This window comes from Pseudomonas sp. LBUM1658 (genome assembly GCF_059716055.1).
Genome location: NZ_CP166798.1, coordinates 5217445 through 5331216, shown reverse-complemented (window position 1 = coordinate 5331216; position 113772 = coordinate 5217445). Strand labels below are relative to the sequence as shown.

The 113772-nt window shown below is 57.8% G+C and carries 105 protein-coding genes, 2 tRNA genes, 3 rRNA genes and 3 pseudogenes (2 of these 113 cut by a window edge); 65 read left to right on the top strand and 48 right to left on the bottom strand.

Annotation, left to right across the window (positions count from 1 at the left end):
* From ACA064_RS24530 to ACA064_RS24510, 5 genes are all read right to left on the bottom strand, one after another.
* On the bottom strand, positions 1–459 hold the 5' portion of the coding sequence (locus ACA064_RS24530; RefSeq protein WP_497670440.1) for a hypothetical protein. Its footprint begins 57 nt before the window's first position; only the first 459 of its 516 coding nucleotides appear in the window; it begins with the start codon at positions 457–459; the stop codon falls past the left edge of the window.
* A 347-nt stretch (positions 460–806) separates the two neighbouring features.
* Complete coding sequence (locus ACA064_RS24525; RefSeq protein WP_497670439.1) at positions 807–1427, bottom strand: recombinase family protein; 621 nt, start codon at positions 1425–1427, stop codon at positions 807–809.
* Positions 1428–1897: 470 nt separating this feature from the next.
* A complete protein-coding gene (locus ACA064_RS24520) occupies positions 1898–2536 on the bottom strand; it encodes a hypothetical protein (RefSeq protein ID WP_497670438.1) in 639 nt (212 codons plus the stop codon).
* Positions 2537–2821: 285 nt separating this feature from the next.
* On the bottom strand, positions 2822–4063 hold the full coding sequence (locus ACA064_RS24515) for a hypothetical protein (protein ID WP_497670437.1): 1242 nt from the start codon (positions 4061–4063) through the stop codon (positions 2822–2824).
* Positions 4064–4646: 583 nt separating this feature from the next.
* Positions 4647–6128 (bottom strand): tyrosine-type recombinase/integrase, encoded by a 1482-nt coding sequence (locus ACA064_RS24510; protein WP_497670436.1) that lies wholly within the window; start codon positions 6126–6128, stop codon positions 4647–4649.
* Positions 6129–6614: 486 nt separating this feature from the next.
* Here ACA064_RS24510 and ACA064_RS24505 point away from each other — a divergent pair, with 486 nt between their 5' ends.
* The 8 genes from ACA064_RS24505 to ACA064_RS24470 all read left to right on the top strand — a co-directional run bounded on the left by ACA064_RS24505 (position 6615) and on the right by ACA064_RS24470 (position 13544).
* Entirely contained in the window at positions 6615–7325 is a 711-nt protein-coding gene (locus ACA064_RS24505) for a class I SAM-dependent methyltransferase (RefSeq protein WP_497670435.1), read from the top strand.
* Complete coding sequence (locus ACA064_RS24500; RefSeq protein WP_497670434.1) at positions 7322–7723, top strand: GtrA family protein; 402 nt, start codon at positions 7322–7324, stop codon at positions 7721–7723. The genes ACA064_RS24505 and ACA064_RS24500 overlap by 4 nt, the downstream gene beginning before the upstream one ends.
* A 244-nt stretch (positions 7724–7967) precedes the next feature.
* A complete protein-coding gene (locus ACA064_RS24495) occupies positions 7968–8690 on the top strand; it encodes a GntR family transcriptional regulator (protein WP_497670433.1) in 723 nt (240 codons plus the stop codon).
* Positions 8687–9475, top strand: a complete 789-nt coding sequence (locus ACA064_RS24490) for an SDR family oxidoreductase (protein WP_497670432.1) — start codon at positions 8687–8689, stop codon at positions 9473–9475. The genes ACA064_RS24495 and ACA064_RS24490 overlap by 4 nt, the downstream gene beginning before the upstream one ends.
* A gap of 96 nt (positions 9476–9571) precedes the next feature.
* Complete coding sequence (gene kce, locus ACA064_RS24485) at positions 9572–10504, top strand: 3,5-dioxohexanoate:acetyl-CoA acetone transferase (RefSeq protein WP_497670431.1); 933 nt, start codon at positions 9572–9574, stop codon at positions 10502–10504.
* Positions 10505–10697: 193 nt separating this feature from the next.
* Positions 10698–12056 carry an MFS transporter gene (locus ACA064_RS24480; protein WP_497670430.1) on the top strand — a complete coding sequence of 453 codons (1359 nt, stop codon included), beginning with the start codon at positions 10698–10700 and terminating at the stop codon, positions 12054–12056.
* Between the two features lie 125 nt (positions 12057–12181).
* Complete coding sequence (locus ACA064_RS24475) at positions 12182–13111, top strand: LysR substrate-binding domain-containing protein (protein WP_497670429.1); 930 nt, start codon at positions 12182–12184, stop codon at positions 13109–13111.
* A gap of 67 nt (positions 13112–13178) precedes the next feature.
* Positions 13179–13544: a 5-carboxymethyl-2-hydroxymuconate Delta-isomerase gene (locus ACA064_RS24470; RefSeq protein ID WP_497670428.1), complete on the top strand. Its 366-nt coding sequence runs from the start codon at positions 13179–13181 to the stop codon at positions 13542–13544.
* Positions 13545–13739: 195 nt separating this feature from the next.
* Here the strand turns inward: ACA064_RS24470 and cynS are convergent, their stop codons facing one another.
* A complete protein-coding gene (cynS, locus tag ACA064_RS24465; RefSeq protein WP_497670427.1) occupies positions 13740–14210 on the bottom strand; it encodes a cyanase in 471 nt (156 codons plus the stop codon).
* Between the two features lie 49 nt (positions 14211–14259).
* Entirely contained in the window at positions 14260–14919 is a 660-nt protein-coding gene (locus ACA064_RS24460; RefSeq protein WP_497670426.1) for a carbonic anhydrase, read from the bottom strand.
* 107 nt (positions 14920–15026) lie between these two features.
* Between ACA064_RS24460 and cynR the strand changes: the two genes are divergently transcribed.
* The gene (cynR, locus tag ACA064_RS24455; protein WP_497670425.1) at positions 15027–15908 is read left to right on the top strand and encodes a transcriptional regulator CynR; all 882 of its coding nucleotides are present in this window, start codon (positions 15027–15029) and stop codon (positions 15906–15908) included.
* Positions 15909–16084: 176 nt separating this feature from the next.
* Here cynR and ACA064_RS24450 read toward each other — a convergent pair whose 3' ends face one another.
* The 4 genes from ACA064_RS24450 to ACA064_RS24435 all read right to left on the bottom strand — a co-directional run bounded on the left by ACA064_RS24450 (position 16085) and on the right by ACA064_RS24435 (position 21252).
* A complete protein-coding gene (locus ACA064_RS24450; RefSeq protein ID WP_497670424.1) occupies positions 16085–17104 on the bottom strand; it encodes an AbrB family transcriptional regulator in 1020 nt (339 codons plus the stop codon).
* A 6-nt stretch (positions 17105–17110) separates the two neighbouring features.
* Positions 17111–18475, bottom strand: coding sequence for an FAD/NAD(P)-binding protein (locus tag ACA064_RS24445; protein ID WP_497670423.1), 1365 nt, complete (start codon positions 18473–18475; stop codon positions 17111–17113).
* A 182-nt stretch (positions 18476–18657) separates the two neighbouring features.
* Positions 18658–19875, bottom strand: a complete 1218-nt coding sequence (locus ACA064_RS24440) for an ATP-grasp domain-containing protein (RefSeq protein ID WP_497674320.1) — start codon at positions 19873–19875, stop codon at positions 18658–18660.
* 654 nt (positions 19876–20529) lie between these two features.
* Positions 20530–21252, bottom strand: a complete 723-nt coding sequence (locus ACA064_RS24435; RefSeq protein WP_497670422.1) for an autoinducer binding domain-containing protein — start codon at positions 21250–21252, stop codon at positions 20530–20532.
* Positions 21253–21823: 571 nt separating this feature from the next.
* Here ACA064_RS24435 and ACA064_RS24430 point away from each other — a divergent pair.
* The 6 genes from ACA064_RS24430 (at position 21824) to ACA064_RS24405 (ending at position 28403) form a co-directional block, all read left to right on the top strand.
* Positions 21824–23206 carry a glutamine synthetase family protein gene (locus ACA064_RS24430; protein ID WP_497670421.1) on the top strand — a complete coding sequence of 461 codons (1383 nt, stop codon included), beginning with the start codon at positions 21824–21826 and terminating at the stop codon, positions 23204–23206.
* A 171-nt stretch (positions 23207–23377) separates the two neighbouring features.
* Positions 23378–25027: a phosphoethanolamine transferase gene (locus ACA064_RS24425; RefSeq protein ID WP_497670420.1), complete on the top strand. Its 1650-nt coding sequence runs from the start codon at positions 23378–23380 to the stop codon at positions 25025–25027.
* An 84-nt stretch (positions 25028–25111) separates the two neighbouring features.
* Positions 25112–25798, top strand: a complete 687-nt coding sequence (locus tag ACA064_RS24420; RefSeq protein ID WP_497670419.1) for a class I SAM-dependent methyltransferase — start codon at positions 25112–25114, stop codon at positions 25796–25798.
* A 122-nt stretch (positions 25799–25920) separates the two neighbouring features.
* A complete protein-coding gene (gene rnd / locus ACA064_RS24415; RefSeq protein ID WP_497670418.1) occupies positions 25921–27054 on the top strand; it encodes a ribonuclease D in 1134 nt (377 codons plus the stop codon).
* A complete protein-coding gene (locus ACA064_RS24410) occupies positions 27051–27344 on the top strand; it encodes a YcgL domain-containing protein (RefSeq protein ID WP_497670417.1) in 294 nt (97 codons plus the stop codon). Before rnd ends, ACA064_RS24410 begins: the two co-directional genes overlap by 4 nt.
* Before the next feature lie 126 nt (positions 27345–27470).
* The gene (locus tag ACA064_RS24405; RefSeq protein WP_497670416.1) at positions 27471–28403 is read left to right on the top strand and encodes a D-2-hydroxyacid dehydrogenase; all 933 of its coding nucleotides are present in this window, start codon (positions 27471–27473) and stop codon (positions 28401–28403) included.
* A 175-nt stretch (positions 28404–28578) separates the two neighbouring features.
* Here the strand turns inward: ACA064_RS24405 and ACA064_RS24400 are convergent, their stop codons facing one another.
* Positions 28579–29172 (bottom strand): nitroreductase family protein, encoded by a 594-nt coding sequence (locus ACA064_RS24400; protein ID WP_150807377.1) that lies wholly within the window; start codon positions 29170–29172, stop codon positions 28579–28581.
* 278 nt (positions 29173–29450) lie between these two features.
* Here ACA064_RS24400 and ACA064_RS24395 point away from each other — a divergent pair, with 278 nt between their 5' ends.
* Positions 29451–29900, top strand: coding sequence for a YcgN family cysteine cluster protein (locus tag ACA064_RS24395; RefSeq protein WP_150807378.1), 450 nt, complete (start codon positions 29451–29453; stop codon positions 29898–29900).
* A 47-nt stretch (positions 29901–29947) separates the two neighbouring features.
* A complete protein-coding gene (locus tag ACA064_RS24390; RefSeq protein WP_497670415.1) occupies positions 29948–31186 on the top strand; it encodes a hypothetical protein in 1239 nt (412 codons plus the stop codon).
* 104 nt (positions 31187–31290) lie between these two features.
* Here ACA064_RS24390 and ACA064_RS24385 read toward each other — a convergent pair whose 3' ends face one another.
* The 4 genes from ACA064_RS24385 to ACA064_RS24370 all read right to left on the bottom strand — a co-directional run bounded on the left by ACA064_RS24385 (position 31291) and on the right by ACA064_RS24370 (position 33565).
* Positions 31291–31668 carry a YgaP family membrane protein gene (locus tag ACA064_RS24385; RefSeq protein ID WP_497670414.1) on the bottom strand — a complete coding sequence of 126 codons (378 nt, stop codon included), beginning with the start codon at positions 31666–31668 and terminating at the stop codon, positions 31291–31293.
* 82 nt (positions 31669–31750) lie between these two features.
* The gene (locus ACA064_RS24380) at positions 31751–32218 is read right to left on the bottom strand and encodes an RNA methyltransferase (RefSeq protein WP_150642116.1); all 468 of its coding nucleotides are present in this window, start codon (positions 32216–32218) and stop codon (positions 31751–31753) included.
* A gap of 237 nt (positions 32219–32455) precedes the next feature.
* Positions 32456–32830, bottom strand: coding sequence for a YajD family HNH nuclease (locus ACA064_RS24375; RefSeq protein WP_497670413.1), 375 nt, complete (start codon positions 32828–32830; stop codon positions 32456–32458).
* A 48-nt stretch (positions 32831–32878) separates the two neighbouring features.
* Positions 32879–33565, bottom strand: coding sequence for a spermidine synthase (locus tag ACA064_RS24370; protein ID WP_419115037.1), 687 nt, complete (start codon positions 33563–33565; stop codon positions 32879–32881).
* A gap of 98 nt (positions 33566–33663) precedes the next feature.
* Between ACA064_RS24370 and ACA064_RS24365 the strand changes: the two genes are divergently transcribed.
* Positions 33664–33951, top strand: a complete 288-nt coding sequence (locus ACA064_RS24365) for a hypothetical protein (RefSeq protein ID WP_497670412.1) — start codon at positions 33664–33666, stop codon at positions 33949–33951.
* Positions 33952–34011: 60 nt separating this feature from the next.
* Here the strand turns inward: ACA064_RS24365 and ACA064_RS24360 are convergent, their stop codons facing one another.
* Positions 34012–36072: a S9 family peptidase gene (locus tag ACA064_RS24360; protein ID WP_497670411.1), complete on the bottom strand. Its 2061-nt coding sequence runs from the start codon at positions 36070–36072 to the stop codon at positions 34012–34014.
* Positions 36073–36174: 102 nt separating this feature from the next.
* Between ACA064_RS24360 and ACA064_RS24355 the strand changes: the two genes are divergently transcribed.
* Genes ACA064_RS24355 through ACA064_RS24345 form a run of 3 tightly spaced genes read left to right on the top strand, consistent with a single transcriptional unit; the run spans position 36175 to position 38035 of the window.
* Positions 36175–36672, top strand: a complete 498-nt coding sequence (locus ACA064_RS24355; protein WP_497670410.1) for an MFS transporter — start codon at positions 36175–36177, stop codon at positions 36670–36672.
* Between the two features lie 32 nt (positions 36673–36704).
* Positions 36705–37481, top strand: coding sequence for a class II glutamine amidotransferase (locus ACA064_RS24350; RefSeq protein WP_497670409.1), 777 nt, complete (start codon positions 36705–36707; stop codon positions 37479–37481).
* A gap of 11 nt (positions 37482–37492) precedes the next feature.
* Positions 37493–38035 (top strand): DUF2937 family protein, encoded by a 543-nt coding sequence (locus ACA064_RS24345; RefSeq protein WP_497670408.1) that lies wholly within the window; start codon positions 37493–37495, stop codon positions 38033–38035.
* A 36-nt stretch (positions 38036–38071) separates the two neighbouring features.
* Here the strand turns inward: ACA064_RS24345 and ACA064_RS24340 are convergent, their stop codons facing one another.
* A complete protein-coding gene (locus tag ACA064_RS24340; RefSeq protein ID WP_497670407.1) occupies positions 38072–38998 on the bottom strand; it encodes a LysR family transcriptional regulator in 927 nt (308 codons plus the stop codon).
* A gap of 142 nt (positions 38999–39140) precedes the next feature.
* Here ACA064_RS24340 and ACA064_RS24335 point away from each other — a divergent pair, with 142 nt between their 5' ends.
* The 4 genes from ACA064_RS24335 to ACA064_RS24320 all read left to right on the top strand — a co-directional run bounded on the left by ACA064_RS24335 (position 39141) and on the right by ACA064_RS24320 (position 42865).
* Positions 39141–40427, top strand: a complete 1287-nt coding sequence (locus ACA064_RS24335) for an MFS transporter (RefSeq protein ID WP_497670406.1) — start codon at positions 39141–39143, stop codon at positions 40425–40427.
* Between the two features lie 70 nt (positions 40428–40497).
* Positions 40498–41250 (top strand): 5-oxoprolinase subunit PxpA, encoded by a 753-nt coding sequence (locus ACA064_RS24330; protein ID WP_497670405.1) that lies wholly within the window; start codon positions 40498–40500, stop codon positions 41248–41250.
* Positions 41247–41951, top strand: coding sequence for a 5-oxoprolinase subunit PxpB (gene pxpB / locus ACA064_RS24325; protein WP_497670404.1), 705 nt, complete (start codon positions 41247–41249; stop codon positions 41949–41951). Before ACA064_RS24330 ends, pxpB begins: the two co-directional genes overlap by 4 nt.
* Positions 41948–42865, top strand: a complete 918-nt coding sequence (locus ACA064_RS24320) for a 5-oxoprolinase subunit C family protein (protein ID WP_497670403.1) — start codon at positions 41948–41950, stop codon at positions 42863–42865. Before pxpB ends, ACA064_RS24320 begins: the two co-directional genes overlap by 4 nt.
* Positions 42866–42987: 122 nt before the next feature.
* Here ACA064_RS24320 and ACA064_RS24315 read toward each other — a convergent pair whose 3' ends face one another.
* The 3 genes from ACA064_RS24315 to ACA064_RS24305 form a co-directional block, all read right to left on the bottom strand.
* Entirely contained in the window at positions 42988–44166 is a 1179-nt protein-coding gene (locus ACA064_RS24315; RefSeq protein ID WP_497670402.1) for a vWA domain-containing protein, read from the bottom strand.
* Between the two features lie 33 nt (positions 44167–44199).
* Positions 44200–45045, bottom strand: coding sequence for an AAA family ATPase (locus ACA064_RS24310; RefSeq protein WP_497670401.1), 846 nt, complete (start codon positions 45043–45045; stop codon positions 44200–44202).
* Positions 45046–45220: 175 nt separating this feature from the next.
* The gene (locus ACA064_RS24305) at positions 45221–46297 is read right to left on the bottom strand and encodes a DUF748 domain-containing protein (RefSeq protein ID WP_497670400.1); all 1077 of its coding nucleotides are present in this window, start codon (positions 46295–46297) and stop codon (positions 45221–45223) included.
* Positions 46298–46425: 128 nt separating this feature from the next.
* On the opposite strand from ACA064_RS24305, the gene cysK reads away from it, so the two are divergent.
* On the top strand, positions 46426–47400 hold the full coding sequence (gene cysK / locus ACA064_RS24300; protein ID WP_497670399.1) for a cysteine synthase A: 975 nt from the start codon (positions 46426–46428) through the stop codon (positions 47398–47400).
* On the opposite strand, the gene ACA064_RS24295 is transcribed toward cysK, so the two are convergent.
* Complete coding sequence (locus tag ACA064_RS24295) at positions 47375–47578, bottom strand: hypothetical protein (protein WP_497670398.1); 204 nt, start codon at positions 47576–47578, stop codon at positions 47375–47377. The two genes, cysK and ACA064_RS24295, sit on opposite strands and share 26 nt — an antisense overlap.
* Positions 47579–47757: 179 nt before the next feature.
* Here ACA064_RS24295 and ACA064_RS24290 point away from each other — a divergent pair, with 179 nt between their 5' ends.
* Positions 47758–48696 (top strand): aspartyl/asparaginyl beta-hydroxylase domain-containing protein, encoded by a 939-nt coding sequence (locus tag ACA064_RS24290; RefSeq protein WP_497670397.1) that lies wholly within the window; start codon positions 47758–47760, stop codon positions 48694–48696.
* 177 nt (positions 48697–48873) lie between these two features.
* Here ACA064_RS24290 and ACA064_RS24285 read toward each other — a convergent pair whose 3' ends face one another.
* Together ACA064_RS24285 and ACA064_RS24280 are read right to left on the bottom strand one after the other, a co-directional pair.
* Entirely contained in the window at positions 48874–49665 is a 792-nt protein-coding gene (locus tag ACA064_RS24285) for a hypothetical protein (protein ID WP_497670396.1), read from the bottom strand.
* 99 nt (positions 49666–49764) lie between these two features.
* Positions 49765–50763, bottom strand: coding sequence for an alpha/beta hydrolase (locus ACA064_RS24280; protein ID WP_497674319.1), 999 nt, complete (start codon positions 50761–50763; stop codon positions 49765–49767).
* A 124-nt stretch (positions 50764–50887) separates the two neighbouring features.
* Here ACA064_RS24280 and aroC point away from each other — a divergent pair, with 124 nt between their 5' ends.
* The 6 genes from aroC to ACA064_RS24250 all read left to right on the top strand — a co-directional run bounded on the left by aroC (position 50888) and on the right by ACA064_RS24250 (position 55595).
* Positions 50888–51979 (top strand): chorismate synthase, encoded by a 1092-nt coding sequence (aroC, locus tag ACA064_RS24275; RefSeq protein ID WP_497670395.1) that lies wholly within the window; start codon positions 50888–50890, stop codon positions 51977–51979.
* Positions 51980–52013: 34 nt separating this feature from the next.
* Positions 52014–53159 carry an MFS transporter gene (locus ACA064_RS24270; protein WP_497670394.1) on the top strand — a complete coding sequence of 382 codons (1146 nt, stop codon included), beginning with the start codon at positions 52014–52016 and terminating at the stop codon, positions 53157–53159.
* Positions 53156–53776 carry a methylthioribulose 1-phosphate dehydratase gene (locus ACA064_RS24265; RefSeq protein ID WP_497670393.1) on the top strand — a complete coding sequence of 207 codons (621 nt, stop codon included), beginning with the start codon at positions 53156–53158 and terminating at the stop codon, positions 53774–53776. Before ACA064_RS24270 ends, ACA064_RS24265 begins: the two co-directional genes overlap by 4 nt.
* Before the next feature lie 100 nt (positions 53777–53876).
* Positions 53877–54422, top strand: coding sequence for a 1,2-dihydroxy-3-keto-5-methylthiopentene dioxygenase (locus ACA064_RS24260; protein WP_497670392.1), 546 nt, complete (start codon positions 53877–53879; stop codon positions 54420–54422).
* A 4-nt stretch (positions 54423–54426) separates the two neighbouring features.
* Entirely contained in the window at positions 54427–55110 is a 684-nt protein-coding gene (gene mtnC / locus ACA064_RS24255) for an acireductone synthase (RefSeq protein ID WP_497670391.1), read from the top strand.
* A 263-nt stretch (positions 55111–55373) separates the two neighbouring features.
* Positions 55374–55595 (top strand): response regulator transcription factor, encoded by a 222-nt coding sequence (locus ACA064_RS24250; protein ID WP_497670390.1) that lies wholly within the window; start codon positions 55374–55376, stop codon positions 55593–55595.
* A 71-nt stretch (positions 55596–55666) separates the two neighbouring features.
* On the opposite strand, the gene ACA064_RS24245 is transcribed toward ACA064_RS24250, so the two are convergent.
* Positions 55667–55942, bottom strand: a complete 276-nt coding sequence (locus ACA064_RS24245; RefSeq protein WP_497674318.1) for a DUF3509 domain-containing protein — start codon at positions 55940–55942, stop codon at positions 55667–55669.
* 489 nt (positions 55943–56431) lie between these two features.
* Between ACA064_RS24245 and ACA064_RS24240 the strand changes: the two genes are divergently transcribed.
* From ACA064_RS24240 to ACA064_RS24225, 4 genes are all read left to right on the top strand, one after another.
* The gene (locus ACA064_RS24240) at positions 56432–58270 is read left to right on the top strand and encodes a long-chain-acyl-CoA synthetase (protein WP_497670389.1); all 1839 of its coding nucleotides are present in this window, start codon (positions 56432–56434) and stop codon (positions 58268–58270) included.
* A 93-nt stretch (positions 58271–58363) separates the two neighbouring features.
* Positions 58364–58882: an ankyrin repeat domain-containing protein gene (locus ACA064_RS24235; protein WP_497670388.1), complete on the top strand. Its 519-nt coding sequence runs from the start codon at positions 58364–58366 to the stop codon at positions 58880–58882.
* Positions 58883–59099: 217 nt separating this feature from the next.
* Positions 59100–59630 carry a hypothetical protein gene (locus ACA064_RS24230; protein ID WP_497670387.1) on the top strand — a complete coding sequence of 177 codons (531 nt, stop codon included), beginning with the start codon at positions 59100–59102 and terminating at the stop codon, positions 59628–59630.
* 71 nt (positions 59631–59701) lie between these two features.
* Positions 59702–59893 carry a PLDc N-terminal domain-containing protein gene (locus ACA064_RS24225; protein WP_497670386.1) on the top strand — a complete coding sequence of 64 codons (192 nt, stop codon included), beginning with the start codon at positions 59702–59704 and terminating at the stop codon, positions 59891–59893.
* 52 nt (positions 59894–59945) lie between these two features.
* Here ACA064_RS24225 and ACA064_RS24220 read toward each other — a convergent pair whose 3' ends face one another.
* Entirely contained in the window at positions 59946–60419 is a 474-nt protein-coding gene (locus tag ACA064_RS24220; protein WP_497670385.1) for a methylated-DNA--[protein]-cysteine S-methyltransferase, read from the bottom strand.
* Between the two features lie 177 nt (positions 60420–60596).
* Here ACA064_RS24220 and speE point away from each other — a divergent pair, with 177 nt between their 5' ends.
* Complete coding sequence (gene speE / locus ACA064_RS24215; protein WP_497670384.1) at positions 60597–61472, top strand: polyamine aminopropyltransferase; 876 nt, start codon at positions 60597–60599, stop codon at positions 61470–61472.
* A 302-nt stretch (positions 61473–61774) separates the two neighbouring features.
* Complete coding sequence (locus ACA064_RS24210) at positions 61775–63862, top strand: LTA synthase family protein (RefSeq protein WP_497670383.1); 2088 nt, start codon at positions 61775–61777, stop codon at positions 63860–63862.
* 69 nt (positions 63863–63931) lie between these two features.
* Here the strand turns inward: ACA064_RS24210 and ACA064_RS24205 are convergent, their stop codons facing one another.
* Entirely contained in the window at positions 63932–64084 is a 153-nt protein-coding gene (locus ACA064_RS24205) for a DUF3309 family protein (RefSeq protein WP_497670382.1), read from the bottom strand.
* 332 nt (positions 64085–64416) lie between these two features.
* Here ACA064_RS24205 and ACA064_RS24200 point away from each other — a divergent pair, with 332 nt between their 5' ends.
* The 3 genes from ACA064_RS24200 to csrA all read left to right on the top strand — a co-directional run bounded on the left by ACA064_RS24200 (position 64417) and on the right by csrA (position 66036).
* Positions 64417–65232 (top strand): SDR family oxidoreductase, encoded by an 816-nt coding sequence (locus ACA064_RS24200; RefSeq protein ID WP_497670381.1) that lies wholly within the window; start codon positions 64417–64419, stop codon positions 65230–65232.
* Positions 65233–65296: 64 nt separating this feature from the next.
* Entirely contained in the window at positions 65297–65629 is a 333-nt protein-coding gene (locus ACA064_RS24195) for a YnfA family protein (protein WP_497670380.1), read from the top strand.
* 221 nt (positions 65630–65850) lie between these two features.
* Positions 65851–66036, top strand: a complete 186-nt coding sequence (gene csrA, locus ACA064_RS24190) for a carbon storage regulator CsrA (protein ID WP_497670379.1) — start codon at positions 65851–65853, stop codon at positions 66034–66036.
* Positions 66037–66040: 4 nt separating this feature from the next.
* Here the strand turns inward: csrA and ACA064_RS24185 are convergent, their stop codons facing one another.
* From ACA064_RS24185 to soxR, 6 genes are all read right to left on the bottom strand, one after another.
* Positions 66041–66268, bottom strand: a complete 228-nt coding sequence (locus tag ACA064_RS24185; RefSeq protein WP_150807080.1) for a YheU family protein — start codon at positions 66266–66268, stop codon at positions 66041–66043.
* 131 nt (positions 66269–66399) lie between these two features.
* Positions 66400–67587 (bottom strand): osmoprotectant NAGGN system M42 family peptidase, encoded by a 1188-nt coding sequence (locus ACA064_RS24180; protein WP_497670378.1) that lies wholly within the window; start codon positions 67585–67587, stop codon positions 66400–66402.
* A gap of 94 nt (positions 67588–67681) precedes the next feature.
* Complete coding sequence (ngg, locus tag ACA064_RS24175; RefSeq protein WP_497670377.1) at positions 67682–69427, bottom strand: N-acetylglutaminylglutamine synthetase; 1746 nt, start codon at positions 69425–69427, stop codon at positions 67682–67684.
* Positions 69428–69430: 3 nt separating this feature from the next.
* Positions 69431–71203 (bottom strand): N-acetylglutaminylglutamine amidotransferase, encoded by a 1773-nt coding sequence (locus tag ACA064_RS24170; protein WP_497670376.1) that lies wholly within the window; start codon positions 71201–71203, stop codon positions 69431–69433.
* 220 nt (positions 71204–71423) lie between these two features.
* Positions 71424–71888, bottom strand: a complete 465-nt coding sequence (locus ACA064_RS24165) for a VOC family protein (protein ID WP_497670375.1) — start codon at positions 71886–71888, stop codon at positions 71424–71426.
* A 196-nt stretch (positions 71889–72084) separates the two neighbouring features.
* Entirely contained in the window at positions 72085–72552 is a 468-nt protein-coding gene (soxR, locus tag ACA064_RS24160; RefSeq protein WP_497670374.1) for a redox-sensitive transcriptional activator SoxR, read from the bottom strand.
* Positions 72553–72647: 95 nt separating this feature from the next.
* On the opposite strand from soxR, the gene ACA064_RS24155 reads away from it, so the two are divergent.
* A complete protein-coding gene (locus ACA064_RS24155) occupies positions 72648–73013 on the top strand; it encodes an antibiotic biosynthesis monooxygenase (RefSeq protein WP_497670373.1) in 366 nt (121 codons plus the stop codon).
* Between the two features lie 31 nt (positions 73014–73044).
* Here ACA064_RS24155 and ACA064_RS24150 read toward each other — a convergent pair whose 3' ends face one another.
* From ACA064_RS24150 to msuE, 4 genes are all read right to left on the bottom strand, one after another.
* Positions 73045–74148 (bottom strand): sigma-54 interaction domain-containing protein, encoded by a 1104-nt coding sequence (locus tag ACA064_RS24150; protein ID WP_497670372.1) that lies wholly within the window; start codon positions 74146–74148, stop codon positions 73045–73047.
* A 23-nt stretch (positions 74149–74171) separates the two neighbouring features.
* A complete protein-coding gene (locus ACA064_RS24145; RefSeq protein ID WP_497670371.1) occupies positions 74172–75359 on the bottom strand; it encodes an acyl-CoA dehydrogenase family protein in 1188 nt (395 codons plus the stop codon).
* Between the two features lie 256 nt (positions 75360–75615).
* On the bottom strand, positions 75616–76761 hold the full coding sequence (ssuD, locus tag ACA064_RS24140; protein WP_497670370.1) for an FMNH2-dependent alkanesulfonate monooxygenase: 1146 nt from the start codon (positions 76759–76761) through the stop codon (positions 75616–75618).
* A 10-nt stretch (positions 76762–76771) separates the two neighbouring features.
* Positions 76772–77338, bottom strand: coding sequence for an FMN reductase (gene msuE, locus ACA064_RS24135; protein ID WP_497670369.1), 567 nt, complete (start codon positions 77336–77338; stop codon positions 76772–76774).
* A gap of 397 nt (positions 77339–77735) precedes the next feature.
* On the opposite strand from msuE, the gene ACA064_RS24130 reads away from it, so the two are divergent.
* The 6 genes from ACA064_RS24130 to ACA064_RS24105 all read left to right on the top strand — a co-directional run bounded on the left by ACA064_RS24130 (position 77736) and on the right by ACA064_RS24105 (position 87901).
* A complete protein-coding gene (locus ACA064_RS24130; protein WP_497670368.1) occupies positions 77736–78005 on the top strand; it encodes a hypothetical protein in 270 nt (89 codons plus the stop codon).
* A gap of 98 nt (positions 78006–78103) precedes the next feature.
* A complete protein-coding gene (locus tag ACA064_RS24125; protein ID WP_497670367.1) occupies positions 78104–78721 on the top strand; it encodes a LysE family translocator in 618 nt (205 codons plus the stop codon).
* Between the two features lie 312 nt (positions 78722–79033).
* The gene (locus ACA064_RS24120; protein WP_497670366.1) at positions 79034–83200 is read left to right on the top strand and encodes a DUF1592 domain-containing protein; all 4167 of its coding nucleotides are present in this window, start codon (positions 79034–79036) and stop codon (positions 83198–83200) included.
* 2 nt (positions 83201–83202) lie between these two features.
* Complete coding sequence (locus tag ACA064_RS24115; RefSeq protein WP_497670365.1) at positions 83203–84567, top strand: DUF1552 domain-containing protein; 1365 nt, start codon at positions 83203–83205, stop codon at positions 84565–84567.
* 300 nt (positions 84568–84867) lie between these two features.
* Positions 84868–86037: a cysteine desulfurase family protein gene (locus ACA064_RS24110; protein ID WP_497670364.1), complete on the top strand. Its 1170-nt coding sequence runs from the start codon at positions 84868–84870 to the stop codon at positions 86035–86037.
* A gap of 55 nt (positions 86038–86092) precedes the next feature.
* The gene (locus ACA064_RS24105) at positions 86093–87901 is read left to right on the top strand and encodes an aminopeptidase P family protein (protein ID WP_497670363.1); all 1809 of its coding nucleotides are present in this window, start codon (positions 86093–86095) and stop codon (positions 87899–87901) included.
* A gap of 132 nt (positions 87902–88033) precedes the next feature.
* Here ACA064_RS24105 and ACA064_RS24100 read toward each other — a convergent pair whose 3' ends face one another.
* Together ACA064_RS24100 and ACA064_RS24095 are read right to left on the bottom strand one after the other, a co-directional pair.
* Positions 88034–88624, bottom strand: a complete 591-nt coding sequence (locus ACA064_RS24100) for a 2-hydroxychromene-2-carboxylate isomerase (RefSeq protein ID WP_497670362.1) — start codon at positions 88622–88624, stop codon at positions 88034–88036.
* 36 nt (positions 88625–88660) lie between these two features.
* Complete coding sequence (locus ACA064_RS24095) at positions 88661–89401, bottom strand: SDR family oxidoreductase (protein WP_497670361.1); 741 nt, start codon at positions 89399–89401, stop codon at positions 88661–88663.
* 93 nt (positions 89402–89494) lie between these two features.
* Between ACA064_RS24095 and ACA064_RS24090 the strand changes: the two genes are divergently transcribed.
* The gene (locus tag ACA064_RS24090) at positions 89495–90064 is read left to right on the top strand and encodes a TetR/AcrR family transcriptional regulator (RefSeq protein ID WP_497670360.1); all 570 of its coding nucleotides are present in this window, start codon (positions 89495–89497) and stop codon (positions 90062–90064) included.
* A 12-nt stretch (positions 90065–90076) separates the two neighbouring features.
* Here the strand turns inward: ACA064_RS24090 and ACA064_RS24085 are convergent, their stop codons facing one another.
* Both ACA064_RS24085 and rhtA read right to left on the bottom strand, forming a co-directional pair.
* Positions 90077–90358, bottom strand: coding sequence for a hypothetical protein (locus ACA064_RS24085; RefSeq protein WP_497670359.1), 282 nt, complete (start codon positions 90356–90358; stop codon positions 90077–90079).
* A gap of 169 nt (positions 90359–90527) precedes the next feature.
* A complete protein-coding gene (gene rhtA, locus ACA064_RS24080) occupies positions 90528–91415 on the bottom strand; it encodes a threonine/homoserine exporter RhtA (RefSeq protein ID WP_497670358.1) in 888 nt (295 codons plus the stop codon).
* A 699-nt stretch (positions 91416–92114) separates the two neighbouring features.
* On the opposite strand from rhtA, the gene ACA064_RS24075 reads away from it, so the two are divergent.
* The 5 genes from ACA064_RS24075 to rrf all read left to right on the top strand — a co-directional run bounded on the left by ACA064_RS24075 (position 92115) and on the right by rrf (position 97354).
* Positions 92115–93653, top strand: a 16S ribosomal RNA gene (locus ACA064_RS24075).
* 122 nt (positions 93654–93775) lie between these two features.
* Positions 93776–93852 (top strand) — tRNA-Ile (locus ACA064_RS24070).
* Between the two features lie 30 nt (positions 93853–93882).
* A tRNA-Ala gene (locus tag ACA064_RS24065) sits at positions 93883–93958 on the top strand.
* Positions 93959–94185: 227 nt separating this feature from the next.
* Positions 94186–97078 (top strand): 23S ribosomal RNA (locus tag ACA064_RS24060).
* Between the two features lie 160 nt (positions 97079–97238).
* Positions 97239–97354: ribosomal RNA gene (gene rrf, locus ACA064_RS24055) — 5S ribosomal RNA — on the top strand.
* The 16S, 23S and 5S rRNA genes sit together here with 2 tRNA genes alongside, the layout of an rRNA operon.
* 173 nt (positions 97355–97527) lie before the next feature.
* Here rrf and ACA064_RS24050 read toward each other — a convergent pair.
* Complete coding sequence (locus ACA064_RS24050) at positions 97528–98457, bottom strand: LLM class oxidoreductase (RefSeq protein WP_497670357.1); 930 nt, start codon at positions 98455–98457, stop codon at positions 97528–97530.
* A 286-nt stretch (positions 98458–98743) separates the two neighbouring features.
* On the opposite strand from ACA064_RS24050, the gene mrdA reads away from it, so the two are divergent.
* Complete coding sequence (gene mrdA / locus ACA064_RS24045) at positions 98744–100636, top strand: penicillin-binding protein 2 (RefSeq protein WP_497670356.1); 1893 nt, start codon at positions 98744–98746, stop codon at positions 100634–100636.
* A gap of 26 nt (positions 100637–100662) precedes the next feature.
* Here the strand turns inward: mrdA and ACA064_RS24040 are convergent.
* Positions 100663–101448 (bottom strand): annotated as a pseudogene (locus ACA064_RS24040) (LysR family transcriptional regulator); the annotation flags it as partial.
* On the opposite strand from ACA064_RS24040, the pseudogene ACA064_RS24035 reads away from it, so the two are divergent.
* The 5 genes and pseudogenes from ACA064_RS24035 to ACA064_RS24015 form a co-directional block, all read left to right on the top strand.
* Positions 101446–101763: pseudogene (locus ACA064_RS24035) on the top strand (quinohemoprotein amine dehydrogenase subunit alpha); the annotation flags it as partial. The pseudogenes ACA064_RS24040 and ACA064_RS24035 sit on opposite strands and share 3 nt — an antisense overlap.
* A gap of 82 nt (positions 101764–101845) precedes the next feature.
* Entirely contained in the window at positions 101846–103276 is a 1431-nt protein-coding gene (gene peaB, locus ACA064_RS24030; protein WP_497670355.1) for a quinohemoprotein amine dehydrogenase maturation protein, read from the top strand.
* Between the two features lies 1 nt (position 103277).
* Complete coding sequence (gene qhpC, locus ACA064_RS24025; protein ID WP_497670354.1) at positions 103278–103601, top strand: quinohemoprotein amine dehydrogenase subunit gamma; 324 nt, start codon at positions 103278–103280, stop codon at positions 103599–103601.
* 20 nt (positions 103602–103621) lie between these two features.
* Positions 103622–104740: a quinohemoprotein amine dehydrogenase subunit beta gene (gene peaD, locus ACA064_RS24020; RefSeq protein WP_497670353.1), complete on the top strand. Its 1119-nt coding sequence runs from the start codon at positions 103622–103624 to the stop codon at positions 104738–104740.
* A 359-nt stretch (positions 104741–105099) separates the two neighbouring features.
* On the top strand, positions 105100–105558 hold the full coding sequence (locus ACA064_RS24015) for an SRPBCC family protein (RefSeq protein ID WP_497670352.1): 459 nt from the start codon (positions 105100–105102) through the stop codon (positions 105556–105558).
* Between the two features lie 325 nt (positions 105559–105883).
* Here ACA064_RS24015 and ACA064_RS24010 read toward each other — a convergent pair whose 3' ends face one another.
* Together ACA064_RS24010 and inhA are read right to left on the bottom strand one after the other, a co-directional pair.
* Complete coding sequence (locus ACA064_RS24010; RefSeq protein ID WP_497670351.1) at positions 105884–106288, bottom strand: GFA family protein; 405 nt, start codon at positions 106286–106288, stop codon at positions 105884–105886.
* 339 nt (positions 106289–106627) lie between these two features.
* On the bottom strand, positions 106628–107317 hold the full coding sequence (inhA, locus tag ACA064_RS24005; protein ID WP_497670350.1) for an isonitrile hydratase: 690 nt from the start codon (positions 107315–107317) through the stop codon (positions 106628–106630).
* 112 nt (positions 107318–107429) lie between these two features.
* Here inhA and ACA064_RS24000 point away from each other — a divergent pair, with 112 nt between their 5' ends.
* Positions 107430–108425 carry a GlxA family transcriptional regulator gene (locus ACA064_RS24000; protein WP_497670349.1) on the top strand — a complete coding sequence of 332 codons (996 nt, stop codon included), beginning with the start codon at positions 107430–107432 and terminating at the stop codon, positions 108423–108425.
* 125 nt (positions 108426–108550) lie between these two features.
* On the opposite strand, the pseudogene ACA064_RS23995 reads toward ACA064_RS24000, so the two are convergent.
* Positions 108551–108922: pseudogene (locus ACA064_RS23995) on the bottom strand (alpha/beta fold hydrolase); the annotation flags it as partial.
* Positions 108923–109230: 308 nt separating this feature from the next.
* On the opposite strand from ACA064_RS23995, the gene ACA064_RS23990 reads away from it, so the two are divergent.
* Positions 109231–109539 (top strand): class I SAM-dependent methyltransferase, encoded by a 309-nt coding sequence (locus ACA064_RS23990; protein WP_497670348.1) that lies wholly within the window; start codon positions 109231–109233, stop codon positions 109537–109539.
* Positions 109540–109575: 36 nt separating this feature from the next.
* Here the strand turns inward: ACA064_RS23990 and ACA064_RS23985 are convergent, their stop codons facing one another.
* Both ACA064_RS23985 and ACA064_RS23980 read right to left on the bottom strand, forming a co-directional pair.
* Positions 109576–110193, bottom strand: coding sequence for a helix-turn-helix domain-containing protein (locus ACA064_RS23985; protein WP_497670347.1), 618 nt, complete (start codon positions 110191–110193; stop codon positions 109576–109578).
* A 103-nt stretch (positions 110194–110296) separates the two neighbouring features.
* Positions 110297–112258 carry an oxidoreductase gene (locus ACA064_RS23980; protein WP_497670346.1) on the bottom strand — a complete coding sequence of 654 codons (1962 nt, stop codon included), beginning with the start codon at positions 112256–112258 and terminating at the stop codon, positions 110297–110299.
* A 288-nt stretch (positions 112259–112546) separates the two neighbouring features.
* Here ACA064_RS23980 and ACA064_RS23975 point away from each other — a divergent pair, with 288 nt between their 5' ends.
* Complete coding sequence (locus ACA064_RS23975) at positions 112547–113332, top strand: class II aldolase/adducin family protein (RefSeq protein WP_497674317.1); 786 nt, start codon at positions 112547–112549, stop codon at positions 113330–113332.
* Positions 113333–113537: 205 nt separating this feature from the next.
* Positions 113538–113772 carry the beginning of a TetR family transcriptional regulator C-terminal domain-containing protein gene (locus ACA064_RS23970; protein ID WP_497670345.1) on the top strand. The gene runs 413 nt beyond the window's last position, so the window shows 235 of its 648 coding nt (coding positions 1–235); the start codon lies at positions 113538–113540; its stop codon lies off the right edge, out of view.

The following is a 113772-nucleotide window of genomic DNA, read 5'->3' as shown; positions in this document are numbered from 1 at the left end:
ATAATGTTTGGACATCTGGCCGTTCAGTTTCGCGTGTTCAATAGGCTTGGCATTACGGATAGATGCCTCTATGAGCCTTTCCATAGAAGAAAACTTAGCTATCGCACTCTGCATCACTATTTGATCTTCCGCAGTAAGCAAAGAGTTCGAAGTCCTAATTGAAACTAAGAATTTTTTCAAGCTGGCATACCTATCCGGCAAGAAACTTAAGTTATCAGAGCGGTGCATTCTCTTGATTTCCTCCATGACAGCAAGCGCTGTTGCGAAATCTGCTACCGTTTCGCTTCTGCGTATATCCTCCCTCATGCTCTCGACCGCTGCAGTTGCTTGCTCGGAGGCTGCCTTAGAATTAAGAACAGTTCTAATTGTGAAATAAAAGCCAATTAAAGATATGAGAAGCCCAATCAAGCCAGCATAATCACCAACACGATACTGCTCTAATATTTTATTAAACTCCATTAGCACACCGCATCCCTCTTTACTATGTTGGCGCCGGGAAACTTAGTCATCAGGTGCCCGTACAACATGATGGCACCCTAATCGATGTCTGCCTAGATCAGACCGGTCAAAATGCAGTTTCGCAGCACCCAAACCTTTCAATTTTTCACCCACCGCTGGTGAAATTCACCCGTAAATCTGCGGACGGAATATCAGAGGGTTATCTGGTGAAACGGAGGAAACTCCGCACAGGCTGGTTCGAGGTTAAGAGCCATTCCCGTGCCACCTCGCTGTAAGCGGCTAAATATTCAAAATATCACTGGCATGAAATAGCCGCCCGTGGCGGCTGATGTCACGCTGACGGGGACTTACAGAGTCAGCTCCCTCTTGATGCGGTACACGGTTGCAATACCCACGTCTGCAATCTTGGCGACTTCTTCCACGGTGTTGCCGTTCCGCTTAAGCAACCCAGCTACCTTGTCCCACTTTGCTTGATTACGCCCCTTGCCTGTAGGCTTCCACTCCGGCTCAGCCGCACGCTTGTTTTCCAGACCTTGCCGAATTCGCTGTACCCGCTTCTCTTGATCGAGGCGGGCCATTGTCGCCATCAGGTCGAGCAACATGCTGTTGATGACTTCCATGATTTGGCCTGTGATGCCCTTGTCCTCGACCATCATATGACTGGTCGGTAGGTCGGCCACAACTAGGCGAAGTCCTTTCGCCTTAATGGTTGCCTTGAGAGTGTCCCAGTCGGCTTGTGACAGGCGACTCAGGCGGTCTACAGACTCCACCAATAGCACTTCACCCTTCTTGGCATTGTCCAGCAGGCGCATCAGTTCAGGGCGCATCAGTTTGGTGCCACTGATGTTCTCGGCGTACACACCTGTGATGTGCAACCCCTTATCAGCAGCGAACGATTCCAAGGCGACTTTCGCACGGAGGGCATCCTGATCCTTGGTCGATGCACGCAGGTACAGATGAGTGTTCATGACCATGTCCTTTGCTCTTGAATTCGATAGACCTATGATAATTCAGCTTGAATACTATCAGTTAGCTATATTTTCAAGCTATACGATAGAGTCGATAGACGGTTATCGAACTACCAGACTTGTCTAGCTAAACGAGAGTGGTCGCTGGCGCTCCCACGTTGAAATCCACGCAATGGGCAGGGGAATCGGAGTAGGTTTTACAGGAAACTGGTTATTGGGAGAGAATCAGCGGTTTGTTAGGTATTTGGGCCTATTCTGTCGATTATGGCAGTACTGTAAAACTAAGATGGCTTGAAAGCATTGACTTATAACCTTCTGCTAAATTAGCCTCTTTTCACTGTCTGTCATTACTGATAATACTATGAATTACCCCAGAGGTTTTCGGAGGTTTCGAGGGGGTTTTGAGGGGGTTATCAAAGACAGATGTGACAAAGCCCCCAGTTGGCTAGACCGAAGGCTTGGCTTGCTTATCAGCTGTTCAGCAGGGCGACGATGATACGGGGATCATTGGGTTTGTTGGTGCCGTTGCAATACCGTTGGATCAAGGCGTCTGTTGCCTCATCATTACTCTGCTCAGTGACGTAGACCGAACCATTAAGAGTGTTGTATGAAGCGTAGAGGCCGTTTGGCTGAAGCCACAGCAGCGGAGAAACAATCTCGTATCGGTTGTGGAAGCGGAATCCACCTTTGCACACTGAGGTCACTTTGAGGACGCCATGTTCTTCCAGTTTGGTCAGAAAGCGTTGCACTGTGGAAAGGCTGGCGTTGGCGCCATACGCGATGGCCTCTTGGGTGATGAAGCCAGCATCGGCATACCGTTCTGCAAAATCGCACTCAGTCTTGAGGATGCTCCAGATTAGTTTCTGAGCTGGGGAGAACCGGATGGGCTCGCCTGTCTTGGGTGAAGTCCAGACAAGGGCAGTGTAGAAAGATTGAGGAACCAGATAGAGATCGTCAGGCTCTTCGCCTGTACAGTCTTCAAGGTAGTCGCGGATCGGAAGGGCGATGGCCTTCGATTCGACATCAAACTGGGGAGCTGGGGCCACGAATGTGGAGACGGCCTTGATGGTGGTGTTATTGCTCTTGGAATTACGGATACGGGTTTGCATTTTTGTTTCTCCTGTCTGTTTGTCGTTGGCGTCCTCGTTAGGGTTAGCCTTCGTGACCTTGATTGGTCTGACCGTTGTTGGTCGTGAATCGGTTTGTGTTGCCAGCAAGCTGACTCGGGGAGCTATTAGCGTTCCACGCGCTCTTGGGCACCTATTTAAAATGGTGAAGCTGCACACACTAAAAACGCTACAGCCCTTACGGGCCGTGGCTTGTAGCCTGATTTGGTACTATTAAACATCAGCGATTACATCACCCAACCCACGTGTTGTAGTTTTTGTTGTGAATCAGAAAGGTGCGCAATCAAAACCAGTGTTCATCGGTATCGAGACAACAGGCCCAGGCACTGATGCCAAGTCGTCCAGCCATGATGTCGCTGGCGCTGCTGGCGCTGCTGGCGCTGATCGCAAGAGCGCTGCCTTCCATTCGGCCAACGTTGTGACGTGAGCCCTTGCACCACCACGGGCGCCGCCTTGAGCATAATAACTAAGCAGCGTCTTGGGATCGTAACGGATGGCGCCGTCTGGGTTGTGCTCGTAGGTTACGTACAGGTGCTGGGTATTCTCTGCAATCAGCATCTCCAAAGAATCCTTCATCACTGCCAACGGCTTGCCGTGGAGGACATCGAAGATGATTTGGGCATGATGTTCAGTGAACAGCTTGGCCTCGGATTGGGTCACAAGGGCTTCTCCAAGAGCGTATGCATACACTTCCAGTTCTGGCCGATACTGGCTCATCCGTTGTAGCTCTCGCAGCATCACAAGCTCCACAATCACTGGTTCATATTCGTTGTACTCGCCAACATCCTTGCCGCTGATCGCGCTCTTAACGTGTTGCAATTCCTTGGTGGCAAGGTCGTACAGCTTACCCAGCGATGGCAAGGCCGCGACGTGGACTGGGTTGGATGGATCGTATTTGCCTGTGATCCAGTTCAGCAGTTTGAACCGTTGAGTCGGCTGAATCTTGCACGCCTTGACGACCGACAGAAACAGATCGGTGCCAATGTACTTGATGGCCTGCTTGGCAGCTTGGGACACAGTGGTGTTGTAAGGGTCGATTGCGTATTTGGGATTCAGGTTCTGGCGATTGATCGAACGGCCTTCGCCAAAATGTCGGGTTCCGTGGCGTCTGTTCATCGCCTTGGGGGCAACGACTAGGTTATCTGCACAGTACAGCCCCAGACGCTGTAAGCCCTTCACAGGTGCGATGTGCGACAGTTCATAATCGGAGCTGGCACTGTAACCACAGAATTTCATCCGTAGCGTGTAGACCTCGTACAAGGCACACATGGACTCGAATGTAGGCTCGCCCAACACCTCGTATGTCATTGCTCTAATGCACTCACTGCCAATCTGACGGGCGAAAGCGCTGTTGGCTGCCTTAACGGCTGGATCAACTCGGGTCTTGACGGTGGCGGTTCGACGTTGGCACTTGACGGTGCAGTAGACTTTGGCCAGTAGCTTGGTTCTGAAACGCTTACTGCAAACAGGACATGTCTTCTGTTTTACGCTCTGGATACTCGCTTGCATTGAATGCTCCCGCTGGGCAACTGGTTGATGGGGCTGGCGCTCGACTAGCGAAACGGCAGGTGCTTGAACAGAACGGCTTAAAGCTCTTGCTCGTAAACTGGGTGCCGCACAGACGGCAACTACAAATCATTTTTTTCATTTCGTTACTCCGGTAGTTGGGACAGCAGCCTTCTTGATTGCTCGGGAGTGCCGCATGTAACAAGTGGGGCCGCATGTGCGGTTGACGCTTACACGTCTGGTCTTCACTTCTGCACCGCAAATGATGCAGTTCGATACGACGATTGTCATAATTACTGTACTCATGAGTTTGTTAATTTAATAAATCGTAGACAATAAAAAAGACCAGTTTTTGGCTGGCCTTAGTTTGAAACGATATGGAACTGGCACTATTTCCTCCAGTTATGGAACCATTGTCTCATTGATTTGCTGTATTGCAAGTTTGAACTATAGATTTGCACCACTCTGCAACACATAGTGTGTAACAGGATATTACATGCTTAGAACCGCTCTGTACGTGAAAAGCAGTGGGTGATGGCCCTACTCGGTTCTCAGATTTCGCACACGGTTGCGTCACAGCACCCCTTCAAACCGATAACGATGGGAGTTTGGATATCGCAGCCAGCTTCTGTGCCGCGCTCGCCCCCTGACTGTACACGTCGAATGTCACTGTCCCAGTCTCATGCCCAACCAGCTCAGCTATCAGCGTACCTTGGACTTCAGCCCTTACGAGCTGAGTGATGACGGTTTTACGGATGGAGTGGAACACGTGCTGGGGTCCGAAACCTTGTGTCTCCTTGAGCCTGCCAAATGCCTTGGACAGTGCGTCCGACCTGATGCCGTACTTATTCTTACAGTCAGACGGCACCAGATACTCACCCTTGGAGTTCTCAACCAGACGATCAACGAGAGTTGACAGGGCAGGGTGTACAGGTACGACGCGGATGCCGGCAGCAGTCTTGCTATCCACAATATCGAAGCTTTGGACGCCATCAGGCTTTATGACATGTTCGGCTTTCAGTTGGCATAGCTCTTCGATCCGGGCACCGGTATAGGTGCCAAGAAGGATCAGGTCTGCTAATACGTTGTGACCCTCTGCAAGCGCCGCATTATGCAGCTTGCTGATGTCATCCAATTTGAAGTCCTTCCTCTGGCCATCGGCCTTGGCTTTGCCCCTTACCTGCGGTAGTTCGTGATTCTCGAAGGGGTTTGCCCGATCCTTAAAATCCTCTCGCCAGCGAGGGTCGTGCCTCATTGCCCACTTCCAGAACACGTTACCGGCCAACAGGTATTGTGTGAGTGTCTTACTCGCCAACTTGAGGGAGTCCAACCACGCAGAGACGGCATCAAAGTCGAGACCTCGTTCCTCCTTTTTCAAGAACGTGGAAAGCTTCTCCAGCTTTGATTCCTGTTGGTCGATAGTCTTAAGAGCGACACTGCGAGCTTCCCGGTACTCGCGGAATACTGTCAGTCGGGCTTTCGTGATTGGTGATTTCGGTTTGTGGGCTTTTGGATCGATCAAGATATTTTGCATTTCTGTTGCTTCGGCTGGCGACAGTTCCTGTACTGATGCGAATACTTCGCCAAACGTTTCGAGTAGCATCCTGTGGGCTAAGTCATGCAAAGAGAGTTCACCTTCGAGACCTTGCATAGAGTAAACGCGGTCTGCTTCTGCTCGTCGCCGTCTTCCATTTTCGGAGTCGTCGAAAACGAACTGGTGCAGCCCTTGGATATCCGCTGGGTCGTACAGCGGTACGTCCTTCACTTCACCAAGCACCAAATCTGTCTTGAGTTGGCGAAGAATCTGGGCAAATGATTGAGTAGATGTCGAAATTTGCTCCTTCCATCCGTCACCACGATTCGTTCGATTATCCCGTGCAGCTTGAATTTGTGCTTTCCAAGCCGCAAGGACGGGAAGCCGTCGATTCATGGCCTCAGACCGCAGTCCAGTTTTCAAGGAGTGAATCAAAACCTTTTTCCCGCCAATTGCTTTCTGAACATCGACAGGGACTGCCAGTCGCACGTACCAAGTGGATTCACCTTTTTTCTGGATCAGATTGTCAGCCATTGGCACGCCGTGGGGTAGGGTAGTGATACAGTCGATTGTACTACTCAATTGTACTACTAATCGAGCTGCAGCCCCTTATATGCGGCGTTTGTTGGGTGTTTTTGTCGTTTCTGGTGAGTCCCTATCTCTCCGCCATATTTAAAAGCCCCGAGCGCTTATAGCCCTCGGGGCTTTTTTTCGTCTGGTGAGTATGGGGTACCTGTTCCATTCCCTTGCGGCCTCTATCTCACTGCGGACTCAGGGTGTAGCTGTAGTGCACCTCTCTGGTATCCGGCTTCACCAGCCAGTAGTCATCCTGGTCTTTCTTGAGTCGATAAATCGCTAGGGAACTGGCAATTAAGCGATATAAGGGGAGGTGATCGTCCGCTTTTTAAACGCAGAAACCGAGGGTGGTCTATAACGTGTGGGAGCTATTCATCGCCAGGATTACCGACGTCTTCAGGGATGAAACACTGATCGGTCTGGAGCTGGTTTTCGAGGATTACCATGGATCTCAAGGAAACCGACATCCTCGGTTCAAGCATTGACCAACATTGGTATTACTGTTCAAAAGCCGCGGCAACGACTCGTCTGCTGGGTGATGCGCCATTCGACAAGATTCTCGACGTAGGCGCCGGTTCCGGGTTCTTTACCCATCATCTGCTGACCCATACACCCGCCACCGAGGCCTGGTGCGTGGACATCAGCTATGGGGCGGATTCGGATGCCACGACCGCTGGTAAACCGGTGCACTACCGCCGTTCGATCGAATCGGTGGATGCCGATCTGGTGCTGTTGATGGATGTGCTGGAGCATGTCGATGACGATATTGGATTGCTCAAGACTTACGTCGACAAAGTCCCGTCCGGGAGCCGTTTTCTGATGACGGTGCCTGCATTCCAGTTCCTTTGGAGCGGACACGATGACTTTCTCGAACACAAACGTCGCTACACGTTGTCGCAACTGGAGACGCTGGCCAAAGACGCAGGTTTGACGGTTCAGCAGGGCGCTTACTACTTCGCTCTGGTATTCCCGATAGCGGCCACCCTGCGACTACTGCCCAAAGGTGCGCAACCTTCGCCACCACGCTCGCAACTCAAGTGGCATCATCCGTTGGTCAACATGCTTTTGAAGACTTTGTGCAGCATCGAGCTTCCCTTCATGGGCGCTAACCGTCTGGCTGGTTTGACGGTGTTTTGCCTGGCGCAGAAGCCGTGACCTCACCCCGCGAGACGGGCGCCGACAAGTCGGCATTGGTCAAGCGTGCCCTGCGTTTTGCCGTGACGGGGGTTTTCGTCACAGCCCTACATGCACTGGTCGCGGTCCTTTTCATCAACTACGTGCTGCCGCTACCGCCCTTGGCCAACGGCGTGGCGTTCGCGGTTGCGACCGTGGTTTCCTACCTGGTGAACACCTCCTGGAGCTTTTCCAGCCGATTGCATGGACGAACGCTTGTGCGCTTTCTGATGGTGTCGGGTGCCGGTTTCCTGCTGGCGATACTGATTGCCTGGGCCGCGCAAATGGCCGGGCTTCATTACCTGCTGGGGATCGGGGCGGTGGCGCTGACCATCCCGGCATTCACCTTTGTGTTGCATAACTTCTGGACGTATCGATGAAGGATTAGGGCAAGCATCCGGCGGTTACCGCCTCGCATTCCCCCAATTCTCGGTACCGAAGACGGCGCAACCGTCAGCAACTTCGCCAGTGTGCTCTGGCGAATACGTCTGACGGCTTTGCCGTGGGCTGAATCCACCCGGGATTTTGCAATCTGGCACGCAGGCGCCTTGTCGAAAATTGTTTGACATATTTTATTTGTGATCACATATTTAGCCCATAAGAACGACAACACAGGTTTGACTCATGACAGATGGTCCGATTCCTCTCCCCACGTTGCGCCATGTTTCCCGCGATACCTTGCAGGAACAAGTCTATCGGCAGATCCGTGAAGCCCTGATGAGCGGCCGCTTTCAGCCTGGCCAGAAGTTGACCATTCGCGGTCTGGCCGAAGCCCTGGGTTCCAGCCCCATGCCGGTGCGCGAAGCGCTGCAGCGGCTGAGCGCCGAGAATGCCTTTGAAGTCACTGAAACTTCCCGTCTGCGGGTACGCATGATGACGGTCGAGCGGTTGCGCGAGATACGTGATGCGCGGGTGGCGCTGGAAGGTCTATTGGCCGAAAAGGCCGTGCTGCTTCTCGATAAGGCCGATCTGGCGGAAATCTCCGACCTTTGCCAGCAAATGCAAAAGGCTGCCGATCAGGTCGATGTTTCTCGTTACCTGTGGACCAACTTTGCCTTTCACCGGCGGATTTACGCGGTCGCTCAAGCCGAGCTGACGATGGCTGCCGTAGAGAATTTCTGGTTGCACATGGGGCCCTGTTTTGCCCTGGTCGCCCCGGACAAGGCGCATCTGCAGCGCTCGATGGAGGCGCATACGCGCATTGTCGACGCCCTGACAGCGCGCGACGGGGCGGCAGCGCGAGCAGCGGTCACCGATGACATCATGCAGGCCGCCGACTCCCTGTCGCGCCTGCTCGTCAAGAGCGACCGTTCGCGGTCGTCTGTCTCAGGAGGTAAAAGCGCATGAGTGTCTTGCAGCGGTTGCAACCCTATCCGGATTTACGCGTATTGATTACCGGCGGGGCTGCGGGTATCGGAGAAGTGCTGGCGGCGGCCTACATTGAAGCCGGCGCCAGGGTGCATGTCTGCGATGTCAGTGAGTCGGCGTTGGCGGCTTTTCGGGATCGTTATCCAGGCAGCGTGGCGACCCGCGCCGACGTTGCCGATGCGGCGCAGATCGAGGCGGTGTTCAAGGTCCAGCGCGAGCAGTTCGGTGGGCTCGACGTACTGGTCAACAACGCCGGGATCGCCGGGCCGACCGGTGGCATCGATTCGATCAGCGATGAGGACTGGCAGCGCACCATCGACATCAATCTGACCGCGCAATACCGCTTTGCCCATCACGCGGTCCCGCTGTTGCGCGAGTCGGCCCATGCCCACCTGCTGCATATCGCTTCGGTTGCCGGGCGCCTTGGTTATGCCTGGCGTACGCCGTATGCCGCGACCAAATGGGCGATTGTCGGCTTGATGAAGTCCCTGGCCTCGGAGCTGGGCGAGAGTGATATTCGGGTCAATGCCTTGCTGCCTGGCATCGTCGAAGGCCCGCGGATGGACAGCGTGATCCGTGCCCGCGCCGAGCAAGTCGGCGTGCCTGAAGCCGAGATGCGCCAGGAGTACCTGAAGAAGATTTCCCTCAAACGCATGGTCACTGCCGAGGATGTCGCGGCCATGGCGTTGTTCCTCTGTTCGCCGGCGGCGCGCAACGTGACCGGCCAGGCGATCAGCGTCGATGGCAACGTCGAGTACTTGTAACTGACCCGCCTGGATCAACGGCGGTAGTTCCAGAAGATTGCACTCACTGAAGTAACCAGGATTTTTTTCAATAAGAATAAAAGTCGGAGAATAGTCATGTCCAAAAATCGTCCAGTCATCATTACCTGTGCTGTTACGGGGGCCATTCACACGCCTTCGATGTCGCCCCATTTGCCGGTCACTGCACGGGAAATCGCCGAGGCGGCCATTGGTGCCGCCGAAGCGGGAGCCGCCATCGTGCACTTGCACGCCCGGGACCCTGAAGATGGCCGCCCGAGCCAGGACCCGGAGTTGTTCCGTCAGTTTCTGCCGCAGATCAAGGCTGCCAGTGATGTGGTGATCAACCTCACCACCGGCGGAGCGCCGACCATGGGCGTCGAAGAGCGTTTGCAGCCGGTGCTGGAGTTCAAGCCGGAGTTGGCGTCGTTGAACATGGGTTCGATGAACTTCGGTCTGTATGAAATGCTCAACCGCTTTACTGAGTTCAAACACGACTGGGAGCGCCCGTATCTGGAGGAGAGCGACGACCGGATCTTCCGTAACACCTTCCGTGACATCGCGCATATCCTCAATGCGTGCGCCGAGAACCGCACCCGTTTCGAAATCGAGTGCTACGACATCGGCCATCTGTACACCGCTGCGCACTTCCTGGAGCGTGGGCTGCTCAAGCCGCCACTGTTCATACAGTCGGTGTTCGGCCTGCGCGGCGGCATCGGTGGCCATCCCGAAGACCTGGCACATATGCGCCGTACCGCCGACCGGCTGTTCGGTGAAGATTACGTGTGGTCGATCCTGGGTGCGGGACGCAATCAGATTCCGTTGGCGACCATGGGCCTGGCGATGGGCAGCAACGCTCGAGTCGGGCTGGAGGATTCACTCTGGGACGGCCCTGGCAAGCTGGCCGCGTCGAATGCCGATCAGGTCCGGCGCATCCGCAGCGTCATCGAAGCCCTCGGCGGACGTGTCGCCACCCCTGACGAAGCCCGTGAAATGCTCGGGCTCAAAGGGCGCGATCAGGTCGCGTTCTAAGTCTGTTCATCACCGCAGCTGGTCGCTCACGTGCGGCCAGCCTTCATCCCGCACAAAAACAAAAAAGGGATATCACGATGGGAAATGAAATCGTCACAGACCTCAAGACCTCACTGGGCGCAGGCCCGGCGCGGGAGGTCGACCAGAAGACCGTTCCGGTGGCACCCACCTCGCTCGACGGGAGGTTTGCAGCATGAGCACTACAGTATCGTCCAAGCCCCGCGACCAGCGGACGCTGAATAAACTGATGTTCCTCAAGTTGATGCCGCTGCTGATCGCAGCCTATGTGCTGAGCTTTCTCGATCGAACCAACATCGCACTGGCTAAACATCATCTGGATATCGATCTGGGTATTTCCGCGGCGGCTTACGGGCTGGGCGCGGGGCTGTTTTTTCTGACGTATGCGCTGTCGGAAATTCCCAGCAATCTGATCATGCACAAGGTCGGCGCGCGCTTCTGGATCGCGCGGATCATGGTCACCTGGGGATTGCTCTCGGCGGCCATGGCGTTCGTTCAAGGCGAGACTTCGTTCTACGTGTTACGCCTGCTGTTGGGCATTGCCGAGGCGGGTTTGTTTCCAGGGGTCATGTTGTACCTGACCTATTGGTTCGGGCGTGAGCAGCGTGCGCGTGCCACCGGTTATTTCCTGCTGGGCGTGTGCTTCGCCAACATCATCGGCGGGCCGCTTGGCGCGACGCTGATGGAGATGGACGGGATGCTCGGCTGGCGCGGCTGGCAGTGGATGTTCCTGCTCGAAGGCCTGCCAGCGGTGCTGTTCGCCTGGGTGGTCTGGCGCAAATTGCCCGACCGTCCCGCCAAGGCGCCATGGCTGAGTGCGGAAGAAGCCAGGGGCATCGAGCAGCGCCTGGCGGCCGAGGCCGAGGAGGGCGCGGGTCACCACGGAAACTCGCTCAAACAGTGCTTCACTGCGCAGATTCTGTTGGCGATCTTTGTCTACTTCTGTCACCAGATCACGGTCTACACGGTGATCTTTTTCCTGCCGAGCATCATTGGCAAATACGGTGACTTGAGTTCGATGAGCGTCGGCTTGCTGACCTCGCTGCCGTGGATCGCCGCAGCGATTGGCGCTGTCATGTTGCCACGCCTGGCGAACAACCCGCGGCGAGCCCGGCACTTGTTGGTAACCGGCCTGTTGACCATGGCGCTGGGCCTGGGGATCGCGGCGGTGTCGGGACCGGTGTTCAGTTTGCTGGGGTTCTGCCTGGCGGCACTGATGTTTTTCGTGGTCCAGTCGATCATCTTTTTGTACCCGGCTTCACGGCTCAAGGGTGTGGCACTGGCCGGCGGCCTGGGCTTCGTCAACTCCTGCGGATTGCTGGGCGGCTTCGTCGGTCCGTCGGTGATGGGCGCGATCGAGATGAGTACCGGCAATGCGATGAATGGCTTGAAGGTGATCGCAGTGGTGCTGGTGGTTGCCGCACTGGCGGCGTTGCGTTTGCGTCAGGGGCAGGAGAGCACTGGCCCTCTGGCCAGCCGGTCTTCCCCCGAGTCTCGCCCATCACCTGCACGAGGTACTGGTGCTGGCGGTTGAGGACGGTATTTGCGCTTCATCGTTGATGATCCGAAAGCTGCTCCCATAAGGGGGCAGCTTCGTTTCTGGGCAAAGGCCTTGACCCTCCCTAAACTGTGAGCAGTCTTGGGGACTGAGGGCAACAGATGAACCGTAACGAACTGCGCAAGGCCGACATCAATCTGATGGTGGTGTTCGAAACACTGATGCTCGAGCGCAATGTGACGCGGGTCGCGGAGAAGCTGTTTCTCGGGCAGCCCACCATCAGCTCGGCGCTCAACCGCCTGCGCGCGATGTTCAACGATCCGCTGTTTATCCGGGTCGGGCATCGCATGGAGCCGACGGCAAGGGCCGAGGAGATCATTCGGCATCTCTCGCCGGCGCTGGACTCGCTGTCGGCCGCCTTGAGCCTGACCCACGATTTCGACCCCACCAGCAGCACCATGACCTTTCGCATCGGTCTGTCGGATGATGTGGAGTTCGGCTTGCTGCCGCCGTTGTTGCGGGCGCTGCGCCAGGAGGCGCCGCAGGTAGTGTTCGTCGTCCAGCACGTCGATTACTGGCGGATCCCGGACTTGCTGGCATCTGGCGACATCACCGTCGGCATCAGCCAGACCCGCGGCCTGCCAGCCAATGCCAAACGTAAATTGCTCCGGCATATTCAGCCCAGCGTGTTGCGTGCGGACGCGTCTGACACCCCGTTGACCCTCGATGAATACTGCTCACGGCCCCATGTGCTGGTTTCCCACACCGCCAATGTCAGTGGTTTCGCTGATGAGTGGCTGGCGGAAATCGGCCGTAAGCGCCAGGTGGTGCTCTCGGTGCCGCAATACAGTTCCTTGCCGGCATTGCTCGCTGGCACCGACATGATCGCCAGCCTGCCGGATTACGCCGCCGCGGCCATGGCGGCGTCCGGCCAGTTGTTCAATGAGCCGTTCCCGTTCAAGACGCCAACCCTGGATCTGTCGATGGTCTGGCTGAGCCACGTCGACAGCGACCCCGCCGAGCGCTGGTTACGCTCGCGACTGGAAGCGTTTATGGGTGAGCGGGAAGCGGCACATTTCAAGCCGCTTTGAAACCAGAGCCATGGGCGGCTCTGTGCTATATCTACAGCCTTACCTTCAAGCCATCAGGAGCACTGTCATGCCTCACTTGCATATGGAATACACCCCCAATCTGCCAGAACTGGATGCCGACAAGGCATTGTTGCGACTCAACCTTGCGTTGGTGGCTTCAGGGCAGTTTGCGGCGGAGTTCGATATCAAGAGCCGAGCAGTGCAGGTGGGGGCATTTCGCGTCGGTACCGGACTGGGCGAGCGAGCGTTCGTGCATGTGAAGCTGGCGCTGCTGAGCGGGCGCTCGGCCGAGACCAAGCGGCAATTGTCGCAAAGCCTGTTGGCAGTGCTTCAGGACCTGTGTGAATGGCCGGCCAACGTCGAAGTGCAGTTGTGCGCGGAGATTCTGGACATTGACCGGGAGTCCTACACCAAGACGGCTATCGGGTTTTGATGCGTCTGTAGGAGCGAGCTCGCTCGCGATGGACGTTAACGATAACGCGTGTTTTCTGAGTAAACGCGCCGCCTTTGAGTCCATCGCGAGCAAGCTCGCTCCTACAGAGATAGCGCAATACCTGTGGGAGCGAGCCTGCCCGCGATGGCGGTATCAGGGCTCACGCCGATTTCCCCGCGGACAATGCCTTTTCAATCAGAACGGTTTGGTCGGCAGGTACTTGCCATCCAGAGTGATCACCGCACGGGAACCGCCGTCCGGGTCTTCGACTTTCTTGATGTCCAGTTTGAAGTTGATGGCGCTGATGATGCCATCGCCGAACTGCTCATGGACCAAGGCTTTTAGCGTCGAACCGTAGACCTGCAGCATTTCATAGAAGCGGTAGACGGTCGGATCGGTCGGAATGCCGCCCTGGATACTGCCGCGCAATGGCACGCTTTGCAGCAGGCGGCTGGCGTCCTGATCCAGGCCGAGTTTGTCGCAGACTACATCGGCGGCTTCCGCCGGCAGTGGGTGTTGGCCGAGCAGGGCGGCGGTGACGAAGGCCAGGCTCAGGCCGGTGCCGTCGGTCAGGTCCTGCCACGACAGGTTCTTGCGGGCCTTGGCGTCGATGATGGTGTCGGCCAGGGCCAGGCGTGGAGCTTGAGCAAACTGGGATTGCAGCATGGTGATTTCCTCTTGGGTGACGTACGAAAAGTCGCTTCAACAATGTGGGTCAGGCGGCGTGTGGCAATTTGCTGGACTGGGCACAGGTCTTCGGATGTTCGCTGAGCGAGACGAAGGCCTGGCTGGTACCGTCCAGCGCGACGATGCCGCCGCTTTCAATGTCGTAGACCCAGCCGTGCAGGTTCAGTCGACCTTGCTCCAGGGCCAGAGCTACTGAAGGATGAGTCTTGAGGTTGGCCAGTTGGGCGATGACGTTTTCCCGTACCAGCGAATCCAGTCGGTCTTCAGCCGATGCGTGAGTCCGGGAGGCGTTGATCACCTTGGCCGACTCGGCATGGCGCAGCCAGTTGGCCACCGCCGGCAGATGATCGAGACATTTGCAGGTGGAAATGGCGGTCATCGCGCCGCAATCGGAATGGCCGCAGATCACGATGTCGCTGACGCCGAGCACGGCGACCGCATATTCCACCGTGGCCGACACGCCACCCGGCTCCGGACCGTAGGACGGCACTATGTTGCCGGCGTTGCGGATCACGAACATGTCACCGGGTTCCTGCTGGGTCAGCAGTTCCGGGACTACACGGCTGTCGGAACAGGTGACGAACAAAGTGCCCGGGCTCTGGCGGGTAGCCAATTGCTTGAACAGTTCGCTGCGCTCCGGAAAAGCCTCACGCTGGAACTTGAGAAAGCCGTCGATGATGTCTTGCATGGTGATTCTCCTTGCGTCGCTGATGGGGCAAGGATGAAATTTTTCAGCTATAGGGTCCAAGACCGGTTTATTATTGTCGCCATAAGCCCTTCCTATAGTGAGCGGCCATGCTGTTACGTCATATTCGTTACCTGCTCGCCGTTGCCGAGCATCGCAACTTCACCAGAGCCGCCGAAGCTCTGCATGTGTCGCAGCCGACGCTGTCGCAGCAGATCAAGCAATTGGAGGACTCCCTTGGCGCGCCGTTGTTCGACCGTTCGGGACGTTGCGTGCGCCTGACCGATGCCGGTGAGGCCTATGTGCGTTATGCACGGCAGGCCTTGCAGGATCTGCAGGCGGCCAAGCGAGCGATGCATGACGTGCAGAACCTGAGTCGCGGTTCGTTACGCCTGGCCATGACCCCGACCTTCACCACCTATCTGATCGGCCCGCTGCTGACCCGCTTCAACAGCCTTTACCCGGCGATCACCCTGAGCGTCGAAGAAATGACTCAGGACCGAATTGAAGCGGCGCTGGCGGAAGACCGACTGGATATCGGCATCGGTTTTTACGGTGAACATCTGGCCGATATCGAATCCCAGGCACTGTTCGCCGAAACCCTGAGCCTGGTGGTGAGTGATACCCATCCGGGGTTTGTCGGGCAGCAGTCATTGAGTGCTCACGAGCTGGGCGAGCAGGCGCTGGTCTTGCTCAGCAGCGACTTCGCCACCCGCCAGCACATCGACCGCTACTGTCGCGAACAAAACATCGCGCCACGCATCGTTATGGAAGCCAACTCCATCAGCGCGATCATCGAGATCGTACGCCGCAGCCACTTGGCGACCATCCTCCCGCAATCCGTTGCCCGCGAGCAGACGGGCTTGCAGGCGCTGGAACTCGAACCGGCACTGCTACAACGCACCGTGGCATTGCTCAGTCGCAAGGGCGCTTACCGAAGTACGGCGTGTGGGGCCTTTGTCGAGTTGGTCGAACAGCGGGGGAATGTTTAGTCATATTCGGCTGGTTAAAAGAGAACCGACGGATCGGTATGCGTTATGACAAATGGGTGAAAAGCTATGGTGCAATGGTCTCATCTGCTGACGGATGGAGGCGGTTGACCGGGCCTGATACATCAGTTTGTTGAAGCAAAACCTCAAGACGACGTAGCCACAGGTGCTTTGTCTGATCATACATTTGCACGCCACCGACGCGCTTGAACGATCAAGGCTGGCGCAAAGTGCAACATGACCATTCGCACCAGATGATGAGACAGGATGAATACAACGTTCAGCCCACCACTGAACGCGACGATGGCGATGGTCTCGATGGCGCCAGGCATATACGCCATCCATAACGACAAGGGATCATTGCCCAGAACCCGTCCGGCCACCCCGGCAAACGCCGCTGCGATCAGCAACATCAGCGCTACAGAAATCAGCCCGGCCCGTCCGTGGCGAACAAGCTCCGCCAGGGTGATTTCCTTGAATTTCGATCCAATCAGCACACCGAGGATGATTGCGGCGCAATCGACACTCCATTTCGGCATGTTGAATGCCTGGAGATAGCCCATCTTGATATAGACGCCGGTGGCGACGATCGCTGTGAGCATGAACGGTGCAGGGACACCGACGCCCAACAATAAGCGGCCGAGCAAAATGCACAGGACAATCAGCGACAGCAGTGTCAGTAGTGTGCTCATAACCAGCGGGCTGCTCTCGCCAGGCACCACGTCGGTAGGCCCGGGAATGCAAAAACTGACCAGCACGGTGATCGACAGCAGTCGGACCAGGTGCACCACGATGACCTTGCTGGACGCACGCTCGGACTCCAGTAAATCGAACACCGCGGCGAGTGCGCCGGGGTAGACGGCCAACAGGGAATCTTTCAGGTTCCATCCCGAGACTCTGAACAGCCAGAAACCGGCCATGGCGATCTGCGCCATCGAGCACAGCATTAGGAAGCCAAGGCTGGGCAACATGGCGGCCACCATCTGGCTGTCCCACGACTCGAACATCAGGCCGGTGGCGATGCCCAACACGATTTGCACGTAGCCAAGGCCGAAGCGCAACGTGGGAGAAAAACGCACGTTGCTGACAATTACCGCGGTCGCGAGTATCGAGCCAAGCAACAGACCATGGGGGACACCGGCATATTGCAGCGCGGTGCCGACCACGGTGGCAATCAACAAACACAATAAGGTTTTCATGGTTTCTCAGGTGCCTAATGCGCGAAGATTTTTGTATATGATTTCCGCCTGCATCTGCAGGACATCGATATTGCTGACGGCGTAGAACACACCTGCGGTGGGTGCGCCGATCGCGAAGATATTGGAAAGCCCCTGTTTGTTGATAACCCGGCAGTCGTCATAGCGCACATCGATCCCGCCATATTGGTGCCGGATGCACATTCCGGATGCCGCGAGGTTCTTGTATAGCGTGCCTTCCACCGCATCGCCTGCACCGGTCGCATTGACCAGATTGGAAAAGGAGCATTCGAAATCGCGCCCCCGCGCGAGGAACCGATCCCTTGTAACGCTGACATCGACCAATCCGGTTCTACAGACCAGCCGCCCGGAGCGGATATGTTGGTGGATCTTGATCCAGTTCTCCTTGGGAATCGGCACTCGCAGCTGCCGCCAGGCGCTCCTGAATCTCCCGACGAAAACATTTCTTTCGCGCTCGGATAACAGGTTCCAGATCATCGGCACGATCAGATTGGTCGACGAGAACACCGAGTAGATTGCCTCTCGGGCAACCGAGGCCTGGGTGTGATCGCGCATCAAGTCCTTGATGTTGACGTTGATGCCTTGCGCGCCCAATTCCTCGTCGAACATCGCCTGCACTGTTTTTAGTGCTGAGCCACTGCCGCGCAGTCGTTGCTTGAGATTATTCTCATTCAGCACCTTGAGCGGGCGCGGATGATAGTGCTCGCTGTAGTTGGGGATCTTGCTGCTGCGGGTCAGCATCGTTACGTGGTTGTCATGATTGGCGTCGAGCAAGGTAAGTGCCGCATCGATAGCCGATAACTGATTGCCAAGCACGCCAATACTGTCCGAACGGATATCAGCAAGGTTTGTAGTCGGATAAGGATTGTTGATATAGCCTTGGATGCCCTTGAGCCGATAGATATCGGTCGGCTCGGCGTTGCCAGTTGCCAACACCACGGCGTTGTATCCCGCACGCTCGCCAGTGGCTGTTTTCAGGGAATAGCAACTCCGTTCCGCTGTCATTCCAATCACCCGCTCGCAGTAATGCTGGATGGATGTGTACTTGCGCAGAGACGATTTCAGTGTCTCTTCAATAAAATTGCCGAACACCGGCCTTGGCTGATAGGCATTGGCTTGTGTTACGCGACACTCATGCAACCATTGTTTGAAGTCGCCGTGTTCTCGCAGATACATCAGATTGGCAGGGCGGTTGACCAAGTTGCTAAGGATATCCTGTTGATAAGCCTGACCGGATCCGGTACTACCGGTTGTATCGTACACGTCAACTTTCAGCTTCGGCGTCAGGTGTTTCAATCGCTCCACTATAATTGCACCGCTGTAACCCATCCCAATAACTGCTACCTTTCCCATATCTATCCTTAGACCGGTTTTTCCATATGGCGCGATAACGCCTGATTTGCGTCGTCATGTCAGATCATGGCGCGCGACAATACGCAGGTTGACGAGGGTGACCGTTAGCCAGCATCTAACGAAAGGAAAACGCGGGTGACGGTTGCCTTTCGTTTTCTTTTAATAGAACGGGAGGCATTCGGCTATTCCCATATAAATGTGTCCCTGACCCAGTTATCGAGTTGTGCGAGATTATCGCTGACGGCTATTTCGCTATTGCCCTCGACAATGGCGGAGACGATTTCACCATTGGTCATCGTCATCCCGGAATAGTTTGTGCCCTTTTTCGCCGTGACCGAGCAATAGCGAATGAAAGGCAAATCGATGTGTTCCGGAAACTCGATCAACTTGCCTGTGCGAGGCGGAATGTTAAGCTGCCCAAGCAGGCGTCGTGGTTTGATCAGCTCCTTGAACGATGCTGCTTTCCCGCCCCGCTCGGCGTCAATCAGTGTTAAGCGCGGATTCACGCCGTATGCTTCAGTCAATTCCTGGTTGACGCTGCAACCGCCAAGACGGCAGGCTATTTCGCAGACGATCAGGTTCTCGCCGTCCAGAAAAATCTCGAGATGAAACAGCATCGTGCCGAGTCGGAACAGCGCGCGCTCAACAATGCTTCTGGTTAGCTCCACGCATTTTTCGTGAAGCGGGTTGCTTTCGGACAACATCTGGAAACCGAGACTTTGCCCATCCAGAAAATCAAGGCAAGTCACCGTTGAGCGCACAGGCGAAATAATCACCGGCTTGCCGTCAATATAGAGTCCATTGACGTTCAATAAAGGCGCGTCGATGTATTTTTCAACCATCAGGTTGTGCAGGGTTGTGCTGTTCTGTTCTTGCAGATACCCAAGTAGATCAGGTTTATCGCGCAGCACACGTACGCCACCCGATCCGCGGCCGTCACGGGGCTTCACCACCACCGGATAACCATACTGCTCAACGAAGTCGTTGATCTCGCAAGCGGACCGGATCACCGACATGGGATTGATGCGGATGCCATGTTCCGCCAGTTTTTGCTTCATCAGGAATTTATCCCGATAAAGCAAGGTCATCTCTTCATAGCGCGTCACCGAGCCACTGAGACGGTCTTTGATTCGCGCAACTCTCAATAGATCGACTTCCGCTAGCGCGATAATGGTGTTTGTGCCAAGTTTTTTTGCGGCGGCCAATGCATCCAGTTCGACGACGGCCGAGTCGTTGAAGTTTGTATAGAGCCGGAACGCAGCGGACATGGCGGAAAATTGTTTTGTCAGCAAATCCTTGGCAGACAGGTCGCTATAAATTAGGGAGTTGTTTCCCAGCACGCTTAGCCATTCATCTTCCGAGTGCTGAAGTAGAATTTTTGCAGGTGCAAATAAAATCACAGGATTCAAGAGAAGTCCCCGGTTTTAGGCAGATTTCAATCGGAATGCCAAGTGTGCAATCAGGTGATAGTTTCAAGCGAATCACCCGCGTGCGGCTTACTTGGCACACGTAATACATGGTCTTGCAGGTACCTCCAATAAGAGGGGTTTTAGTTTTTTTATTTCTAGAGTTTTAGTCGTTGGTTGCTCAAGGTAACGCCGGTAACGCATTTAAAATTTTCGATTTGTTGTGGCATATGACCCTCTGTCAATGAAATTAGCAGGAATTTTCGGGCGTCGGGTGATGTTGTCTTTTATAACCTCATACTAAGATCGCCGCACCTACCAAATTTGGTAGGTGCGATTGGCGCATTTAATGCTTGCTTGAGTTGTTTTCGTGGTTGCCAGGCTTAGGTGAAAGTTCGGCCGTGACTAACATGCCTGGTTCATGTTCTCTATTGAGTCTGCATTTCTAATGCGGCTTTAAGATCCGCATATCTATTCGTTTCGTGAAGTTTTGGATGAGGTACTTTGCTGAGAATTTACATATGCTACCCGGCCTTGATCATTCATTCGGCGAGGTTATGGGCGGCGAAGTTACAAGTGGGAGAAAAAACATTTTAGTACTCGTGGGTATTCTTAGTCTGGGCGTATGAATGATAGGTGCGGTTTTGGTTATATGTGTCCTTTGGCTATTGCATATGCTACAGCTTGTACTCTATTGCCTGCACCCATTTTGCTTTGTATTTTTTTCTGATGGAAGTTTATTGTGTCAATTGTTAGGTTCAGGATAATTGCAATTTCCTCAGAGGTTTTTCCATCAGCGGTCCAGCGCAGTATTTCTTTTTCTCTAGTTGATAAAGTGATGCTTTCGCTTATGTGTGTTTTATTGTTGATGTCATACAATTTCGCTTGTAGGATGTTGGCGAGAGATTTTATTTTGGGTGTCAGATCCTTTAATTCCTCTGAGGATATTTCTACCTCTCTCCTTGCTAGAGAGAAAAGCTCTACTGCCCCGAAGCGTTTTGTTGTTGGTTGAGTTAATCCGATACATAATCCAGACTCCATCGCATCAGACATTAGGTTCGGGGTTTCTTTAAAAAGATCGGTGTTCCAGCATAAAACTTCATCAAGCATCTTGCTGTAGTGGATGCGCGGGTCTGCTAATGCATGATTCATTTTTCTATATCTGAAAATCCATTGTGCAGGGTAGTTGCTGTAGATGTCATATTCCGGTTTCATAAAAGGTGTAGGTTTGAAAGTTTCATATGCAAAAAATTCAAAATTCAGCTCTTTTGTAAGTTTTATTGATCTCGTGAGTAAAACATCCAGGCTTTTGACCTCTGAGAAGGCTTCTTCGTATTGTTTTTCCCATCCTAATGATGTGCTGGTATTCATCGGGGGTTTGCCTTTTTTAATTGTTTGTTGTCTGTGTGGCGCCTGACAGGATTTGGCTGGTATGCGATACGTTTTTTCCGGTCTTAGCTCGCTCTTAATGATCGGTCTAAACGATAAATATTTGGGTCGGAATTCTCCGGTCGGCCTGTATCAATATTCCTTGCCTGCCAGAGAAATTTCCTACACGCGACGCTAATGTTTAGCCAACCCACAACCAAACTTCGTCAAATCCGGATTTAACGGCTTATCCGCCCGTGTGACGCTGCTCGGCATCTGTTTACTGCGGTTTTCCTATGGACGCCTGGCTGATCGGAATCAAACACAAGGCTTCGCCTGGCCTCAGCGCCTCGGGCCTTTGTCTTCGATTCACGCCTGCCACCGCACCAAACCTGTCTGCACTCCCTTCCGAACTGGCCTTCTGGGCGCTGTGGCATTGCCGCCATGCGCGCCCACCGGATGGTTGTATTTCCCGTTAAGTCTTTATACGGATCGCACTTGGCCCTACACGGCACGGTGGATCGAACCGGCGGCGCCTGCGCGCTTGCCTGACGCGGAAATACGAGAGTTCCCCATGAGTTTTGCCACGACCCCCTTTGCCTCCCTACAAGAAGCCCAGTCCTTTCTGGCGAACAATCCGGATATCGAGATGTTCGAGCTGTTCATCCTCGACAATAACGGCGTGCCACGGGGCAAGTTGCTGCATCGCGATGAATTGTTGGCGGTGTATGAAAGCGGCCGGCCGCTGCCGAGCACCATCCTCGGATTGACCATCAATGGCGACGACGTGGAAAACTCCGGGCTGGTCTGGGAAGTGGGCGATATCGACTGTCGGGCGTATCCGCTCAGTGGCAGTTTGCAGCGCATGCCGTGGCGGCTGATCCCCACCGCAGCCGTGCAGGTCAGCATGCACCCGCAAGAGGGGATGCCAGCTACGGTGGCCGATCCGCGGCATCTGCTGGCCCAGGTGATCGATGGCCTCAAGGCCGATGGTTTTTATCCGGTCATGGCGGCGGAGCTGGAGTTTTATCTACTCGATCGTGAGCGCGACAGCAACGCTCGGCCGCAACCGGCGCGAGATGTCGACGGCGGTCGGCCGCGCTCTACCCAAGTCTATGGCTTGCGTGAACTGGAGCAGATCGAACCGTTTCTCGCCGATCTCTACAATGCCTGCAAGCTGCAGGGCATTCCGGCGCGCACGGCGATTTCCGAGTACGCACCGGGGCAGGTGGAGATCACCCTTGAGCACCGCAGCGATGCCTTGCAGGCAATGGATGAGGCGGTGCGCTACAAACGCCTGGTCAAAGGCGTGGCGCACAAGCACGGCATGACCGCCTGCTTCATGGCCAAGCCCTTCGATGACCTGGCCGGTACCGGCATGCACATGCATGTCAGCCTGGCGGACAAGGACGGTAATAACCTCTTCGCCAGTGAAGCGCCCGACGGTACGCCGCTGCTCAGGCACGCAGTCGGCGGCATGCTCAGCACCTTGCTCGACTCGTTGCTGCTGTTTTGTCCCAACGCCAACTCCTACCGGCGTTTCCAGACCAACAGTTACGCACCCCTGGCCGCGACCTGGGGCGTGGACAACCGTACGGTGAGTCTGCGAGTACCGGGCGGCCCGGCGTTTTCCCGGCATATCGAACACCGTATCTGCGGCGCCGATGCCAATCCGTATCTGGCGGCAGCGGCGATCCTGGCGGGTATTCATCGGGGCATTCGCGAACAGCGCGACCCCGGCGCTCCGGTTGAAGGCAATGGTTACGCTCAGGCCACCGAGCTGTTGCCGACGGACTGGCTGACCACCTTGCGTGCTCTGGAAGGCTCATCCTGGGCTCGGGACGCCTTCGGAACCGAGTTTCTTGGAGTTTATCTGGCCGTGAAGCGTGCCGAGTACCGACAATTCATGGGCGAAGTGGGCGAGCAGGACTGGCGCTGGTATTTACATCAAGCGTAAGTAGTCAGGCTTCAGATAAAAAGTTTTGGCCATTTGCCACTGGCCAACTATTTGTTCGCTTATTTTTCACGAAAAATTGATGGTTGGCTGCTTAAAGTTTGTGCTGTCGTGGGGAGTGAATGTTTTAGTTGCTTCCTGGCGGCACTACTTTCAAGGAAAAAGCAGACCGTCATGTGGAACATTAAAGCCGTGCGCCCCGAGTGGGTGACGTTGGTTGCCTGTGCCTTTTTATTAATAGGCTTCAACTTTGTGCTCTGGCAACACCTGTTCGAGATTACCTCGTCCGACGGCCAGGGCATGGCCATGCGCGTGGCGTTTGGCCTGATGATCTGGTGTGCGTTCAACATTGTCCTGACCCTGCTGGCCTTTCCTTACGTGCTCAAGCCGGTGCTGATACTGATTTTTTTGATCAGTGCCTGCGTCGCTTACTTTATGGCGCAGTACGGTGTTTTGATTGATAAGGGAATGTTGCGTAACTTTACCGAAACCAATGCCACGGAAGTGCGTGATTTACTCTCGGTCAAGTGGCTTTCCTATATTTTCTTTCTGGGCGTGTTGCCGTCGTGGTTGTTATGGAAGACTCCAATCAACTATCGTTGCTGGCACCGTGAAGTGTTAAGTAAAGTTCTACTGGCCGTTGTATCGGCGGGCGTGCTCGGTATTGTAGCTTTGGCGAACTATCAGGGTTTGTCTTCGTTGTTTCGTAATCACCACGAATTGCGCTTGATGATAGTGCCGAGCAATTACATTGGCGCGTCCGTCGGCTATCTGCGTGAGCAGTTGGTGTCCGCTCGGCAGCCATTCGTCAAGATCGGTGAAGATGCGCAGATGAACCCGAGCTGGCAGGCCCATGCCCGCAAGTCGCTGACGGTGCTGGTGGTGGGCGAAAGTGCCCGTGCGGAAAATTTCGGCATTCTGGGTTATGACCGTGATACCACGCCGAAACTGAATAAAGAGGTGGGCCTGATCGCCTTTACCGACGTGCACTCCTGCGGCACGGAAACCGCGGTGTCGGTGCCGTGCATGTTCTCCAATATGGGCCGCAAGGATTACAACGCCAGCACGGCGAAGAATGAAGAAGGCCTGCTCGATGTGCTCAAGCGTGCCGGGCTGGAAGTGATCTGGCGCGACAACCAGTCTGGCTGCAAAGGCACCTGCGACCGGGTCACGCTTGAGGATGTGAGCAATTTCAAGGATCCGGGCTTGTGTGCCAATAGCGAATGCCGCGATGAAATCCTCTTGCAAGGCTTGCAGCACTTCATCGATCACCTCGATAAAGACACCGTGCTGGTGTTGCACCAGATGGGCAGTCATGGTCCGGAATACTTCAAGCGTTATCCCAAAGAGTACGAGCACTTCACCCCTGTCTGCGAAAGCAACGCGCTGAACAGTTGCAGCCGCGAAAGCATCATCAACGGTTACGACAACACGCTGGTGTATACCGATTACGTATTGGCGACCTTGATCGACGTGCTGCGCAGCAATCAGGACAAGGTCGATACCGCGATGCTCTACCTGTCGGATCACGGTGAATCGCTCGGTGAGTACAACCTGTTCCTGCACGGCACGCCTTATATGCTGGCGCCGGAGCAACAGAAGCACGTGGCAATGCTTGCCTGGTTTTCGGACAGTTATCAGAAGTCCTTCTCGGTGGACACCCATTGCCTGCAGCTGAGTCGCGAAAAGCCGCTAAGCCAGGACAATCTGTTCCATTCAATGCTCGGCCTGCTGGAGGTCAACAGCAGCGTTTATAACCCCGAACTGGATATGTTTGCCGGCTGCCGAGGGGCTGTGCTTGACGGGGTGCTGGCCACTCAGTGAGATCTTTACCGCCATTCGACCTTTTTTTCACGTGCCGATGGTTAATCTGCCGCCAGTTGATCCCTTTACAAGAGTCCGAGCGTCATGTCATCGCAACTCCCATCCACCATTGAGCTTGAGTTCGCCAGGCGCTACGAGCAGGAGCACGCCAGAATTTGTCTGGAAGCGCGCCCCGTCGGCCTGGCCCGGCGGCTGTCGCTTTGGCGCGCTGAGCACTTGGTGCGTCAGGCGCTCAAGGTGGCGGGCGAGCCCGGGCTGATTCTCGACCTTGCCTGCGGTGCCGGGCGCTTCTGGCCGGTGCTGGCCGAGCATACGAACCGGGTCATCCTCGCGGCGGATAACTCTCAGGATATGCTCGACCACGCCCAGACCCATCATTCGCCCGGCCTGCTCGAACGGGTCACAACCTTTCAGAGTTCGGCGTTTACCATTGGTCTGTCGGTGAATGCCGTGGACTGCATTTTCTGCATGCAGTTATTTCAGCAGATTGTCAGCAGCGAGCACCGCCTGCTCCTGCTGCGTGAACTGCATCGCGTCAGCCGCGACACGGTGATTGTTTCGGTGCAGGTCGCCGGCAGCTTCCAGGATCGTCGCCGGCGGGCCAAAAGTGCTGACCCGCAAGCATCGGCGGAGGCTGAAAAACGCCCGTTGGCCAGTAAAACCCAGGTCGAAGGCGAGTTCAGACAAGCAGGATTCGAGATTCTCCATTCTCAAGACTTCATGCCCGGCTACGGCCTGTCACGGGTCTACGTGCTGCGTAAAGGCAGCTAATTTAATCTGTCGGACTATTCTGAGAGTCCGACAGGTGTTTTCCCTCACGCTCTTATGCAGTGAATGCTCGGAAATCGCCGGGGTCGATATATACTGCGCTCCATTCTTCAAGGGAGAGCCGTGTGGCCATCGATATTCACTGGATTCGCGACAACGATAGCCTCGGTCAGTTTTGCGCCGAGTGGCAGCAGTTGCCATTCGTTGCCCTCGACACCGAATTCATGCGGGTCGATACTTTTTATCCGATCGCCGGGCTGCTGCAGATTGGCGATGGCGTGCGCGCTTACCTGATTGACCCATTGACGATCGATAACTGGCAACCCTTGGCCGCTTTGCTGGAAAATCCGGCAGTGATCAAGGTCGTGCATGCCTGCAGCGAAGATCTGGAAGTGTTGCTGCGCCTGACCGGCAGCCTGCCGGCGCCATTGTTCGATACCCAATTGGCCGCCGCCTATCTGAACCTGGGCTTTTCCATGGGCTACTCGCGCCTGGTCCAGGAAGTGCTGGGAATCGATCTGCCCAAGGGCGAAACCCGTTCCGACTGGCTGCAACGCCCGCTGTCCGAGACCCAGATCAGCTACGCCGCCGAAGATGCGCTGCATCTGGCTGAGGTCTACATCCGCTTGCACCCGAAACTGTCCGACGACAAGTACGCCTGGGTGCTGGAGGACGGTGCCGAGCTGGTGGCCAACCTGCGTCGCGAAGTCGACCCCTACGAGGTCTATCGCGAGGCCAAACTGGCCTGGAAGCTTTCCCGTGCCCAATTGGCCGTGTTGCGTGAACTCTGTGCCTGGCGTGAACGCGAAGCCCGCGCCCGCGACCTGCCGCGTAACCGGATTGTCCGTGAACACTCGTTATGGCCATTGGCCCGGACCCAGCCGGACAACCTCACGGCGCTGGCAAAAATCGAAGACATGCACCCGCGTACCGTACGTCAGGACGGCGAGTTTCTGCTGGAGTTGATCAAGCAAGCTGGCAGTGTACCCCCTGAGCAATGGCCGGCCGCGGTGCCTGAGCCGTTGCCGGTCGAAGCTGCAGCCTTGATCAAGCGTCTGCGGGCGCTGGGCCAGGCCGAAGCCGAACGCCTGGACATGGCGCCAGAACTGATGCTGCGCAAGAAAACCCTGGAAGCCCTGCTCAAAAGCGGCTTCCCCGAGGGCCCTTACCAATTGCCTGATTCGTTGCGTGGCTGGCGCCGCGAATTGATGGGTCAGATGCTGCTCGACAGCCTGGCCACCGCCGGAGAACAGCCTTGAAACGTATTTGCTCCATCTACCGAAGCCTGCGCAAGAACGAGATGTACCTTTACGTGCTGAAAAGCGATGCACTGGAACGCGTCCCGGAAACTCTGCTGCTGGCCTTTGGCAAGCCGCACCACGCCTTCGACCTGGTGCTCAGCCCGGAGCGCAAGTTGTCCCGCGAGGACATCAATGTGGTGCTGGAGAACCTTGAGAGGCAGGGCTATCACCTGCAAATGCCACCGGCCGAAGACGAGTACATCGAACATTTGCCCGAAGAACTGCTGCGGCGCAATGATCCGCTGTGATGGACCGGTCCGGGTGCTCTGTCCAGAGCACTTTTACAAATGGAACTGAATAATCTGGCGGTGGCCGTTAACGATGGGTAAAACCTGTCGACGACCACCCGCACTGTTTTTTGAAAGGTTTGAACCATGCGCGTTCTGATTGCTGAACACGACCACGCTCTTTACGCCCAATTGTTGCGTCAGGCCGCTCCTGACCTGGAAGTGCTCACCAGTGGCGACTCCGCCGAATTGGCGAGCCTGGCCGCGGATTGCCCGATCTGGCTCGGCCAGCCGGACCTGCTGGCGACCCTGCTGCGCCAGGGCCATGAGCCGCAGTGGTTGCAATCGACCTGGGCCGGGATCACCCCGTTGCTCGCCGAGGGTCTGCCGCGGCATTACCGCCTGACCCGGGCGGTGGGGATTTTCGGTCAGGTCATGGCCGAGTACGTGCTGACCTACATGCTCGGCCATGAGCGCGAAGTGCTGGCACGGCTGGTCAGTCAGGTCGAGCGCAAGTGGGACAACCGCCAGGTTCAGAGCCTGGCCGGGCGCAAGGTATTGATCGTCGGCACCGGCGACATCGGCTGCAGCGTGGCGCAGTTTCTGTTGCCGTTCGGGGTCGAGTTGTATGGCATTGCCAGCGAAGCTCGTGAGCAGGCGCCGTTTATCGAAGTCGCCGGGCTGGAAGATCTCGGGCGTTTGGTGGGGGAGGTCGATTATGTGATCAACCTGCTGCCCAATACGCCGGATACCCACGATCTGTACGACGCGGCGCTGTTCAAGCAATTCAAGCCGACCGGGTTGTTCATCAACGTCGGGCGCGGTGTGGCGGTGGTCGATGCGGACCTGGTCGAAGCCTTGAAGGAAGGGCATCTGGCCGGGGCGGTGATCGACGTCTGCCGTCAAGAGCCGTTGCCGCAACGTCACCCGTTCTGGACCGCCTGGGGCTTGCTGCTGACCGGCCACAGTTCGGCGCCGACTTCACCGTCGATGATGGTGCAGTTGTTTGTCGAGAACCTGCGGGCGTATCAGGCCGATATGGCGTTGCGTGGGGAAGTGAGTTTCGATCGGGGGTACTAAGCACACCGCAATCAATGTGGCGAGGGAGCTTGCTGTGGCGAGGGGGCTTGCCCCCGCTGGGTCGCGAAGCGGCCCTAAAATCGGCAATCGCGGATATTCAGGTAGAACGCATCAGCCGGTTTTACGACTGCTGCGCAGCCGAGCGGGGGCAAGCCCCCTCGCCACAGTGCTTTGCTTACAGGCTGAAATCACCCTCAGCCACGGTCTCGCTCAACGGTCGGCGCGGGCTTGGGACTTCGCGGGCCTGCAGATACTCGGCCAGGGTGGCCTTGTCTCCCAGCTTGCCGATCGCCACGGCGGCGTGCAATGCGTAGCCTTCAGGGATATTCAGCTCCTTGCGGGTCAGTTCCTGATCGAAACCGGCCATGCCGTGGGTGTGCCAGCCGCTGAGGCTGGCTTGCAGCGCCAGATGGCCCCAGGCCGAGCCGGTGTCGAAGGTATGCCACAACGCCGGCGTTTCTTCTTCGGCGCCTGGTGCCGTGAAGGTGGTTTTCGAAATCACGATCACCAGCGCCGAGGCGTGTTGTGCCCAGCTGCGGTTGAATTCATTCAGCAGGCCCAGGTAGCGTTCCCAGTTCGGTGTGTCACGACGGGCGTAGAGGAAACGCCACGGCTGCGAGTTGTAGGCCGATGGTGCCCAGCGCGCGGCTTCGAAAAAGCTCAGCAGGGTTTCTTGCGGGATGCTTTCGCCGGTGAAGGCGCGGGGCGACCAGCGATCGGTGAACTGCGGGTGGATGGCATAGTCGGCGACGCGGGGATTAGCGCTCATGAAGAGATTCCTTGCTACGTTTGAGTATGAAAGTCGAAAAAACCGGCGGGCGCAGTTGAGCTGAGCAGTGAGGTCTTCTTGAGCCGTGGCAGTTCACCAGAATGCAACGCGGTTGAGCGTTAATGGCACTTCGGTTTGGCCCTTTGCGACTGGCAAAGCTACTTCGCCGCGCAAGAACTGACAAGTCCTGTTCTACCGGCAGTCGCAAGCGCTTGGCCGCAGAGCCCTCGCGCACTAGACTGGCGGCCTTTTCACTGCCCGATACTGATGCTTGAGCCATGGCCGCCAAAGTCGAACCTTTCTGGATACGCAAAACCCTCGAACAACTCGATCAAGAAGAGTGGGAGTCGTTGTGCGATGGCTGTGGCCTGTGCTGCCTGCAAAAGCTCGAAGACGAAGATGACAACAGCGTCTACTACACGCGCATTGCCTGCAAACTGCTGGACCTGAAAACCTGCCAGTGCAGCGATTACACCAATCGTCGCGACTCGGTGCCCGATTGCATCCAGCTCACGCCGGGCAAAGCCGACCAGTTCAAATGGCTGCCGCCGACCTGCGGCTACCGTCTGGTCAGCGAGGGCAAGGATTTGCCGCTCTGGCACCATCTGGTCTGCGGTGATCGCGATGCTGTACACCATGAACGCATCTCCCAATCCGGGCGCATGCTCGCCGAAGGCAGCGTGGCCGAAGAGGATTGGGAGGATCATCTGATCTTTCGTGCGGGTTAAGAGCGCGCCGCTTTAGCGTTTCAAGGTTGATTCACGAGGGAGTGTGTATGGCTGTGGGGGCAAGGCTACCGTTAGCCTGTTTGTTGCTGGCGCTGAGTTCGCCGCTGTGGGCGGCCCAGAAAATCAATCTGGATTACCACGTGCGCCTGTTGCCGCAGAGCGATCAGGCCGAAGTGCGGCTGACCCTGGCCGACGGCGCGGCGGTACGCAGTCTTGACCTGGACCTGGGCAATCGCGGCGATTACAGCGATTTCAAGGCCGATGGCCAGTGGCAATCCTCTGCGCCCCAAACTCCCGAAGGCCAGCGTGGCATCTGGCGTCCTGCCAGTGGCAAGGCCAGCCTGACCTACCGCGTGCGCATCAGCCATGCCCGCAAGAATGGCACTTTCGAAGCGCGCATGACCCCGAGTTGGGCGTTGCTGCGCGGTGACGACCTGGTACCTGCCGCTCGCCTCGACCAGCAGGACGGCATCGAGCTGGTGTCGCGGCTGGAATTCGAGTTACCGGCAGGCTGGAAAAGCGTCGAGACCGCCTGGCCGCGTATCGGCAAGAACCGTTTTCGGGTCGACAACGTTTCGCGTCTGTTTGATCGGCCGACCGGCTGGATGCTCGCCGGCACCCTGGGCAGTCGCCGCACTCGCCTGGGAGAAACCGAAGTCACGGTCGCCTCGCCGCAAGGCCAGGGCATGCGACGCATGGACGTGCTGACACTGCTGACCTTCGTTTGGCCGCAAGTGCAGGCGGCATTCCCGCGCCACCCGACCAAGTTGCTGATTGTCGGCGCGGGCGACCCGATGTGGCGCGGTAGCCTGGCCGGGCGGGATTCGATTTACCTGCACAGCCGCATACCGCTGGTCAGCGAAAATGGCACCAGCCCCTTGGTGCGCGAGCTGGCTCAGGTGTTTGGCCGGATCAACGACAGTCAGCGCAGCGACTGGATCAGTGAGGGTTTTGCCGAGTATTACGCGATCGAACTGGTGCGCCGGGCTGGCGGCATGAGTGACGAGCGTTATCAGAGCCTGAAGAGCCGACTGGCCAGGGACGGCCATAAAGTCAGCACCTTGCGCGGCGAGCAAATCAGCGGACCGGCGGTTGCCAGAGCAGTGTTGCTGCTGCAGGAACTGGATAGCGAGATTCGTCTGAAAACCCGCAACAAACGTTCCCTGGACGATGTGCTGCACGCCGTCATGCGCCTGGAAAGTGTCAGCACCCGGGAGTTCGTGCAGTTGAGCGAGAGCATTCTCGGCGAATCGTCGTCGGTGCTCGATAGCAAGTTGTTGCAGTGACCGCAAAAGATCAAAAGATCGCAGCCTGCGGCGGTCGGCGTAGGAGCTGCCGCAGGCTGCGATCTTTTGCGGTTAATGCAGATTTTCCTGGTACACCAAAACCATCAAACTCCGGCTTTAGGCGATTCCACCGAGTCATTACCGGTCACCGTTGCCGTGCGGGTCGCCGCCTCGGCATTGGCTTTCATCCGGCGCAGATCTTCACCGGCCCGTTCGATTTTCGCGCGCACGTTGTTCATGTCCTGGCGGCTTTTTTCCAGCAAGTCTTTCGCCGAGCTGTGGCCAGTAATACCACGGGCCAGCGCCACCCCGCCAATCGCTATCTGGATCAGACCGAAAACGCCGCCACGGCGCAGACCTTTGCCCATCATCAGCACGCCACCGGCCAGCGAACCAATGCGTTCCCAGCCCTGGACGTTCTGCGTCGGCCGGGTCTGGAAAGGGGTGGACTCGATGCGCTCTACGATTTTGCTGTCGCTCATGATCTGTCTCCAGGAGGGTGATTGATATAAAGCTGACTGCGCGAGCGCGTCGCTTGTTCCGTCGGTTTTCCAGATTTACACATTAGAACTTCGGCCCGGAGCGGGTGTTATTACCCTTGGCCATGCGGTCATACAGCACCACGTTGACGGTCGCGGCAAGGTTCATGCAGCCGGTGGTCGGGATGTAGACCACGTCTTCGCACCAGTCGCGGATGTCTTTATCCAGCGAGCCGTCTTCCGGGCCAAAGATATACAGCGCGCGATCCGGGTGGGTGTACTCCGGCAGCGAGCGAGCGCCCTCGACCAGTTCGACAGCGACCGGGATGCAGCCCAGCGGAAGGATTTTCTTCAGGTCTTCGATGCCGATCAACGGAATGTCCTGGTGGACTTTCTTGGTGTCGGTGACAAAGTCGCGGGCGCGTTCATAACGCTTGCCGGTGTAGAACACCGACGCCACGCCGTAACAGCCAGCGGCGCGCATCACCGAACCGACGTTCTCCGGTGACTTGGGGTTATACAAACCAATGCAGCTGTACCGTTTGTTGGCCACGAGCGGGGTGCCTTCGAGAAAAACCGTGATTATACGGGGATTGCTTCGGAGCCGGTCGGTTAGATAATCAAGAGTCAACGCGCAACCCTGTGGCGAGGGAGCTTGCTCCCGCTCGAGCGCGAAGCGGTCGTAAACCGGCTGATGCGTTCTTTCTGAAAAATCGCGATTGCAGGTTTTTGGGCCGCTTCGCAGCCCAGCGGGAGCAAGCTCCCTCGCCACAGGAGGCCAGAGTGGGGCTTACTCGTCTTTCTTCATCAACCCCGCCAGCGCGGCAAACGGGTTGTGGGTGGCCTTGGCGATTTTTGGCGAACTGGTGGAGCTTTCGCTGAAATACTGCTGGTCGGTGTAGCGCGAGTGTTCGTTGTCGTGGCAGTACAGGCACAGCAGCTCCCAGTTGGAGCCGTCCTGCGGGTTGTTGTCGTGGTTGTGATCGCGGTGGTGCACGGTCAGTTCGCTCAGGCGTTTGCCGGAGAACTCACGGGCGCAGCGTCCGCAGACGTGCGGGTACATCTTCAGGGCCTTGTCACGGTAACCCATCTCGCGGTCGCGCTGGTTGTCGGCAAGGATGCGGTCCAGTTTGGCGGTGTTGGACGGAGGCGTTGACGAACTCATGGGTTCACCTTTGTAAAAGACTAATGACGGTTATGCAGCAAGTTTAGCTCAGGCCTTGAGCTTCTCGGCAATCCAGATGGTGTGCCGCGTGCCTTTGTTGCCGTGGGCGAAGACTTGCACTTCCTCGGCCTTGAAGCCGGCCTTGCGCAGCTTGTCGGAAAACTGCCGGTCGGCACTGGCCGACCACACCGCGAGCACGCCTTTTGGGCGCAGGGCCTTGGCGCAGGCACTGAGGCCGCCCGAGGAGTAAAGCCAGCTATTGGCCTTCTGGGTCAGGCCTTCGGGGCCATTGTCGACGTCGAGCATGATCGCGTCGAAACCCTGTGGCTCGGCTTGCAGCACCTTGGCCACGTCTTCCATGCGGATCACGGTGCGCGGGTCGAGCAGTGGTCGACCGGATTTTTCCCCCAGGGGCCCGCGATTCCACTCGACTACACCCGGGACCAGCTCCGCGACCACCACCTCGGCGGTCTTGCCCAGATGCTTAAGCGCCGCGGCCAGGGTGAAACCCATGCCCAGGCCGCCGATCAGCACCCGCGAGCCTGGACGACCCGCGACCTTGCGGCAGGGAATCTCGGCCAATGCGTCTTCGGAGCCGTGCATGCGGGTGTTCATCAGTTGTCCGCCGTCGCCGCCCTGAATCTTGATGACGAAATCCTCGCCGTATTCGAACAGGCACAAGGCACCGCCGTTATCGGGGATCGGGGTGGTGTCGAGTAGAACGAAACGTTTCATGGGACTCTCATTAGGAAGGGGAAACTGGCATTGAGAAAGGCAAACTTGCGCGGTTGGGAGTAGCCTGAAGTGCGATGAAAAGAGCAACGGAGCCATTGATGAAGCGCACCATTCTAACGGGCATTGCGTTGGCCGCGCTCTCGATAAGTGCAGCGCAGGCGCAAGAGCTGCAACCTGTGCCGGTTACGCCGGCACCGATGCCGGGTTCGCCGGGCACCGCGACGCCTACGCCGTATCCACAGATCACCCCTCCGAGTATTCCCAAGGCCGGCGGTGGCGACGGCTCACCCTTGCTGCCACCGATGCCGATGCCCAGGCCGCCCAAAGACCAGACGTTGCCCGGGCTGGAGCAAAACCCGCCGAAAGCCAAGACGCCAGGCGGTTAGACCCGCGGTGAGAGCTTGCCCGGTGTCCGATATGAAGACCGGTACGCCGGGCCGAGTGCCTCAGGCGATGCCCAGAACCTTGAAAATAAAGGCGTATTCGAGCGCTACATCACGCAATCCCTGATAACGCCCGCTCATCCCGCCATGGCCAGCGCCAAGCTCGGTCTTGAGCAGCAGCAGATGGTCGTCGGTTTTAGTCGCTCGCAGCTTTGCCACCCATTTGGCTGCTTCCCAGTACTGCACGCGGCTGTCGTTGTAACCGGCGATCACCAGGGTCGCCGGGTAGACCTGGGCCCGGACGTTTTCGTAGGGCGCATAAGCCTTGATCCGCTCATGGACTTCAGGTTCTTCAGGGTTGCCCCATTCATCGTATTCGGTGACGGTCAGCGGCAGATCCGGGTCGAGCATGGTGTTCAGAACGTCGACAAAGGGCACTTCGGCGATCGCCGCCTGGAACAGTTCGGGACGCTGGTTAAGCACCGCACCGATCAGCAAGCCACCGGCGCTGCCACCGCTGATCGCCAGTTGCGATGAGCTGGTGAAACCATTGGCGATCAGGTGTTCGGCGCAGGCGATGAAGTCGCTGAAGGTGTTCTGTTTGTGTTCCTGCTTGCCGGCGCGATACCAGGCTTCACCCAGTTCGCCACCGCCCCGCACGTGGGCGATGGCGAAGGCGACGCCGCGATCGAGCAGGCTCAGGCGCGCATGGGAAAACCATGGATCGAGACTTTCGCCATAGGCGCCGTAACCGTAAAGGTAGAGCGGCGTCGGTTTGCCGAGGGATTCGCGTTTGACCACCAGGCTGATCGGCACCTGCGTGCCGTCGGCGGCGGTAGCCCATAGGCGCTGGCTGACATAAGCCTCGGGGTCGAACGGGCCAAGCACCGGAGTTTCCTTGAGGACTTTCTGCTCGCCAGTCGCCAGATCGAGCTGGCGGATTTGCGCGGGGCGATTCAGCGCTTCGTAGCGCAGACGGATTTTATCGCTGACAAACTCCAGGCTGTTCTGCACATGCAGACTGTAAGCCGCGTCGGGCAGTTGCACGCGGTAGGCGGGCAGGCCCTCGGGGCGGACTTCAATGATCGGCAAGCCACCTTCGCGCAGACTCAGGGTCAGCGCCGAAGCGTTCAGGCTCATGCCGTCGAGCATCACGCTGTCGCTGTGGGGGACCAGGTTCTGCCAGTCGGCCTCGGTCGGTACGACGCCGACGCCGTTATCGGCAGCCTGGTACAGAGCGAAGTTGATGCCATCGCGGTTGCTGCGAATCAGCCAGGTCCATTGGCCGTCGAGCTTGCCGTGGTCGGCGTCATACTCATGCGCTTCGACTCGCGGCGCCAGGCAAGTAAAGGGTTGCTGCGGCTGCGAAGCGTCAAGGACCCAGACTTCGCTGGTGGTCTTGCTGCCCAGGGACAGTATCAACTGGCGCTCGGAGCTTGAACGGTAGCAATGCAGGAAGAAACGTCCGTCCGACTCATGGAACACTTCTTCGGCTGCGGTGCCGTCCAGGCGATAACGGAACAGTTTGTGCGGGCGATGGGTGTCATCCAGTTCGCCGAAGAACAGCGTCAGGCTGTCATTGGCCCAGGTCATGCTGCCGTCGCAGTTTTCGAACGACAGCTCGCTGACTCTGCCGCTGGACAGCTCCTTGACGAACAGGGTGTAGGTTTCTTCGCCATTGGTGTCCAGGCTGTAGGCCAGGCGCTGGTGGTCCGGGCTGATGCTGAACGCGCCAAGGGAGAAGTAGCCGCCGTTGGCCAGCTCGTTCGGGTCGAGCAATAGCTGCTCCTGGCTTTCATCGACCTGTTGGCTGTCATCGGCCGGACGCGGGCAGCGGTAGTGCCGGGCGTATTCATCACCGGCCGTGGTGCGGGTGTAATACAGATACGGGCCCCAAGGCGAGGGCAGCGACAGATCGGTTTCGCGAATCCGCGCCTTGATTTCTTCGAACAGGGTTTCGCGCAGTTCGGCCTGATTGGCCAGTTGCGCCTCCTGATAGCGGTTTTCCGCCTTGAGGTAGTCGAGCACAGGCAGACTGTCGCGGTCCTGCAGCCAGGCATAAGGGTCGGCACCGTCGGCCTTGTGGGCGATCGGAGCGGCGAGAACGTTGGCAGATAGGGGCATGAATGGCTCTCGGACGTTGTACAAAAATAAGGGTTCGCGGACGGCGGTGCAGCCTGACATGCGAAAAGCCGTTATCATAAGCGCCTCTTCGCCTGCCATGCCATGGACACCATGACCGAGAACGACTATCTGATCTCTTGGGGCCTTTACGCCTTCGCCGCTTTGGGCTGCCTGTTGGTGTGGATGCGCATGACCCGCTGGATGTGGCGCTGGTTGCGTGAGCCATTGCGCCTGCTGATGGCGGTGCTGCTGTTCACCCCGACTATTATCGACCCGGTGAAGGAAAAATACGCCCCGGCACTGGCCATTACTGCTCTGGACCTGCTGTTCAAGGTCGGCAACAACGTCTGGCGCGCGGTCTCCGATCTGTTCATGTACGGCATGATCGCCTTCGGTATCTACCTCATATTCGCCTTGATTCGCTGGCTGATCGAGCGTGGCTCCAACGCTCGCAAGGAACAGACCGCTGCTGCGAAAGCTGCGGTGTCGGCGCAGGAACCCGAGGAGGAGCAACCTTTCGGTGGTGCCGGTGATGACCGTTATGGTCGCCCGCCGGTCCCCGGTAACCCCCAGCGTTTGCGAGTCGAACCGCGTTTGTAACCCTATCCCGGCATTGAAGCGAGAGTCCGAGCATGTGTGAGTTGTTGGGCATGAGCGCCAATGTACCGACTGATATCGTGTTCAGCTTTACCGGGCTGATGCAGCGCGGTGGCCGCACTGGTCCGCACCGTGACGGTTGGGGCATCGCATTCTACGAAGGCCGCGGCTTGCGTCTGTTTCAGGACCCGGCGGCCAGTTGCGACTCCGAAGTGGCGCAACTGGTGCAGCGTTATCCGATCAAAAGCGAAGTGGTGATTGGCCATATCCGTCAGGCCAATGTCGGCAAGGTCTGCCTGTCCAATACCCATCCGTTCGTGCGAGAACTGTGGGGGCGTAACTGGTGTTTCGCCCATAATGGCCAGTTGGCCGATTTCCAGTCGATCGCCAGTTTCTATCGGCCGATCGGCGATACCGACAGCGAAGCGGCGTTCTGCGATTTGCTCAACCGGGTGCGTCAGGCCTTTCCCGAACCGGTGGACGTCGAACAATTGCTCCCGGACCTGGTGGCGGCCTGCGCCGAATACCGCAGCAAAGGCGTGTTCAACTGCCTGCTCAGCGACGGCGACTGGCTGTTTTGCTATTGCTCGACCAAGCTTGCGCAGATAACCCGCCGTGCACCATTCGGCCCGGCGCGCTTGAAGGATGTCGATGTGATCGTCGACTTCCAGGCAGAAACCACGCCCAATGACGTGGTGACGGTGATTGCCACCGAACCCTTGACTGAAAACGAGACCTGGACCCGTTACGAACCGGGCCAATGGAGCCTGTGGCGACGCGGCGAATGCGTCAGCCAGGGCCAGACCGAATAAGGACGTCCCGTATGTTGCTCAGTTATCTGCGACTGGTGTTGTTTGCCATTGGCCTGTTGGTCGGTGTGCAAGTGCCGGGTTTCATCAGCGACTACGCCAAGCGCGTCGAAGCGCACTTGATCGAAGCGCAAACCGGTTTGCGCGGCTTTCAGGGCACTGCCCAGCAGTTCTTCAAGGGTGATTTGCAGGCGTTGGTAGCCCATTATCGCGCCAGCGAGGACCCGGTGTTTCGCAGCGATGCCGACAGCCTGAGTACCTTGCTCGGTCGCCAGCTGGCACTCGACAAGCAGTATCAGGCCATGCAAGGCCCGTGGTACATCCGCGTGCTGCAGGTGGTACTGGCCGCCGATCCGGAGATTCGCAAGGAAACCTGGAACGGCTACAGCTATCAGATCCTGCTGACCCCCGAAGCGATGGGTTGGGGCCTGGGCGGTGCGATGCTGCTGTCGTTCGGTCTGGAGTGCCTGTTTCGTTTGATCGACTGGGTGGTGCTCGGCGGCAAACGCCTGCGCCAGAGCCGGCCGATTGAAGAGCGGGATTTGAAGGGGTTGTAGGAGCTGCCGAAGGCTGCGATCTTTTTGATCTTCGCTTTAACTGCTCGAAGGCTTGCCCAACACGATATACCCCTCACCAACCTTCTGCGCATAACTGCGCAGGACCTCCTGGCATAACACCACTATCTCCTCGACCAGTTCCACCCCGACTCGCCATGACACCACCACCTGTAAGTTCGGCGGTCGTTGTTCAATCGCCAGCAAGGTCAACTCGCCCCGCGCCAGCTCTTCGCTGACCAGCACCGGCGGCAGCGCCGCAATGCCGAAGCCGTCCCGCAGCAGGCGGGTGATCGCTGACACCGAATTCACGCAGTTAAGCCGCGGGGCAGTGACGCCGTTGGCCTGCATCAGGCTGACCACGTCCTGATGCGGGTGGGAGTTTTTCGAGTAGGTAATGATCCGTTCGCGGCCAAGGTCGGCGACGCTCGAGTAATCGCGGTTGTAAATAGAATTGGTGGCGGCGATCCAGCCGATGGGATGACTCGCCAGCTCCAGGCTGCGAATGGTTTCCTGACGCAGCAGATCGGTTTGCAACGCGATGTCGAGAAAGCCTTTTTGCAGCTGATCGCAGAGGTTCAGCGCGGTATCGGCGACTAACTCGATTTCCACCAGAGGATAGGTGTCCATTATTTCCGCCACCAATGGGCTGAGCCAAGTATGGATCACCGTATCCATCACGCCGATGCGAATCCGCCCGACCTTGCTCGAACTCGTCTCGATCGACTGCTTGAGCGCCTGCATGGTGTCCATCATCTGTTCGGCGTAGTCGAGCACCTTCAAGCCTTCCGGTGTCAGCCGTACTCCCCGCGAATCACGCAGAAACAGCTTCACCCCCAGCTCGCCTTCGAGCACGGCAATGCGGCTGGATATCGAGGCCTGGGTGGTGAAGAGTTTTTCCGCGGTCAGGCGAAAACTCTTGAGCCGGGCTACCCAGACGAAGGTTTCGAGAAACTTGAGATTCATGGGATCAACTTTTTCTGATGTCTTGGGGTGGTTTTTATTAGTTGGACGCAGGAGGGCAGGGGTGCCAAAAATCAGTCCTCCTCACGATATGCGTCGTCGGGGCTCAGAACAATACCAATAAAATTAACGTGGAGATTTTGCCATGAGTGCGCCCGACACCCTCGACGTCGCCAAGCCCGCAGCCCGACCCGGTCCCTTCGACTGGTACCGCAATATCAATAAGCAGGAGCGTCGGACATTCTGGAGCTGCAAGATCGGCTATGGCCTGGACGGCATGGACACGCAGATGCTCAGTTTTGTCGTGCCGACCCTGATTGCCATGTGGGGCATTACCACCGGTGAGGCGGGGATGATTCACACCAGCACCTTGATCGCTTCGGCCATCGGCGGCTGGGTCGCCGGGATTCTCTCGGACCGCATCGGTCGCGTGCGTACCTTGCAATTGACCGTTTTGTGGTTCGCCTTCTTCACCTTCCTCTGCGGGTTTGCCCAGAACTACGAGCAACTGCTGATCTCCCGCACCTTGATGGGCTTCGGCTTTGGCGGTGAGTGGACTGCCGGCGCGGTGCTGATGGGCGAGGTAATCCGCGCCAAGGATCGCGGCAAGGCTGTGGGCATGGTGCAATCGGGCTGGGCGCTGGGTTGGGGTCTGACGGCAATTCTCTACGCCATACTGTTCTCCCTGCTGCCGCCAGAAGATGCCTGGCGTGCGCTGTTCCTGTTGGGCATCGTGCCGGCGATCTTCGTGATTTTCGTTCGTCGCCTGGTCAAGGATCCGGAAATATACCGTGAAGCCAAGGCCAAGCAGGAACCGAGCAACCCGGCGAAGTTCTACGAGATCTTTGCCCCGGGCATCCTCAGCACCACCTTGCGCGCCTCGTTGCTGACCACCGGTGCCCTGGGCGGTTACTACGCCATCACCTCGTGGCTGCCGACCTTTCTCAAGAACGAGCGCGGTTTGAGCGTGCTGGGGACCGGCGGTTATCTGGCCATGGTGATTGTCGGCTCCTACGTCGGCTACGTGATCAGCGCTTATCTGACCGATATCCTGGGTCGCAAAAAGAACTTCATCCTGTTCGCGGTCGGCTCCTTCATCATCGTCGTGCTCTATACCCAGCTGCAGGTCAGCAACGGCGTGATGCTCTGGCTGGGCTTTCCACTGGGGTTCTTCGCCTCGGGGATTTTCAGCGGCATGGGCGCCTTCCTGACTGAGCTGTTCCCGACCCGGATTCGTGGTTCGGGCCAAGGCTTCTGCTACAACATCGGCCGGGCGCTGGCGGCGTTCTTCCCGCTGCTGATCGGTCTGCTCAGCCAGAAAATCCCATTAGGCATGGGGATCGGGGTGTTCGCGGCCGTTTCTTACGGCGTGGTGATTCTCGCGGCCCTGAGCCTGCCGGAAACCCAAGGCAAACAACTCGATGCGCAGTGACTGATAATTTGCGGGACGCTGACGAACGGTCCCGCACTAAAATATTCAAAGGCCTACAGGAGTGTTCACCGTGAACCACCTGCTATTGAACTGCGACATCGGCGAAAGCTTTGGCAACTGGACCATGGGTCTGGACGCCGAGGTGATGCCCTTCATTGATTGCGCCAACATCGCCTGTGGTTTCCATGCCGGCGACCCGAGCATCATGCGCAAGACGGTCAGCCTTGCACTGGCCAACGGGGTACAGATCGGCGCCCATCCGGCCTATCCGGACCTGGTGGGTTTTGGCCGTCGCTCCATGGCCTGCACCCCACAGGAAATTCAGGACCTGTTGCACTATCAGATCGGCGCCCTGGATGGCATTTGCCGGGCCCAGGGCAGCCGCGTGAGTTATGTCAAACCCCATGGTGCGATGTACAACGACATGATGGCCAACCCTGAGCAGTTGCGTGCGGTGATCCAGGCCGTGGCCGCCTATGATCGGCAATTGCCATTGATGCTGATGGCGACCCGCGACAACAGCGCGGCTCAAGCCCTGGGCGATGAATACGGAGTGTCGCTGTGGTTCGAGGCCTTCGCCGATCGTGCCTACGACAGTGCCGGGCGCCTGGTCTCGCGGCAGCTTCCGGGGGCGGTGCACCACGATCCCGAGAAAATCATTGAACAAGCGCTGATCATTGCCCGTGGTGACAACCTGATTGCCAGCGACGGCAGCGCCTTGCATCTGCAGGCCAACACGCTGTGCGTACATGGCGACAATGCCAGTTCCGTGGCGGCCGTGCGGCGTATCCGCGAGGCCTTGAACCAGCAGACTCAATCATGAAGCCACGGATTGAAGTGGTGGCTGTCGATTGCTTGATGGTGCGTCTGTTTGAGGTCATTACCGAAGACAATATGCCGTGGATGCTCGCCGCCACTGAGCGATTGCGCGCCGGGTTCGGCAGGCATCTGATCGATCTGGTGCCGTCTTACACGACCTTGATGGTGCATTACGACCTGACCGCGCTGACTCCATCACAGGCCCGAGAACTGATAGCCGAAGCCTTGACTGACCTGTCGCCGAACCCGCAGGCCCGCGGCCAGTGCCATGTGTTGCCGGTCTGGTACGACCTGAGCGTCGGGCCTGAGCTGAACCTGCTGTCCCAGCGTAGCGGGCTGACGGTCGATCAGGTGATTCGTCGCCATAGCGAGCGTGAGTATCAGGTCTTCGCCTTGGGTTTTGCGCCGGGTTTTGCCTTTATGGGTCTGGTGGACGAGGTGTTGGCCGCGCCGCGTTTGAGTACGCCGCGCAAGCGCGTGGCGGCCGGCAGTGTCGGCATCGCCGAGCGCCAGACCGCCGCTTATCCGGTGGTGTCTCCGGGGGGCTGGAACCTGATCGGTCGTACTCCGAGCAAATTGTTCGACCGCGAACGTGACGGTTACAGCCTGATGCAACCGGGCGACACAGTACGCTTCGAAGCCATCAACCATGCAGAATTCATCCGCCTGGGCGGTGATGACACGCCGCTGGAGAACCTGGCATGAGCCGACTATTGATCGAAGCCAGCACGCCGTTATGCCTGCTGCAGGACGCCGGGCGTTTCGGCGTGCGGCATCTGGGAGTGACTCAGGGCGGGGCGCTGGACTGGGTGTCGATGTCCTGGGCCAATTGGCTGCTGGGCAATTCGCTGGACGCGGCAGTGGTCGAAGTCACCCTCGGTGGTTTTACCCTGGTGGCGCAAGAGGATTGCTGCCTGGCGTTGGCCGGGGCGGATCTTGGCGCGCAACTCGACGGCCAGCCTCTGGCATCCTGGCGCGCTTTCAGCCTTAAGCAGGGTCAGCGCCTGCAGTTCACCCAGCCGTTGCTCGGTGCACGGGCTTATCTCGCCGCGCCGGGTGGGTTCGCCGCAAGCAAAGTGCTGGGCAGTTGCGCCACGGTCGTGCGTGAAGAATTGGGCGGCCTTGATGGATTTGGCCGGGCGTTGGCCAAAGGTGACGAGCTGAGTTACTTGCGGCCGGCAGTTGAGTTGCGCGAACTGCCTCGCGAACAGATCCCGGACTTCAAACTGAAGCTACCACTGGAGGTGGTGCTGGGCGCGCAGATTGGCGAGTTCAGCGGACAAAGCCTGTTCGATGCCTTCAACAGCAGCTGGACCATCGACAGCCGCGCCGATCGAATGGGCATTCGTTTGCAGGGGCCGGAGTTGCAGTACCAGGGCCAGCCGATGATCTCCGAAGGCATCCCGCTGGGGGCGATTCAAGTACCGCCGGATGGGCAGCCGATCGTGCTGCTTAATGACCGACAGACTATTGGTGGCTATCCGCGGTTGGGAGCGTTGACGCCTTTGGCACTGGCGCGGCTGGCGCAATGTCTGCCGGGACAGCAGGTCCGATTGACGCCGGTGGTGCAGGAGACGGCGCATCAGCAGCAGGTGAGTTATTTGCGCAGATTTGCGTAAAGCCCGAAAAGATCGCAGCCTGCGGCAGCTCCTACGCCGAATGCATACACCCGCGAATTATCGGGTGTATGCAAAACCTGCAGGAGCTGCCGCAGGCTGCGATCTTTTTGCCCATCACCCAATCATTTCGACAAGAACCGCATCCCTTCTTCCAGCCCACGCAAGGTCAGCGGAAACATCTGATCTTCGACCAGTTCGCGGACGATGTTGGTCGAGGCGGTGTAGTTCCAGGTGTCTTTCGGGTACGGGTTGATCCAGATGAGCTTTTTGTATTTCTCCCTGAAACGCTGCATCCACACATAACCGGCTTCTTCGTTCCAGTGCTCGACGCTGCCGCCGGGCTGGGTGATTTCGTAGGGCGCCATGGCGGCGTCGCCGATGAAGATCACTTTGTAGTCGGCGCCGTATTTGTGCAGCAGGTCGTGGGTCGAGGTCCGCTCCGAGCTGCGACGCATGTTGTTCTTCCACACGGATTCATAAATGAAGTTGTGGAAGTAGAAATACTCCAAATGCTTGAACTCGGTCTTGCAGGCCGAAAACAACTCTTCGCAGATCTTCACGTGGGCGTCCATCGAACCGCCGATGTCAAACAGCAGCAACAGCTTGATGGTGTTGCGCCGCTCCGGGCGCATCTGAATATTCAGCAACCCGGCGTCACGTGCGGTGTGATCGATGGTGCCGTCGATATCCAGCTCTTCCGCCGCGCCCTGGCGAGCGAATTTGCGCAGACGACGCAGGGCGATCTTGATGTTGCGCGTTCCGAGTTCGACCGAATCGTCGAGGTTTTTGTACTCGCGCTGATCCCAGACCTTGACCGCCTTGCCCTGACGTTTGCCGGCATCGCCGACCCGAATGCCTTCCGGGTTGAAACCGCCGGAACCGAACGGACTGGTACCACCGGTGCCGATCCATTTGTTGCCGCCGGCATGGCGTTCCTTTTGCTCCTCGAGGCGTTTCTTGAACTCCTCGATCAACTTGTCCAGGCCGCCGAGGGACTGGATCTGCGCACGTTCTTCATCGCTCAGGCTGCGCTCGAATTCCTTGCGCAGCCAGTCTTCGGGGATCAAGGCCTGAAGGTGATCGTCGAGTTTTTCCAGACCATTGAAATAGGCGCCGAACGCCCGGTCGAACTTGTCGAAATGCCGTTCGTCCTTCACCAGAATCGCCCGGGCGAGGTAATAGAACTCGTCCATGTCGGCGAAGATCACCCGCTGTTTCAGGGCGTTGATCAGGTCAAGCAGCTCGCGTACCGAGACGGGGACCTTGGCTGCGCGCATTTCATTGAACAGGTTGAGCAGCATGGCTGTCGCCCTTGAGATCGTAAAAAAGAAGTATCAGCGAGTGCCGCGACGGCTCATGAACGCCAGGCGCTCAAGCAATTGCACGTCCTGTTCGTTCTTCACCAGCGCGCCGGCCAGGGGCGGAATGGCTTTGGTCGGATCGCGTTCGCGCAGCACGGCCTCGCCGATGTTGTCGGCCATCAGCAGTTTCAGCCAGTCCACCAGTTCGGAGGTCGAAGGCTTTTTCTTCAGGCCCGGTACTTTGCGCACGTCGAAGAACACGTCCAGCGCTTCACTGACCAGATCCTTCTTGATGTCCGGGTAATGCACGTCGACGATTCTTTGCATGGTGACGCGGTCGGGGAAGGCGATGTAGTGGAAGAAGCAGCGGCGCAGGAAGGCGTCCGGCAATTCTTTTTCGTTGTTGGAGGTGATGATGATGATCGGGCGCTTCTTGGCCTTGATCGTCTCGTCGATCTCGTAAACGTAGAACTCCATCTTGTCGAGTTCTTGCAACAGGTCGTTGGGGAACTCGATGTCGGCCTTGTCGATCTCGTCGATCAGCAGGACCACCCGCTCTTCGGATTCGAAGGCTTCCCAGAGCTTGCCCTTTTTCAGGTAATTGCGAACGTCATGAACTTTGTCCACGCCCAGCTGGGAGTCGCGCAGACGGCTGACCGCGTCGTACTCATAGAGGCCCTGGTGAGCCTTGGTGGTGGACTTGATATGCCAGGTAATCAACCGCGCGCCGAAGGACTCGGCCATCTGCTCGGCAAGCATGGTCTTGCCGGTGCCTGGCTCGCCCTTGACCAGCAGTGGCCGCTCCAGCGTGATGGCGGCATTGACCGCAAGCTTGAGGTCATCGGTAGCTACGTATGCGCTGGTGCCTTCGAACTTCATCTGCAATTCCTCGAACGGTAACGCCGACCTGAGCAAAGCAGGGCGGGCGAATTAAATCTCATAGCTGACTATAACGCGGCGCCCGGTCGACTGTGAACGCAGACGGCCCATTCAGTCTCTGAATGGGCCGTCACATGTTGACTCGGTCAGGGCGAAGCGCCATTTTTTCCTCAAACTAGTCAGCCGACGGCTTGGACTGTTCATAGCGGGCGTTGAACGCCTGGACGAAGCCGTTGCGCAATATCTGCAAAAACGCCTGGAACGCACTGATATCTCGCTGGTGAACGCTGCCGCTGAGCTCGACGCGGGTGGCAAACTGATTTTTCCCCTGGTTCTTCAGCACTGTTTCAGTGGTGCCAACCAAGGCTTCCCATACCGAACGGAACAGGCCTTTCTTCTCGTTTTCGACGTCCTGCTGCCAATTGAACACATCGACGTCCCTCAACAGCGGTTTGATATAGCCCGTGAGCTGGCCTTTTTTGGCCTGCGCCTCGATAACGACATCGCCGTGGCCGGCATTGAAGTCGAACTTGCCATAGGCCGAGGCGAAGTCATTCATGCGCTTGAGCTCGATATGTCTGGCGCGCAGACGGAAATCGAATTCTTCGAAATTGCTCAGCGGATCGAAGGTGGCGGTGGTTTCCAGCGGAGCGTGCCCAAGCAGCAGGGCTTTACCTTCGAAGCGGGCGTCGCGCTTGCCTTTGACGTCGACGACGTTGGTCAGGTTGTAGACGCTGGCGTTGACCTGGGTGGCGTTCATGTTCACTGGCGGTTTCGAGTTGAAGTTGCGGAACGTGATTCGTCCGTCGTTGATCCGCACTTCGTTCAGGGTGATGGGGAGCAGCTTGCTCAATTGTGCTCGCCAGTCGGTGCCCTGACCGGTCTGGGAGGCCTGCTTGTTGGCACCGCCGTCGACGAAGTTCAGCTCTGGTTTGACGAACAGCACTTCGGCTACCACCGCATGGTCGTACCAGAGCGAATGCCAACTGACCGAAAGGTCGATCAGCGGCGCATTGACGAAAGGCACCGGCACCTTACCGTCGACCTTGACGATCTTCAGGCCATTGATCCGATAGGCGCCGCGCCACAGTGCCAGGTCGACATCGATAACCTGGCCGCGGTAGTCACCCATGTCCGCCAGTTTGTCGTTCAAGTAGTCACGAACCAGCAAGGGCAGGGCGATGTGCAGCGCTACCAACAGCACGACGATGCCGGCCAGGGTCCAGAGGGGCCAACTATAGCGACGTTTCATGGTATTCAATCTCCAGCCGTATAAAGCCTGTGACTGCTGCAACAAGTAGTCGTTCGTCGCAACTGGACGCCCATGGGCCCCGAGGCATACCCTTGAATGCTTCTTCAACGCTGAATAAGGACCCAGCCATGAGCCGCATTTATGCTGACAACGCCCATTCCATCGGCAATACGCCGCTGGTACAGATCAACCGCATCGCACCCCGTGGCGTGACCATCCTGGCCAAGATCGAAGGGCGCAATCCCGGGTATTCGGTCAAGTGCCGGATCGGCGCGAACATGATCTGGGACGCCGAAAGTAGCGGTAAGCTCAAGCCAGGCATGGCCATCGTCGAGCCGACCTCGGGCAATACCGGCATTGGCCTGGCGTTCGTCGCTGCGGCCCGTGGCTATAGGTTGGTGCTGACCATGCCGGCGTCCATGAGCATCGAGCGGCGCAAAGTCCTCAAGGCTCTGGGTGCCGAGCTGGTGTTGACCGAACCGGCCAAAGGCATGAAAGGCGCGATCGAAAAGGCCGCCGAGATTCTCGCCAGCGATCCGGCCCAGTACTTCATGCCGCAGCAGTTCGATAACCCGGCCAACCCGGCTATCCATGAAAAGACCACCGGCCCGGAAATCTGGAATGACACCGACGGCGCGGTAGACGTGCTGGTTGCGGGCGTGGGCACCGGGGGAACCATTACCGGGGTGTCGCGCTATATCAAGCTGACTCAGGGCAAACCGATTCTGTCGGTGGCGGTGGAGCCCATCGTCTCGCCGGTGATCACTCAGGCACTGGCCGGGGAAGAGATCAAGCCAAGTCCGCACAAGATCCAGGGTATCGGTGCCGGATTCGTACCGAAAAACCTCGATTTGTCCATGGTCGACAGGGTCGAGCTGGTCAGTGATGAAGAGTCCAAGGCCATGGCCCTGCGCTTGATGCAGGAAGAGGGGATTTTGAGCGGCATTTCCTGTGGCGCCGCCATGGCGGTCGCGGTGCGTCTGGCCGAAACCCCGGAAATGCAAGGCAAGACCATCGTGGTGATTCTGCCAGACTCGGGAGAGCGTTACCTGTCGAGCATGTTGTTCAGTGATCTGTTCACCGAGCAGGAGATTCACCAATAACGACGGCAACACATTCCCCCCGTAGGAGCTGCCGCAGGCTGCGATCTTTTGATCTTTTGATCTTTTGATCTTTTGATCTTTTGATCTTTTGATCATCGGCTGGCTCGAAAAGATCGCAGGCTACGCCAGCTCCTACACCGACCGAGTACACCTCCAAAGGGCATTTGCTGATCGGCATCAGCTCTCCTTCAGCTCTTGTTCAGCTACCCTATGTTATTAAGTGCTTTATTACGTATTCCTCAACACTGAATGTTGATTCAAACGGGTTATTCCCGATGCCGGTAGTGTTTATCATGGCCGGCTGCCGTGTCGGGTAAATGACAGGGTGAAGAGTTACTGATTATCGAGGAGTTGGCCATGAGCTTTTCCTTCGCTGCCAAGGCGTCGGTGTTGCTGCTGTTCATGGGCAGCACGCTTTATGTCCATTTGCGTGGCAAGGCGCGTTTGCCATTATTGCGTCAGTTCGTCAACCATTCGGCACTGTTCGCTCCTTACAATGCGTTGATGTATCTGTTCTCCGGGGTGCCGTCCAAACCCTATCTGGATCGCAGCAAGTTCCCGGAACTGGATGTGCTCAAGGACAACTGGGAAGTCATCCGCGATGAAGCCATGCACCTGTTCGACGAAGGCTACATTCGCGCCGCCGAGAAAAACAACGATGCCGGTTTTGGTTCGTTCTTCAAGAAGGGCTGGAAGCGCTTCTATCTCAAGTGGTACGACAAACCGTTGCCATCAGCCGAGGCGCTGTGCCCACGAACGGTGGCGTTGCTCAGTACTATCCCCAACGTAAAAGGCGCGATGTTCGCGTTGCTGCCAGGCGGCAGTCACCTCAACCCCCATCGCGATCCTTTCGCCGGCTCCCTGCGTTATCACCTCGGGTTGTCGACACCCAATTCCGACAATTGCCGGATTTTCGTCGACGGTCAGGAATATGCCTGGCGCGATGGCGAGGACGTGATGTTTGACGAAACCTATGTGCACTGGGTCAAGAACGACACCGACAAGACCCGGGTCATCCTGTTCTGTGACATCGAGCGCCCGTTGAGCAATCGCCTCATGACCGGCATCAACCGCTGGATCAGTGGCTTGCTGGGACGCGCCACTGCACCACAGAACCTCGATGACGAACGTGTCGGCGGGGTCAACCAGGTCTATGCCTGGAGCAAAACCTCAAGTGATCGCTTCAGTGGCGTGATCAAGCAGTGGAAGCGCAGCGATCCCAAGCTCTATCGCATTTTGCGGCCAGTGTTGGCAGTTACCGTGCTGACATTGCTGGGTTACTGGTTGTTCGGCTGACGCGCCTGATGCGCCCCTGTAGGAGCAGCCGGGCGGCGTTCCGTTTGCTCTCAATGGACGTTAACGATAACGCGTGTTGTCTGAATAAACGCGTCGCTCTTGAGTCCATCGCGAGCAAGCTCGCTCCTACAATAGAAATCTCATGTCCCCTCGCCACAGGAATTGTGTCTGGCGCTGTCAACGCTGCGTAGCAATCCAGATCAATAACCCGGCCTGGAACACCGAGAACGCCACCAGGCAGGTGATGGTGAAGCGCAAACCGGTGTCGTCGCGCTGGAATCGGGTGACCGTTTCTGCCTGTTTACGCAGTTTGACTTCCTGCTCCGCCAGGTTCTGCTCGGCTTGCTGGAGCATCTGTGCGGCTTCGAGGATTTCCACGAACTGCAGCTTTTCCTTATTCCAGCCCGCCCGCAGTTCACCGACCGGCGTGTCTTTCACGCTGCCTTTCAAGTGTTGGGCATCGGCGTAAACCACTTCGAAACCATGGGTTTTCAGAGAGTGATCGCGGCGCAGCCGGGTGTCCTCGTTGAGGGCGTCCTTGTTCGCCAGATCGAAGCCGTCGACCTGGTAGTGCGACCATTTTCTTTGCGCCCAGGCGATGCCCTGAGCCATCAGGAAACGGCCGATCCCACGGTTCAAAGGCTCAATTTGCAAACCGCTTTCAGGGCCGAAATGCACCCGGTGTGTGGCGTGATCGACCCACACGTCCAGGTGGTTCTGCTCTTTGCGCACCCGCTGATTTGGCAACTGGATGCTCATTCGGAACAGGCTGCGCTCCTTGTTATTGCGCTCGGCATAACCGAACTCGACAAAGCGCAGCGGCCGTCCGCCAGTGGTACGGTCCGTTTGCAGCGGCGCCAGGCGGAGCATCCGGTGGTGCTCTGCATGGACGTCCGCCCACGGCAGTTCGACCGCCTCAGGGGCGGCTTCATCGACTGCGGTTTCGGCTGAGTTCGGGGTTTCTGTCATAACGGCGAGATCCTGTCCAAGCCCTGCTTGCCGACAGCAAATGAACTGTCGGCATAGGCTTATCGGCCGTTTTTTTCAGGACTGGAGGGTGAAGGCCGCTTAACTGGCGCGAAGTCCTTCAATAAAACTCAAGATATGCGCGCCCAACTCGGCTGCCAATGGCAACTGCGGGTCTTTGTATGAGGCCAATTGACGCTTGATATCGGGGGGCACGATGCGCATGACGTGGTTCATGCCTTCGATCAGCGCCAGTTCCGCATCCGGTTTGGCGGCCTTGAGCATCTGCGCATCGCCGACACCGACCTGAATATCGTTGCTGCCCTGGATAACCAGGGCCGGCATTTTCAGTTTGCCGAAGGCCGCTGCCGGATCCTGGCGAAACAGCGAAATCAGGTACGGTTGCACGCTCGGGCGGAAAATCACTTCCAGTTGTGGCGGCACCGCGTTATCGACGTGACCGGCCTTGAGGCTGTCGAGCAACTGATTGCTGCGCAGCACCAGGGGCGGTGGCAGGCGATAACTCAGCTGCTGGCGCAGTACCTGATCAATCGGGCGGGCGCTGCCGGAAACGGAAATCACTCCTGCGGCATCCACGGCAGGAGCGGCCAGGCTGGCGATCAGCGCGCCTTCGCTGTGCCCGAGCAGAATCAGTTTGCCGAAGCGTGGATCGGTCTTGAGCTGTCGACCCCAGGCCACGGCGTCGGACACATAGGCATCGAGTGTCAGGTTGCGTTCGTCGGGGGTGGCCGCGAGGCTGGCGGCTACTCCGCGCTTGTCGTAGCGCACGCTGGCGATGTTGTGTTTGGCCAGCACCCAGGCCAGGCGCTTGAGGCTGTCGTTGCGCCCGCCGTCGGGGTTGTTGCCGTCGCGGTCGGTGGGACCGGAACCGGAGATAATCAATACCACCGGCACCGGGGTGTCGGATTTGGGCAGCAACAACGAGCCATGTAACTCGCCGTTGCCAGTGTCCAGGCTGACAGGACGTTGCAGAACGGTGGCCTGGACCAGGCCGGTAAACAGGGTAAGGCTCAAGGCAAGAACTCGCAGCATCATCACGCCATCATGAACAAGGTGCCGGTTGGACTCACAGACACCGATAAGGTTCGAGGATGAACTAGTTGGGTAGCCTGCGTATACTGGCGCGCACTTGGTCACCAAGGCTGATTCATAAGTTTTAGTTTATCAGGTTGAGTAACTTCAGCGATTACACGGAGCGCCCTGCATGTCCGGCAATACCTACGGCAAGCTGTTCACTGTCACCACCGCTGGCGAAAGCCATGGTCCGGCGTTGGTCGCCATTGTCGATGGCTGCCCGCCGGGCCTTGAGCTGTCGTTGGAGGACCTGCAGCGCGATCTGGATCGGCGCAAGCCTGGCACCAGCCGTCACACCACCCAGCGCCAGGAAGCCGACGAAGTCGAAATTCTTTCCGGAGTTTTCGAAGGCCGGACCACCGGTTGCCCGATCGGTCTGCTGATCCGTAATACCGACCAGAAGTCCAAGGACTACTCGGCGATCAAGGATCTGTTCCGTCCGGCCCATGCCGATTACACCTACCACCACAAGTACGGTGAGCGCGACTATCGCGGCGGCGGACGCAGCTCGGCCAGGGAAACCGCCATGCGCGTGGCAGCCGGGGCGATTGCGAAGAAGTTCCTGGCCAGCCAGGGCATCGTGATCCGTGGCTACATGAGCCAGCTGGGGCCGATCGAAATCCCGTTCAAGACCTGGGATTCGGTGGAAGAGAACGCCTTCTTCTGCCCGGACTCGGACAAGGTGCCGGAGCTTGAAGCCTACATGGACCAGCTGCGGCGTGATCAGGATTCGGTCGGAGCGAAGATCACCGTGGTCGCCGAGGGCGTGATGCCGGGTTTGGGCGAGCCGATCTTCGACCGCCTCGACGCGGAACTGGCCCATGCGCTGATGAGCATCAATGCGGTCAAGGGCGTGGAAATCGGCGCCGGATTCGCCAGTGTTGCCCAGCGCGGCACCGAACACCGTGACGAAATGACCCCCGAAGGTTTCCTCAGCAACAACGCCGGCGGCATTCTCGGCGGGATTTCCTCCGGGCAGCCGATCGTGGCGCACCTGGCCCTCAAGCCGACCTCGAGCATTACCACGCCGGGCCGTTCCATTGATGTCCAGGGTAACCCGGTGGATGTCATCACCAAGGGCCGTCACGACCCGTGCGTCGGCATTCGTGCCACGCCGATCGCCGAGGCGATGATGGCCATCGTGCTGATGGATCACCTGCTGCGCCACCGCGGGCAGAACGCCGACGTGCGGGTGAGCACGCCGGTGCTGGGCCAATTGTAATGGCGGCCTTCGCAGTCGCCACGGTCTGACAGCCGTGGCGGCGCTCCCGTACTGGCGGCTATCCAGTTTCTATCTGTTCTATTTCGCCTTGCTAGGTTCGACGGCGCCATTTCTGGCGCTGTACTTCGATCACCTGGGGTTTTCCAGTGCGCGCATTGGCGAACTGGTGGCAATCCCGATGCTGATGCGCTGCGTGGCGCCGAATATCTGGGGCTGGCTGGGTGACTACAGCGGACGCCGACTGGCTATCGTGCGTTTTGGCGCGGTCTGCACACTGCTGACCTTCTCGCTGATCTTCGTCAGCAAGAGCTATGCCTGGCTGGCGATGGTCATGGCGCTGCATGCGTTTTTCTGGCATGCGGTGTTGCCGCAATTCGAAGTCATTACCCTGGCGCACTTGAACGGCCAGACTTTCCGTTACAGTCAGATCCGCCTGTGGGGGTCCATCGGATTTATCATCACAGTGGTGGCGCTTGGGCGTTTGTTCGAATGGCTGAGCCTGGACATCTACCCGGTGACACTGGTGGTGATCATGGCCGGGATCGTCGTCAGCAGCGTCTGGGTGCCGAATGCCCAGCCGGTCCAGGGCAGTCGTCTGACTGGAGAGGGGTTTCTCAAGCAGTTGCGCAGCCCCGGCGTGCTGGCGTTTTATGTCTGCGTGGCGCTGATGCAGTTGAGTCATGGGCCGTATTACACATTCATGACCCTGCACCTTGAGCACCTGGGTTATAGCCGTGGCTTGATCGGCATGCTCTGGGCCCTGGGTGTGGTCGCCGAAGTATTGATGTTCCTGGCCATGAGCAAGATTCTGGCGCGCTTCTCGGTGCGCCGGGTGTTGATGGCGAGTTTCCTGCTGGCCGCATTGCGCTGGCTGTTGCTCGGCTCCTTTGCCGAGTTTTTGTGGGTGCTGCTGTTCGCGCAAATATTGCACGCGGCCACCTTTGGCAGCTTTCACGCAGCTGCCATCCATTTCGTGCAACGTAGCTTTGGCGCGCGCCAGCAAGGTCAGGGCCAGGCGCTGTATGCCGCACTGGCCGGCACCGGCGGTGCGCTGGGTGCATTGTATTCCGGCTATAGCTGGAATGTCCTGGGGGCGACTTTGACCTTTAGTATTGCCAGCCTCGCCGCCCTGGCCGCAGCCGTTATCATTGCCATTCGTATGCAAGAGGACAGGCCATGAGCCTTACCCGTGAACAGCTGACCCTGGAAATCATCGAAGCCGGGCGTTTTCTCTACGGTCGCGGCTGGTCGCCGGCCACCAGCAGCAATTATTCGACCCGCCTGTCGTCCAGCCAGGCCTTGCTGACGGTCTCCGGCAAGCACAAGGGGCAACTGGGTCCGGATGACGTGTTGGCCACCGACCTGGCCGGTAACAGCCTGGAGCCGGGCAAGAAACCCTCGGCCGAAACCCTGCTGCACACCCAGCTCTACAGCTGGCGCCCGGACATCGGCGCGGTGTTGCACACGCACTCGGTGAATGCCACGGTGCTTTCGCGGCTGACCGTTGAAGACTTTATCGAGTTCGAAGATTACGAACTGCAAAAAGCCTTCAGCGGCGTCTCCACCCACGAATCCAGAGTACGGGTGCCGATCTTCGATAATGATCAGGATATTGCTCGACTGGCCGCCAAGGTGCAGCCTTGGCTTGAGGCACACCCCGATTGCGTGGGTTACCTGATCCGCGGCCATGGTGTCTACACCTGGGGCGCGCGGATGAGTGATGCGCTACGGCAGATCGAAGCCTTTGAGTTTTTGTTCGAGTGCGAGTTGAAGACCCGCTCCGTGCTCAACCGTTAATCGCTTACTTCTTCAGAAGTAGCCTACCGTCTGATGAAACGCACCACCTGACCGGCCTGTAAAAGCCGAAGGGCGCTGCCGATACCGAGGAGTTGCCAGCATGAGCAGCCTGTCCGTTTACCACGTATCCAGTCCGGAACTGCCGAACAAGGTTCTGACCCACTTCGACGATATTGCCTCGACCCTGGCCGAGCAAGGTGTGCGCTTCGACCGCTGGCAAGCCGCCGCAAAGATCCAGCCGGGCGCCAGTCAGGAAGAAGTAATCGCCACCTATCAGGAGCAGATCGACCGTTTGATGACCGAGCGCGGATACGTCACCGTCGATGTGATCAGCCTCACCAGCGATCACCCGCAAAAAGCCGAACTGCGGGCCAAGTTCCTCGATGAGCACCGCCATGGCGAAGACGAAGTGCGCTTTTTCGTCGCCGGCCGTGGTCTGTTCACCCTGCACATCGATGACTACGTGTACGCCGTACTCTGCGAGAAGAACGACCTGATCTCGGTTCCCGCCGGTACGCCGCACTGGTTCGACATGGGCGAGAACCCGCACTTCGTGGCGATCCGCATGTTCAACAATCCCGAGGGCTGGGTGGCGCAGTTCACCGGCGAAGATATCGCCCGCCGTTTCCCTGGGCTGGAGGACTGAGCGAATGTCGATCAAGGCCATTCTCACCGACATCGAAGGCACTACCAGCGCGGTGAGTTTCGTGTTCGAGGTGCTGTTTCCCTATGCCGCAAAACATCTTCCGGAGTTTGTCCGGCAGAACGCCGATCGGTCGGACGTCGCCGAGCAACTGCAGGCGGTTCGTCAGGACAGTGGCGAGCCGACGGCTGACGTCGAGCGGGTAATCCAGATTCTCTTGAACTGGATTGCCGAAGACCGCAAGGCCACACCGCTCAAGGCCCTGCAAGGGATGGTCTGGGAGCAGGGTTATCAGGCCGGGCAGCTCAAAGGGCACGTCTACCCGGATGCGGTCGAAGCGCTAAAACGCTGGCATCAGGATGGCTATCAACTCTTTGTTTATTCATCCGGGTCGATTCAGGCTCAACGACTGATTTTCGGTTGCTCCGAGGCGGGTGATTTGACGCCGTTGTTCAGTGGCTATTTCGATACCACCTCGGGGCCCAAGCGCGTAGCGCAGTCCTATCAGCGCATTGCTCAAGCGATTGGCTGTCAGCCTGGGCAGATTCTGTTTTTGTCCGATATCGTCGAGGAACTGGACGCGGCTCGGGAAGCGGGGATGGTCACCTGTGGGCTGGTGCGCGAGGGTGGTGAACTGGTCGGGCATCTGAACCTGAGCAGCTTTGCGCCAATAGACCCGTCAACGTTCTGAGTTGCAACGGCTGACCACTGATACTTGGTATCCAGCCGAACTCGAACAGGCCGACAGTCGACTTGATAGACGCTGACTCAGTTGTGTTTATTAGGTCGCGTAGGAAGGTGCTTGTTAGTTTGTAGGGCTTCGCTCTTTAGTGCCTTTCTTCCTTGTTAAATCTCATGTCTGTGTAACCCTTTCGCCTTTGTGTGCATGGCTGTCAAACGCAGTGTTTATGTTGGCAGCGGTGCGATTGTTCAAGGTGAGAGGGGGAGTCATGAATGAGACGTCGACAGCGCCCGGTGGGCAAGCCATTGAGCGCCAAGGAGCTGGAAATCCTGCGCTGGGCCAAGGCCGGTAAAACGGTGTGGGAGATCAGTGTGATTCGGGACATATCCCAAGCTACGGTCAAATTCCACTTAAGCAATATCTACTGCAAGCTGGAAGTGACCAACAGAGCTCAGGCTGTGGGCGAGGCGCTGAACAGGGGGTTGTTGAATTGACCCCCCAAACGACACCAGGCCGTGAAGCCTGAAGGCTTGCACGACCTGGGCAGGTGCAGCAGATATTTGTCTCAGACCGAGTGATAGGTCGGCAGGGCAAAGCGGTGTTGACTTTGCAACATCGAAATCTGTGGCAACTCGCTGGCCTGTTCCGCCAGGTCGCGGCGAATGGCGCTGATCACCCAGGACAGTTGGTCACCGGCATGTAGCTGCGCATAGGAAATCGATCGTTTGAGCTGTTTTTCGCTATTGCGCAGTGTAAGCAAAATACCGCCGTCCGGCCGTGCCTGGATGGTGACTTCGAAGTTGGAGAACAGGGAAGCGAATTTTTCTTGGATCATGCTCATGTCTATCAGCTCCGTTAGCTCGTGAATGGCAAGCGTGGAGTGATAGGTGCAGTGATTGTGCCAGTATTTGATTTTTTGAAAGCTCTTATAAATCAATAAGTTACAGATACCGTAAAATTCCGATTCCGTGCAATTTGCATGAATGGCCATCGTGCATCCTGCATTTTGCGTGGTTTTCCGGCTTTTTCGGCACGCAGAGAATTCCCGGTAAAGGTCAGACCGTCGCCCGGCGGGAAAAATTCCATTGCGCGGACGGGATACCGGTTTGTAGAAACCCGGCATGGGTCCGCGAGATAGCGGGCAATGCGGTTGAGAGATACAAAACTTTTCAAATCCTCCATGTACAGCCGAAGAATGGCTGGCGTATTTTTCATCCTGTTTCACGGGTTTTGTTAACTGTTTTAGTTGAACAGCAAAGAGTGTCTTTTGACATTTAACGGTCTACAGAACCCCCATAGGTTTTAATAGCGGACAGGGAATGTGGCAACCATGAGCAGCAACTCAAACGGCATGATTACCTGGGGCATGATGCTTCGAAAGTTGCCATCCATTGCCAAAACCATCCCACGGATGGTCAAGGGGCTCAAGGTCGCCAATGTAAGCAAGCCGAATCAACCCTGTGGTCTGGGTCGGGCATTCGAGCAAGCGACGTTGCGCAATCCCCAAGGTTCGGCACTGCTCTACAGTAACGTTTCGTTAAGTTATACACAGGTCAACCAGTGGGCCAACCGTATTGCCCATCACCTGATTGCCCAAGGCATCGGCAAAGGTGACGTGGTCGGGATTTTTATCGAGAACCGACCCGAACTGCTGGTCACGGTATTGGCCGTCGCCAAGGTGGGCGCTATCGGCGCCATGCTCAACACCTCGCAGACCCAGCATGTGCTGGTGCATAGCCTGAATCTGGTAAAACCGCTGGCAATCGTGGTCGGGGCGGAGTTGGCGCAGGCGTTTACGGCAGTCCGCCAGCAGGTCGCCATTGATCCGGGCAGAGTCTGGTGTGTCGCCGACCAGGACACTTGCCGCGACCCCGGCAAGGTGCCCGCAGGCTTTATCAACCTGATGACCGCCAGTGCCGAGTGCTCGACAGATAATCCGCTCAGCAGCCAGCAGATCTATTTCGATGACCCTTGTTTCTATATCTACACATCAGGTACCACCGGCTTGCCCAAGGCCGGGGTTTTCAAGCACGGGCGCTGGACGAGGACTTCCGTCAGTTTCGGCATGATCGCCCTGAACATGGGCCCGGCAGATGTCGTTTACTGCACCTTGCCGCTGTACCACGCTACCGGTCTTTGCGTCTGCTGGGGCTCCGCCATCTGCGGGGCGTCAGGGTTTGCCATTCGCCGCAAATTCAGCGCCAGTCAGTTCTGGAATGACGCGCGCAAGTTCAACGCCACCACCATTGGCTATGTCGGTGAATTGTGTCGTTACCTGATCGACCAGCCACCGAGCGTCGAAGACCCTCACAACGGCGTGGTAAAAATGATCGGCAACGGCTTGCGCCCAGGGGTGTGGGGTGAGTTCAAGAAGCGCTTCGGGGTCAAGCACGTCTGCGAACTGTACGCCGCCAGTGACGGCAATATCGGCTTCACCAACATCCTCAACTTTGACAACACCATCGGTTTTTCCCTGATGTCCTGGGAGCTGGTGGAATATGCCCATGACAGCTGTGCGCCGATTCGCAACCAGGCCGGCTTCATGCAGAAAGTCGCCAAGGGCGGGCAGGGGCTGCTGCTGGCGAAGATTGACGACAAGGCCCCGCTCGATGGCTACACCGATCCCGAGAAGACCCAAAAGGTCGTCCTTCATGATGTGTTCGAGAAGGGCGATCGCTACTTCAATACCGGAGACCTGCTGAGAAATATCGGTTTTGGCCATGCACAGTTCGTTGACCGCCTGGGCGATACCTACCGCTGGAAGGGCGAAAATGTCTCGACGACCGAGGTCGAGAACATTCTCCTGCAGCATCCGCATATCGCCGAGGCGGTGGCCTATGGCGTCGAGATCAGCAATACCAACGGGCGTGCCGGGATGGCCGCGATTACTCCGGCCGAATCCCTGGCCACCCTGGATTTCAGTGAACTGCTGCAATTCGCCAGAGAGCAAATGCCAGCCTATGCAGTGCCATTGTTCTTGCGGGTGAAAGTGAAAATGGAGACCACCGGCACCTTCAAATATCAGAAAGTCCGGCTCAAGGACGAAGCCTTTGACCCGGCAAAAACCGGAGATGACCCGATCTATGCCTGGTTGCCGGGATCGGATACATACGTGCAAGTCACCGAGCAGGTGCTGGCGGATATTCACGGTGGCAAGTTCCGCTATTGATTCTGGCTATTGCTCGATTTGAGAAAAAAGGGATGACAGGCTCGGGGCGGCTCGGGAAACTAACGGTTTTACGAAGTGAATGTGGAGTCCCGAATGTCAGACAAAAGCCGCCAGATGACCGAAGAAGAAGCTGCGGAGTTTGCCGAGCAGGTGTTCAACAAGGCGCGTGAAGGCGATGCGGCCATGCTCGCCGCATTGCTGAGCAAGGGTCTGCCGGTCAACCTGCGCAATCACAAGGGCGATACCTTGTTGATGCTCGCCAGCTATCACGGGCATGCCGATGCCGTTAAGGTGCTGCTCGAGCACAAGGCCGACCCGGAGATCCGCAACGATAATGGCCAAAGCCCGATTGCCGGTGCCGCGTTCAAAGGTGACCTGGCGGTGGTCAAAGTGCTGGTCGAAGGCGGCGCTCAGGTCGAAGGTTCATCTTTTGACGGTCGCACCGCGTTGATGATGGCGGCGATGTTCAACCGCACGGCAATCGTCGACTACCTGATCAGCAAAGGCGCCGATCCGAAGGCCAAAGACGCCAATGGCGTGTCCGCACTGGACGCTGCCAAGACCATGGGCGCGGCAGATACCACGGCGCAGCTGGAAAAGTTGCTGGGTTGAGTATTTCGGGCAAACGAAATTCCCTGTGGCGAGGGGGCTTGCCCCCGCTCGACTGCGCAGCAGTCGTAAACCCAGTGTACGCGGTGTGCCTGATACAACGCGTTTTCAGGTATTAGGGCCGCTGCGCGCCCCAGCGGGGGCAAGCCCCCTCGCCACAGCAAGCCCGCAATGCGCTATCCTTCGCGCCCTCAAATTTCCCTCGCTACAGGATCCGCCCATGAAAACCACGCTCGTTGAACTCATCAGCAAAATCAGCTCCGGGTGCATGGACGAGGATGAAGTGGTACGGATCGCCGACGAAGCCGCGCAGGCCTACGCCGACGCGGATGCTTTCCTGGCAGCCAATCCGGACATCAACTACGACGAAACCTTTCCGATCCCGCTGGGCGAGTGGATCGTAGTCGGCAGCCTGCCGGAAACCGTATTGTTCCAGGCCGACACCTATATGGACCTGTTCGCACAGATCGTCGCCTCGTTCGGCCCGGGCGTAACCTTCAACATCAAGCCCAAGCAATTGGCCAAGGTCGAAGCGCTGACCGCGCTCAACCGGATCCAGATCCAGCTGAGCGCCATGAATCCGGAAAAGGGCGGTTATGTGCTGATGAACTTCAGCCAACTGCTCGATGACGAAATCCAGGCGGTGCTGGTGTATGGCAACGACGTGCCACGGGTACTGGAGTTGTGCGCTGAAGTCGGTATCAACGCTGCGCCTTCCCTGGAAGCGTTGCGAGTGGCAATTCACGTCTGAGTGCAATAAAACGGAACCCTTATCAAGCCCGGCTATCCTAAGTGTGCAAACCCTCACTAAGGAGCGACACCATGGGTTCTACCTTCAATGGCCTGGTCGGGCTGATCATCCTCGCCCTGGATATCTGGGCGATCATCAACGTTCTTAAGAGCGGCGTCGAAACCGGGATGAAAATAGTCTGGGTGCTGCTGATTCTCTTGTTGCCAGTACTGGGCCTGATCATCTGGGCGATCGCCGGGCCGCGGGGCAATGTGCGGATATAACGGGACGATGAAGGCTGCGATCTATTGGTCGCACCACTGACCCTATGCCGTATCAAATCAACCACGCACCCTCAAGCTGCAGCAGTGCCTGCTTGCGCTCCAGTCCTCCACCATAACCGGTAAGCGTGCCGTTGCTGCCGATCACTCGGTGACAGGGAATGATGATCGATATCGGGTTGGTGCCATTGGCAGTACCGACCGCACGTACCGCTTTCGGGTTGCCGATGTGCTCGGCCAATTGGGCGTAGCTCCAGGTATGGCCATAAGGTATTTCCTGCAGAGCCTGCCAGACCCTTTGCTGGAATGCCGTGCCCTGGGGCGCCAGGCGTACATCGAAACACTCGCGTTTGCCCTCGAAGTACTCATCCAGTTGCCGACAGACGGTATCGAGTTGATTGCCGGCTTCGACCCATTGCTGCGGCGGCGTCCAGTGCTGGTGGTTGTCCATGTACAGCTGGCGCAGCCCCTGTTCATCGCCGGCCAGCAGCAGCGGCCCGATCGGGCTGGGTAGATAACGGTAAAACATCGAGTGGGTTCCGGAGAAAGATCAGACACAAAGATAGAGCCAGAAGGTTCGACCTGTCATGTTCTGCGACGTAGAATGCGCGCCTTCCTGGCCAATTGAACGCACAGCCTATTGTCGATTGCCCATCATGGGCGGGTAACCGTCCGTTGCCACCAGCATTCACCGGGGGACTTACCCATGAGCATTACCCAGAACAGCGAATACCTGGAAACCCTCTACGAAGGCTATGGCCAGCGTTTTCGCATGGAAAAGCTGCTGCATGAAGTGCGCACCGAGCATCAGCATCTGGTGATCTTCGAGAACACGCGCATGGGCCGCGTGATGGCGCTGGATGGGGTGATCCAGACCACCGAAGCCGACGAGTTCATCTACCACGAGATGCTCACCCACGTACCGATCCTCGCCCACGGCACTGCCAAGCGTGTGCTGATCATCGGCGGCGGTGACGGCGGCATGCTGCGTGAAGTGGCCAAGCACCGCAGCATTGAACACATCACCATGGTCGAGATCGATGGCACTGTGGTCGAGATGTGCAAGGAATTCCTGCCGAACCACTCCAAGGGTGCGTTCGATGATCCACGCCTGAACCTGGTGATTGACGACGGCATGCGTTTCGTCGCGACCACCGAAGAGAAGTTCGACGTGATCATTTCCGACTCCACCGATCCGATCGGCCCGGGCGAAGTGCTGTTCTCGGAAAATTTCTATGAGGCGTGCCGCCGTTGCCTGAACGAAGGCGGCATTCTGGTGACTCAGAACGGCACGCCGTTCATGCAGCTGAGCGAAGTGCAAACCACTGCCGGCCGTATGCGTAGCCTGTTCCCGGACTGGCACTTCTATCAGGCGGCGGTGCCGACCTATATCGGCGGCGCGATGACCTTCGCCTGGGGCGCGACCAATACCGCCTACCGCAAATTGCCCCTCGACACCCTGCGTCAGCGTTTCGCCGGCAGCGGCATCATCACCCGTTATTACAATCCTGAAATTCATATTGGTGCGTTTGCCTTGCCGCAATATGTACTGCAGGCGGTCAACAAACCGAGCAATGACTAAGCAGTCATGTTGATGAAGGGGCCGCAAGGCCCTTTTTTATGTGTCCAAATATTCGTTAAACGAAATTTTCACAACCGCTCCAAGACAATTCGCCCGCGATGTTTCCTGCTTTCAACCTCCTATGGTCTCTTTTCCAGACCCTGCAAGGCCGGGTTGAGGGCATGCCAGTAATCAATGGCAATGCCGCGAGTGATCGTGCAACATTTGCGCACCGCGTAATCCCCGCTGCCAATCATTGGCAATGAGAGGGCAGACGCAGCTGTATTTTTGAAACTTCAACTTCCAATGGGTCCTAAAACGACATGTCAATCCCGGACGCCCTGAGTCAGCAGCGAGCTTCAAGTCGCCTGCTGCAACCGACCGTCAAATCGCATCTGGCTTATACCTTGCTCTGTGCCCTGGTCATGATGGTCATGCTCTCCCTGCTGCGCGTGGCGTTGCTGGTTTATAACCGGGAGATGATCCTCGACACCCCGGCCTCGACCTTCCTCGAAGCCTTTGCCAATGGCCTGCGCTTTGACCTGCGCCTGGTGATCTACCTCAGCATCCCGCTGGTGCTGGCATTGTTCAGTGCCCGGGCCATGGCTGCCCGCGGATTCTTCCGTTTCTGGCTGACCCTCGTTTCCAGCATCGCGCTGTTCCTGGGCCTGATGGAGATGGACTTCTATCGCGAGTTTCACCAGCGCCTCAACGGGCTGGTCTTCCAGTACGTGAAGGAAGACCCGAAAACCGTGATGAGCATGCTCTGGTATGGTTTTCCGGTGGTCCGCTATCTGCTGGCCTGGGCCGTTGGCACCTGGCTGTTGAGCCTGGGTTTCAAGGGTGCCGACCGTGCGACCCGGCCCCGTGGTCCATTCAGCGGTGGCAGCATCGGCACGCGGCAGATCGCTCCGTGGTACGCCCGCGTCGGCGTCTTCGTGGTGTGCCTGCTGGTCTGCGTCGTGGCTGCCCGTGGCACCTTGCGCCAAGGTCCGCCACTGCGTTGGGGTGACGTCTACACCACCGATTCGAACTTCGCCAACCAGTTGGGCCTGAACGGTTCGCTGTCGCTGGTCGAGGCCGCCAAGAGCCGGTTTTCCGAACACCGTGACAATGTATGGAAGGCCACTCTGCCGCAGCCGGAAGCTCAGCAGACCGTGCGCGAAATGCTGGTGACACCCGACGAAAAACTGGTCGACGCCGACATTGCGGCCGTACGCCGCGATTACACACCACCGGCCGAGAAGACCCTGCCGATCAAGAACGTGGTGATCATCCTCATGGAAAGCTTCGCCGGTCACTCGGTAGGCGCCCTGGGTGCAGACAGCAACATCACGCCGTACTTCGACGAACTGTCGAAAGAAGGCCTATTGTTCGACCGTTTCTTCTCTAACGGCACCCATACCCACCAGGGTATGTTCGCCACCATGGGCTGCTTCCCGAACCTGCCGGGCTTTGAATACCTGATGCAGACTCCGGAAGGCAGCCATAAGCTGTCCGGCCTGCCGCAACTGCTCAGCGCCCGTGACTTCGACGACGTCTATGTCTATAACGGCGATTTTGCCTGGGACAATCAGGCGGGCTTTTTCAGTAACCAGGGTATGACCACCTTCATCGGCCGCAAAGACTACGTCAACCCGGTGTTTTCCGACTCGACCTGGGGCGTGTCCGACCAGGACATGTTCAATCGTGGCCTGGAAGAACTGAAAGCCCGCGAAGACAAAAAACCGTTCTATGCGTTGCTGCAAACCCTGTCCAACCACACGCCTTATGCCTTGCCCAACCCGCTACCGGTCGATCCGGTCACTGGTCGCGGTAGCTTGAATGAGCATTTGACCGCCATGCGCTACTCCGACTGGGCGCTGGGTCAGTTCTTCGAGAAGGCGCGCAAAGAGCCTTACTTCAAGGAAACTCTGTTCGTCGTGGTTGGCGACCACGGTTTCGGTGACGAGCGCCAGATCACCGAAATGGACCTGGGCCGCTTCAACGTGCCGCTTCTGCTGATCGGGCCGGGCATCCAGGAGAAGTTCGGCAAGCTTGACCACACCGTGGGCAATCAGATCGACATCGTGCCGACCATCATGGGCCGGCTCGGTGGTGAAGTGCGTCATCAGTGCTGGGGCCGCGATATGCTGAACCTGCCGCAAGGCGACACTGGTTTTGGCGTGATCAAACCTTCGGGCAGCGAACAGACGGTAGCGATTGTCACGGCCGACCGCATTCTGGTTCTTCCCAAAGGTATGGAGCCGAAGATGTACCAGTACGAACTGGGTGCCAAGCCGACTTCCGCGATCATCCCGGATGCGCCGGAAACTGCCGAGATGAAGAAAAAGCTCGAGTCTTTCCTGCAGACAGCCACCAAAAGTCTGCTCGATAACACCGCAGGCGTTGTGAACGGTATGCCGGACTAAGGGGCCGGCTCAATAAAAAAGAGGCCCATGCGGGCCTCTTTTTTTGCAGCATTGAAAGACGGCAGAGCGTTATATCTTGCCGAGTAGCAGCAGGATCAATAGCACTACCAGAATCACACCGAGGATCCCGGACGGGCCATACCCCCAACTTCTGGAGTGCGGGAAGACCGGCAGGCCACCCACCAGCAGGAGAATCAGAATAACGATAAGAATGGTGCTCATGTCGACTTCCTTAATGGTATTTGCTGGAAAGACCGTAGCGGTTTTAACGACAAGCCCGACTGCAATATCCGAGCCCCTTAATATCTCCGACTCTCCCGATCGGCAGATAATTCAAGTTGTTCCTAATGTTTTTTCGATGCCAGGCTTATTTCTTTTTATTCACCCGACAGCGTTATCGTTCTTCTTGGGTATAGCACGCTCCTGCGAGCCGCATCGGCCGGTTATCGGGCGAAAGTTTGCCTGAGGCATTCAGCACTCTGATGGTGCGTGGGTGGCGGAAAAACCTTCGCTACACTGCGGCTTATCTTCCCCAGAACAACAAGGCTACTCCTATGCAAAATCGCATGATGATCACTGGCGCCGGGTCCGGCCTGGGTCGCGAAATCGCTCTGCGCTGGGCCCGTGAAGGCTGGCAGCTGGCCTTGTCGGATGTCAGTGAACCCGGATTGCAAGAAACCCTGAAACTGGTACGCGAAGCCGGTGGCGACGGCTTTGTGCAGCGTTGCGATGTGCGCGATTACAGCCAGCTGACCGCATTTGCCCAGGCCTGCGAAGAGAAGCTGGGTGGCATTGATGTGATCGTCAACAACGCCGGCGTGGCTTCGGGCGGCTTCTTCAGTGAACTGTCCCTCGAAGACTGGGACTGGCAGATCGCAATCAATCTGATGGGCGTGGTCAAAGGTTGCAAGGCGTTCTTGCCGTTGCTGGAAAAAAGCCAAGGCAAGATCATCAACATCGCCTCAATGGCGGCCTTGATGCAGGGCCCGGCCATGAGCAACTACAACGTGGCCAAGGCTGGTGTGGTGGCGTTATCCGAAAGCCTGCTGATTGAACTGGCACACCTGGAGATCGCGGTACACGTGGTCTGCCCGTCATTCTTCCAGACCAACCTGCTGGATTCCTTCCGTGGCCCGACACCGGCCATGAAAGCCCAGGTCGGTAAACTGCTGGAAAGCTCTCCGATCAGCGCCAGCGACATCGCCGATTACATCTACCAGCATGTTGCCGAAGGCGAGTTCATGATTCTGCCTCACGAACAGGGGCGCATGGCCTGGGCGTTGAAGCAGAAGAATCCGCAATTGCTCTACAACGAAATGACCCAGATGGCCGACAAGATGCGCGCCAAGACTAAACAAACTGCCGGCTGAACTTGCTCGAGTGAACCTGCATCGTTAGGGTTGCCCATTCCGGCAGCCTTGACGAGACAGTTGCATGCTCAATTACCTGTGGTTTTTTCTCGCGGCGCTGTTTGAAATCGCCGGTTGTTATGGGTTCTGGATGTGGTTGCGCCAGGGTAAAAGCGCCTGGTGGATCGCCCCGGCGTTGCTCAGCCTGACCCTCTTCGCGGTGCTACTGACCAAGGTCGAAGCGAGCTACGCCGGCCGCGCCTATGCGGCTTACGGTGGCATCTACATTATTGCGTCCATCGGCTGGCTGGCCATGGTCGAGCGGATTCGTCCCTTGAGTACCGATTGGCTGGGTGTCGCGCTCTGTGTGCTTGGCGCGAGCATCATCCTGTTGGGTCCGCGTTTTTCCAATGTCTGAACTCTGCCCGCGATCGGAAATGAAGTCTCTGCGTGATCGTAGGAAAGCGCTTGCTTAGACGAAGGTCGGTTTAAACGACGGCGAAAACCAAGACTTGAAAGGATTTTCTGACAGGCGCGTCTGCGTGCGGCGTAGGGTGATACTGATTTAGTACTGGCGCATTGAAGGCAGCCGGCGCTCCGGGCATCTTCAACGTCCGGTAACCCTAAAGGACCAGTGCCATGCTTGTATTAAGCCGCGTTGTGGGCGAGTTGATTTCCATCGGTGACAACATTTCCGTACGCATACTCTCGGTGAACGGCAACAACGTTCGCTTCGGCGTCGAGGCGCCCAAGGAAGTCGAGGTCCACCGGGCGGAAGTCTACGAACGCATCCAGACGCGAACGGGGCAAACCAAGCGCAGCTGATGGATCAATCAAACAGCTCTTTGGGCACGTCGTGCTTGAGCATCAACTGACATTGCTGACTTTCCGGATCGAAAACAATCAGCGCCTGACCTTTGGTCAACGCCTGGCGAACCCGCAGCACACGGGTTTCCAGCGGTGTTTCGTCACCATTGTCGGTGCCGTCACGGGTGACGAAATCTTCGATCAGACGGGTCAGGGTGTCGACTTCAAGTTGGTCGTAGGGGATCAGCATAGGTACCTCGGGTAAACAATCCCGGCGATGCTACTGGGCTTGGGCTTGCAGGGCCAGTAGGAGCTGCCGCAGGCTGCGATCTTTTGATCTTGCTTCTAGAACCGCCAAAAGATCGCAGGCTTCGCCAGCTCCTACGTCGACCGTTGCCCCACCAGGCTATCCACCGACGGCACCCGGGTATCGCTTTCCATCTGCGCGTCATGTTCAAGCTGATGACTGAACCGGTCCAGCGAGCCTTTGGCCGGTTGTGCGTCGCTGGCGAATACCGGTGGGCTGAGGATGTAGGCGCCGAGCAGGCGACTGAGCGCGGCGAGGCTGTCGATATGGGTGCGCTCATAGCCATGGGTGGCGTCACAGCCGAAGGCGAGCAGGGCGGTGCGGATGTCGTGACCGGCAGTCACCGCCGAATGGGCATCGCTGAAGTAATAGCGGAACAGGTCGCGGCGCACCGGCAGTTCGTTGTCGCTGGCCAGTCGCAGCAGGTGCCGCGACAGGTGATAGTCGTACGGCCCGCCGGAATCCTGCATGGCCACGCTCACCGCATGTTCGCTGGAGTGTTGGCCAGGGGCGACAGGAGCGATGTCGATGCCGACGAATTCGCTGACATCCCATGGCAGGGCGGCTGCCGCGCCGCTGCCGGTTTCTTCGGTGATGGTGAACAGTGGATGGCAGTCGATCATCAATGGCTCGCCGCTGTCGACGATCGCCTTGAGCGCCGCCAACAGGGCTGCTACCCCGGCCTTGTCGTCCAGGTGACGAGCGCTGATGTGGCCGCTTTCTGTGAACTCCGGCAGCGGGTCGAAGGCGACGAAATCACCGATGCCAATGCCCAGCGAGTCACAGTCGGCCCTGGTGGTGCAGTAGGCATCCAGGCGCAGTTCGATGTGGTCCCAGCTGATGGGCATTGCATCCACCTCGGTGTTGAACGCGTGCCCGGAGGCCATCAGCGGCAATACACTGCCTCGCACTACGCCGCTGTCGGTAAACAGGCTGACGCGACTGCCTTCGGCAAAACGACTGGACCAGCAGCCGACCGGCGCCAGGGTCAGGCGACCATTGTCTTTGATTGCGCGCACGGCGGCACCGATGGTGTCCAGGTGCGCCGACACCGCACGGTCCGGGCTGTTTTTCTGGCCCTTGAGGGTGGCGCGAATAGTGCCGCGACGGGTCAGCTCGAAGGGAATGCCCAGTTCTTCAAGACGTTCGGCGACATAGCGCACTATGGTGTCGGTGAATCCGGTGGGGCTGGGGATTGCGAGCATTTCCAGCAGGACTTTCTGCAGGTAATTGAGATCCGGTTCGGGAATTTTGCTGGTCATGGAAACTCCTGATTTTGGAAAGGAGGGCCTTAAGGAATTCTGAGGCGAGTAGCTGCTTTTTGTGGCGAGGGTTTGTACTTAAGCGAACGACCGTCTAAACCGTCGGCTGACTATGGGGAAACAACAAATCCACAAAACGCTCGGCAGTCGGTTGCGGTTCGTGGTTGGCCAGCCCGGCGCGTTCGTTGGCTTCGATAAACACGTAGTCCGGCTGATCGGCCGCCGGCACCATCAGGTCGAGCCCGACCATCGGGATATCCAGCGCCCGCGCGGCTCGCACCGCGGCATTCACCAGTGTGGGATGCAGAATCGCCGTGACATCTTCCAGCGTGCCGCCGGTATGCAGGTTGGCAGTACGGCGCACAAACAGATGTTCGCCCGCTGGCAGGATGTTGTTGTAGTCGTATCCAGCGGCACGCAAGGTGCGCCGGGTTTCGTGGTCCAGCGGGATTCTGCTTTCACCACTGGTGGCTGCCTGGCGTCGGCGACTCTGTGCTTCGATCAGCTCGCCAATCGAATGCTGACCGTCACCGACAACCTGCGCCGGGCGGCGGATGGCGGCGGCCACCACTTCAAAACCAATCACCACGATGCGCAGATCGAGGCCTTCGTGGAAGCTTTCCAGCAGCACGCGGCTATCGAACTGACGAGCACCCTCGATGGCTTGCTGCACCTCTTCGATCGTTTGCAGGTCCACGGCCACGCCTTGACCCTGCTCACCATCCAGCGGTTTGACCACCACTCGCCGGTGCTCATCGAGAAACACCAGGTTGTCGTCGGCACTGCCCGCCAGTTGTTGCGACGGCAAATTCAACCCGGCGGCCTTCAGCACTTTGTGGGTCAGGCTTTTGTCCTGGCACAGGCTCATGCTGATGGCGCTGGTCAGGTCGCTCAGCGACTCACGGCAGCGCACCCGGCGCCCGCCGTGGCTCAAGGTGAACATTCCGGCGTCGGCGTCATCGACATGGACATCGATGCCGCGACGATGGGCTTCTTCGACGATGATCCGCGCGTAAGGATTGAACTCCGCCTGCGGTCCCGGCCCGAGAAACAGCGGTTGGTTGATTCCGTTTTTGCATTTGATGGCGAAGGTCGAGAGGGTGCGAAACCCTAGCTTGGTATAAAGACCTTTTGCCTGACTGTTGTCGTGCAAGACCGAAAGGTCGAGATAGCTCAGGCCGCGGCTCATGAAATGCTCGATAAGATGGCGCACCAGCACTTCGCCGACTCCCGGCCGCGTGCAATGCGGGTCGACTGCCAGGCACCAGAGGCTGCAGCCGTTCTCTGGGTCGTGAAAGGCTTTCTGATGATTGAGCCCCATCACGCTGCCGATGATCGTGCCGCTGTCTTCGTCTTCGGCGAGCCAGTACACCGGGCCGCCTTCATGACGGGGCGTCAGCAGGGCCGGATCGATGGGCAGCATGCTGCGGGCGTGGTACAGCTGATTGATGGCCTGCCAGTCCGCTTCGTTCTGTGCCCGGCGGATGCGGAAGCCGCGAAACACCCGGGTGGCCGGGCGGTAATCGCTGAACCACAGGCGCAAGGTGTCGGACGGGTCAAGAAACAACTGCGCCGGCTCCAGCCCCAATACCTGCTGGGGCGCGGCCACGTACAACGCGATGTCACGCTCGCCCGGTTGCTCATGGAGCAATTCCTCGGCAAGGCTTGCCGCGTCTGGAAAGGTATGGCCGATCAGCAACCGACCCCAGCCGCAATGCACGGCGATGGGCTCAGGGCCAGATTCGCTGCCGTCTTCGGCGAAGCGTGCTTGCAGGCGCTCATAAGAGGGCGACTGACCGCGCAGCAGGCGTTGGCTGTAGGCCGTAGCGTGGGGTTTCATGGTTCAGATTCCTTGTTCGCTGAGCCACAGATTCAGCGCCGCCAGTTGCCACAGCTTGGAACCGCGCAACGGGGTCAACTGGCCCTGTGGATCGGTCAACAGGCGATCGAGCATCGCCGGTTTGAACAGGCCACGATCCTGGCTTGGATCGAGCAGCAGTTCACGAACCCAATGCAGCGTGTCGCCCTCTAAATGCTTGAGGCCCGGCACTGGGAAGTAACCTTTTTTGCGGTCGATGACTTCGCTGGGGATCACCAACCGAGCGGCTTCCTTGAGCACCTGCTTGCCACCGTCCGGCAGTTTGAATTTTCCCGGAACGCGGGCCGACAGTTCCACCAGTCGATAGTCGAGAAACGGCGTGCGCGCCTCCAGGCCCCAGGCCATGGTCATGTTGTCGACGCGTTTGACCGGGTCATCCACCAGCATCACCGTGCTGTCCAGACGCAGTGCTTTATCCACCGCGGCATCGGCACCGGGCTGAGCGAAGTGTTCGCGGACAAAATCGCCAGCGGCATCGTTGGCGGTCAACCATTTCGGTTGCACGGTGGCGGCGTAGTCATCGTAGCTGCGGTCGAAGAACGCATCGCGATAGGCTGCGTACGGATCACTTGCACCATCGACTTGCGGATACCAGTGATAACCGGCGAACAATTCGTCCGCACCCTGGCCGCTCTGCACCACTTTGCAATGCTTGGCCACTTCCCGCGACAGCAGGTAGAAGGCGATGCAGTCATGACTGACCATTGGCTCACTCATGGCGCGGAACGCCGCGGGCAGTTGCTCGATGATCTCTTTTTCCTGGATGCGCAACTGGTGGTGCTGGGTGCCGTAGTGCTTGGCGATCAGGTCCGAGTACTGGAACTCGTCGCCACGCTCGCCGCCGGCATCCTGGAAGCCAATGGAGAAGGTCGACAGATTTTCCACGCCGACTTCTCGCAGCAGCCCGACCAACAGGCTCGAATCGACACCGCCCGAAAGCAGCACACCGACATCCACCGCGGCCCGCTGACGAATCGCCACCGCTTCACGGGTGCTTTCGAGCACGCGGTCGCGCCAGTCTTCCAGGGTCAGATTCATTTCATCGGCGCGAGGGCCGTAGGGCAGGGTCCACCAGGTTTTCTGTTCGGTTTTGCCATTGGCATCGATGCGTATCCAGGTGGCTGGCGGCAGCTTTTCGATACCTGCCAGCAAGGTGCGCGGCGCAGGAACCACCGAGTGGAAATTCAGGTAGTGATTGAGCGCCACCGGGTCGAGGACCGGGTTGATATCGCCGCCCTTGAGCAGCGCCGGCAATGCCGAGGCAAACCGCAGGCGCTGGCCGGTGCGCGACAGGTACAAAGGCTTGACGCCCAGACGGTCGCGGGCGATGAACAGCCGTTCGTTGTCACGTTCCCAGATGGCGAAAGCGAACATGCCGTTGAGCTTGGGCAGCAAGTCTTCGCCCCAGGCGTGGTAGCCCTTGAGCAGTACCTCGGTGTCGCCGCTGGAGTAGAAGGCATAACCCAGGCTTTCCAGTTCGGCGCGCAGTTCCGGGAAGTTGTAGATCGCGCCGTTGAAGGCCAGGGACAAGCCCAGTTGACTGTCGACCATCGGCTGCGCCGAACCGTCCGACAAATCCATGATCTTTAAACGACGATGGCCCAGGGCAATCGGCCCTTGGCTATGGAAGCCCCACGCGTCAGGACCGCGAGGTGCCAGGTGATGGGTGATCCGTTCAACCGCAGCCAGGTCGGCAGGTTGGTGATCGAAACGTAACTCTCCAGCTAATCCGCACATAAATTCCTTACCGGTTTTTCCGTTGGGGAGGGGTCAAGCATTACCGCGCCAAATGGCAGGTACTCTGAAACTGACCCAGTTGAATCACTGGAGTTTTAGATCGATAAGTTATAAGTAGCCAGGGTTGGGTATTAGGGCGGCCATCATGCTGGTACGGATGCCTGAAAGCAGAAAAGCCCTGCAAACAAACTGCAGAGCTTCTCGGTCCGAGGCAAAGGCTCTACTTGGCTTGCTTGAACATCTCAGCGGCGCGCTTGGCGATTTCTTCCTGGGACAAGTCTTCCTTATGGGTGGCAAGAAACCACAAGTGACCGTATGGATCTTTCAGCGTGCCGGTGCGATCGCCGTAGAACTGGTCTTTGACTTCAGAGACCATCTCACCTCCGGCTGCAATCGCCTGGGCGAACTGTTTGTCGACATCGTTGACATACAAATGCAGACCCACCGAGATGCCGGTCTGTTCAGGACTGCGCAGAGACGCAGCCTCGCAGGGGGTGGCGAGCATGATGGCCGAGTCGCCGATGCGCAGTTCGGCGTGGCCGATGTCGCCGTTGGGTGCAACCAGGCGCATGATTTCCGTGGCGCCGAATGCTTTTTTGTAGAAGTCGATAGCCTCCGCGGCTTTTTTGATGCCCAGATATGGCGTGATGCTGTGATAGCCCTCAGGTATCGGTTTAACGCGCATGTCGGTTCTCCTTTTTGTTGGGGGATAACGTAATCCTTCACCGCTCCGGTCGATTCACTATAGGTCACGACAAACCGGGCAGCCGAGAGGCCGACGGAAAGCAGCATTGCCACTGCTCGGCCATCAATTCGCGCAATGTCTGCTTTTGTGGGAGCGGCGGTGCGGCGGTCCGACTTGCCCGCGAAGAGGGGCGACGCTATTCCGGATCGACCGCCGGCTCCAACAACTGCGCCCCCGGCCCGCGCTCGCCCAACATATCGCCATAGTTGCGCAGCGGGCAGGCCTCCATCGACAAGCAGCCGCAACCAATGCAGCCGTTGAGCTTGTCGCGCAGCATGATCAACTGATTGATCCGCTCATCCAGATCTTTGCTCCACTGCTCTGAGAGCCGCTTCCAGTCCGCCGCTGTCGGCGCGCGATGGTTGGGCAGTGACTTCAGGGCATCACCGATCTCCGCCAGTGGAATGCCCAATCGTTGTGCAACCTTGATCATTGCCACCCGCCGCAGGACTTCCCGCGGATAACGGCGCTGGTTGCCCTGGTTGCGAGTGCTTTTGATCAGCCCCTTGGACTCGTAGAAGTGCAGGGCGGTAACCGCGACGCCACTGCGAGCCGACAATTGGCCGACCGTCAGTTCTTTGTGGATAGTTTCTTTGCTGATCATTGAAAATTGCCGCTTGACCTCTAGTTAACTAGAGGTTTTACCCTGCATGGCCTCGGATCGCAAGATTCCGCTTACCTGTCAGTGGGGGACTATTCATGCAGTCACTAGAGAAAAATCGCAGCTTCACGCAACTGATCGAATTCGAAATCGAACCTCATCAGCAGCCAGGGCTGGTCTCGGCTTTGTCTGAACAGACCGAACGTCTGGCCCAGGTCTATAGCGGTTTTCTCAGCGCCAGTGTGCAGGCCAGCGATGACGGCCGGCGGGTACTCAATTATCTGCAATGGCAATCGCGCGAGGCGGGTGAGGCGGCATTCCAGGGTTTCGAGAATGGCGAACAGGATTTCTGGACGTTGATCCGCGCCTATCAAGCCAGGACCGTCACCTTTGGTTCATTCCAGGTGCTGTGCAGCATTGAGCGCAGCCATGACGATGCATTGCACTGCAACTTGGTGGGCTAGTGGCCGGTGTGGCTTGTAGCCGTACAGGCCACTAGATCGACAACTGCAAAATACGCTCACCCTGAGGGTTATCCACTGCCCGGCGTTTGTTCACGGTCAGTTCGCCGATCTTGATCAATCGGGTGCGGGTGACGTTGCGGCTCAGGCCCAGCAAGTTGGCGGTGTGTACCTGGTTGTAATGACTGAAGCGGTAAGCGGCCCGAAATAACGCGTCTTCGACTTTCTCATGCAGCGCGCCAGCCTGTTCTTCGAAGAGCTTTTGCAACGCCCGGTCGAGCAAGGCTTCGGCCGAATCATTGAGCTGGGAATGGCTGTCGTCCTGACGCTCGATGCGCATGTTCGACAAGCGCAAGTCATCGCGTTCGATCACCCCGTTGCGGCAGATCAGCAGGGTGTGATGAATGACGTTTTCCAGTTCGCGGATGTTGCCCGGCCAACTGTAGGTCCGGAGTTTGTGTTCGGCCTCACTGCTGATGCCGATCGCGCCATAACCGAGGCGCTGGCTGTAGGACTCGATAAAGTGTCGGGTCAGCGGCAGGATATCTCCCGGACGATCGCGCAGCGGACTCAGCTCCAGGCTCACCACATCCAGGCGGTAATACAGATCCTCGCGGAAATGCCCGGCATTGATGGCTTTCTCCAGCTGCACGTTGGTCGCGGCCAGCACCCGTACATCAATCGGAATGCTTTTGCGCGAACCCAGGCGCACCACCTCGCGCTCCTGCAACACCCGCAGCAACTTGACCTGAATCGCCATCGGTAAATCGCCGATTTCGTCGAGGAACAGCGTGCCCCCGTCGGACTCTTCGAACCAACCGGCCTTGGCGCTGAGGGCGCCGGTGAAGGCGCCTTTTTCATGGCCGAACAGTTCGGCTTCCACCAGGGATTCAGAGAACGCACCGCAGTTCACTGCCACAAATGGCCGATTACGTCGGGCGCTGAGGTTATGGATATGACGAGCCACCAGCTCTTTGCCGGTGCCGGTTTCACCGATGATCAGCACGCTGGCCTCACTCGGCGCCACCTGTTGCACATGCGCAAGCAAAGCCTGGGATTTAGGGTCTTCGAAGACCTGGGCGGTGGCCCGGATCGAGGTCGCCAGCGCGGGGGAGGGCGGTAAGGTCAGCAGTTGCATGGGCACACTCCATGAATAGAAGGCTATGAATAGAAGGTCGGAATCGGCAGGGACTGGTTCAAGGCCCAGTCACCCAGTTCATGGAGTTTGTAGTCCACAGGGTCGTGCAAGGTTTGCGTGCGCAGGTTGCGCCAGTGGCGATCGAGGCGCAGCGAGGCGTGGGTGGAGCGTGCGCCGGTCACTTCGAACAGTTTGCTGCACAGCTCCAGACCGTTACGGCTGGCGGCGACCTTGGCGGTGGCGATGGCGGTGGCCAGATGCCCGCGTTCGTCGCTGCTGAGGTCGGGACCCTTGGCCCAGGCTTTGTCGAGCAAGTCGGCGGCCCGCTCCACCAGCAGCCGAACGCCTTCCAGCGCGACCCAGAACTCGCCGTAATGGCCGAGCACATAAGGGTCCTGACGCACGTCCAGGGCGCTGGATTTATGCCAGGGTCGGGTTTCCGTCAGGGTGTATTGCCGCGCTTCGTCAAAGGCTCCTTCGGCAATCCCGAGAAACATGTGGGTAAAGGTCAGCTGCGCGATTAACGGCCGCAAGCAGGCGAAGGGTGTGCTCAGCGGACCCGGGTCGAGCAGCAACTCCGATTCCTCTACCCGCACCCGTTCGAAGCTGGCACTGCCGCTGTCGGTCTGGCGCTGGCCGATGTTGTTCCAATCGTTGTGCAGAGTGATGCCGCTGCGCCCGCTGGGAATGGCAGCGATCACCAGCTTGCCACCTTGGCTTTCATCCACTGCCGAGGCGATCAGCATTTGCGAGTCGCTGGCGCCGGAGCAGAAGCTTTTCTTGCCGGAAAATTCTCGCCAGCCGCCGAAGTTTTTTACCTGGGTGCGGGTGTCCAGCGGGTTCAGGGCGTTGCCCCAGAACCAGTTCTGCCGAGCGGTCTGCTCGAACCACGGCTGCCATTGCTCCGGTCGAGAGAAGAGTCGGACCGTGGCCAGCATCAGGTGATGGAAACCGAAGACATGGGCGATCGAACTGTCGACCTTGGCGAACTCGCGGACGATGTTCAGGGTCTCGCTCCAACTGGCGCCGAGGCCACCAGATTGGCTTGGAATACTCAGGGCCAGCAGCCCGCTTTGGCGCAATGCGTCACGTTGGGCTTTCGGCGTGCCGCCGTGCTCATCGCGTTCGACAGCTGTCAGGGCAAACTCGGCCGCCAGCTGGCGGGCGGTTTGCAAAGGGGACAGCAGGGCTCCCTGCGGCTTGGCAGTCACGCGGTGCTCCTTGGTAATGGGCGTCGAAATCGACATGACTCAACAGGGCCGGACACTGACTTTGTGGTGAATGTAGTTGTGGCGAGGGGGCTTGCCCCCGTTCGGCTGCGAAGCAGTCGTAAAACCGGCTGATGCGTTTTACCTGACATAACGCGGTCGCCAGTTTTGGGGCCGCTTCGCAGCCCAGCGGGGGCAAGCCCCCTCGCCACAAAAAAGCTCCTGTGTCACACAGTCCTGTTCAGCCCGAGGCAAACGATCAGGCGCTGGCTTTAGCCGGCAAAACATCATTGGCGATCATTTCGCCGAACGGTCCGGTGAGGTTGGTGACCCCGCGACCGGCGAGGCTGGCGTAGGGTTCCGGCAGCAACGGGAACACCAGTTCGGCGAAGCGGTACGCCTCTTCCAGGTGCGGGTAGCCAGAGAAAATGAAGCTCTCGATGCCCAGGTCCGCGTACTCCTTGATCCGTGCCGCCACTTGCTGCGGATCGCCGACCAGTGCGGTGCCGGCACCGCCACGTACCAGGCCGACTCCGGCCCAGAGATTGGGGGCGATTTCCAGGTTGTCACGTCGACCGTCATGCAGCGCGGCCATGCGGCGTTGGCCTTCGGAGTCGAAGCGCGAGAAGGACTTTTGTGCCGAGGCGATGGTCTCGTCGCTGATGTGCTCGATCAGTTTGTCGGCGGCTTTCCAGGCTTCCTCGGCGGTTTCGCGGACGATCACATGCAGGCGAATCCCGAACTTTACCGTACGGCCCTGACGCGCCGCGCGTTCACGGACATCAGCCAGCTTCGCGGCGACAGCGGCCGGTGGTTCGCCCCAGGTCAGGTACACATCGACCTGCTCGGCGGCCAAATCGTGGGCCGCCTCTGAAGAACCGCCGAAGTACAACGGTGGATAAGGTTTCTGCACCGGTGGATACAGCGCCTTGGCGTTCTGTACACGCAGATGCTTGCCTTCGAAATCCACCGACTCGCCTTGCAGCACCCGGCGCCAGATCTTGAGGAATTCATCGGTGACTTCGTAGCGTTCGCTGTGATCGAGGAAGCTGCCGTCGCCACGGTTTTCGTCCGGGTCGCCTCCGGTCACCACGTTGATCAGCAGGCGGCCATTGGACAGCCGGTCGAGGGTTGCGGCCATGCGCGCCGAAACAGTCGGCGAGATGATCCCCGGACGAATCGCCACCAGGAAGCGCAAGCGCTCGGTCAATGGCACCAGGGCCGAGGCGATGACCCACGAGTCTTCGCATGAACGCCCGGTGGGAATCAGCACTCCGTGATAGCCGAGATTGTCGGCGGCCTGGGCCACCTGTTTCAGATAATTCAGCGTGACCGGGCGCGCGCCCTGGGTGGTGCCCAGGTAATGACCGTCGCCGTGAGTAGGGAGAAACCAGAAAACATCCATGAACAGATCCTTAAGCGATTTTCAGCAGAGGGTTTGAGTGCACGCCGAACAGCAGCGGTGCGGCGCGTTCTGCAGCCAGTTGAATGCGAGCCTTCAAAGGCTCACTGGTTATTTGATAGTTGGAGAAATCGGCCTCGGTGGCGTACACACCGATCGGCAAGGTCAGGGCCTGGAAAAAGCTGAACAGCGGACGCAACTGGTGATCGAGTATCAGCGCATGGCGCTCGCTGCCGCCGGTGGCCGCCAGCAGGACCGGGGTATCGATCAGTGCATTGAGGTCCACCAGGTCGAACAGATGTTTGAGCAGCCCCGGGTAAGAACCGCGATACACCGGTGTGGCGACGATCAGCAGGTCGGCGCTTTCAATGCTTTGCAGCTCGGCTTCGACCTCGGCGGTCAGCTCCTGGCGAGATAGCGCGGTGCCCAATGAGCGGGCGATATCTCCCAACTCGATCAGCCTGCTCTCGATCGGTAGCTGCCGGGCCAGGTCCGCGAGTAAGGCCTGGGTCAGCACCAGCGTGCGGGAAGGGCGATAGGTGCTACCGCAGACGGCTACGACTTTCAACGGGCGCGACATGATCAGTTCCTTTCAAACAGTTGCTCAAGGAGCAGTGAGTAGTGACTGGGCTTGAGCAAGAGCTGTACCAAACCGTCGAAGCCTTTATCTGCGGGGGCTTTCAGCGAGTTCCATAGGGACTGCTGTGTTGCTTGGGAGCGGTTTTGTTGATCGACTGTTGCTGAGCGAACAGTTGCCCGGCCAACACTGCATGCAGTGCAGGTTCGTTATAAAGGCTGTTTGTTATTCCGTAAAATATCGTAAAAAGATATTAATAGAACTATAAGGAATATAAGGGTCGGGATTGATCCACTTATGCAAAAGTCGATAGCGACTATTGAGAGCGGTGATTTTTGTCGGCCCAAGCCTGGGAGTAGCCTGTGTTCATTGCCTAACGCCAGCTTGTCCGGAGTTTCCCGTGAATCGTTTTCTCGCCACTTCTTTGCTGCTTGCCGCCTCGGTTCTCGCCGGCTGTGGGACTCATTATTCTCCCGAGTTACGGCCCTACACGGCGGAAGAAAGTCGGGAACTGGCCTTGGAGGCGTTAAATCGTCGCGGGTTGTCATTCGATGAATACCACCAGAAAAAAGCCGAGTTGCTCGGCCAGCCGCAAAAAGCCTTTGGCTTCGATGCCCTGGGCGAAATGAACGCCGAGCGCGGCATTCCCCTGGACGGGCATCCAAGCTGAGCGGACTGTACTGCTCAAAGTTTTGCGCAACTGTCCGTGGGTTTCACCTGCTTGGTGGGATAGGGTCAACTCCTGACCGACCTTGATGGACTGCCCCCATGACACTCTCACCGGATTTGCTGCTGGGCTTTGCCCTGTTCGCGCTCGTCACCTCCGTCACCCCCGGACCGAACAACACCATGCTGCTGGCCTCGGGTGTCAATTTCGGTTTCAACCGTTCCATTCCTCATATGCTCGGCATCAGCTGTGGATTTTTCGTCCTGGTGCTGGCGGTCGGCTTCGGCCTGGGTGCGGTGTTTCAGACCTATCCATTGCTCTACAACGTGCTGCGTTATGTCGGCGCGGCTTATCTGCTGTACCTGGCCTGGAAAATCGCCCACTCCGGGCCGGTTTCCGAAACAGAGCAGGGTCAAGGCAAACCGATCAGCTATTGGGGCGCGGCAGCGTTTCAGTGGGTCAATCCCAAGGCCTGGATCATGGCGGTCGGCGCCATCAGCACCTACACACCCTTGCAGGGGTACTTCACCAACGTGGTGGTTATCGCCGCGGTCTTTGCCGTGATCAACTTGCCGAGCGTCAGTCTTTGGGTCGCCTGTGGCAGCTTGTTGCGTAAGGTATTGCGCGATCCGCGCTGGTTGCGGGTGTTCAATTTGAGCATGGCCTTGCTGCTGGTGGTCTCGCTGTACCCGTTATTACTGGAGAGTGCAGGACACTAGTTTTGTCAATAGCCGGAATGAAGTGACTAGTAGTTCTGATAGTCTTTTTTGACGCCGTTATAGAGCCGAACTAAGCCTAAGAAGCGCGGCGATAAAAACAGTCTTTTGGTCGCGCACTTGATAATAAAGTGAGTGCTTGCGCGTTCCTGTCTTGATGTAGACGTAGTGGAATAGTTTGGGCTTGCTTTCAACAGAAACATCACTGCTCAACAGTGTTGAACATCGAGTTTCGGCTCCGAATACTCTCTTGCAATAGCGAACAAGTTGTCTGCCATGCAGGGGGCGTATCGGGTTAGCAAGGAGAAGCTATATATGCGTGCGCCTGTCGTCTTTCACCGCTTTTTTTGGATTGCATGTCTTGCCATACCGGTCCTGTTACTGGGCGTCTGGTTTGTCTTTGCCTATTTCTCTGACTCGTCCACCGGCCAAACGCTTGCGGCGCCCTCCAAGTCAGCGCAAAAGCCACCGGCAGCGTGTGCGGCGGATCCTTATATTGTGGGCACGGACTATCAGCAAGGGGATCAGGTAAAGAACCTCGACCGGTATTTCGAGTGTTGGAAAGATGACGAGGCACCGCTTGGTCCAGACAGTTGGAAGTGGTGTAAACAGGCAGTCTACGCCCCCGGCAAACCCGAAAACTCAGCGAACTGGCCTGACGCCTGGAAAGAACTCGAATGCGGTGGCTTTGAAGGCAACCGTCTAAGTCTGAATTTTGCCACCCTCAGTGGCAAAGCACCGTTGAAAGAGGCGGTGATCGGTGTGGCTCGGGCCGATCAGGTCGTCACCGGCGTCTTGCGTTGCAAGGCGCAGGAAATCCCCATCAGTGCCAAAGCCAATGAAACGCTCGATATCGATGGTCTGAAAGCCTGCGACTATCAGCTGGTCATGAATGTTGCCGATGGTTTTGCGCCGCTCAACACGCCGCGAATCGTGTCCTTCAAAGAGGATGAGGGGGATCATCAGACGTTGACCGTGAAATATCGTCCGCCGATCGACATTGGCAAACTCAGTGGTTTGCCCGGAATCAAGATCGAGATGTTTGCCCAAGGGCTGATTCAGCCTCGGCAAATGGCCATGGGCAAGCACGTACTCTATGTAGGCTCCAGTGCAATTCCCTCGTATGTCTATGACGGGAAAATTGCCGACATGATTTATGCGTTGCCTCTGGATGGCGCTGGCAAGCCGACGGGAATCTACGTGATCGCCAGCGGTCTGGAGGAGCCCCATGGCGTGGCTTACCGCGATGGCGATTTGTATTACTCGACCACCGGTGGGCTTTATCGCCTGAGCAATGCCGATGAAAACTACAAAGACCCCAAGCCTGAACGTGTTCTGAACTTTCCGGCAGACGACACACTATTTCCTCTGCCGTCCCAGGCGTCAGGTTCTTCAACACGCATCTGGCATATGAAGCATCCGCTGCATTTCAACCCGTTCGATCCGACGGACAAGGGGCTCTACACGGCAGTCGGAACTCCCTGCAACCTGTGCATGATTCCCGCCGATGGGCGTTACGGCGCGTTGCTGCGTTATGACCCGGAGACCAGAAAGGCTGAAGTGCTGGCCAAGGGGATTCGCAACTCCGTGGGGTTTGACTGGAATCCCACGACCCGGGAGATCTGGTTCAGCGATAACAATCGCCAGGGCTTTCCCAATCCGGATGAGGTCAACCGTGTCAGTGGTCCTGGTCTGCATTTTGGGGTTCCCTACCGGTTTGGCAAGGATACGCCGGGATTCACAAAAGAGGAGTTCGAAAAGCCTGGGGTGATTCAGCCGCCGTTGGTCCCGGGTGCGATTGTTTCAGACAAGTCGCTGGAGCAGATCCATTCACCGGATTACGTGCCTGCGGCGTTTGCGCTGGGTACCAATACCGCGCCATTGGGTGTCAAATTCTGGGATGGTTACCCGACTCAGGCCGGCACTCAGCGTTTGTTGGTGGCAGCACACGGCGCTGGTTCAGCCGAAAGGCCGGGAATGGATGTGCGGATGCTGACGATTCAGGACGGGACCCGGGTGGTCAATCAGATCCCGTTGATCAATAGCTCCGGGCAGGACCTTGATCAAAACGATGTGTATGCACTGAATGGTTCAACGGGGCGCCCGACGGACTTCCTCGTACTGGCAGACAACAGCCTGCTGATTTCCGATGACGTGGCCGGGATGATTTATCGCGTGCGCTACGACGCCAGCGCGGTGCTGGATACCCAGTTGACATTGCGTCCGATGCTGGCGCCTGCGCCCGAGTTGAGCAACGAGATGATCAGCGGTTATTTGATCTCCCCGGGAGGGAATAGCCGACTGTTTCATATGTCATGGAATCCCTCTGACAATGAGGCCGGGTTGTCACTCAAGGGGCTCGACTATGGGGATTATCAGCTTAAGCTCAACGATGTAAAAAACTGGATTCCGCAGGTTCGCACTACCCACTTTACATTGTCTGCTGCAAACAAAACTCAAACGATTAACTTGCGGTACCGCGAGCGGCCGATAAAGCTGGAGGTCAAGGTAACTATTCCGGCTCCGCCAAAACCTGCATCAGTAACCGATGATCAATGGCATATCACCATCAGGAACAAGGCCGATCCTGCTGCGCAACCACGTACGGTAAACATGCCGTGGGGGGGAAGTGTTACGCAGACTCTGGACTACGGTCAGCACGAGATTCTTTATCCATTCTACGCCAAGGAAAAACCTCAGCCTGAACTGGTGAGCGTAGTGATCGATGAGTCAAGCGAGGATATGCAGGTTTTACCCATGTCGTACCGCAAGGTAGAAGAACTGGGCCCTGTGGTATTGGCCGAGACCTGCACCAAATGTCACGCTGTGGAGTATTTCAATAGCTTGCGCATGGCCCTTGCCTGGAGTGTGGCGGGCCAGGATGCCTTGGTAAAACAGATCAAGAGCATGCCGGTAGATGGGCATTGCGATAACACCTGTGCCTCGAAAATCAGCGAGCACTTGTATAACGTGGTGTGGGCGCCTTACCTGGATCCGGCCGAGTCCTATGGTGAGCGGCAACTGCGACTGCTGACACCCGCGGAGTATGCCGCCAGCGTTAAAGACATACTGGATGTCGAGATCAATCCCGATAAGTTACCGGCGGACAAATCGGAGAAGGATTTCAAATACCCAGGCGAGGCCGATAAAGGCATTCTTCAGACCGAAGATGTAAAGCTGTTCTACGACATGGCGTTGTTCGTGGCTGCCAAGGTTGCTCCCGAGCAATTGGCCTCACTCAAATTGGCCAGCCAGCCTGACCTCGTGACCGCTCTGGGTTACCGGTTGTTCCGGCGGCCTTTGAGTGATGCAGAACATGCACGCTATAAGTCTTTGCTGGACAAGGATGGGCAGACTGGCCTGGTGGCCGGGATGTTGCTGTCGCCTCATTTCCTGTATCGCTCGGAGCTCGGGCAGACGGTGGCAGGTCGCCCAACCGCGTTCAAACTTACGTCGTTCGAGTTGGCGACGGCGCTCTCCTATGCCTTTGAGGGAACCACGCCAGGTACTGAGCTTTTAGCCAAGGCCGAAAGGAACGAACTGGAGACCTCGCCACAAATCGGGGCCGAGGTCGAGCGGATGATGCGCTCCGAGCGAGGCGTCGAACAGTTCAACCGCTTTATCAGCTACTACATCAAGACCAATCGCGGCGTGCAGGAGAAGCCGGGGTTGACCGCGGCCATGATCCAGCTGATGGCTCGGGAACAGTATCTGTTAACGCGCAATGTGATGCTGGATGGGCAAGGAACGCTTAATGAACTGTTCAACCCTGGGTACACCTACCTCAACGCCCCTCTTGCAACGCATTACGGGATCAGTGGCGTCAGTGGTGACACCCTGCACAAAGTCGCGGTCGATGAAAAGCGAGGAGGGTTGCTCCATCTCGGACTCACTCAGGCAGCCACCTCGGACTACCAGGCTACGTCATTGGTCAAGCGCGGCATCATGATTCGCGAGCAGATGTTCTGCCGTGAGTTTGGCGCACCGGTTGAACCAGATCCCACGGGGCCGGACTACCCTGCACGTGCAATCACCACCCGCGAGCACTGGGATCTGGTCAACGGTGAGCAGGCGTCGGGGGGGCGTTGCTGGCAGTGCCATCAATACATGAATGACACGGGTTCTTCGATGGAGCACTACGACGCGGCGGGGCGCTATCGCCGTGAGGAACCGGCCCACAACTATGCGCAATACCCGCAAATGTTGCCGATCAAGTCTTCCGGTCCTTTCTTGAGCGCCACCGGGACTGAACACATCAATGACGTCCGCGATATCGCAAAACTGATTCCGCGCAATCCCGCGTCGTTGTTCTGCATGGCGGATAGCTACTTCCGTTTCGCGTTCGGCAACAAATCCGATGAGGCGACCTCCGGGACCGTCAAGGCTATCGCCGATGGTTTGCAGGCCTCCGGTTCTCTGCGTGAAATGCTCAGAGCCCTGGGCACTTCCAATGCATTCCTATACAAGACCGAGAGGAAGTGATCATGGGCATTTTGAAAAGTCGTCGTCGTTTTCTCGCTGGCTTGGTCGCGGCTGGAGTGTATGGTCCCCTGACTCAGTTCGGTCTTGCGCGCATGGCCCTGGCGGGGCAAACCCAACAGCCAAAATTGAAGGTGGTGTTTGTGGTTTTGCCGGATGGCCTGGCGGTGGATTCTATCAAGAGCGTTGGCTTTGGAGATGGGGGCGGCCTGTGGCATCCGCTGACGCAGGGCATGGACACCACCGTGTTCGAGTTGAATGAGGTCAGCCGCGAATTGGCAGCTTATCGCAGTCAGTCCCTGTACCTTCGCGGCATCATCCTTGGACCCGGAAATGTCGGCCATGATGGTTGGAAATGGGCATTGCGTGACAGTGCGGCCAGCATGTCGTCCATCGACGTGTTGCTGGGGCAGGCTCTAGAAGGCCATGTTCCATCTCAGCGCAGCCTGTTTTCAGGTCCTCATGCTGGAGTTGACGGTACGCCCTGGTTTGTTTCATGGACCGGCAATGCAATTCGCACGCCCTATCAGGATCCGGTGCGGATGTATGAATCGATACTCAGTATTCCCAACCGTGCGGCGCGTGCACAGCAAGTCCATAATGCCAGCGTATTTGATCCTGCGCGGATCGAAATCCAGGAGCTCAAAGGCAAGCTTTCCGGCGCTCAGCGACAGAAGCTGGAAACCCATATGGACTCGGTGGAGCAGGTCATCAAGGATATCGACGATACGCTGCCGCCGGATGGCGAGTGTGAACCGTTGAGCCTGGAGCCCCTGCCGTTCAAGTCGGCGGAGTACCGGACTCGAGTACAGGGCAGTCATCACCAGGTCGTCGCTACTGCCTTGAGTTGCGGGATCAGTCGCGTTGCCACGATTCAGGTCGGGCGTTCGGCTGAATCGCTGAACATTATCGACGTCAGCCCCACCAGTAATCCTCATGAATGCGCGCACCGGCGTTCCGGGGAAGCCTTCTGGAAAGGCACGCGTCAGTGGTACGTCAAGCAGGTCAAACTGTTCATGGACGAACTGGCAAAACATCCCGACCCTGATGTGCCGGGTGACAATCTGCTGAAACATACGCTTGTCGTAGTGACCAGCGAAATGGCCGACGGCGCGCCAGAGCACATGATCGACATGCCTATGGTGCTTATGGGCGGAGCCGGTGGATTACTGAAGAGTGGCGACGGTGCGGGACGCTACTTCAATATCACTTCACAGTTCGATCGATCGCATCACTCGGGGAATCCGGTCATCGGCAAGAATTTCGTCGATATGCAACGCATCTGGGCCACCATCGCCAAGGCGGCGGGAACCAGTGTGCCTTACGCAGGCAATATCACTCCGGTGACCGGTATATTCACCAATGTCTGAATGACGTCTTGCTGCTCAAAAAACCGGAAAGTCTGAGTGTCGGGCTTTCCGGTGTGTATGTTTGATCCGCCGATAGGCGCAGCTACTGGCCGATCACCTCTCGCTAGCCCCTTGTGCCGCCTGTTAAGCTCAACTTCAGGAGCGTTCCTACGCACTTTTAAGAGAGGTTGCCCTTCTTTAACTGCATCCGATCAGGTATTGCTAACGGTGTGCCGTTTTGTGCCGCTTTCGAGTTGGCGCCTGTCAACGTTCATCACCGAGCACGCCTGATCCCGGAACACGCTCAGCGAGTCTTCTTTTATGAATAAACGCCCTTTGTATTTCGACTACGCCGCCACCACGCCGGTGGATGAGCGAGTCATCCATGTGATGGTCGACTGTTTGGGTTTCAGCGGTAACTTCGGCAACCCGGCCTCCAGCTCCCATGCCTTCGGCCAGCAGGCCCGGCAAACGGTCGAGCATGCCCGCCGGCAGGTGGCCGATCTGGTCAATGCCGAGCCTTCGCAGATCGTCTGGACCTCCGGCGCCACTGAGTCAAACAACCTCGCGCTCAAAGGCGTCGCCCAGGCTCGCGGTGTGTCGGGTGGGCATATCATCACCAGTCAAATCGAACACAAGGCGATTCTCGACACCGCCCGGCAGTTGCAGGATGGCGGGGTCGCCGTGACTTACCTGGTACCGGATGCCGAGGGTCTGATCAGCGCGCAGGCGGTCAGTGAAGCGCTGCGCGAGGACACCTTCCTGGTGTCACTGATGCTGGTCAACAATGAGCTGGGTACCGTCAACGACATCCCGGCCATCGGCCAGCGGGTGCGTGAGCATGGCGCGTTGTTCCACGTCGATGCCGCACAAGGCGCTGGCAAGGTGGCGATTGATCTGGCCGAGTGGCCGGTGGATCTGATGTCGTTCTCCGCGCACAAAATCTACGGCCCCAAGGGCATCGGTGCGCTGTATGTCGGCCCCCGTGCGCAACAGCGCCTGCAGGCGCAGATTCACGGTGGCGGGCACGAAGGCGGTTTGCGTTCCGGGACGCTCGCGACTCACCAGATCGCGGCCATGGGCGCGGCCTTTGCCCTGGCGGCAGAATCCTTCGACGAAGAAGCTGCAACCATCGCCGGTTTGCGTCAGCGTTTGCTTGAGCAATTGTTCAGCATTCCCGGTGTACGCTTGAACGGTAGCGCGACCCGGCGCATACCCCATACCTTGAGCCTGACCTTCAACGAGGGCGAGTTCAATCCGGCGGCGTTGAGTGCATCGATCGCCTTTTCGGCGACCTCGGCCTGCAACTCGGCGAGTAATGCACCGTCCCATGTATTGCTGGCCCTGGGGCATGATGCTCGGGCGGCCAGTCGCACCATCCGTCTGAGCCTCGGACGTTTCACCACCGAGCAGGATATCGACCAAGCGGCACAATTGATCAAGGCTTCATCCGCCAGTGCACCGGCGTTCTGGGCCGTTGCCCAGCCATAAGGGCTGTTCCACACCGGCACCCAATAAAAATGATGAGTGATTAGCAGGAGACACAATGAGCACGCAACCTTTGAGTAACGGAACGGTTTCCCGGCGTCTGGCGCAAACCCGCGAGCTGATGAGCCGGGAGGGCATTCATGCCCTGCTGGTGCCGTCGGCCGATCCGCACCTGTCGGAATACCTGCCGGGCTATTGGCAGGGACGGCAATGGCTGTCGGGCTTTCATGGTTCGGTCGGCACGCTGATCGTGACCCCTGACTTCGCTGGCGTCTGGGCTGACAGCCGTTACTGGGAGCAGGCAAGCAAGGAACTCAAGGGCAGTGGCATCGAGCTGGTAAAACTTCAGCCCGGACAACCAGGCCCGCTGGACTGGCTGGCCGAGCAGACTCCCGAAGGCGGCGTGGTCGCCGTCGATGGCGCGGTCATGGCGGTGGCTTCAGCGCGTACCCTGGGCAGCAAGCTCCAGGAACGTGGTGCTCGACTGCGCACCGATATCGATGTGTTGAACCAGGTCTGGCAAGACCGTCCAGCGCTGCCGGATCAGCCGATCTACCAACACTTGCCGCCCCAGGCCACCGTCAGCCGTGGCGAGAAACTCGCCAAACTGCGCGAGAACCTGAAAGCCCGTGGCGCCGATTGGCACTTCATCGCGACCCTCGATGACATCGCCTGGCTGTTCAACCTGCGTGGCGCCGATGTGTCGTTCAACCCGGTATTCGTTTCCTTCGCCTTGATCGGCCAGCAGCAGGCGACGCTGTTTGTCGCGCTGAGCAAAGTCGATGGGCCATTGCGCGCGGTCCTTGAACAGGATGGCGTGACCTTGCGCGATTACAGCGAAGTGGCCGCGGCATTGAGCGCGGTACCGAGCGGCTCGAGCCTGTTGGTCGATCCGGCGCGGGTAACGGCGGGGCTGCTGGATAACCTGGGCAGTGGCGTCAAGCTGCTGGAAGGGCTGAACCCGACCACTCTGGCCAAGTCGCAAAAAAGCCTCGCCGATGCCGAACATATTCGTCAGGCCATGGAGCAGGACGGTGCGGCGCTGTGCGAGTTTTTCGCCTGGCTGGACAGCGCATTGGGTCGTGAGCGAATCACTGAGTTGACTATCGATGAGCACCTGACCGCGGAGCGTACCCGCCGCCCGGGGTATGTCTCGCTGAGCTTCAACACCATCGCGGCGTTCAATGCCAACGGTGCGATGCCGCACTATCACGCCACCGAAGAAGAACATGCGCTGATCGAAGGCGATGGCCTGTTGCTGATCGACTCCGGCGGTCAGTACCTGGGCGGCACCACGGACATTACCCGCATGGTCCCCGTCGGCACGCCGACCGAGGAGCAGAAGCGTGACTGCACGCGGGTACTCAAGGGAGTGATTGCGCTGTCCCGCGCACAGTTCCCGCGAGGCATCCTGTCGCCGCTGCTGGATTCCATCGCCCGTGCGCCTATCTGGGCTGAAGGCGTCGACTACGGTCACGGCACCGGGCATGGCGTCGGTTATTTCCTCAACGTCCATGAAGGTCCGCAGGTGATTGCCTATCAGGCAGCAGCGGCACCACAAACCGCGATGCAGCCGGGGATGATCACCTCCATCGAACCGGGCACTTATCGTCCTGGCCGTTGGGGTGTGCGAATCGAGAACCTGGTGTTGAATCGCGAAGCAGGCAGCACCGAGTTCGGTGAATTCCTCAAGTTCGAAACCCTGACCCTGTGCCCGATCGACACCCGTTGCCTGGAGCCGGCATTGCTGACTCAAGACGAGAAAGAGTGGTTCAACGGCTATCACGCGCAGGTCCGTGAGCGTTTGAGCCCGCTGCTTGAAGGCGCGGCTCTGGAATGGTTGAACACCCGGACGGCGGCTATTTAAGTCGGCTTTGCGGCTTCATCAAGAGGGCGGCGCCAGCTCAGGTGCTTGAGCGAGCGCTTCGCTGATTGCGTCGACCTCGCCGAAGCCGCCTATACCCTGCTCGCAGCGGGTGAGGCGGCTGGTGATCGAAATTTAACTCAAGGCTTCGAGGACAAAGTCCAGACGGTCCTGGCCGAAGAACAGCCGGTTATCGACAAACATGCTCGGCGCGCCGAACACGCCGCGTTGCAAGGCCTGTTCGGTCTTGTCCTTGAGGGCGGCCTTGACTTCGTCATCGTTGGCCAGTGACAGGACCTCGGTCGGGTCGAAGCCGTTTTCCGTCAGAACCGCAGCGACTGTTGCAGGATCATTGAGATTGCGCTTATCGACCCACAACGCACGGAAAAGACAGTCGATAAAATCGAGGAAGCGTTGCGGGTGCCGCAGTTGCATGCCGGTGACCGCTCGCATCAGCAAAAGTGTATTGATCGGAAAGTGCGGATTGAAATTGAGCGGGACCTGGTAGCGTTTGGCGTAACGATCCAGGTCTTGCAGCATGTAGCGGCCCTTGGCCGGGATGGTGATGGGCGAGGCATTGCCGGTGGCTTTGAACACGCCTCCCAGCAGCATCGGCTGATAGATGAGATGGCTGTCGGTCTGGGCGCAGATCTTGGGTAGCTGGGTATAGGCCAGGTAAGTGCTCGGGCTGCCAAGGTCGAAAAAGAATTCCAGGGTTTTGCTCATGGTCGAGGCTCTCTGATTATTGTTATGGGGCAAGGCTTACCAGCGTTCGCTCCAGGGCCGCAGGTCCAGTTCAAAGGTCCAGGCGTCACGTGGCTGGCTGTGCAGGTACCAGTAGTTCTCGGCGATGTGTTCCGGGTTGAGGATGCCATCCTGATCCTTGAGCGCGTACTTTTCCGGAAAGCTGTTGCGGATAAAATCGGTATCGATGGCGCCGTCAACGACGACATGAGCGACGTGGATATTCATTGGCCCCAGTTCGCGCGCCATGCTTTGCGCCAACGCGCGAATCCCGTGTTTGGCCCCGGCAAACGCAGCAAAACCGGCAGCTCCGCGCATCCCGGCAGTGGCTCCGGTGAACAGGATAGTGCCGCGTTGGCGGGTGGCCATGCGTTTGGCGACTTCACGAGCGTTGAGGAATCCGGAGAAGCAGGCCATTTCCCAGATCTTGAAATACTTGCGCGCGGTTTCTTCAAGAATGCTGCATGGCACGTTGGCGCCGATGTTGAAGACGAAGGCTTCGATCGGGCCGATCTGGCTCTCGATCTGTTCGACCAGCGCAATCACCTCCTCTTCCTTGCGAGCATCGCAGGCGAAGCCATGGGCCTGACCTCCCGCAGCCTGAATGCTATCGACCAAAGGCTGCAATTTGTCAGCGCTGCGCCGAGTGACGCAGGCGATAAATCCTTCCTGGGCGAAGCGCCTGGCTATTGCTCCACCGGTGGCATCGCCCGCACCGACGACCAAAACGACTTTGTTGTTATTGATAGCTGTAGTCATGGGTATCGCCTTATTAGTAAACGATCGTTAACTAAGCGAACGTTATGCTACGATTTGAATGGCGTCAAGGCGATAGATCCATGGGGGAGAGCGATGCGTTATTCAGTCAGCCACAAGCAGGAAACCCGGGAGCGATTGCTGGAAAGCAGTGCTGTATCGGCAAAAAAAGCCGGTTTCGCCACGGTTGGCGTCGATGGCCTGATGAAAGCGATCGGGCTCAGCGGCGGTGCCTTTTATAGCCATTTCTCTTCAAAGGATGAGTTGTTCAGTTCGATCGTCGAGCGTGAACTACGGCAGAGCCTTGAACGGTTAAGCGGGGATGGCGAGCAGAATCGGGCACGGCTTGAACGCTGTCTCAAGCACTATTTAAGCATGGCCCATGTGGAACACCCCGAGACAGGTTGTGCATTGCCAGCGCTGGGAGCGGAAATCGCCCGTGCCGACGTTGCTGTCCGGCAGCAGGCAGAGCAGTGGATCTGTCGATTGCAGGAAAACTGGGCTCGTATACTGAATAGCGACGCGCTGGCGTGGGCAATTCTTTCGCAGTGCGTAGGCGCTCTGGTGGTGGCGCGGATGCTGGTCAGTCCAGACCTTCAGCGCAAAGTCCTGGACTCGAGCTACGCCGAGATCGGTCGCCAGATTGCGGTTCAGAGCATTGAATAAAATCGTGCCGGTTTATTTACAGATGACGATCATGCTGCGGCTCGTATAGCCGGCGGGGTTGAGGCCAAAGGGGTAATCGCCGGGCTCTTCCACTGAGTCGCCGGATTTGGCGATCACTTTGTAGCCCTTGGTGCCGCAAGAATTGACGGCGCTGGCGTAACACTTGTCCCAGGAAGAGGACAGGCCGGAGCAGTTGATATGCAGCCCTTTCTTACCGTGCTTTACCTCGGTTTTTGAAGTTGCAGCACAGCCTGCAACGGCAAGTATGGCGAGCAGTATCAAAACTCGTTTCATTCCCTTCCTCTATAGCTGACTTCGGGTCTGGCGCCCGAGTCTGGCTTTATCCGCTCTTGCGTGTCGCGTGGATGATGTCCCTATTTGAAAAAATCCATGGCTTACACAGAGTTAGGGCTAAACATGGCCTAATTGAGCGGCAAATGCCAGAGTTTCGTCAACCCCGCTTTTAATCGGTTGCGAGCATTTGGGGAGATTGGCGGCGCATGGTCATGGTGGCACCGACGGAGGCGAGAATTATGCAGGCGATGGCTAGCCACTGGGCCACAGACAGGTACTCATGCAGGAACAACAGGCCGGACAGGGCGCCGAAAGCCGGTTCCATACTCATCAACGTACCAAAGGTCCTGGCTGGAATCCGGGTGAGGGCCACCATCTCCAGGGTGTAGGGCACGGCAGTAGACAAAATTGCCACGCCAATGGCGACCGGGATCAAGGAGGGCGTCAGTAAAGTTGCTCCAGCATGGACGATGCCCACCGGCGCGACGAACAACGCGGCGATCATCACACCCAGCGCAGCGGTTTGAATGCCGTTGTCGGCGCCGGCCTTTTGCCCGAACAGGATATACACCGCCCAGCAGACTCCTGCGCCCAGCGCATAAGCGGCGCCGACGAGGTCGATCCCGGAGCGGCTATCGCCGGTGGGAATCAGCAGTAGCAAACCGATGACTGCCAGGCCGATCCAGAGGAAATCCATTGCCCGACGTGAAGCATAGATAGCGACCGCCAGGGGGCCGGTGAACTCCAGGGCAACCGCAATCCCCAGTGGGACGGTATTGAGTGACATATAGAAGAGCAGATTCATCCCGCCAAGCGCCATCCCGTAGACGATAACCGTGCGCAGGGTGCTGGCCGTGAACCTGGCGCGCCACGGGCGAAGCAGGATCAGCATGATGACGCTGGCAAAAATCAGCCGCAGGGTAGTGGTGCCTTGTGCTCCCACTACCGGGAACATGCTTTTTGCCAGGGATGCTCCGGACTGGATGGAAGCCATGGCGATAAGCAGCAGGCCGACCGGGAACAGAATCGAGGCAAGGCTGCGGGGTTGGTCAGTCATTAAGAGGCGTCATCCGCAAGTGGGCTGGTAGGTGTGCAGGACACATGATGCTCAACTATTGGAGAATGAGCAATATAGTGCGCAAACAGTTTGCTGCACCTCTATATATAAGCAGGTTTTCAGGTTTCCGCCGGTTGTTGATAGAAAAGCGCAATTAGTGGTTGACGGCAGATTCTGGAAGTCTATAATTCGCCCCACTTCCGGCGCAGTCGAAACGGAAAACTCCTTGGTAAACAAAGAGTTACGCAGTTTTCGGCAGCGAGTTGCTTCAGTTCATCGAAGCCCAGAAGGAGTTGATAAGGTCGGTTGGTTTGACGTTATCAACGGTTCGATCCACTCGGTCGAAAGCGGTGTAAAACAGGTGTTGACAGCAGCGAGTAACGCTGTAGAATTCGCCTCCCGCCAACGAGTGATCGGAAGCGCCAAGTGGTTGAAGTTACAAAGGAAACTTTGAAAACTTCTGAAAATAACCGCTTGACAGCAGCAGAGGAAAGCGTAGAATGCGCGCCTCGGTTGAGACGAAAGATCTTAACCAACCGCTCTTTAACAACTGAATCAAGCAATTCGTGTGGGTGCTTGTGGAGTCAGACTGATAGTCAACAAGATTATCAGCATCACAAGTTACTCCGCGAGAAATCAAAGATGTAACCAACGATTGCTGAGCTAAATTTAGGGTTTTCTAAAAACCCAAAGATGTTTGAACTGAAGAGTTTGATCATGGCTCAGATTGAACGCTGGCGGCAGGCCTAACACATGCAAGTCGAGCGGCAGCACGGGTACTTGTACCTGGTGGCGAGCGGCGGACGGGTGAGTAATGCCTAGGAATCTGCCTGGTAGTGGGGGATAACGTTCGGAAACGGACGCTAATACCGCATACGTCCTACGGGAGAAAGCAGGGGACCTTCGGGCCTTGCGCTATCAGATGAGCCTAGGTCGGATTAGCTAGTTGGTGGGGTAATGGCTCACCAAGGCGACGATCCGTAACTGGTCTGAGAGGATGATCAGTCACACTGGAACTGAGACACGGTCCAGACTCCTACGGGAGGCAGCAGTGGGGAATATTGGACAATGGGCGAAAGCCTGATCCAGCCATGCCGCGTGTGTGAAGAAGGTCTTCGGATTGTAAAGCACTTTAAGTTGGGAGGAAGGGCCGTTACCTAATACGTGATGGTCTTGACGTTACCGACAGAATAAGCACCGGCTAACTCTGTGCCAGCAGCCGCGGTAATACAGAGGGTGCAAGCGTTAATCGGAATTACTGGGCGTAAAGCGCGCGTAGGTGGTTCGTTAAGTTGGATGTGAAATCCCCGGGCTCAACCTGGGAACTGCATTCAAAACTGTCGAGCTAGAGTATGGTAGAGGGTGGTGGAATTTCCTGTGTAGCGGTGAAATGCGTAGATATAGGAAGGAACACCAGTGGCGAAGGCGACCACCTGGACTGATACTGACACTGAGGTGCGAAAGCGTGGGGAGCAAACAGGATTAGATACCCTGGTAGTCCACGCCGTAAACGATGTCAACTAGCCGTTGGGAGCCTTGAGCTCTTAGTGGCGCAGCTAACGCATTAAGTTGACCGCCTGGGGAGTACGGCCGCAAGGTTAAAACTCAAATGAATTGACGGGGGCCCGCACAAGCGGTGGAGCATGTGGTTTAATTCGAAGCAACGCGAAGAACCTTACCAGGCCTTGACATCCAATGAATCTGCCAGAGATGGCGGAGTGCCTTCGGGAACATTGAGACAGGTGCTGCATGGCTGTCGTCAGCTCGTGTCGTGAGATGTTGGGTTAAGTCCCGTAACGAGCGCAACCCTTGTCCTTAGTTACCAGCACGTAATGGTGGGCACTCTAAGGAGACTGCCGGTGACAAACCGGAGGAAGGTGGGGATGACGTCAAGTCATCATGGCCCTTACGGCCTGGGCTACACACGTGCTACAATGGTCGGTACAGAGGGTTGCCAAGCCGCGAGGTGGAGCTAATCCCAGAAAACCGATCGTAGTCCGGATCGCAGTCTGCAACTCGACTGCGTGAAGTCGGAATCGCTAGTAATCGCGAATCAGAATGTCGCGGTGAATACGTTCCCGGGCCTTGTACACACCGCCCGTCACACCATGGGAGTGGGTTGCACCAGAAGTAGCTAGTCTAACCTTCGGGAGGACGGTTACCACGGTGTGATTCATGACTGGGGTGAAGTCGTAACAAGGTAGCCGTAGGGGAACCTGCGGCTGGATCACCTCCTTAATCGACGACATCAGCTGCTCCATAAGTTCCCACACGAATTGCTTGATTCATTGAAGAAGACGATAGAAGCAGCTTTAAGCTCCACGCTGATAGCTCACGCTAACAGTTACAAGCTCGAAATTGGGTCTGTAGCTCAGTTGGTTAGAGCGCACCCCTGATAAGGGTGAGGTCGGCAGTTCGAATCTGCCCAGACCCACCAATTTTGTGTGGGACACGCCTGTAGAAATACGGGGCCATAGCTCAGCTGGGAGAGCGCCTGCCTTGCACGCAGGAGGTCAACGGTTCGATCCCGTTTGGCTCCACCACTTACTGCTTCGTACCGTTAGAGTTTAGAAATGAATATTCCAATGTGAATATTGATTTCTAGTCTTTGATTAGATCGTTCTTTAAAAATTTGGGTATGTGATAGAAAGATAGACTGGACAACACTTTCACTGGTGTTGTTACAGGCTAAGGTAAAATTTGCGAGTTAAATTGCGAATTTTCGGCGAATGTCGTCTTCACAGTATAACCAGATTGCTTGGGGTTATATGGTCAAGTGAAGAAGCGCATACGGTGGATGCCTTGGCAGTCAGAGGCGATGAAAGACGTGGTAGCCTGCGAAAAGCTTCGGGGAGTCGGCAAACAGACTTTGATCCGGAGATGTCTGAATGGGGGAACCCACCTAACATAAGTTAGGTATCTTACGCTGAATACATAGGCGTAAGAAGCGAACCAGGGGAACTGAAACATCTAAGTACCCTGAGGAAAAGAAATCAACCGAGATTCCCTTAGTAGTGGCGAGCGAACGGGGACTAGCCCTTAAGTGGCTTTGAGATTAGCGGAACGCTCTGGAAAGTGCGGCCATAGTGGGTGATAGCCCTGTACGCGAAAATCTCTTGGTCATGAAATCGAGTAGGACGGGGCACGAGAAACCTTGTCTGAATATGGGGGGACCATCCTCCAAGGCTAAATACTACTGACTGACCGATAGTGAACTAGTACCGTGAGGGAAAGGCGAAAAGAACCCCGGAGAGGGGAGTGAAATAGATCCTGAAACCGTATGCGTACAAGCAGTGGGAGCCCACTTTGTTGGGTGACTGCGTACCTTTTGTATAATGGGTCAGCGACTTATTTTCAGTGGCGAGCTTAACCGAATAGGGGAGGCGTAGCGAAAGCGAGTCTTAATAGGGCGTCTAGTCGCTGGGAATAGACCCGAAACCGGGCGATCTATCCATGGGCAGGTTGAAGGTTGGGTAACACTAACTGGAGGACCGAACCGACTACCGTTGAAAAGTTAGCGGATGACCTGTGGATCGGAGTGAAAGGCTAATCAAGCTCGGAGATAGCTGGTTCTCCTCGAAAGCTATTTAGGTAGCGCCTCATGTATCACTGTAGGGGGTAGAGCACTGTTTCGGCTAGGGGGTCATCCCGACTTACCAAACCGATGCAAACTCCGAATACCTACAAGTGCCGAGCATGGGAGACACACGGCGGGTGCTAACGTCCGTCGTGAAAAGGGAAACAACCCAGACCGTCAGCTAAGGTCCCAAAGTTATGGTTAAGTGGGAAACGATGTGGGAAGGCTTAGACAGCTAGGAGGTTGGCTTAGAAGCAGCCACCCTTTAAAGAAAGCGTAATAGCTCACTAGTCGAGTCGGCCTGCGCGGAAGATTTAACGGGGCTCAAACCATACACCGAAGCTACGGGTATCACTTAGGTGATGCGGTAGAGGAGCGTTCTGTAAGCCTGTGAAGGTGAGTTGAGAAGCTTGCTGGAGGTATCAGAAGTGCGAATGCTGACATGAGTAACGATAATGGGTGTGAAAAACACCCACGCCGAAAGACCAAGGTTTCCTGCGCAACGTTAATCGACGCAGGGTTAGTCGGTCCCTAAGGCGAGGCTGAAAAGCGTAGTCGATGGAAAACAGGTTAATATTCCTGTACTTCTGGTTATTGCGATGGAGGGACGGAGAAGGCTAGGCCAGCTTGGCGTTGGTTGTCCAAGTTTAAGGTGGTAGGCTGAGATCTTAGGTAAATCCGGGATCTTAAGGCCGAGAGCTGATGACGAGTGTTCCTTTTGGAACACGAAGTGGTTGATGCCATGCTTCCAAGAAAAGCTTCTAAGCTTCAGGTAACCAGGAACCGTACCCCAAACCGACACAGGTGGTTGGGTAGAGAATACCAAGGCGCTTGAGAGAACTCGGGTGAAGGAACTAGGCAAAATGGCACCGTAACTTCGGGAGAAGGTGCGCCGGTGAGGGTGAAGCATTTACTGCGTAAGCCCATGCCGGTCGAAGATACCAGGCCGCTGCGACTGTTTATTAAAAACACAGCACTCTGCAAACACGAAAGTGGACGTATAGGGTGTGACGCCTGCCCGGTGCCGGAAGGTTAATTGATGGGGTTAGCTAACGCGAAGCTCTTGATCGAAGCCCCGGTAAACGGCGGCCGTAACTATAACGGTCCTAAGGTAGCGAAATTCCTTGTCGGGTAAGTTCCGACCTGCACGAATGGCGTAACGATGGCGGCGCTGTCTCCACCCGAGACTCAGTGAAATTGAAATCGCTGTGAAGATGCAGTGTATCCGCGGCTAGACGGAAAGACCCCGTGAACCTTTACTATAGCTTTGCACTGGACTTTGAATTTGCTTGTGTAGGATAGGTGGGAGGCTTTGAAGCGTGGACGCCAGTTCGCGTGGAGCCAACCTTGAAATACCACCCTGGCAACTTTGAGGTTCTAACTCAGGTCCGTTATCCGGATCGAGGACAGTGTATGGTGGGTAGTTTGACTGGGGCGGTCTCCTCCTAAAGAGTAACGGAGGAGTACGAAGGTGCGCTCAGACCGGTCGGAAATCGGTCGTAGAGTATAAAGGCAAAAGCGCGCTTGACTGCGAGACAGACACGTCGAGCAGGTACGAAAGTAGGTCTTAGTGATCCGGTGGTTCTGTATGGAAGGGCCATCGCTCAACGGATAAAAGGTACTCCGGGGATAACAGGCTGATACCGCCCAAGAGTTCATATCGACGGCGGTGTTTGGCACCTCGATGTCGGCTCATCACATCCTGGGGCTGAAGCCGGTCCCAAGGGTATGGCTGTTCGCCATTTAAAGTGGTACGCGAGCTGGGTTTAGAACGTCGTGAGACAGTTCGGTCCCTATCTGCCGTGGACGTTTGAGATTTGAGAGGGGCTGCTCCTAGTACGAGAGGACCGGAGTGGACGAACCTCTGGTGTTCCGGTTGTCACGCCAGTGGCATTGCCGGGTAGCTATGTTCGGAATAGATAACCGCTGAAAGCATCTAAGCGGGAAACTAGCCTCAAGATGAGATCTCACTGGGACCTTGAGTCCCCTGAAGGGCCGTCGAAGACTACGACGTTGATAGGTTGGGTGTGTAAGCGCTGTGAGGCGTTGAGCTAACCAATACTAATTGCCCGTGAGGCTTGACCATATAACACCCAAGCAATTTGCTGACTCGAAAGAGCACCAGATTGCGGTGTGTGAAGACGAAACGAACCGAAAGTTCGAGATACTCACAAAACACCAAGCTATCGCATACCCATTCGCTGGAGCGTGAACCTGAAAAGGCCCACGACCCGGCTACCGAATTTCTTGACGACCATAGAGCATTGGAACCACCTGATCCCATCCCGAACTCAGCAGTGAAACGATGCATCGCCGATGGTAGTGTGGGGTTTCCCCATGTGAGAGTAGGTCATCGTCAAGATTAAATTCCAAAACCCCTATCTGCGTATGCAGGTAGGGGTTTTGTTTTTGTGGGCGATTTACAGGAGAACGGCTTGCCGGCGATGGCGTCGTCGAAATCGCCATCGCGAGCAAGCTCGGCTCCCACAGTTCGCTGCCCCCCGCCTTGTGTCCAGCCCCAAGCAGCAAACCCATTTATGCTTCGTGAAACTTCGGCAGAACGTGTTCAGCAATCTCTTCTATCACTTCGGCCACCGGACGCTCGCTGCGTCGCAGATGCAGGCCCACGTGCTGCACCCCGGCTTCACGCAGGGCCTGAAGCTCATCAATCAACGCCAGGCGCCCGCAACGTCCGCCGAAGCGCACGCGTTGCATCGGTGCATGAGGATTGGCTGCAAGGTCCAGATGCACGAAGCTGATGTAGGCTTTATCGCCACCCACCTCTCGCCACAGCCCGACACGCCGACGATGTTCGTCCGGGGTGCCCGGGTAGGCGAGCCAGCCATCCATATGTTCACCAATCCAGGCAGGCGATTGTTGTCCCAATCCCGCTACCAGCAATGGCACCGGTTCTTCGCGCTCCGGTAACAGGCGAGCGCCTTGGGGCAGGCGACCCTGGCCCTGGCTGCGCAGTAACTCCACGGTATCGCGGAAAATCTCCCCACGTTGAGCGTAATCCACCCCAAACAACGGATATTCCATCGGCCGATCGCCACTGGCCACGCCCAGCAGCAAGCGGCCGTCACTCAGTTCATCGACGCTGTTGGCCGCCTTGAGCGTCAGCCATGGCTGGCGCAGGGGCAGCACCACTGCAGCGGTACCCAGCATGATGTTGTGGGTAATGCCGGCCAGGTAACCAAGATAGGAAAAGGTTTCGAAGACCTGTGCGGCATCGCCGAAATCGGGATCGTAAACGGGTACGTCACGTACCCACAGTGCGCGAAAACCGCTGCTATCGGCCAGTCGGGCCAGCTCGGCATGCTGTTTCAGGTCAGGAACGCCGAAAGGCCGGTCCTGTTCCGCGCGCAAACGCTGTCCGGCGCTGGACCAGTCGTTGTCCAGGGGCAATTCCAGGCCAATGGAGAAGTTGTTCTTGCCGAGTAATCTTTCAAAACGGGAATGCATTAATGGCTCCAGCATCTCGCTCAAGGCAAGACGGTTCTATGGATGACAGCGCAAAGTATCCATTGGACCAACTTGAAGAAAAATGCATGAATCGGAACAATAATATTGAATGAAACGCATGAATTGCTCTTCAGCTAATTCATCTCTTGGTAATCGGTGATTACCATTCGGGGAAATCGCCCGAAAATGCCCGAGGACTTTTTGGTATGGTGCAGCTCTTTTTTCGAAAGGATTGATTCAATGCCCAGGGAACGGCGCCCACCTCATTTAAAGAGCTGCCGTAGAAATGCCTGCACCGATACCGCTCAAGGATCACCAGAAAGAATCGCGCCTGGTCAATAAAAGGCTGCTGGCCTGCGCACTGTTTGTCGCCGCCATCTCCTGCACATTGGTCGCCCGCATGTATTTCCTGCAGGTGGTCGAATTCGATTATCACTCGACCATCTCTGAAAACAACCGGGTGCATGTGCTGCCGATCACCCCCAGCAGAGGCCTGATCTACGACCGCAATGGCGTGTTGTTGGCGGATAACCGGCCGAGCTTCAATCTGACCATCACCCGCGAGCGTACCGACGACTTGAAAGGCGAGCTGGACTCGATTGTCAGTCTGCTGCACCTGCCGGCTGAAGAGCGGACGCTGTTCGACAAGGAACTCAAGCAATCGCACCATCCCTTTGTTCCCGTCACCCTGTTTTATGAACTGAGCGAAGAGCAGATCGCTGTATTGGCGGTCAACGAGTTCCGCTTGCCGGGGGTCGAGGTCGAGCCGCAGTTCATTCGTCACTATCCGATGGGTGCACACTTTGCCCATTCCATCGGCTATGTCGGGCGAATCAACGAGAAAGAATCCAAGGTCCTGGACTCGGTGGAGTACCGCGGCACGCAGTCGATCGGCAAGACTGGCATTGAGCGTTTCTACGAATCCGAGTTGCACGGTCATGTCGGCTACGAAGAAGTCGAAACCAATGCCCAGGGGCGCGTGCTGCGGGTGCTAAAGCACACCGACCCGACTCCGGGCAAAAGCATCGTGCTGAGCCTCGACAGCAAACTCCAGGTAGCGGCCGAGGAAGCCCTGGGTGATCGGCGCGGATCGGTCGTCGCACTCGATCCGGCCACCGGTGAAGTACTGGCGATGGTCAGCAAGCCGAGCTTCGATCCGAACCTGTTCGTTACCGGTATCAGCTTCAAGGAATACGCGGCACTCCACGACTCCATCGACCGGCCCCTGTTCAACCGGGTCCTGCGCGGCCTCTATGCACCGGGTTCGACCATCAAGCCGGAAATGGCGATTGCCGGGCTCGATGCCGGCGTGGTCACGCCCCAGACCCGGGTCTTTGACCCAGGCTATTACCAGCTGCCGGACTTCGATCACAAGTACCGTAACTGGAATCACAGCGGCGACGGTTGGGTCGACATGGACGCGGCGATCATGCGCTCCAACGACACCTACTTCTACGACTTGGCGCACAAGCTTGGCATCGATCGGTTACACGACTACATGGCCATGTTCGGTCTCGGTGAGAAGGTCTCGCTGGACATGTTCGAAGAGTCGGCCGGGCTGTTGCCGTCCCAGGCTTGGAAACGCGCCACGCGACGCCAGCCGTGGTTCCCCGGGGAAACGGTAATCCTCGGCATCGGCCAGGGCTATATGCAGGTGACGCCACTGCAGCTGGCGCAAGCGACTGCGTTGATCGCCAACAAAGGTGTGTGGAATCGTCCGCACCTGGCCAAGACCGTGGACGGTATGACCCCAGTAGACGAGCACCCGATGCCCAACATACTGCTTAAGGACCCGCGGGATTGGGAGCAGGTCAATCATGGCATGCAGATGGTCATGCACGATCCGCGCGGCATTGCCCGAGCGGCGGCAGCCGGCGCGCAGTACCGAATTGCCGGCAAGAGCGGTACCGCGCAAGTGGTCGCGATCAAACAGGGCGAGCGCTACAACCGACTGAAAACCCTTGAGCGCAATCGGGACAACGCCTTGTTCGTCGGCTTCGCCCCGGCGGAACATCCAAGGATTGTCATCTCGGTCATGATTGAAAACGGCGAGGCGGGCGGTCGCGTCGCCGGTCCCGTGGTGCGGGAGATCATGGACGCCTGGTTACTGGATCAGGACGGCCACCTGAAGCCGCAATATGCCGCTCCGGGCAAAGCGCCGGGCGCTCCCCACGTTTGAGGCCCGCCACACAGGCCACTAGGCCGTCACAGCACCTGCTCACGAATACTGAGCATGTGCTGGAAGCTCTCCAGAAACACACTCTCGGCCTGGCTCATTCGCTGCTCGCGATTCCACAGCAACTGGATATCGAAATCCACTACCCCCTCTTCAGGTGGTAGACGCCAGAGCAGACCCTGCTCGACATCCCGTCGCACCAGATGAATGGGCAAACACCCCATGCCATATCCTGCGCAAATCAAGCGGTGAATTTCCTCGAAACTAGTGGAAGATGCGACAATCTTGCCGGTAAACCCTTGCTGGTCGCGAAACAGCGTCAGGGGTGAAAGATTGCCGCCTAGTTGATCGCTGGTGAAGCTGACGAAGTTCTCCGCGGCAATCTGTTCCAGAGTCAGATTCTCCTGTCCGAACAGCCGATGGCGTTGTCCGCAAAAGTACGCGTAACGCTCGCGAAACAGCACCCGTTGCTCCAGTCGTGGATGTGCCAACCGGCACAAGCCTACCCCCACCGTGGCGGTTTTTTGCAGCAGCGAACTGATGATGTTCGAGCTGCCCATCACTTCGACTTCCAGCTCGACGTTTGGGTGGGTGACGTGGAAGTCCGCCAGAAACTCATCGTAGTGCGACGACTGCACACCGCTGACGGTAAGCAGGCGAATTTTGCCCACCAGATCGTCATGCCGACTCTCGACCACCGTCCCCAATCGCGAAATATCTCCGTAAATATCCGCAGCAATGCGCAGCACTTCTTCCCCGGTTTCGGTCAGGTCAAAGCGCCGTCCGCTACGGGCAATCAGCACACAATCGAGTTTGATGCCGAAGCCTGGGGCAAGGGCGCCGACGGCAAGCCGTATCGGATCGGTGTGTTCCCGGCGCAGTGGACAGTCGAAGCTTTCGACGATCGCGCCAAGGAAGACGAAGACGTCCAGTTCGCCGGCACCATGCAGGCTGACAGTGGCGTGTTCACCCCGGGCGATGCCGGACCGAACCCGCAACGCAAAATGTCCACCAACAATGCCGGCAACCTGAAGGTGATCGCCGCCATCGACGACGCAGGGAAATCCCTGACCGGCGAAGGCCACATGATCGTCACCGTGCAACGCTGGAACAATCCATCCATTCCATGAGTTGGCTGATCTCAAAGGTTTCAGACACTTTTTTTGGAATGACCGCAGGCCCCGCCAAGCGAGGTTTGCACAGGAGGTTGCGATGGGCGCTATTTTGAATCTGGTCGAGCGGAATCTGCACGAAGTGCACGTCGATGCCGACCGCATGTTGTTCCACATACCGAGCAGCTCGCTGTTTGCCAGCGATGAACTGACGGGCACTATTATCGACACCCTGCGCGGTCCCGGTTGCACTTCGGATGATCTGATCGACCGCCTGGCCGCGCGTTATGGTGGTGAGGAAATCACCGAGACCCTGCGCGAGTTGATCGCCCTGGAATTGGTCAGCGACGGCTCGCCACTGACTCCGGACATCGGTGTCAAAAGGGTCGAGCGCACGGCAATCAATACCGTGGTGTTGAACGTCAACACCGGCTGCAACCTGAGTTGCACCTACTGCTACAAGGAAGACCTCGACAAGCCGTCGGCCGGCAAGAAAATGGACGTCGACACGGCGATCGCCTCAGTGGAAATGCTGCTCAGGGAATCCCCTGACGAAGAGCGCTTCACCGTGGTGTTCTTCGGTGGCGAACCGCTGAGTAACCGCAAGCTGATCGAGCACATGGTCGACTACTGCGAGAAACGTTTTTCCGAGGCCGGGAAGTTCGTCGAGTTCGTGATGACCACCAACGCCACGTTGCTCACCGAAGAGACCGTCGATTACCTGAATGCCCACCGCTTCGGTCTGTCGGTGAGCATCGACGGCCCGAAAACCGTGCACGACCGCAACCGCATCACCGTGGGCGGGCAGGGCACTTATGACGTGGTCCGGCGCAAGGCCGAAATGCTGCTGTCACGCTACAACAGCCGTCCGGTGGGCGCGCGGGTGACCTTGACCAAAGGTATCACCGACGTCGAAACCATCTGGGATCACCTGTTCAATGAGTTGGGTTTTGCCGAAGTCGGCTTCGCTCCGGTGACCTCCGGCGACATCAGTACCTTCAACCTCTCCAGTGAGGAACTGATCGAAGTCTTCGCCAACATGAAGGCCCTCGGCCGGCGCTATCTGGAGGCGGCGCTGGAGCACCGCAATATCGGGTTTTCCAATCTGCATCAGTTGATTACCGACATCCACGAAGGCCACAAAAAAGCCCTGCCGTGCGGCGCCGGTCTGAAGATGCTGGCGGTGGATCACAAGGGCGAACTGAACCTGTGCCATCGCTTTACCGGTTCAAGTCTGCCGACTTTCGGCAACGTCCACAGCGGCGTGAAGCAGGTCGAGTTGAATGACTTCCTGTCCCAACGTCTGGACCGCAGCAACACCGGCTGTGAAGACTGCCATATCCGTAATCTGTGCTCCGGCGGCTGCTACCACGAGAGCTACGCCCGCTATGGCGACCCGACCCACCCGACCTATCACTACTGCGAGTTGATGCGTGACTGGGTCGACTTCGGCATCGAGGTCTACACCCGGATCATGGCCCACAACCCTGCGTTCATCAGCAGCTACCTCACTCCGCGCAAGGCTCACTGATATGAAACATCTCAAGGCAATCAACAACAAAGCCCAAAAACTTGAGCAGGCCGCCGCCGAAAATCGTATCGAAGAAGTGGTGGCGATGACCTCCGTCGCCGGCTGCGCTTCGACCACCGACCCGGGTTGGGAGATCGATGCCTTCGGTGGTGTTTCGTCGCTGTGCCAGCCGATGGAAGCCGACCTCTATGGTTGCTCCGACCCTTGCTGGTGGCCGGCCCAGGTGCCGGACATGATGAGCACCTATCCGGACTGGAACAAAGATGCGCAGGCCTCCAACGACAGCTGGCGCAATCTCGGCACCGTGTTCCCGAAAGACAAATAATCGGACAGAAGGATTCCAGCATGCTTCGCACCAATGCCTGCGGCCTGGCCGCTTTCGCCATCCTGTCTGTGTGTTCATTCACAGCCCTGGCCGATGAAAACCCGACACTTGAAACCGGTCACGAGTACATGGTGACCACCAATTACCCGAACAACCTGCACGTCATCGACCTGGCGAGCGACAGCCTGTACAAGACCTGCAAACTGCCGGACGCCTTCGGCCCGGGCAGCATCCAGTTGTCGCCGGACCGCAAGATCGCCTACGTGCTGAATAACCACTACGCGGATGTCTATGGTGTCGAACTGGACAGTTGCAAGCAGGTGTTCCACGCCAGCATCACCCAGCAGCCTGGGGAGAAAGCCCGCTCGATGTTCGCCTTCACCGTCAGCCACGACGGCAAGGAGCTTTACACTGTCGCCAACCCGACGCGGATGCTCAATGACCGCTACGAAGTGCAGCCTCCGCGACTGGACGTCTACGCCACTGACGCCGGCCTGAGCGCCAAACCTGTGCGCAGCTTCCCGGCACCACGCCAGCTGACCATCATGCAAAGCGGCGATGACGGCACGCTGTATGTGGCGGGCGCGGACGTCTACAAGGTCGATGTGAAAACCGGCAAGTTCGACGTGCTGATCGCCAGCCGCCACTGGAAACGCCCGTTGTACAGTGCGCCGGACGTGCTCTACGTGTGGAACCAGCAGACTTATCGGCATGACTTCTCGCTGCTCTACACCGCGGCGAAATTCAAGGACAAAAAGCAAGATCCGGCGACCGCCGAATACCTTTACGGGCTGTTCAGTATCGACCTGAAAACCGGCAAAACCGAAACCACCGACTTCGGTCCGTTGACCGAAATCTACTTCAGCGGCATGCGCTCGCCGAAAGATCCGAACCTGATGTTCGGTGTCCTCAACCGCCTGGCCAAGTACGACATCAAACAGAAAAAACTGCTCCAGGCGGCGACCCTGGATCACTCCTACTACTGCATTTCCTTCAACAAGGCCGGCAGCAAAATCTACCTGGCGGGGACCTTCAACGATGTGGCGATTTTTGATGCCGACAGTCTGAAGCAGATAGGCAGCATCAAACTGCCGGGTGGTGATATGGCGATTACTACGGCGCAGATTTTTATTCGCTGAAATCAAAAGATCGCAGCCTGCGGCAGCTCCTACGCGGTGAGGTGTACATCCGCGATTCCACGGGTGTACACGATTGGCGTAGGGAAGTGCATATCCCGGACTTCCCAGGTGTACACGGTCGGTGTAGGAGCTGCCGATAGGCTGCGATCTTTTCTGCAGGCAGCATAGATTCCGAAGTGTGGCGAAGATCAAAAGATCGCAGCCTGCGGCAGCGACTACATAGGGATATGGTGTGGGTACAGGTCGTGTTCTGACGAACCAGGCATTTTCCCTGTAGCAGTTGATCCGAACCAGTCTTTCACAACGTGAAGGTTGATCCTCCGGGCGAGCAGGCCTACTGTGAATCCAGGAGGTGGCCAATGAACCCATCAGATCGCATTGAAAGAAAGGTCCTGCTCAAGGCGCCACGCTCGCGAGTCTGGGCGGCGCTATCGGATGCCGACGCCTTTGGTGAGTGGTTCGGCGTGGCGCTCAAAGGGCAGCGTTTCGTTGCAGGTCAGCGTACTCAAGGGCAAATTACCTATCCCGGCTACGAACATCTGCTCTGGAATGCACTGGTCGAACAAGTCGAACCCGAACGGGTATTTTCCTTCAGCTGGCATCCCTATCCCGTGGAGCCAGGTGTCGACTATTCCGGGGAACCCACCACGCTGGTGAAGTTTGAGCTCGAGGACATGGATGGCGGTACCTTGCTGCGGGTCGTGGAGTCCGGTTTCGATGGCATCCCCGCGGAACGTCGTCTGAAAGCCTTCCGCATGAACAGCAGGGGCTGGGATGAGCAGATGAACAACATCGAGACGTATCTTGCCGCACCCTGAGTTCAGGATCTTGCCTGAAACTATGACGTTTATTGGGCCGACGGCGAGCCGATCATTACCGCTCAGACATTGATGCTTGAGGACGCAGAGGGCTTACGGCGACACAACTATGGCCAATGGCTTACACGCGGTCGATGTTATGTCGTCTATTGTCGCTTGCGCATTGCGCTTAATCTAACCCCATCAACTGAAGTGCAGGATGCGCTCAGGATCAAGGATGATCGACCATTTGCATGGAATGCAGCCGACAGGGAGTCGTAATGGTCTTGAGAAACCCGCCTCGGCGGGTTTTTTTTCATCTGCGCAATACTGCGTCTCGAGCCGGTTACAGATGGCGAGTCTCGGCAGGTACTTCTCCCCAGTTGTCATGCCGGCCATCGGCATATCGAACAGGCGCAGCGAGCAGTTCCGCCAAGTCAGGATTATCCAGCGCGGCGACCTGTACCGACACATAATCACCACCTATTTCCTTAACATGGCCGCGGCCGAACGAGCGCACGCCGCAGTGCCTGCAGAATAGGTGATGGCTGCTTCTGGTATTGAATTGGTAGTCGCTCAATTCATCCTCGCCGGACAGCAAGCGGAACGCACCGGGTTTGATGATGACGCCCCAGTTGCGGGTTTTGGTGCAGATCGAGCAGTTGCATTTTTCGGTGCCACGGCTCAGGTCGATATCGGCTTCAAATCGAACCCTGCCGCAATGGCAGCTTCCACCATAGGTCTTGAGCATCACGCTTAATCCTGTTGGTTAGAGAGCCATTCAGTGTAGAAGTAACTTGGACGGCTTGCATAATGGCCAATGGCTTACAGGTGGTGGGTGCTATGTCGTCTGTTGCCGCTTGCGCATTGCGCTTAATCTAGCCCCATCAACTGAAGTGCAGGATGCGCTCAGGATCATGGATGATCGACCATTTGCATGGAATGCAGCCGACAGGGAGTCGTGATGGTCTTGAGAAACCCGCTTCGGCGGGTTTTTTTATGGCTGCTGAAAGGTCTGCCGGCAAGTGCAATTGTGGCGAGGGAGCAAGCTCCCTCGCCACAGGGTTTGTGTTTGCCACAGTAATCCGCGTTACCAGTTTTGACTCAACCCGGCCGCGACCCGGTCGACGATCTCTCCCCGCAGCTTCAGCGACCCCGCCGCCCGCCGATTGGCTTCCTCCACTACCCCGCGTGGTGCGGTCTGCGGGCTGCCTGATTCGAATGGTGGGGCAGGGGCGTACTCGAGTTGCAGTTGCACCAGTTGCGCGGCGTCTTCGCCGAACAATTCGCTGGCCAGGGTCAGGGCGAAATCGATCCCAGCGGTAATGCCGCCACCGGTCAGCAGGTTGCCGTCGCGCACCACGCGTTCGCGAACTGGAATGGCGCCCAACGGGCCCAGCAGTTCGTGATAAGCCCAATGGGTGGTGGCGCGTTTGCCGCGTAACAGGCCGGCGGCGCCCAGCACCAGGGCGCCGGTGCACACCGAAGTGACATAGCGCGCGCTGGCGGCCTGGCGCTTGATGAAGTCGAGGGTCTCGCTGTCCTCCATCAAGGGCCCGACGCCACTGCCGCCGGGAATGCAAATCACGTCCAGTGGCGGGCAATCGTCGAAGCGGGTGGTCGGGAGCAACACCAGACCAGTGCTCGACTTCACGGGTTCGAGGTCCTTCCAGAGCAAATGCACGTTGACGTCCGGCAGCGAGGCCAGCACGTCATAGGGCCCGGTCAGATCCAGTTGCTGAACCTGTGGAAACAACAGAAAACCGATCTGCAGCGTCATTGCGTTATCCCCTTGGTCGATCAAATGCACTCACCCGGCACGGGTGGACGACTTCACTTTATCCACGTAGGATTTGGCGCATACGCCAATAAGCCCACGATTTACGCCAATAATGCCGAGCCAACCGAAAACCATTTATGTGCTGGCCTTTGCCAAGGTGCAACTGCTCGATGTGACCGGACCGTTGCAGGTCTTCGCTTCGGCCAATGACCTGGCGCGCCAGCAAGGCTTACCGCAGCCCTATACGCCGAGGGTGATTGCCGCGCAGAGCGGGCCGGTAATGTCTTCGGCCGGGCTGGCGCTAGTGGCCGATCCGCTGCCGGCGAAGGGCGCAGCCTGCGACACGCTGATCATCGCCGGAGGCTGGGGCGTCTACGCAGCGGCCGAAGACCCCGGTCTGGTGGACTGGGTTCGCCAACAGGCCTCGCTATCGCGACGCGTGGCTTCGGTCTGCACCGGGGCTTTTCTATTGGCCGCCAGCGGCTGGCTCGACGGCAGGCGGGTGGTCACTCACTGGACTCGTTGCGAACAGCTGGCGCAGCAACATCCGCTGCTGCGGGTCGAGCCCAATCCGATCTTCATCAATGACGGCCCGGTCTGGACCTCGGCCGGTGTGACGGCCGGCATCGACCTGGCGCTGGCGATGGTCGAGGCCGACCTTGGCCGCGCCATGGCCCTGGAAGTCGCCCGGCAACTGGTGGTGTTCCTCAAGCGCCCTGGCGGGCAATCGCAATTCAGCGTGACCCTGGCCCTGCAAAAACACGGCGGCCGCTTCGACGAGCTCCACGCCTGGATTGCCGAACACCTGAGCATGGATCTCAGCATTCCAACCCTGGCGCTACAAGCCGGAATGAGTGAGCGCAGCTTTATCCGGCATTACCGGGTCGAGACCGGCCAGACCCCGGCTCGCGCGATTGAGCTGATCCGGGTGGAGACCGCGCGGCGCTTGTTGAGTGAAACCGGCGTGCCGATCAAACGGCTGGCGCTGCAGTGCGGGTTTGGCAGTGAAGAAACCCTGCGGCGCAGCTTCCTGCGGGCCATGGGGGTGACGCCGCAGGCTTATCGGGAGCGGTTTTCCCGCGAAGAGGCCGATTCAGCTGTGTACTAGCAAGTCCAACAGCGCTTTCACCGTTGCATCGGGCGCTTCCTGGGGGATGTTGTGTCCGACCCCAGGCAACACCCGACGCTCGTAGTGCTCGGAAAAAAATCCGCTATCTTGATCAATCTCCGATGCTGGGCCCGCTGCGGCCAGAGCGCCGCGACGATACACGCGGCGCGTCCGCCCCAGTCGTAACCGGCGAGGGCCGCGTGCTGGATCGACAAGCCATCCATCAACTCCAGCAGATCTTGCGCCAGTGCCGCTTGCTGACCCGAACGCATCACCTGCGGGCTGACGAAACGGGTCGGACCGTAGCCGCGCAAGTACGGAACAATGACTCGATAACCGTGGGCACACAGAGCTGGGGCGACTTCATCGTAGCCACGCGGATCGTACGGGAAGCCGTGCAGCAGAATCACCACCTCAGTGTTTGACGGGCCGTGCTCTTCGTAGGCAATGTCGAGCATGGAGGTACGGACATGTTTGATCGGCGGGTTTTGAGTCATCCGGGCACCGGTGTCGAAGGGAGGGCTGCCGAAACCTTAGCCTATCTCCGATCAAGCGCTGGAAAGACCTCGCCGCCGATGATGAGCAGGAATGTCTGGAATGCCGCTTGTCGAGATTCTTGACACCGCCCCATCGGCTTCTCTAGGATGCTGCTCATGCGCCGATTTAAACAGCTACTTGCGGGGCGCCAGGTGACTCGAAGGGTCACCGATAGAAGCCTGAAGCAGGCTTCGAAATACCGCTAAAGCGCTGGTTCGGTGTTGCCTCTCACCTGCCATGCAGACTTTTGAGGCAGAGACACGACACGATGACTGCACTACGCCCCCTTATCCGACTGGCGCCGATCACGGCGGACCTCGTCCAGCGCAATCCGAAAATCCTTCTCGGCGGTAACCACCAGCCCACCTTGCTGCGTTATCTCGATGGCTGGCCGCGTCGCACCGGTCGTCCTTCGGCCTTTCTGATTCAGTTTGTCGAAGACGGCGAGTCGCTGGCGCGTTTTCCCAGCGACAGTTTCGATCTGGCAGTGATCCAGGCGCCCAGCGCCGAGCAGGCGGCAGAAGTCATCCGGCAGCTGACGCGGATCTCCCGTCAAGGGCTGATTACCCGTCGCTGAGGCCCTTCGCGCCAGGGCGTTCAGGGTTTTGCCGGTTCAAAAGGATGGCGGAGTGATCACCCAGATCACCACCGCATCAACCTCGCCGGGGTTGCCGTATCTGTGAGGTTCCTGGCTGGAAAAACTGAAACTGTCGCCTTCATCGAGCTGGAAATGGCGCTCGCCAACCCAGAGTTCGAAACTGCCGCTGAGCAGGTAGCCGGCTTCCTCGCCTTCATGGCTATAGCTTTGCTGGCTGTAGGTGCCTGGCGGAAAGCGCGAATGCAGGATCTCCAGTTGACGATTGGGCTGCGGAGTCAGCAACTGGTCAACGATGCCGTCTTCGTAATGCACGCTCATTCGGCTGTTTTTGCGCACCACATAGCCGTTGTCTTCAGGCGCGGTGCTGGCTTCGCTGGCGAAGAACCACTGGATGGTCACGCCCAGGCTGCGGGCGATGTTGAACAACGCCGGAATCGACGGGTAGGCCAGGTTGCGTTCGAGCTGACTGATATAGCCCGCCGTCAGCTCGCTCATCTCGGCCAGGGCGGCCAGGGTCATGCCCCGGCGTTTGCGCAGACCGCGAATTCGCGTGCCGAGGAAGTGCGGCTCTGTTGCGCCGCCCTGTTTGGCGGGCGCGGCGCTGGCAGGCGGCAGGTTGCTGCTGTTGCTCATTGCGTGCTCCGAACCGGGTGTTGGCCGAGCGCATTGAAACGCTCGAGCCTGTCGATGGCAAGTCAGCAAGGGTGCTGACAAAGGCCCGGAGTATAAAGCAGCCTCAAAGCTCCCAGGCAACCTTCAGCCCTTCATAAATCGCTTCTTCGGCAGTGCGCGGCGCCAGGCAATCGCCAATCCGCCGGAACTCCACCAGACCTTGCAGTTCCGCGCCGAGGGTATCCACCGGCTGATGGCCCTGGCACAGCACCAGTGTGTCGATGTCCTCGAACATGATCGGTTCACCGCTGGCGGTGTGCTGCATGTAGACGGTACTGTCATCGCAGCCGTAAAGACGGGCATAGGGGGTGATCGGAATACCCAGCCGATGCAGCTCGCCGGCCAGATGATCGCGCACGTACAGCGGCAGATTTTCCCCGCAATGGGTGCCATTGACCGCCAGCTGCACTTGATGGCCGGCGCGCACCAGGCGTTCGGCGATGCCGGGGCCGATCCAGTCGCAACGCCAGTCGACAACCAGTACCGAGCGCCCGAGCTTGACCTCGTCGCGCAGCACTTGCCAGGCATCCACCACTTGCAGTTCGCCGCCACGTTCGAAGGTCGGCCAGTAGGGTTCGGCACCGGTTGCAACAATCACCATATCTGGCCGTTCGCGCTCGACCAACGCCCGGTCGACGCGGGTGTTGCGCACCACGCGCACGCCAGCCAGCTCCATTTCCCGCTGCAGGTTGGTGCTGGCGCCACCGAATTCGCTGCGCCGAGGCAGTAGCTGCGCGAGCAGGACCTGGCCGCCGAGCTGCGAACCGGCTTCGTAGAGCGTGACCTCATGGCCACGTTCGGCGGCCACGGCTGCGGCTTTCATCCCTGCCGGGCCGCCGCCGGCGATCATGATGCGCTTGCGTTTGGCCGTCACTTGCAGCCTGCCGAAAATCAGCTCACGACCGGTTTCCGGATGCTGGATGCAGGAAATCGGCAAGCCTTTGTGGAAGTGCCCGATGCACGCCTGATTGCAGGCGATGCAGGCTCGTACATCCTCGCTGCGCCCGGTATCCGTCTTGTTCGGCATCTGTGGGTCGCAGATCAATGCGCGGGTCATGCCGCAGACATCGGCCTGACCGCGGGCAATGATCAGTTCGGCTTCCTGGGGCTGGTTGATGCGACCGGTGACGAACAGCGGAATCGACAGACTGGCCTTGAACGTCCCGGCCTCCTTGGCCAGATAGGCCGCTTCGATGGCCATCGGCGGCACGATATGCACCGCACCGCCTAACGATGCCGAAGTGCCGGCGACGATGTGCACGTAGTCCAGATGCTGCTGCAATGACTGGACCGCTGCCAGCGACTCGTCTTCGGTCAGGCCTTCGGGGTCGCGCTCGTCGGCGCTGATGCGCAAACCGATGATGAACTGCTCATCAGTGTTTGCGCGCACCATCGCAATGACTTCGCGCAGAAACCGCAGGCGCTGTTGCAGGTCGCCGTTGTAGCCGTCGGTACGCTGGTTGACCCGCGGGTTGATGAATTGCGCGGGCAGGTAACCATGGCTGGCGACCACTTCCACACCATCCAGCCCGGCCTGGTACAAACGCCGGGCCGCCGCGCCATAACCGGCGACGATGTCGTCGATCATGGCTTGATCCAGCGCACGCGGCATGACCCGGAAACGTTCGTTGGGCACCGCCGAAGGCGAGTAGGCGACAGCCAGCAGACCATCGCTGGACTCCATGATTTCCCGCCCCGGATGGAAAATTTGCGAAAGCACCACGGTGCCATGGGCATGGCAGGTTTCGGCCAGCTTTCGATAACCGTCGATGCAGGCGTCGTCGGTGGCCATCAGCACATGGGAGGTGTAGCGCGCACTGTCATGCACCCCGGCCACTTGCAGCACGATCAGCCCGACGCCGCCTTCGGCACGCGCCCGGTGATAGGCGATCAATTGCTCGTTGACCAGGTTGTCGGTCGGCATCGAAGTGTCGTGACCGCTGGACATGATGCGGTTCTTGAGGCGCTTGCCACGGATCTCCAACGGTTCGAAGAGGTGCGCAAACGCTGGGTTTGAAGTTGGCATGGTGCGGTACTCCAGGCTAGCTGAAGCCGGAAAACTGGGTTTTCGGCGTTGTTATTATTGCCCTATAGAAATTTACCCTAAGTAAAAAATCAACTTGTTTTTTTAATATCGGTTGAGTAGCTTCGAGCGGTACCCGGCGCTGACGATGAATGTCGTTCTGGGTCGATCACGGCGAAGAACACTTCATCGCCTGGGCGAGCAAGTAGCCACCAGTGGCTGGACGCCTGGAGCGTCCAGCCCTATTGTTCGCGCAATCGATCAGCCAGAGGAGCCAAAACAGTGAACCAGATCGCCCACGCCGCCTTTTCCGCCACCGAACAAACGCTGACCGAACAACGCCTGCGTCAGGAGCTGGCCGCCTGCTATCGACTGATCGCGCACTTTCGCATGAGTGACCTGATTTTCACCCACATCTCGGTGCGTCTGCCGGGGCCTGAGCATCATTTCCTGATCAATCCCTACGGGCTGATGTTCGACGAAATCACCGCGTCCAGCCTGGTCAAGATCGACCTTGATGGACGCGCGGTGGAGGCGTCGCCGTATCCGGTCAACCCGGCAGGCTTCGTGATTCACAGCGCCATCCACGGTGCCCGCGAAGATGCGCAGTGCGTGCTGCACACCCACACCAAGGCCGGTTGCGCGGTGGCGGCATTGAAGTGCGGGCTATTGCCGGTGAATCAGATTTCCATGGAGTTCTACGAACGGGTCGCTTACCACGACTATGAGGGCGTGGCGCTGGATCTCGGCGAGCAGCAGCGACTGGTCCACGACCTGGGTGACAAGACGGTGTTGATGCTGCGCAACCATGGTTTGTTGACCGTCGGTGAAAGCGTCGGCCAGGCCTTTCTGCGCATGTACTACCTGGAAAAAGCCTGCGAGATCCAATTGGCGGCCCAGGCCTGTGGCGAACTGGTGCTGCCGCCGGCGGCCGTATGCGAACACACCGAGCGCCAGTTCAATGAGCCGGGGCGGCCATTGGCGGAGGGCGAGTTGAATGATCCGGATGCCATGCAGTTGGCATGGGCGGCGTTGTTGCGGTTGGCGGATCGAGTGGCGCCAGGTTATCGGGATTGAGCGCAATGCCCTGTGGCGAGGGGGCTTACTCCAATGCCAGTCAGTTAAGTGAAAGGTGCGCCCCTACAATAGAGACCTCATTTTCTTAACTGACTGGCATTGGAGCAAGCTCCCTCGCCACAATCAGCGCTCTTGTTGTACAGTCGTTCAGCTCAGTGGCTGCAAAAAGACTAGCCCAACGACTGTTCCAAGGAGATTGATCCCCATGACCCAGGAAGCCCGCTTTTCCCGAATGGAGCCGGAGTTGCGCAAGGCCAACCTGATCGAGGCGACACTGGTGTGCCTCAAGCGCCATGGCTTCCAGGGGGCTTCGATCCGCAAGATCTCGGCTGAGGCGGGGGTGTCGGTCGGGTTGATCAGCCATCACTACTCCGGCAAGGATGAGCTGGTGGCGGAGGCCTATATGGCGGTCACCGGGCGGGTCATGAGTCTGTTACGCG

Excerpts from the sequence above, each read along its gene's own strand:
- ACA064_RS24525 (WP_497670439.1), bottom strand. The coding sequence starts at position 1,427 with ATGAACACTCATCTGTACCTGCGTGCATCGACCAAGGATCAGGATGCC.
- ACA064_RS24520 (WP_497670438.1), bottom strand. The coding sequence starts at position 2,536 with ATGCAAACCCGTATCCGTAATTCCAAGAGCAATAACACCACCATCAAG.
- ACA064_RS24515 (WP_497670437.1), bottom strand. The coding sequence starts at position 4,063 with ATGCAAGCGAGTATCCAGAGCGTAAAACAGAAGACATGTCCTGTTTGC.
- ACA064_RS24510 (WP_497670436.1), bottom strand. The coding sequence starts at position 6,128 with ATGGCTGACAATCTGATCCAGAAAAAAGGTGAATCCACTTGGTACGTG.
- ACA064_RS24505 (WP_497670435.1), top strand. The coding sequence starts at position 6,615 with ATGGATCTCAAGGAAACCGACATCCTCGGTTCAAGCATTGACCAACAT.
- ACA064_RS24495 (WP_497670433.1), top strand. The coding sequence starts at position 7,968 with ATGACAGATGGTCCGATTCCTCTCCCCACGTTGCGCCATGTTTCCCGC.
- ACA064_RS24490 (WP_497670432.1), top strand. The coding sequence starts at position 8,687 with ATGAGTGTCTTGCAGCGGTTGCAACCCTATCCGGATTTACGCGTATTG.
- kce (WP_497670431.1), top strand. The coding sequence starts at position 9,572 with ATGTCCAAAAATCGTCCAGTCATCATTACCTGTGCTGTTACGGGGGCC.
- ACA064_RS24480 (WP_497670430.1), top strand. The coding sequence starts at position 10,698 with ATGAGCACTACAGTATCGTCCAAGCCCCGCGACCAGCGGACGCTGAAT.
- ACA064_RS24475 (WP_497670429.1), top strand. The coding sequence starts at position 12,182 with ATGAACCGTAACGAACTGCGCAAGGCCGACATCAATCTGATGGTGGTG.
- ACA064_RS24470 (WP_497670428.1), top strand. The coding sequence starts at position 13,179 with ATGCCTCACTTGCATATGGAATACACCCCCAATCTGCCAGAACTGGAT.
- cynS (WP_497670427.1), bottom strand. The coding sequence starts at position 14,210 with ATGCTGCAATCCCAGTTTGCTCAAGCTCCACGCCTGGCCCTGGCCGAC.
- ACA064_RS24460 (WP_497670426.1), bottom strand. The coding sequence starts at position 14,919 with ATGCAAGACATCATCGACGGCTTTCTCAAGTTCCAGCGTGAGGCTTTT.
- cynR (WP_497670425.1), top strand. The coding sequence starts at position 15,027 with ATGCTGTTACGTCATATTCGTTACCTGCTCGCCGTTGCCGAGCATCGC.
- ACA064_RS24450 (WP_497670424.1), bottom strand. The coding sequence starts at position 17,104 with ATGAAAACCTTATTGTGTTTGTTGATTGCCACCGTGGTCGGCACCGCG.
- ACA064_RS24445 (WP_497670423.1), bottom strand. The coding sequence starts at position 18,475 with ATGGGAAAGGTAGCAGTTATTGGGATGGGTTACAGCGGTGCAATTATA.
- ACA064_RS24435 (WP_497670422.1), bottom strand. The coding sequence starts at position 21,252 with ATGAATACCAGCACATCATTAGGATGGGAAAAACAATACGAAGAAGCC.
- ACA064_RS24430 (WP_497670421.1), top strand. The coding sequence starts at position 21,824 with ATGAGTTTTGCCACGACCCCCTTTGCCTCCCTACAAGAAGCCCAGTCC.
- ACA064_RS24425 (WP_497670420.1), top strand. The coding sequence starts at position 23,378 with ATGTGGAACATTAAAGCCGTGCGCCCCGAGTGGGTGACGTTGGTTGCC.
- ACA064_RS24420 (WP_497670419.1), top strand. The coding sequence starts at position 25,112 with ATGTCATCGCAACTCCCATCCACCATTGAGCTTGAGTTCGCCAGGCGC.
- ACA064_RS24405 (WP_497670416.1), top strand. The coding sequence starts at position 27,471 with ATGCGCGTTCTGATTGCTGAACACGACCACGCTCTTTACGCCCAATTG.
- ACA064_RS24400 (WP_150807377.1), bottom strand. The coding sequence starts at position 29,172 with ATGAGCGCTAATCCCCGCGTCGCCGACTATGCCATCCACCCGCAGTTC.
- ACA064_RS24395 (WP_150807378.1), top strand. The coding sequence starts at position 29,451 with ATGGCCGCCAAAGTCGAACCTTTCTGGATACGCAAAACCCTCGAACAA.
- ACA064_RS24390 (WP_497670415.1), top strand. The coding sequence starts at position 29,948 with ATGGCTGTGGGGGCAAGGCTACCGTTAGCCTGTTTGTTGCTGGCGCTG.
- ACA064_RS24385 (WP_497670414.1), bottom strand. The coding sequence starts at position 31,668 with ATGAGCGACAGCAAAATCGTAGAGCGCATCGAGTCCACCCCTTTCCAG.
- ACA064_RS24375 (WP_497670413.1), bottom strand. The coding sequence starts at position 32,830 with ATGAGTTCGTCAACGCCTCCGTCCAACACCGCCAAACTGGACCGCATC.
- ACA064_RS24370 (WP_419115037.1), bottom strand. The coding sequence starts at position 33,565 with ATGAAACGTTTCGTTCTACTCGACACCACCCCGATCCCCGATAACGGC.
- ACA064_RS24365 (WP_497670412.1), top strand. The coding sequence starts at position 33,664 with ATGAAGCGCACCATTCTAACGGGCATTGCGTTGGCCGCGCTCTCGATA.
- ACA064_RS24360 (WP_497670411.1), bottom strand. The coding sequence starts at position 36,072 with ATGCCCCTATCTGCCAACGTTCTCGCCGCTCCGATCGCCCACAAGGCC.
- ACA064_RS24355 (WP_497670410.1), top strand. The coding sequence starts at position 36,175 with ATGGACACCATGACCGAGAACGACTATCTGATCTCTTGGGGCCTTTAC.
- ACA064_RS24350 (WP_497670409.1), top strand. The coding sequence starts at position 36,705 with ATGTGTGAGTTGTTGGGCATGAGCGCCAATGTACCGACTGATATCGTG.
- ACA064_RS24345 (WP_497670408.1), top strand. The coding sequence starts at position 37,493 with ATGTTGCTCAGTTATCTGCGACTGGTGTTGTTTGCCATTGGCCTGTTG.
- ACA064_RS24340 (WP_497670407.1), bottom strand. The coding sequence starts at position 38,998 with ATGAATCTCAAGTTTCTCGAAACCTTCGTCTGGGTAGCCCGGCTCAAG.
- ACA064_RS24335 (WP_497670406.1), top strand. The coding sequence starts at position 39,141 with ATGAGTGCGCCCGACACCCTCGACGTCGCCAAGCCCGCAGCCCGACCC.
- pxpB (WP_497670404.1), top strand. The coding sequence starts at position 41,247 with ATGAAGCCACGGATTGAAGTGGTGGCTGTCGATTGCTTGATGGTGCGT.
- ACA064_RS24320 (WP_497670403.1), top strand. The coding sequence starts at position 41,948 with ATGAGCCGACTATTGATCGAAGCCAGCACGCCGTTATGCCTGCTGCAG.
- ACA064_RS24315 (WP_497670402.1), bottom strand. The coding sequence starts at position 44,166 with ATGCTGCTCAACCTGTTCAATGAAATGCGCGCAGCCAAGGTCCCCGTC.
- ACA064_RS24310 (WP_497670401.1), bottom strand. The coding sequence starts at position 45,045 with ATGAAGTTCGAAGGCACCAGCGCATACGTAGCTACCGATGACCTCAAG.
- ACA064_RS24305 (WP_497670400.1), bottom strand. The coding sequence starts at position 46,297 with ATGAAACGTCGCTATAGTTGGCCCCTCTGGACCCTGGCCGGCATCGTC.
- cysK (WP_497670399.1), top strand. The coding sequence starts at position 46,426 with ATGAGCCGCATTTATGCTGACAACGCCCATTCCATCGGCAATACGCCG.
- ACA064_RS24295 (WP_497670398.1), bottom strand. The coding sequence starts at position 47,578 with ATGCCGATCAGCAAATGCCCTTTGGAGGTGTACTCGGTCGGTGTAGGA.
- ACA064_RS24290 (WP_497670397.1), top strand. The coding sequence starts at position 47,758 with ATGAGCTTTTCCTTCGCTGCCAAGGCGTCGGTGTTGCTGCTGTTCATG.
- ACA064_RS24285 (WP_497670396.1), bottom strand. The coding sequence starts at position 49,665 with ATGACAGAAACCCCGAACTCAGCCGAAACCGCAGTCGATGAAGCCGCC.
- aroC (WP_497670395.1), top strand. The coding sequence starts at position 50,888 with ATGTCCGGCAATACCTACGGCAAGCTGTTCACTGTCACCACCGCTGGC.
- ACA064_RS24265 (WP_497670393.1), top strand. The coding sequence starts at position 53,156 with ATGAGCCTTACCCGTGAACAGCTGACCCTGGAAATCATCGAAGCCGGG.
- ACA064_RS24260 (WP_497670392.1), top strand. The coding sequence starts at position 53,877 with ATGAGCAGCCTGTCCGTTTACCACGTATCCAGTCCGGAACTGCCGAAC.
- mtnC (WP_497670391.1), top strand. The coding sequence starts at position 54,427 with ATGTCGATCAAGGCCATTCTCACCGACATCGAAGGCACTACCAGCGCG.
- ACA064_RS24250 (WP_497670390.1), top strand. The coding sequence starts at position 55,374 with ATGAGACGTCGACAGCGCCCGGTGGGCAAGCCATTGAGCGCCAAGGAG.
- ACA064_RS24245 (WP_497674318.1), bottom strand. The coding sequence starts at position 55,942 with ATGAGCATGATCCAAGAAAAATTCGCTTCCCTGTTCTCCAACTTCGAA.
- ACA064_RS24240 (WP_497670389.1), top strand. The coding sequence starts at position 56,432 with ATGAGCAGCAACTCAAACGGCATGATTACCTGGGGCATGATGCTTCGA.
- ACA064_RS24235 (WP_497670388.1), top strand. The coding sequence starts at position 58,364 with ATGTCAGACAAAAGCCGCCAGATGACCGAAGAAGAAGCTGCGGAGTTT.
- ACA064_RS24230 (WP_497670387.1), top strand. The coding sequence starts at position 59,100 with ATGAAAACCACGCTCGTTGAACTCATCAGCAAAATCAGCTCCGGGTGC.
- ACA064_RS24225 (WP_497670386.1), top strand. The coding sequence starts at position 59,702 with ATGGGTTCTACCTTCAATGGCCTGGTCGGGCTGATCATCCTCGCCCTG.
- ACA064_RS24220 (WP_497670385.1), bottom strand. The coding sequence starts at position 60,419 with ATGTTTTACCGTTATCTACCCAGCCCGATCGGGCCGCTGCTGCTGGCC.
- speE (WP_497670384.1), top strand. The coding sequence starts at position 60,597 with ATGAGCATTACCCAGAACAGCGAATACCTGGAAACCCTCTACGAAGGC.
- ACA064_RS24210 (WP_497670383.1), top strand. The coding sequence starts at position 61,775 with ATGTCAATCCCGGACGCCCTGAGTCAGCAGCGAGCTTCAAGTCGCCTG.
- ACA064_RS24205 (WP_497670382.1), bottom strand. The coding sequence starts at position 64,084 with ATGAGCACCATTCTTATCGTTATTCTGATTCTCCTGCTGGTGGGTGGC.
- ACA064_RS24200 (WP_497670381.1), top strand. The coding sequence starts at position 64,417 with ATGCAAAATCGCATGATGATCACTGGCGCCGGGTCCGGCCTGGGTCGC.
- ACA064_RS24195 (WP_497670380.1), top strand. The coding sequence starts at position 65,297 with ATGCTCAATTACCTGTGGTTTTTTCTCGCGGCGCTGTTTGAAATCGCC.
- csrA (WP_497670379.1), top strand. The coding sequence starts at position 65,851 with ATGCTTGTATTAAGCCGCGTTGTGGGCGAGTTGATTTCCATCGGTGAC.
- ACA064_RS24185 (WP_150807080.1), bottom strand. The coding sequence starts at position 66,268 with ATGCTGATCCCCTACGACCAACTTGAAGTCGACACCCTGACCCGTCTG.
- ACA064_RS24180 (WP_497670378.1), bottom strand. The coding sequence starts at position 67,587 with ATGACCAGCAAAATTCCCGAACCGGATCTCAATTACCTGCAGAAAGTC.
- ngg (WP_497670377.1), bottom strand. The coding sequence starts at position 69,427 with ATGAAACCCCACGCTACGGCCTACAGCCAACGCCTGCTGCGCGGTCAG.
- ACA064_RS24170 (WP_497670376.1), bottom strand. The coding sequence starts at position 71,203 with ATGTGCGGATTAGCTGGAGAGTTACGTTTCGATCACCAACCTGCCGAC.
- ACA064_RS24165 (WP_497670375.1), bottom strand. The coding sequence starts at position 71,888 with ATGCGCGTTAAACCGATACCTGAGGGCTATCACAGCATCACGCCATAT.
- soxR (WP_497670374.1), bottom strand. The coding sequence starts at position 72,552 with ATGATCAGCAAAGAAACTATCCACAAAGAACTGACGGTCGGCCAATTG.
- ACA064_RS24155 (WP_497670373.1), top strand. The coding sequence starts at position 72,648 with ATGCAGTCACTAGAGAAAAATCGCAGCTTCACGCAACTGATCGAATTC.
- ACA064_RS24150 (WP_497670372.1), bottom strand. The coding sequence starts at position 74,148 with ATGCAACTGCTGACCTTACCGCCCTCCCCCGCGCTGGCGACCTCGATC.
- ssuD (WP_497670370.1), bottom strand. The coding sequence starts at position 76,761 with ATGGATGTTTTCTGGTTTCTCCCTACTCACGGCGACGGTCATTACCTG.
- msuE (WP_497670369.1), bottom strand. The coding sequence starts at position 77,338 with ATGTCGCGCCCGTTGAAAGTCGTAGCCGTCTGCGGTAGCACCTATCGC.
- ACA064_RS24125 (WP_497670367.1), top strand. The coding sequence starts at position 78,104 with ATGACACTCTCACCGGATTTGCTGCTGGGCTTTGCCCTGTTCGCGCTC.
- ACA064_RS24120 (WP_497670366.1), top strand. The coding sequence starts at position 79,034 with ATGCGTGCGCCTGTCGTCTTTCACCGCTTTTTTTGGATTGCATGTCTT.
- ACA064_RS24115 (WP_497670365.1), top strand. The coding sequence starts at position 83,203 with ATGGGCATTTTGAAAAGTCGTCGTCGTTTTCTCGCTGGCTTGGTCGCG.
- ACA064_RS24110 (WP_497670364.1), top strand. The coding sequence starts at position 84,868 with ATGAATAAACGCCCTTTGTATTTCGACTACGCCGCCACCACGCCGGTG.
- ACA064_RS24105 (WP_497670363.1), top strand. The coding sequence starts at position 86,093 with ATGAGCACGCAACCTTTGAGTAACGGAACGGTTTCCCGGCGTCTGGCG.
- ACA064_RS24100 (WP_497670362.1), bottom strand. The coding sequence starts at position 88,624 with ATGAGCAAAACCCTGGAATTCTTTTTCGACCTTGGCAGCCCGAGCACT.
- ACA064_RS24095 (WP_497670361.1), bottom strand. The coding sequence starts at position 89,401 with ATGACTACAGCTATCAATAACAACAAAGTCGTTTTGGTCGTCGGTGCG.
- ACA064_RS24090 (WP_497670360.1), top strand. The coding sequence starts at position 89,495 with ATGCGTTATTCAGTCAGCCACAAGCAGGAAACCCGGGAGCGATTGCTG.
- ACA064_RS24085 (WP_497670359.1), bottom strand. The coding sequence starts at position 90,358 with ATGAAACGAGTTTTGATACTGCTCGCCATACTTGCCGTTGCAGGCTGT.
- rhtA (WP_497670358.1), bottom strand. The coding sequence starts at position 91,415 with ATGACTGACCAACCCCGCAGCCTTGCCTCGATTCTGTTCCCGGTCGGC.
- ACA064_RS24050 (WP_497670357.1), bottom strand. The coding sequence starts at position 98,457 with ATGCATTCCCGTTTTGAAAGATTACTCGGCAAGAACAACTTCTCCATT.
- mrdA (WP_497670356.1), top strand. The coding sequence starts at position 98,744 with ATGCCTGCACCGATACCGCTCAAGGATCACCAGAAAGAATCGCGCCTG.
- peaB (WP_497670355.1), top strand. The coding sequence starts at position 101,846 with ATGGGCGCTATTTTGAATCTGGTCGAGCGGAATCTGCACGAAGTGCAC.
- qhpC (WP_497670354.1), top strand. The coding sequence starts at position 103,278 with ATGAAACATCTCAAGGCAATCAACAACAAAGCCCAAAAACTTGAGCAG.
- peaD (WP_497670353.1), top strand. The coding sequence starts at position 103,622 with ATGCTTCGCACCAATGCCTGCGGCCTGGCCGCTTTCGCCATCCTGTCT.
- ACA064_RS24015 (WP_497670352.1), top strand. The coding sequence starts at position 105,100 with ATGAACCCATCAGATCGCATTGAAAGAAAGGTCCTGCTCAAGGCGCCA.
- ACA064_RS24010 (WP_497670351.1), bottom strand. The coding sequence starts at position 106,288 with ATGCTCAAGACCTATGGTGGAAGCTGCCATTGCGGCAGGGTTCGATTT.
- inhA (WP_497670350.1), bottom strand. The coding sequence starts at position 107,317 with ATGACGCTGCAGATCGGTTTTCTGTTGTTTCCACAGGTTCAGCAACTG.
- ACA064_RS24000 (WP_497670349.1), top strand. The coding sequence starts at position 107,430 with ATGCCGAGCCAACCGAAAACCATTTATGTGCTGGCCTTTGCCAAGGTG.
- ACA064_RS23990 (WP_497670348.1), top strand. The coding sequence starts at position 109,231 with ATGACTGCACTACGCCCCCTTATCCGACTGGCGCCGATCACGGCGGAC.
- ACA064_RS23985 (WP_497670347.1), bottom strand. The coding sequence starts at position 110,193 with ATGAGCAACAGCAGCAACCTGCCGCCTGCCAGCGCCGCGCCCGCCAAA.
- ACA064_RS23980 (WP_497670346.1), bottom strand. The coding sequence starts at position 112,258 with ATGCCAACTTCAAACCCAGCGTTTGCGCACCTCTTCGAACCGTTGGAG.